The 115343-nt window shown below is 46.2% G+C and carries 96 protein-coding genes, 3 tRNA genes and 1 pseudogene (1 of these 100 running past the window's edge); 42 read left to right on the top strand and 58 right to left on the bottom strand.

Features of this window, described 5'->3' with window-relative positions; all coding sequences use genetic code 11:
- The 4 genes from V513_RS10670 to V513_RS10655 form a co-directional block, all read left to right on the top strand.
- Nucleotides 1-280, top strand: the 3' portion of a protein-coding gene (locus V513_RS10670; RefSeq protein WP_099772743.1) for a nucleotidyltransferase domain-containing protein. 98 nt of this gene lie to the left of the window's left edge; the window shows 280 of its 378 coding nt (coding positions 99-378); the start codon falls outside the window, past its left edge; it ends in the stop codon at nucleotides 278-280.
- Nucleotides 281-761: 481 nt separating this feature from the next.
- Nucleotides 762-1037 carry a hypothetical protein gene (locus V513_RS10665; RefSeq protein ID WP_099772742.1) on the top strand — a complete coding sequence of 92 codons (276 nt, stop codon included), beginning with the start codon at nucleotides 762-764 and terminating at the stop codon, nucleotides 1035-1037.
- Nucleotides 1038-1181: 144 nt separating this feature from the next.
- Nucleotides 1182-1589, top strand: a complete 408-nt coding sequence (locus tag V513_RS10660) for a HEPN domain-containing protein (RefSeq protein ID WP_099772741.1) — start codon at nucleotides 1182-1184, stop codon at nucleotides 1587-1589.
- Nucleotides 1528-1905 (top strand): nucleotidyltransferase domain-containing protein, encoded by a 378-nt coding sequence (locus tag V513_RS10655; RefSeq protein ID WP_099772740.1) that lies wholly within the window; start codon nucleotides 1528-1530, stop codon nucleotides 1903-1905. The genes V513_RS10660 and V513_RS10655 overlap by 62 nt, the downstream gene beginning before the upstream one ends.
- 1049 nt (nucleotides 1906-2954) lie before the next feature.
- Here the strand turns inward: V513_RS10655 and V513_RS10650 are convergent.
- The gene (locus V513_RS10650) at nucleotides 2955-3983 is read right to left on the bottom strand and encodes a choloylglycine hydrolase family protein (RefSeq protein WP_257212075.1); all 1029 of its coding nucleotides are present in this window, start codon (nucleotides 3981-3983) and stop codon (nucleotides 2955-2957) included.
- 198 nt (nucleotides 3984-4181) lie between these two features.
- On the opposite strand from V513_RS10650, the gene V513_RS10645 reads away from it, so the two are divergent.
- The 11 genes and pseudogenes from V513_RS10645 to V513_RS10590 all read left to right on the top strand — a co-directional run bounded on the left by V513_RS10645 (nucleotide 4182) and on the right by V513_RS10590 (nucleotide 20557).
- Nucleotides 4182-5036: an ABC transporter ATP-binding protein gene (locus V513_RS10645; RefSeq protein WP_099772739.1), complete on the top strand. Its 855-nt coding sequence runs from the start codon at nucleotides 4182-4184 to the stop codon at nucleotides 5034-5036.
- Nucleotides 5026-5793: an ABC transporter permease subunit gene (locus V513_RS10640; RefSeq protein ID WP_099772738.1), complete on the top strand. Its 768-nt coding sequence runs from the start codon at nucleotides 5026-5028 to the stop codon at nucleotides 5791-5793. Before V513_RS10645 ends, V513_RS10640 begins: the two co-directional genes overlap by 11 nt.
- A 762-nt stretch (nucleotides 5794-6555) precedes the next feature.
- A complete protein-coding gene (locus V513_RS10635; RefSeq protein WP_099772737.1) occupies nucleotides 6556-6930 on the top strand; it encodes a GntR family transcriptional regulator in 375 nt (124 codons plus the stop codon).
- Nucleotides 6912-7784: an ABC transporter ATP-binding protein gene (locus tag V513_RS10630; protein WP_099772736.1), complete on the top strand. Its 873-nt coding sequence runs from the start codon at nucleotides 6912-6914 to the stop codon at nucleotides 7782-7784. The genes V513_RS10635 and V513_RS10630 overlap by 19 nt, the downstream gene beginning before the upstream one ends.
- 18 nt (nucleotides 7785-7802) lie before the next feature.
- Nucleotides 7803-8561, top strand: a complete 759-nt coding sequence (locus V513_RS10625; RefSeq protein ID WP_099772735.1) for an ABC transporter ATP-binding protein — start codon at nucleotides 7803-7805, stop codon at nucleotides 8559-8561.
- Nucleotides 8518-10188: a putative ABC transporter permease subunit gene (locus tag V513_RS10620; protein WP_099772734.1), complete on the top strand. Its 1671-nt coding sequence runs from the start codon at nucleotides 8518-8520 to the stop codon at nucleotides 10186-10188. Before V513_RS10625 ends, V513_RS10620 begins: the two co-directional genes overlap by 44 nt.
- A gap of 568 nt (nucleotides 10189-10756) precedes the next feature.
- Nucleotides 10757-13477, top strand: coding sequence for a cation-translocating P-type ATPase (locus V513_RS10615; protein ID WP_099772733.1), 2721 nt, complete (start codon nucleotides 10757-10759; stop codon nucleotides 13475-13477).
- A 940-nt stretch (nucleotides 13478-14417) separates the two neighbouring features.
- A pseudogene (locus V513_RS10605) lies at nucleotides 14418-14762 on the top strand (IS1634 family transposase); the annotation flags it as partial.
- A 527-nt stretch (nucleotides 14763-15289) separates the two neighbouring features.
- Nucleotides 15290-16486: an MFS transporter gene (locus tag V513_RS10600; RefSeq protein ID WP_099772731.1), complete on the top strand. Its 1197-nt coding sequence runs from the start codon at nucleotides 15290-15292 to the stop codon at nucleotides 16484-16486.
- Between the two features lie 1932 nt (nucleotides 16487-18418).
- Nucleotides 18419-18910 (top strand): type II secretion system protein, encoded by a 492-nt coding sequence (locus V513_RS10595; protein ID WP_099772730.1) that lies wholly within the window; start codon nucleotides 18419-18421, stop codon nucleotides 18908-18910.
- A gap of 303 nt (nucleotides 18911-19213) precedes the next feature.
- Nucleotides 19214-20557: an HD domain-containing phosphohydrolase gene (locus tag V513_RS10590; RefSeq protein ID WP_099772729.1), complete on the top strand. Its 1344-nt coding sequence runs from the start codon at nucleotides 19214-19216 to the stop codon at nucleotides 20555-20557.
- A gap of 727 nt (nucleotides 20558-21284) precedes the next feature.
- On the opposite strand, the gene V513_RS10585 is transcribed toward V513_RS10590, so the two are convergent.
- From V513_RS10585 to V513_RS10570, 3 genes are all read right to left on the bottom strand, one after another.
- Entirely contained in the window at nucleotides 21285-21875 is a 591-nt protein-coding gene (locus V513_RS10585) for a transposase (protein ID WP_099772728.1), read from the bottom strand.
- Nucleotides 21876-23083: 1208 nt separating this feature from the next.
- On the bottom strand, nucleotides 23084-24703 hold the full coding sequence (locus V513_RS10575; protein ID WP_099772726.1) for a cobalamin-dependent protein: 1620 nt from the start codon (nucleotides 24701-24703) through the stop codon (nucleotides 23084-23086).
- A gap of 1 nt (nucleotide 24704) precedes the next feature.
- The gene (locus V513_RS10570; protein ID WP_014730068.1) at nucleotides 24705-25784 is read right to left on the bottom strand and encodes an NAD/NADP-dependent octopine/nopaline dehydrogenase family protein; all 1080 of its coding nucleotides are present in this window, start codon (nucleotides 25782-25784) and stop codon (nucleotides 24705-24707) included.
- 282 nt (nucleotides 25785-26066) lie between these two features.
- On the opposite strand from V513_RS10570, the gene V513_RS10565 reads away from it, so the two are divergent.
- The gene (locus V513_RS10565) at nucleotides 26067-27491 is read left to right on the top strand and encodes an asparagine synthase-related protein (protein WP_099772725.1); all 1425 of its coding nucleotides are present in this window, start codon (nucleotides 26067-26069) and stop codon (nucleotides 27489-27491) included.
- Nucleotides 27492-27514: 23 nt separating this feature from the next.
- Here the strand turns inward: V513_RS10565 and V513_RS10560 are convergent, their stop codons facing one another.
- The 4 genes from V513_RS10560 to V513_RS10540 all read right to left on the bottom strand — a co-directional run bounded on the left by V513_RS10560 (nucleotide 27515) and on the right by V513_RS10540 (nucleotide 33311).
- On the bottom strand, nucleotides 27515-28363 hold the full coding sequence (locus V513_RS10560; protein WP_099772724.1) for a homoserine kinase: 849 nt from the start codon (nucleotides 28361-28363) through the stop codon (nucleotides 27515-27517).
- The gene (thrC, locus tag V513_RS10555; protein ID WP_099772723.1) at nucleotides 28360-29406 is read right to left on the bottom strand and encodes a threonine synthase; all 1047 of its coding nucleotides are present in this window, start codon (nucleotides 29404-29406) and stop codon (nucleotides 28360-28362) included. Before thrC ends, V513_RS10560 begins: the two co-directional genes overlap by 4 nt.
- A complete protein-coding gene (locus tag V513_RS10550; RefSeq protein ID WP_099772722.1) occupies nucleotides 29403-31559 on the bottom strand; it encodes an aspartate kinase in 2157 nt (718 codons plus the stop codon). The genes thrC and V513_RS10550 overlap by 4 nt, the downstream gene beginning before the upstream one ends.
- A 1440-nt stretch (nucleotides 31560-32999) precedes the next feature.
- Entirely contained in the window at nucleotides 33000-33311 is a 312-nt protein-coding gene (locus V513_RS10540) for a thioredoxin family protein (protein ID WP_014730064.1), read from the bottom strand.
- 89 nt (nucleotides 33312-33400) lie between these two features.
- On the opposite strand from V513_RS10540, the gene V513_RS10535 reads away from it, so the two are divergent.
- A complete protein-coding gene (locus tag V513_RS10535) occupies nucleotides 33401-33931 on the top strand; it encodes an NUDIX hydrolase (protein ID WP_257212078.1) in 531 nt (176 codons plus the stop codon).
- A 4-nt stretch (nucleotides 33932-33935) separates the two neighbouring features.
- Nucleotides 33936-35099: an iron-containing alcohol dehydrogenase gene (locus V513_RS10530; protein WP_099772719.1), complete on the top strand. Its 1164-nt coding sequence runs from the start codon at nucleotides 33936-33938 to the stop codon at nucleotides 35097-35099.
- 2137 nt (nucleotides 35100-37236) lie between these two features.
- Here the strand turns inward: V513_RS10530 and V513_RS10515 are convergent.
- From V513_RS10515 to V513_RS10480, 8 genes are all read right to left on the bottom strand, one after another.
- Complete coding sequence (locus tag V513_RS10515) at nucleotides 37237-38082, bottom strand: class II fructose-bisphosphate aldolase (RefSeq protein ID WP_099772717.1); 846 nt, start codon at nucleotides 38080-38082, stop codon at nucleotides 37237-37239.
- Between the two features lies 1 nt (nucleotide 38083).
- Complete coding sequence (locus V513_RS10510) at nucleotides 38084-39541, bottom strand: FGGY-family carbohydrate kinase (RefSeq protein ID WP_099772716.1); 1458 nt, start codon at nucleotides 39539-39541, stop codon at nucleotides 38084-38086.
- Nucleotides 39538-40494 (bottom strand): 1-phosphofructokinase family hexose kinase, encoded by a 957-nt coding sequence (locus V513_RS10505; RefSeq protein ID WP_099772715.1) that lies wholly within the window; start codon nucleotides 40492-40494, stop codon nucleotides 39538-39540. The genes V513_RS10510 and V513_RS10505 overlap by 4 nt, the downstream gene beginning before the upstream one ends.
- Nucleotides 40478-41446 carry a sugar-binding transcriptional regulator gene (locus V513_RS10500; protein ID WP_014730058.1) on the bottom strand — a complete coding sequence of 323 codons (969 nt, stop codon included), beginning with the start codon at nucleotides 41444-41446 and terminating at the stop codon, nucleotides 40478-40480. Before V513_RS10500 ends, V513_RS10505 begins: the two co-directional genes overlap by 17 nt.
- Before the next feature lie 3 nt (nucleotides 41447-41449).
- On the bottom strand, nucleotides 41450-42286 hold the full coding sequence (locus tag V513_RS10495; protein WP_014730057.1) for a carbohydrate ABC transporter permease: 837 nt from the start codon (nucleotides 42284-42286) through the stop codon (nucleotides 41450-41452).
- Nucleotides 42283-43149 carry a carbohydrate ABC transporter permease gene (locus tag V513_RS10490; protein ID WP_014730056.1) on the bottom strand — a complete coding sequence of 289 codons (867 nt, stop codon included), beginning with the start codon at nucleotides 43147-43149 and terminating at the stop codon, nucleotides 42283-42285. The genes V513_RS10495 and V513_RS10490 overlap by 4 nt, the downstream gene beginning before the upstream one ends.
- Nucleotides 43150-43216: 67 nt before the next feature.
- Nucleotides 43217-44458, bottom strand: coding sequence for an ABC transporter substrate-binding protein (locus V513_RS10485; protein WP_014730055.1), 1242 nt, complete (start codon nucleotides 44456-44458; stop codon nucleotides 43217-43219).
- A gap of 1224 nt (nucleotides 44459-45682) precedes the next feature.
- Entirely contained in the window at nucleotides 45683-47053 is a 1371-nt protein-coding gene (locus V513_RS10480) for a sodium:glutamate symporter (protein ID WP_014730054.1), read from the bottom strand.
- 97 nt (nucleotides 47054-47150) lie between these two features.
- Here V513_RS10480 and V513_RS10475 point away from each other — a divergent pair, with 97 nt between their 5' ends.
- The 4 genes from V513_RS10475 (at nucleotide 47151) to V513_RS10460 (ending at nucleotide 48837) form a co-directional block, all read left to right on the top strand.
- A complete protein-coding gene (locus V513_RS10475; protein WP_014730053.1) occupies nucleotides 47151-48482 on the top strand; it encodes an MBL fold metallo-hydrolase in 1332 nt (443 codons plus the stop codon).
- Between the two features lie 46 nt (nucleotides 48483-48528).
- Nucleotides 48529-48617: transfer RNA gene (locus tag V513_RS10470), tRNA-Leu, on the top strand.
- 59 nt (nucleotides 48618-48676) lie between these two features.
- Nucleotides 48677-48753, top strand: a tRNA-Met gene (locus V513_RS10465).
- Between the two features lie 7 nt (nucleotides 48754-48760).
- Nucleotides 48761-48837, top strand: a tRNA-Met gene (locus V513_RS10460).
- Nucleotides 48838-49409: 572 nt separating this feature from the next.
- On the opposite strand, the gene V513_RS13895 is transcribed toward V513_RS10460, so the two are convergent.
- A complete protein-coding gene (locus V513_RS13895) occupies nucleotides 49410-49550 on the bottom strand; it encodes a hypothetical protein (RefSeq protein ID WP_180274884.1) in 141 nt (46 codons plus the stop codon).
- 152 nt (nucleotides 49551-49702) lie between these two features.
- Nucleotides 49703-50950: an HD-GYP domain-containing protein gene (locus V513_RS10455; protein WP_099772714.1), complete on the bottom strand. Its 1248-nt coding sequence runs from the start codon at nucleotides 50948-50950 to the stop codon at nucleotides 49703-49705.
- A 1069-nt stretch (nucleotides 50951-52019) separates the two neighbouring features.
- Here V513_RS10455 and V513_RS14005 point away from each other — a divergent pair.
- The 6 genes from V513_RS14005 (at nucleotide 52020) to V513_RS10425 (ending at nucleotide 56489) form a co-directional block, all read left to right on the top strand.
- Nucleotides 52020-52142, top strand: a complete 123-nt coding sequence (locus tag V513_RS14005; RefSeq protein WP_218962711.1) for a DUF1905 domain-containing protein — start codon at nucleotides 52020-52022, stop codon at nucleotides 52140-52142.
- Between the two features lie 9 nt (nucleotides 52143-52151).
- Nucleotides 52152-52535, top strand: a complete 384-nt coding sequence (locus tag V513_RS10445; RefSeq protein WP_099772713.1) for an iron chaperone — start codon at nucleotides 52152-52154, stop codon at nucleotides 52533-52535.
- Nucleotides 52536-52574: 39 nt separating this feature from the next.
- The gene (locus tag V513_RS10440) at nucleotides 52575-53102 is read left to right on the top strand and encodes a putative immunity protein (protein WP_099772712.1); all 528 of its coding nucleotides are present in this window, start codon (nucleotides 52575-52577) and stop codon (nucleotides 53100-53102) included.
- Nucleotides 53103-53991: 889 nt separating this feature from the next.
- The gene (locus tag V513_RS10435) at nucleotides 53992-54489 is read left to right on the top strand and encodes a helix-turn-helix domain-containing protein (RefSeq protein WP_099772711.1); all 498 of its coding nucleotides are present in this window, start codon (nucleotides 53992-53994) and stop codon (nucleotides 54487-54489) included.
- 152 nt (nucleotides 54490-54641) lie between these two features.
- Complete coding sequence (locus V513_RS10430) at nucleotides 54642-54941, top strand: hypothetical protein (protein ID WP_099772710.1); 300 nt, start codon at nucleotides 54642-54644, stop codon at nucleotides 54939-54941.
- Between the two features lie 192 nt (nucleotides 54942-55133).
- Complete coding sequence (locus V513_RS10425; RefSeq protein ID WP_099772709.1) at nucleotides 55134-56489, top strand: ATP-binding protein; 1356 nt, start codon at nucleotides 55134-55136, stop codon at nucleotides 56487-56489.
- A gap of 705 nt (nucleotides 56490-57194) precedes the next feature.
- On the opposite strand, the gene V513_RS10420 is transcribed toward V513_RS10425, so the two are convergent.
- The 8 genes from V513_RS10420 to V513_RS10385 all read right to left on the bottom strand — a co-directional run bounded on the left by V513_RS10420 (nucleotide 57195) and on the right by V513_RS10385 (nucleotide 67167).
- Nucleotides 57195-58265, bottom strand: coding sequence for an ABC transporter ATP-binding protein (locus V513_RS10420; RefSeq protein ID WP_099772708.1), 1071 nt, complete (start codon nucleotides 58263-58265; stop codon nucleotides 57195-57197).
- Between the two features lie 15 nt (nucleotides 58266-58280).
- Nucleotides 58281-59954: an ABC transporter permease gene (locus tag V513_RS10415; RefSeq protein WP_180274883.1), complete on the bottom strand. Its 1674-nt coding sequence runs from the start codon at nucleotides 59952-59954 to the stop codon at nucleotides 58281-58283.
- A gap of 62 nt (nucleotides 59955-60016) precedes the next feature.
- Nucleotides 60017-60997: an ABC transporter substrate-binding protein gene (locus V513_RS10410; RefSeq protein WP_099772706.1), complete on the bottom strand. Its 981-nt coding sequence runs from the start codon at nucleotides 60995-60997 to the stop codon at nucleotides 60017-60019.
- Between the two features lie 29 nt (nucleotides 60998-61026).
- Complete coding sequence (locus tag V513_RS10405) at nucleotides 61027-61887, bottom strand: MurR/RpiR family transcriptional regulator (protein WP_180274882.1); 861 nt, start codon at nucleotides 61885-61887, stop codon at nucleotides 61027-61029.
- Nucleotides 61888-61903: 16 nt separating this feature from the next.
- Complete coding sequence (locus V513_RS10400) at nucleotides 61904-63436, bottom strand: sulfatase-like hydrolase/transferase (RefSeq protein ID WP_099772704.1); 1533 nt, start codon at nucleotides 63434-63436, stop codon at nucleotides 61904-61906.
- Between the two features lie 9 nt (nucleotides 63437-63445).
- The gene (locus V513_RS10395; protein ID WP_099772703.1) at nucleotides 63446-64273 is read right to left on the bottom strand and encodes a sugar phosphate isomerase/epimerase family protein; all 828 of its coding nucleotides are present in this window, start codon (nucleotides 64271-64273) and stop codon (nucleotides 63446-63448) included.
- A 1944-nt stretch (nucleotides 64274-66217) separates the two neighbouring features.
- The gene (locus tag V513_RS13890) at nucleotides 66218-66385 is read right to left on the bottom strand and encodes a hypothetical protein (protein WP_180274881.1); all 168 of its coding nucleotides are present in this window, start codon (nucleotides 66383-66385) and stop codon (nucleotides 66218-66220) included.
- Between the two features lie 584 nt (nucleotides 66386-66969).
- The gene (locus V513_RS10385; RefSeq protein ID WP_099772702.1) at nucleotides 66970-67167 is read right to left on the bottom strand and encodes a hypothetical protein; all 198 of its coding nucleotides are present in this window, start codon (nucleotides 67165-67167) and stop codon (nucleotides 66970-66972) included.
- A 1377-nt stretch (nucleotides 67168-68544) separates the two neighbouring features.
- On the opposite strand from V513_RS10385, the gene V513_RS10375 reads away from it, so the two are divergent.
- Entirely contained in the window at nucleotides 68545-69051 is a 507-nt protein-coding gene (locus V513_RS10375; protein WP_099772701.1) for a hypothetical protein, read from the top strand.
- Between the two features lie 631 nt (nucleotides 69052-69682).
- Here V513_RS10375 and V513_RS10370 read toward each other — a convergent pair.
- The 17 genes from V513_RS10370 to V513_RS10295 all read right to left on the bottom strand — a co-directional run bounded on the left by V513_RS10370 (nucleotide 69683) and on the right by V513_RS10295 (nucleotide 82976).
- A complete protein-coding gene (locus V513_RS10370; protein ID WP_099772700.1) occupies nucleotides 69683-70411 on the bottom strand; it encodes a DUF6577 family protein in 729 nt (242 codons plus the stop codon).
- Between the two features lie 137 nt (nucleotides 70412-70548).
- Nucleotides 70549-71031: a type II TA system antitoxin MqsA family protein gene (locus V513_RS10365; RefSeq protein ID WP_099772699.1), complete on the bottom strand. Its 483-nt coding sequence runs from the start codon at nucleotides 71029-71031 to the stop codon at nucleotides 70549-70551.
- A gap of 4 nt (nucleotides 71032-71035) precedes the next feature.
- Nucleotides 71036-71296 carry a hypothetical protein gene (locus V513_RS10360; protein WP_099772698.1) on the bottom strand — a complete coding sequence of 87 codons (261 nt, stop codon included), beginning with the start codon at nucleotides 71294-71296 and terminating at the stop codon, nucleotides 71036-71038.
- Nucleotides 71297-71389: 93 nt separating this feature from the next.
- Nucleotides 71390-72124 carry a DUF6577 family protein gene (locus V513_RS10355; protein WP_099772697.1) on the bottom strand — a complete coding sequence of 245 codons (735 nt, stop codon included), beginning with the start codon at nucleotides 72122-72124 and terminating at the stop codon, nucleotides 71390-71392.
- A gap of 465 nt (nucleotides 72125-72589) precedes the next feature.
- Nucleotides 72590-72865, bottom strand: coding sequence for a helix-turn-helix domain-containing protein (locus V513_RS10350; protein WP_099772696.1), 276 nt, complete (start codon nucleotides 72863-72865; stop codon nucleotides 72590-72592).
- On the bottom strand, nucleotides 72862-73068 hold the full coding sequence (locus tag V513_RS10345; RefSeq protein WP_099772695.1) for a hypothetical protein: 207 nt from the start codon (nucleotides 73066-73068) through the stop codon (nucleotides 72862-72864). The genes V513_RS10350 and V513_RS10345 overlap by 4 nt, the downstream gene beginning before the upstream one ends.
- 147 nt (nucleotides 73069-73215) lie before the next feature.
- Nucleotides 73216-73491, bottom strand: a complete 276-nt coding sequence (locus V513_RS10340) for a type II toxin-antitoxin system RelE family toxin (protein WP_257212074.1) — start codon at nucleotides 73489-73491, stop codon at nucleotides 73216-73218.
- A complete protein-coding gene (locus V513_RS10335) occupies nucleotides 73475-73762 on the bottom strand; it encodes a hypothetical protein (protein WP_099772693.1) in 288 nt (95 codons plus the stop codon). Before V513_RS10335 ends, V513_RS10340 begins: the two co-directional genes overlap by 17 nt.
- 347 nt (nucleotides 73763-74109) lie before the next feature.
- A complete protein-coding gene (locus V513_RS14265) occupies nucleotides 74110-74235 on the bottom strand; it encodes a hypothetical protein (protein ID WP_257212073.1) in 126 nt (41 codons plus the stop codon).
- Nucleotides 74232-75134 carry a DUF6577 family protein gene (locus V513_RS10325; protein WP_099772691.1) on the bottom strand — a complete coding sequence of 301 codons (903 nt, stop codon included), beginning with the start codon at nucleotides 75132-75134 and terminating at the stop codon, nucleotides 74232-74234. Before V513_RS10325 ends, V513_RS14265 begins: the two co-directional genes overlap by 4 nt.
- A 283-nt stretch (nucleotides 75135-75417) precedes the next feature.
- A complete protein-coding gene (locus V513_RS10320) occupies nucleotides 75418-76080 on the bottom strand; it encodes a restriction endonuclease (protein WP_099772690.1) in 663 nt (220 codons plus the stop codon).
- Between the two features lie 90 nt (nucleotides 76081-76170).
- On the bottom strand, nucleotides 76171-77964 hold the full coding sequence (locus V513_RS10315; RefSeq protein ID WP_099772689.1) for a GmrSD restriction endonuclease domain-containing protein: 1794 nt from the start codon (nucleotides 77962-77964) through the stop codon (nucleotides 76171-76173).
- Between the two features lie 385 nt (nucleotides 77965-78349).
- Complete coding sequence (locus V513_RS10310) at nucleotides 78350-79600, bottom strand: tripartite tricarboxylate transporter substrate-binding protein (RefSeq protein ID WP_099772688.1); 1251 nt, start codon at nucleotides 79598-79600, stop codon at nucleotides 78350-78352.
- A gap of 355 nt (nucleotides 79601-79955) precedes the next feature.
- The gene (locus V513_RS10305) at nucleotides 79956-81062 is read right to left on the bottom strand and encodes a hypothetical protein (RefSeq protein WP_099772687.1); all 1107 of its coding nucleotides are present in this window, start codon (nucleotides 81060-81062) and stop codon (nucleotides 79956-79958) included.
- Between the two features lie 31 nt (nucleotides 81063-81093).
- A complete protein-coding gene (locus tag V513_RS13885) occupies nucleotides 81094-81252 on the bottom strand; it encodes a hypothetical protein (protein WP_180274880.1) in 159 nt (52 codons plus the stop codon).
- A 32-nt stretch (nucleotides 81253-81284) separates the two neighbouring features.
- Nucleotides 81285-82391 (bottom strand): hypothetical protein, encoded by a 1107-nt coding sequence (locus V513_RS10300; protein ID WP_099772686.1) that lies wholly within the window; start codon nucleotides 82389-82391, stop codon nucleotides 81285-81287.
- Nucleotides 82392-82598: 207 nt separating this feature from the next.
- A complete protein-coding gene (locus V513_RS10295; RefSeq protein WP_099772685.1) occupies nucleotides 82599-82976 on the bottom strand; it encodes a hypothetical protein in 378 nt (125 codons plus the stop codon).
- Between the two features lie 1406 nt (nucleotides 82977-84382).
- Here V513_RS10295 and V513_RS10290 point away from each other — a divergent pair.
- Nucleotides 84383-85528 (top strand): DNA cytosine methyltransferase, encoded by a 1146-nt coding sequence (locus V513_RS10290; RefSeq protein WP_099772684.1) that lies wholly within the window; start codon nucleotides 84383-84385, stop codon nucleotides 85526-85528.
- On the opposite strand, the gene V513_RS10285 is transcribed toward V513_RS10290, so the two are convergent.
- The 8 genes from V513_RS10285 to V513_RS10250 all read right to left on the bottom strand — a co-directional run bounded on the left by V513_RS10285 (nucleotide 85481) and on the right by V513_RS10250 (nucleotide 92504).
- Nucleotides 85481-86710, bottom strand: a complete 1230-nt coding sequence (locus V513_RS10285; protein WP_180274879.1) for a 5-methylcytosine restriction system specificity protein McrC — start codon at nucleotides 86708-86710, stop codon at nucleotides 85481-85483. The two genes, V513_RS10290 and V513_RS10285, sit on opposite strands and share 48 nt — an antisense overlap.
- Nucleotides 86700-88382, bottom strand: a complete 1683-nt coding sequence (locus tag V513_RS10280; RefSeq protein ID WP_099772682.1) for an McrB family protein — start codon at nucleotides 88380-88382, stop codon at nucleotides 86700-86702. The genes V513_RS10285 and V513_RS10280 overlap by 11 nt, the downstream gene beginning before the upstream one ends.
- A gap of 14 nt (nucleotides 88383-88396) precedes the next feature.
- Nucleotides 88397-89047, bottom strand: a complete 651-nt coding sequence (locus V513_RS10275) for an endonuclease III domain-containing protein (RefSeq protein ID WP_180274878.1) — start codon at nucleotides 89045-89047, stop codon at nucleotides 88397-88399.
- Nucleotides 89048-89713: 666 nt separating this feature from the next.
- A complete protein-coding gene (locus V513_RS10270) occupies nucleotides 89714-89965 on the bottom strand; it encodes a nucleotide pyrophosphohydrolase (RefSeq protein ID WP_099772680.1) in 252 nt (83 codons plus the stop codon).
- Nucleotides 89958-90179, bottom strand: a complete 222-nt coding sequence (locus V513_RS10265; protein ID WP_099772679.1) for a hypothetical protein — start codon at nucleotides 90177-90179, stop codon at nucleotides 89958-89960. Before V513_RS10265 ends, V513_RS10270 begins: the two co-directional genes overlap by 8 nt.
- Nucleotides 90180-90393: 214 nt before the next feature.
- Nucleotides 90394-91158 carry a thermonuclease family protein gene (locus V513_RS10260; protein WP_099772678.1) on the bottom strand — a complete coding sequence of 255 codons (765 nt, stop codon included), beginning with the start codon at nucleotides 91156-91158 and terminating at the stop codon, nucleotides 90394-90396.
- Between the two features lie 23 nt (nucleotides 91159-91181).
- A complete protein-coding gene (locus V513_RS10255) occupies nucleotides 91182-92039 on the bottom strand; it encodes a thermonuclease family protein (RefSeq protein ID WP_099772677.1) in 858 nt (285 codons plus the stop codon).
- A gap of 222 nt (nucleotides 92040-92261) precedes the next feature.
- Nucleotides 92262-92504, bottom strand: coding sequence for a hypothetical protein (locus tag V513_RS10250; protein WP_099772676.1), 243 nt, complete (start codon nucleotides 92502-92504; stop codon nucleotides 92262-92264).
- A gap of 104 nt (nucleotides 92505-92608) precedes the next feature.
- On the opposite strand from V513_RS10250, the gene V513_RS10245 reads away from it, so the two are divergent.
- Entirely contained in the window at nucleotides 92609-92986 is a 378-nt protein-coding gene (locus tag V513_RS10245) for a four helix bundle protein (RefSeq protein ID WP_099772675.1), read from the top strand.
- A 60-nt stretch (nucleotides 92987-93046) separates the two neighbouring features.
- On the opposite strand, the gene V513_RS10240 is transcribed toward V513_RS10245, so the two are convergent.
- Together V513_RS10240 and V513_RS10235 are read right to left on the bottom strand one after the other, a co-directional pair.
- Nucleotides 93047-93256 (bottom strand): DUF2922 family protein, encoded by a 210-nt coding sequence (locus V513_RS10240; protein WP_006487518.1) that lies wholly within the window; start codon nucleotides 93254-93256, stop codon nucleotides 93047-93049.
- Nucleotides 93257-93423: 167 nt separating this feature from the next.
- Nucleotides 93424-93660 carry a DUF1659 domain-containing protein gene (locus V513_RS10235; RefSeq protein WP_099772674.1) on the bottom strand — a complete coding sequence of 79 codons (237 nt, stop codon included), beginning with the start codon at nucleotides 93658-93660 and terminating at the stop codon, nucleotides 93424-93426.
- A gap of 828 nt (nucleotides 93661-94488) precedes the next feature.
- On the opposite strand from V513_RS10235, the gene V513_RS10230 reads away from it, so the two are divergent.
- From V513_RS10230 to V513_RS10190, 9 genes are all read left to right on the top strand, one after another.
- Nucleotides 94489-94800 (top strand): helix-turn-helix transcriptional regulator, encoded by a 312-nt coding sequence (locus V513_RS10230; protein WP_099772673.1) that lies wholly within the window; start codon nucleotides 94489-94491, stop codon nucleotides 94798-94800.
- A 124-nt stretch (nucleotides 94801-94924) separates the two neighbouring features.
- On the top strand, nucleotides 94925-96370 hold the full coding sequence (locus V513_RS10225; RefSeq protein ID WP_099772672.1) for a PD-(D/E)XK nuclease family protein: 1446 nt from the start codon (nucleotides 94925-94927) through the stop codon (nucleotides 96368-96370).
- A 120-nt stretch (nucleotides 96371-96490) separates the two neighbouring features.
- Nucleotides 96491-97753 (top strand): hypothetical protein, encoded by a 1263-nt coding sequence (locus V513_RS10220; RefSeq protein WP_099772671.1) that lies wholly within the window; start codon nucleotides 96491-96493, stop codon nucleotides 97751-97753.
- Nucleotides 97725-98516, top strand: a complete 792-nt coding sequence (locus V513_RS10215; protein WP_257212071.1) for an ATP-binding protein — start codon at nucleotides 97725-97727, stop codon at nucleotides 98514-98516. The genes V513_RS10220 and V513_RS10215 overlap by 29 nt, the downstream gene beginning before the upstream one ends.
- 77 nt (nucleotides 98517-98593) lie before the next feature.
- On the top strand, nucleotides 98594-99376 hold the full coding sequence (locus tag V513_RS10210) for a tetratricopeptide repeat protein (protein ID WP_099772669.1): 783 nt from the start codon (nucleotides 98594-98596) through the stop codon (nucleotides 99374-99376).
- Between the two features lie 457 nt (nucleotides 99377-99833).
- The gene (locus V513_RS10205) at nucleotides 99834-101423 is read left to right on the top strand and encodes an InlB B-repeat-containing protein (RefSeq protein ID WP_099772668.1); all 1590 of its coding nucleotides are present in this window, start codon (nucleotides 99834-99836) and stop codon (nucleotides 101421-101423) included.
- A gap of 690 nt (nucleotides 101424-102113) precedes the next feature.
- Complete coding sequence (locus V513_RS10200) at nucleotides 102114-102887, top strand: TIGR04255 family protein (RefSeq protein ID WP_180274877.1); 774 nt, start codon at nucleotides 102114-102116, stop codon at nucleotides 102885-102887.
- Nucleotides 102884-103267, top strand: a complete 384-nt coding sequence (locus V513_RS10195) for a hypothetical protein (protein WP_143752429.1) — start codon at nucleotides 102884-102886, stop codon at nucleotides 103265-103267. The genes V513_RS10200 and V513_RS10195 overlap by 4 nt, the downstream gene beginning before the upstream one ends.
- A gap of 9 nt (nucleotides 103268-103276) precedes the next feature.
- Nucleotides 103277-103801, top strand: a complete 525-nt coding sequence (locus V513_RS10190) for a hypothetical protein (protein ID WP_099772665.1) — start codon at nucleotides 103277-103279, stop codon at nucleotides 103799-103801.
- Nucleotides 103802-104107: 306 nt separating this feature from the next.
- Here V513_RS10190 and V513_RS10185 read toward each other — a convergent pair whose 3' ends face one another.
- Entirely contained in the window at nucleotides 104108-104383 is a 276-nt protein-coding gene (locus V513_RS10185) for a hypothetical protein (RefSeq protein ID WP_099772664.1), read from the bottom strand.
- A 1499-nt stretch (nucleotides 104384-105882) separates the two neighbouring features.
- On the opposite strand from V513_RS10185, the gene V513_RS10180 reads away from it, so the two are divergent.
- Nucleotides 105883-106179 carry a nucleotidyltransferase family protein gene (locus tag V513_RS10180; RefSeq protein WP_099772663.1) on the top strand — a complete coding sequence of 99 codons (297 nt, stop codon included), beginning with the start codon at nucleotides 105883-105885 and terminating at the stop codon, nucleotides 106177-106179.
- 74 nt (nucleotides 106180-106253) lie between these two features.
- Nucleotides 106254-106520: a HepT-like ribonuclease domain-containing protein gene (locus V513_RS10175; protein ID WP_099772662.1), complete on the top strand. Its 267-nt coding sequence runs from the start codon at nucleotides 106254-106256 to the stop codon at nucleotides 106518-106520.
- Between the two features lie 833 nt (nucleotides 106521-107353).
- Here the strand turns inward: V513_RS10175 and V513_RS10170 are convergent.
- From V513_RS10170 to V513_RS10155, 4 genes are all read right to left on the bottom strand, one after another.
- Nucleotides 107354-107734: a hypothetical protein gene (locus V513_RS10170; protein WP_099772661.1), complete on the bottom strand. Its 381-nt coding sequence runs from the start codon at nucleotides 107732-107734 to the stop codon at nucleotides 107354-107356.
- 429 nt (nucleotides 107735-108163) lie between these two features.
- Nucleotides 108164-109708 carry a transglutaminase domain-containing protein gene (locus V513_RS10165; RefSeq protein WP_099772660.1) on the bottom strand — a complete coding sequence of 515 codons (1545 nt, stop codon included), beginning with the start codon at nucleotides 109706-109708 and terminating at the stop codon, nucleotides 108164-108166.
- A 162-nt stretch (nucleotides 109709-109870) separates the two neighbouring features.
- Nucleotides 109871-111676 (bottom strand): hypothetical protein, encoded by a 1806-nt coding sequence (locus V513_RS10160; RefSeq protein ID WP_099772659.1) that lies wholly within the window; start codon nucleotides 111674-111676, stop codon nucleotides 109871-109873.
- A gap of 990 nt (nucleotides 111677-112666) precedes the next feature.
- A complete protein-coding gene (locus tag V513_RS10155; RefSeq protein WP_099772744.1) occupies nucleotides 112667-114013 on the bottom strand; it encodes an AAA family ATPase in 1347 nt (448 codons plus the stop codon).
- Nucleotides 114014-115343 lie beyond the last annotated feature (1330 nt).

Below are 115343 nucleotides of genomic sequence, written 5' to 3'. Positions count from 1 at the left end.
TTCCAACATTCTCAGCATCGGTTACTTCGGTTCCTACGCTCGGGGCGACAATGGAGTGGGAAGCGACCTTGATTTGATTGTCATAGTCAAAGACTCCAAAGCTCCTTTTGGGAAGCGAGGAACAGAATGGGATTTAACAATGTTACCGGTTCCGGTCGATCTTCTGATCTACACTCTGGACGAGTGGAATGAACTAAACAAAGAACTGTCTTACTTCATTAAAAGATTGAGAGAAGAAGTCAAATGGATCTTCATGAAAGATGATTCATTGAACCTGTAGAAAGGATCTTTGCTTCGATCAATCTCACCGATGTTATCGGTAGAAGTTAGAACCCCTGCTTGTTGACAAAGTGAGATAGGCCACTCAAATGGCATGCTTTAGTACCTTACCCTTTCTCTTACTCCTCCCGATATTTGTAACCCGCTCTTTCCAACCCGATTCCGATGTTCGCTCTCCCAGCTCCTTGATTTCAAGAGAAACTGGTTAGCCGTTGAGTGGTTCCCCGTTCGTCGAGAAGAGCCGCTTCCCGCTTGCTAAGACACGCTGAACGCTGAAAAGAGCATCGAGATTCTGAAACAAGTTCAGAATGACGGGATGTGACGTTTTCGGAAAGCCCGTCGGGATGCTGAAACTAGTTCAGATGACGCTATGTGACGTTTTCGGAGAACCCTCCAGGATGCTGAAACAAGTTCAGACACGATGTGACATGTTCGTAATCACCTAACACTGTCATCCCGAACTTGTTTCGGGATCTGGGCTTATGAGAAACGAAAGCGTAGAGGTTAGAGGTCAGTGGTCAGAGGTTGGAAGAGCAAGAGAGTGGTCACCGTTCGTCAAGGAGAAGTTGTTCGTTCCAGAGAGAGGATCTGTTCTTCATGCTCTTTCGAAGGATGGGTCCATGATCTTGGACAAAGGACGAGGGACGGTTCTTTACTGCGGCCAGCGGGTTTTTGCTCTTAAGCGCACAGCGGCTCTTTCGAAGGACGGATCCACAATCTCGAAGGGACGCTTCTTTACTTTAGGGCTTGCAACTTAGAACAGACAACTTGCAACTGTTCTCGCCCGCGTAGCGAAACTGGCCTCGCCAGAGGTGAGACGGGCCGCATGCAGTGTGACTGGCCACCGAAGGTTACTAGCCTCTCTCTAATAAGTGCTATAATCACGATTGGGAGGGATATCCATGCCTGATAGATCCCAGGATTGGTTACGTCAAGCAAAAAGAGATCTTGAACACGCTCGAGAGTCTGCTGTTAATGGCAAACACGAATGGGCATGCTTTGCGGCACAGCAGGCTGCTGAAAAAGCCGTAAAGGCTTTCCATCTTTCTTTGGGACAGGAAGCGTGGGGACACATGGTAAGCAAACTGATTCAAGAACTCCCTGAGGGAATTGACTTGCCCGCTGAGTTATTGGATAAGGCAAGAATTCTTGACAATTCATACATTCCTGCGAGATATCCAAATGGTCATCCCGAAGGCTCTCCTTTTGAGTATTTCGGAAGCAAGCAAAGTAAGGAGGCTATTGCATATGCCGGTGAGATCGTTGAATTCGTCAATAATGAAATGGCCAAGCAAAGAGGCTGTAGTTGATTCACTTAATAAGTGGTCAGAAACCTTGAAGCGAGATTCCAACATTCTCAGCATCGGTTACTTCGGTTCCTACGCTCGTGGCGACAATGGAGTGGGAAGCGACCTTGATTTGATTGTCATAGTCAAAGACTCCAAAGCTCCTTTTGGGAAGCGAGGAACAGAATGGGATTTAGCAATGTTACCGGTTCCGGTCGATCTTCTGATCTACACTCTGGACGAGTGGAATGAACTAAACAAAGAACTGTCTTACTTCATTAAAAGATTGGGAGAAGAAGTCAAGTGGATCTTCATGAAAGATGATTCATTGAACCTGTAGAAAGGATCTTTGCTTCGATCAATCTCACCGATGTTATCGGTAGAAGTTAGAACCCCTGCTTGTTGACAAAGTGAGATAGGCCACTCAAATGGCATGCTTTAGTACCTTACCCTTTCTCTTACTCCTCCCGATATTTGTAACCCGCTCTTTCCAACCTGATTCCGATGTTCGCTCTCCCAGCTCCTTGATTTCAAGAGAAACTGGTTAGCCGTTGAGTGGTTCCCCGTTCGCCGAGAAGAGCCGCTTCCCGCTTGCTAAGACACGCTGAACGCTGAAAAGAGCATCGTGATTCTGAAACAAGTTCAGATGACGCGATTTGACGTTTTCGGAAAGCCCGCCGGAATGCTGAAACAAGTTCAGACACGATGTGACATATTCGTAATCACCTAACACTGTCATCCCGAACTTGTTTCGGGATCCGGGCTTATGAGAAACCGTGGTCGGGGATAGCGGGTAGGGGGTTCGTAAGAGCAAGAGAAACTGGTTAGCCGTTGAGTGGTTCCCCGTTCGCCGAGAAGAGCCGCTTCCCGCTTGCTAAGACACGCTGAACGCTGAAAAGAGCATCGTGATTCTGAATCAAGTTCAGAATGACGCAATTTGACGTTTTCGGAAAGCTCGCCGGAATGCTGAAACATGTTCAGACACGATGTGACATATTCGTAATCACCTAACACTGTCATCCCGAACTTGTTTCGGGATCTGCTCTCCGATCCAATCGAAGGACGGGTCCATGCTCTTGGACGATGGACCAGGGACGGGTTTTCTAAGAATGACGGTGTGTGGCGTTCTCGTAATCACCTAGCACTGTCATCCCGGGCTTGACCCGGGATCTCGTTTTTGACCTTATCGAAGGATGATGTCTTTCGCGGGAGACGGAAGATCGTCGACAGAAACGTTGTCTTCAGCAGCGTACAGCGTTTTCTAGTCGAGCGGGCTGTTTCTTGCGCATTTGTTCTCACACAACCTCGGAACCCTTCGAAATCTTCACGACTGTTTTTTCACTTGATTGCGTCAGTCACATCTATGTAATTCTGTTCGTGGCTCATATTCTAAAATTTTTTGTTCCCGCTTGAGAAATCAATTCTATCAAGCTCTACTTTTCTTATGTTCAAGTCCTCGTAAGTTCTGTAATAGTAGACTCTGTTGGTCAAATCCGTTACTGCCGACCAGTAAGCTATGTCTCTTGAAATTACTATTCCGAGCTCTTCATTGACTACGAGGCCTTCAGGAATATCCTGAGCGTTGAGGATATGCCATGCTAGTGTGACGGCCGATTCAGCATTAGCCGGTTTCACTTCTCCGTGAGAATAGAAGGCGGCCCTCACAAATCGGCTTGGAGATGTGTTGTCCCCAGGAAGCCCAAGCAATCCAGTTCCATTTCCCGTTGCCCTAATTTCAAAATCACCTAACTTTGAACTCTTGATGTTTGCGGGAGTCAGGTTTACGTAGTTCGAGAGATTCTGAAGATGCCAGTCGAATGTGGGATTGTTTGTAATTACTCCAAGCGGATTTTCATGAATGTTCAGCTCACCATCAACGTATTCTATTACAATGCATCCGCCATGCGCATCATAGACAATATAGTGAAGGGGCATCATAGTAGACTCCGTTATCATAATGGTAAGCCCATACACCCGGATATCATCTAGCGCCGATTTTACTTCTTTCACTGTTGCAAAGTTTTCAAGGATCCAGCCTATCACATCATAATGAGATATGGTTGACTTGTAGAGGTCTTTTTCGAGCGGCTGATGCCCGGCACAGCCCGTAAAGTAGAATCCTCCGCACGCGAGACCGACTTGGTTTATTCCATCTGCAACCAGATTCATACCAAGGGAGTTGGCCCCAACGTAACCGTACTTCACGTTCCAGCTCAGGCCCTCCCAACCCGTCGTAAGTGCGGTCATAAAAGTATCTCTGGGTGCGACGACAATCTTGCTTCCAAGATCGAATTCGAACTCGAGAGTCCTTGCAGCAACAACAGCACCATCTTTCGAAATCACTCTGAACCCGGTGCACCCAATCGAAGCAACAGTTAGCAAGACGAAGAAAAGAGCGCACATTGGAAGTCTCTTCATTGCAAACATCCCCTTTCTGTGTTTTGATGGCCTTATCTCTCGCTTCTCTAAAGACAGCAATATATACATTAGGGGCACTTTCTGACTTCTATATTGAAGAATGATTGGAAAAAACAAAAAATTCAGCGCACCCCCATTGACAACCAACTGTGCTAGTTGATATAGTACAGTTAAGATAGTCAGTGAGGAGTGAATTCTATGTTAGACGAAGCGATCAAAGTTAAGAACCTCAGAAAGACCTACGGAAATTTCGAGGCTGTAAAAGGGATAAATCTCTCCCTTGTACCCGGAAAAGTCAACGCTCTCTTGGGACCTAACGGTGCCGGAAAGACCACAACTCTAAAATCAATTCTTGGCCTTGTTCATTATTCAGGAGAGATAACGATCCTTGGAGAGAAAATCGATGTCGCCCGAGAGAGAATATCATTCGTCCCAGAAGACAAAAGCTTCTATGACAGCCTGACTCCGGAAAAGGCAATTAAGATGTGTTCAATGCTCATGAGCAATTTCTCCGCAGAAAAGGCTGCTAAACAGATGAAGGACTTTGATCTACCGATGAATAAGAAGATATCTGCTTTCTCTCACGGCATGAAGACATCTACTTATCTGGCAATCGCAATGGCTCAGGATGCCGATATCTTCATCTTCGACGAACCAACCTGGGGCCTCGATCCTTTGAGGAGAGACGAAGTGCTCGAGATGATAAGCACGTTATCAGAAAGGGGGAAGACAGTTCTCTACACCTCACACATTATTCCGGAGGTGGAGAAGATAGCCGATGTCTTTTCGATCATGTACAAAGGCGTAATTCTCTACACAGGAGAAATGAAGGGATTGGACGATAGGTTTGCTCTTTACTCTCTTCCTTTGAAAACGGCAATCGATAAGAATGACCTCACCGCCGTTGTTAAGGAGGCAAATGTATTGAAAGTTCTCACCGATAACCCTAAAGAGATTGCGAGACTGAAGGAGATAGAGGGATCAAAAAGAGAAGAGGTTAATCTTGAATCCTTCTTCGGGACTATAGTAAGGGGGAATAAGCATGTTCTATAAGGAAATTCATGAAATGAAATTGAGAGTAATAATCATGTTCATCGTTTTGCTGGTCTCATTGGTAACAACTGTTGCTCTAAGACCTTATGCAGCACAGATGATGGAAGAAATGACCGCTCAACTCGAAGAGATGCCTGATTTTCTTAAGAGCCTTATGGGTGACGTTTCCGGTCTCACGAGACTTAATGACGACAACTACTATCTGTTGAGTCAGTGGCACGGAAAGAACTATGGGCAGTTCCTTCCCTTCGTTGTTCTGTTAATCGCCTTCCCCATATTCGCTAAGGAATTCGACAAGAAGACAATCTACTTCCTGCTTTCTAGAAAGAATAGGAACGAAGTCTTCAGGACGAAGTATCTGGCGGGACTCGGAGCCGTACTGATAATAACAACTGTCCTGTCCTTGCTCGGTCCAATAGCGATGAATCTCGCCGGTTACAGCACGGCGTTTGGCGATACACTGAAGGTGCTGCTCCAACAGCTGGTGGGAGCCTCATTCTTCTACTCATTATTTACGATGATTTCAATGAGTAGAGATCAGGTTAAACCAGTCGTCGCCGGAATACTAATTGTTCTAGGATTGCCAATACTCGGCATGATTGACGCACTCTCCTGGCTGAATCCCTATCCTTTTATACTGGGATCGAGTGTGGCTCAGAAGGGAACTATCGACTGGATCTATCTAGTCTCATTGCTGGCAGCGACAGTAGTGCTAACCGTAATTGATTACAAGGTCTTTGAAAAGAAAGAAGTATGAGAAACATACCGTTCCTGGCAGAATGAAGAACGGAGAATAGCAAACCAACTACACAAACACAGGAGATGAACTCTTCGCGAGCGAAACTAACTATTGCTGTTTGCCAGGCGCTGTGAAGTCACGGAGTTGAAGGTCAATGATCCGTAGTTCTCTAAAGCCAAGATCTGAGAAAGAGGAAGCTCAAGATTCTGAAACAAGTTCAGAATGACGCGATGTGACATATTCACAATCACCTAACACTGTCATCCCGGACTTGATCCGGGATCTCGATGAGGAAGCTCAAGATGCTGAAACAAGTTCAGCATGACGCGATATGACGTTTTCGCGAAAGGCGTTTAGAAGTTGAAACAAGTTCAGATGACAGCGGGTATTGGGTCTAGGGTCTAGGGTTTGGCGAACAAAAGCAGCCTGAACCGCTCAGAATTATCAGCGCTAGTGAGGACGTCATCCCGAACTTGTTTCGGGATCTGCTCTCCGATCCAATCGAAGGACGGGTCCATGATCTCGAAGGGAGGTTTCTTTAAAGCGGTCAGCGGGTTTTTGCTCTTAAGCGCACAGCGGCTCTTTCGAAGGACGGGTTCATGCTCTTGGACGAGGGACGTTTTCCTTAAGGATGATGAGATGTGAGGATCTTAGAATGGTTTTATTTTCAGGCCTCTACCCTCACACCTCTTACCTCTGGATTGATTTTGATCCAATCCAAGGACGGTTCTTTTTGCGAAGCGTCACTAACATGGCTGAGGCAATACAGAAGGTGATAATGTGTGGTTTGACATCGATATAAGGTCCTCGTTACCAATATATGATCAAATCAAGAGGGGGGTGAGGGAAGAGATCCTTAAGGAGAGACTTAAGGAAGGGGATACTCTTCCCTCAATCCGTGAAATGGCCTCTCAAATAAGGGTGAATCCCAACACTGTCGCCAGGGCTTACAGGGAACTAGAAATGGAAGGCATAATCATGGCGAGACAGGGTTTGGGGTATATAGTAGTCAGTAACAGAGATCAGGTCAGAGACTCTGTCTTTGATAATCTCTCTGCTGAACTAAGGGAGCCCCTACTACGCATGAAGAAATCGGGAATCTCTCTGGAGAGGCTCCTGGAGGTGATTGAGAAGATATGGAAAGAGATCAATTGACTCTGAGAATCAGAAATCTCCAAAAGACTTACAGTGGAAATGTGGAGGCTGTCCGCGGAATAGATGTCGGTGTTGAAAACCAGCGAATATATGCCCTGCTAGGTCCAAACGGAGCGGGAAAGACCACCGTTTTGAAATCTATACTCGGCCTGGTAAAGTATTCCGGCTCAGTTGAGGTTTTTGGCAGACCAATAGAGGAAGTCAGAGAGCGAATCTCGTTCGTTCCGGAGGAGAAGAATCTTTACGAGAACCTCGATATAGAATCAACACTTAGACTGAGCAGCAGAATCTCTCCGAGATTCAACGAAAAACAGGCTCGAGAACTGATTGAGAACTACAAGCTGCCCTACAGGAAGAAGATCAGAACGTTTTCAAATGGTATGAGGACGGCTCTTTATCTCGCTGTTGCTCTATCGACAGATGCGGATCTATACATCCTCGACGAGCCGACATGGGGCCTCGATCCAATATTGAGAGACGATACGCTTGAACTGATAAGGGAGAAAGTGATCCTCGGAAAGACAGTTATCTACACATCCCATGTCATTCCAGAGGTCGAAAAGATAGCCGATGAGTTCTCGATCATGGTTAGTGGAAAGATAAAGTATACCGGTAATCTGGATGGGATCAAAGAGAAGTACAGAGTAATTAAAATGCCGCTGAAGGACAAAACAAAACTGAGTTCCGAAAGATGTCTCGCTGTGGCAAAAGAGATAAACAGACTATCTATGATAGTTGAATACTCGGAAGCGACGAAAGAATACTACAAGAACGATGAAGCTGCCATTTCGATCCCTGATCTGGAAGAGTTTTTCCAGATCCTCGTAAGGAGCGAGAATGGCAATTCCCTGTGAGGACAGGAGGTTTGGAAAGTGATTGAGATAAGAGATTTGACAAAGATTTACAGCGGAAGCGTCAAGGCTCTTGACAGCATTTCATTGACGGTTAACAAAGGGGAGATTTTTGGCTTCCTGGGGCCCAACGGTGCCGGAAAGACGACGACAATCAAGATGATCGTCGGGTTGTTGCAGCCAACATCAGGAAGTATTTCAATAGACGATATAGATGTGGTGAAGCGCCCAGTTGAAGCAAAATCTAAGATAGGCTATGTTGCGGATGAACCACTTGTAATGGATAAGATTACGGGTGTTCAGTATCTGAACCTTATCTCAGATGTGTTTCAAGTCCCACCAAAGACCCGTGCCGAGAGGGCGTCTAAGCTTCTGCAGAATTTCAAGCTCTCAGATGCAATCAAAGATCCAGTATCTACATACTCCCATGGGATGAAACAGAAGCTTTCGCTGATTGCCGCATTGATCCATAATCCCGATCTCTGGATACTGGACGAACCGATAGTCGGCCTCGATCCGGAATCGGCGTTCATTCTCAAACAAATGATGAGAAACCACGTGAAGGCAGGAAATACGGTATTCTTCTCCACTCATGTCATGGAAGTGGCAGAAAGAATTTGCGACAGGATAGGAATAATAAACAAAGGAAAGCTTGAGTTTGTAGGCACCGTTGAAGAGCTTAGGAAGCTCCGAGGCCAGGGGAGCCTTGAAGAACTCTTCCTGGAGGTGACGGGTAGTGAGACCGAAAATGGTGATTTCGCTTACCTCGACGCTGATTAACGCTCACTACAACATACCTAGGTCTCTATACCACTTCAAGAAAAGAGAAAGACTCTGGGAACCGGCATTAATAATAGGCGTGGTACTCTTGATGGTCTTTTCTCTTGGGCCTCTTTACATGAGTCTGCTGAACACAATGTACGATCAGTATGAAGTTGCTGGAATGAGGCAGCTCTTTCTGGCTGGACCGTTTCTCATAGCGAATCTATTCGGGCTGATAATGGGCGTTTTTCTTATGATAAGCACTTTTTTCTTCGGGGATGACATGAGCGTCCTGATACCCCTGCCCTTAAAGTCAACCGAGGTACTGATGTCGAAGTTCCTGGTTGTGCTTGTGGATCTCATGGTAATTTCGATCGCGGTCATTCTTCCTGCCTACATTCTCTACGGGATCAGATCTGGAGCCGGTATTTCATACTGGATATTCATGGTCATAATCTTTCTACTCAGTCAGGTATTGCCCATAATGCTCTCGGCGATAATCGTTCTGCCGCTTTCGAGACTCTTCCGCTTCAAGAGATACAGAGACAGCATCGTCTATCTGATCAGCGCGCTTGTAGTTATAGGCTTCCTTGTTTTCGTTTCCCTTACCAGCAGGGTTGACCCGAACATGAGCGCAGAGGAGTTCGCGAAAATATTCTCGAGCGAAGATGCAATACTAAACAGGACGGCCGGGGCATATCCGCCGACTATACTCGTTACGAAGGCCCTGAGCAAACCCTTCTTAGAGGGTTTACTGTGGTTGCTTGCCTTCATTGGCCTGCACGCTGCCGCTCTCGGAATCTTTCTCTTCTTTGGTCACAAATTTTACTACTCGGTCTATTCGAGTTTCCAAGAGAATTTTGCCAAACGGTCGAAACTTAAAGAAGGGGAGATAGCCGGTCTGATGGGCTTACAACAGACAAAGTTCTCTGCTCTCTACAAAAGAGAATGGTGGTACTTCCTGAAGGTCCCTGCATTCGCCTTCAACGGATTCGGAAATGTACTCGTCTTCCCAATCCTGCTGGTCATTGCGGCTGTTGCCGGACAAACCGATCAGTTAGGTCAGATGCTGGACCAGTTTCAGCAGTACAAGCCAGTCTTTGTCCCAGTCGGCGCACTGGTCGCAGCCGTTGCAGGAGGAATAAACGGCCTTGCCTCCTCTATGTTTAGCAGAGAAGGAGATTTGATCAGGGAGCTGAAGGTTCTTCCCGTTGACGTAAATGAAATCGTGAAAGTCAAATTCCTTCATATCGAGACGCTTAGTTTGATAGGCCCGGCATTCGGTGCAGTCGCTCTTAGTCTGATACTTGGTCTGTCTTTCGTACAAGCGCTTGTTGTATTTGTTGTCGGAGGATTGACTCTCACATTCTTGAACATCCTGCAAATGATAATCGACTCGATAAAGCCGATCCTTGAATGGGAGAACCCTCAGAGAGCCATGAAGCAAAACGTCAACGTCGCACTTTCGATTCCGGTCGTCTTTGGTTATGTGGGCGGTTTTGGATATCTCGCATTCTTACTGAAGGACAACGTATCCGGGACAATTATGACTATCATATTGACCGCGATCGCTTTAGTTGGTATTGTAGTCACGTGGCCTATACTTATCAAGAAAGCGAACAGGCTTTTTGCTAGAGATTTGTGAAAGACCGTGGTTGTGGTAGCAGGTAGCGGGTTCGTAAGAGGAGCAAGAGAAAGAGGGTTGCCGTTGAGCGGTTCTCTGTTCTCCGAGAAGAAGTTGTTCGTTCCAGAGCGAGGATCTGTTCTTCGTTCTTGGTTAAGATCAAAAACCAAGAGCTGGATGCTGAAACAAGTTCAGCATTACGCGATGTGACATATTCACAATCGCCTAAAACTGTCATCCCGGACTTGATCCGGGATCTGGGCTTATGAGAAACCGTGGTCGGTGGTAGCAGGTAGGGGGTTTGTAAGAGCAAGAGAAACTGGTTGATCGTTGAGCGGTTCTCCGTTCTCCGAGAAGACTATGGGCGACTAGAAAGAAGGATCGAGATTCTGAAACAAGTTCAGAATGACTGTTTGTGACGTATTCGGAGAACCCTCCGGGATGCTTAAACAAGTTCAGAATGACATGATGTGCCGTTTTCGCAATTACCTAACACTGTCATCCCGAACTTGTCTCGGGATCTAGACTTAAATACTCGAACTTAAATTAGACGAACTGTGCAACTGTTCTATTAAACGGAGGTTGAAGCATGGCAAAACACCATCAGAAAACAATAGAAGAGGTCATAAAAGAACTCGGATCAAGCTCAAACGAGGGGCTCTCCGGGGCAAAGGCAAAGGAGAGAATAGAACAGTATGGCTTGAACGAGCTTACAGAGAAGAACAGGCGCAGCGCATGGAAGATTCTTCTTTCACAGCTAAAATCTGTGATGGTAATAATCCTGATTGTTGCTTCGGTGATTACGGCCTTCGTCGGTGAATTAAGGGATACGATAGTAATTCTTGCGATTGTAGCCCTGAACACCATCCTGGGGTTCACTCAAGAATACAGAGCCGAAAAGGCAATGGCCGCATTGAAGAAGATGTCCGTGCCCAGAGTGAAGGTCAGGCGGGACGGAAAGATCGTGGAGATAAACTCAACAGAGATTGTTCCCGGAGATATTGTGATTCTAGAGGCCGGAAATATCGTGCCGGCAGATATGCGGCTTATCGAGGCAACCAATCTGAAGATTCAGGAGTCAGCTCTTACTGGCGAATCGGAGGCAGTGGAGAAGACTACTAAACCTATCGAAGAAGAGAACCCCTCTCTTGGTGACCGCAAAAACATGGCGTATTCCGGGACGGTTGTCACTTACGGCCGCGGAGTCGGAATAGTGACGGCAACTGGAATGGAGACCGAACTCGGGAAGATTGCAGCAATGCTTCAAGATACTGCCGAGACCCAGACCCCGTTACAGAAGAATATCGACCAGCTCGGTAAGATTCTTGCCTTGATCGCGCTAGGAATAGTGGGTGTGATCTTCGTAATGGGCTTGCTGAGGGGCGAAGATCTAGAGCTGATGTTCATGACTGCAGTCTCTTTCGCAGTGGCCGCGGTTCCAGAAGGTCTTCCAACAGTTGTTACTATTGCGCTGGCTTTAGGCGCCCAACGGATGTTGAAGAAGAATGCTCTTGTTCGGAAACTGATGGCCGTCGAGACGCTTGGTTCAGTTACCGTAATCTGTTCCGACAAGACGGGAACGATTACCGAGAACAGAATGAAAGTGACAGTCGTAGAGATGGCCGGACGGACACTGGACTTTGGAAAAGAAAATGAACCCGATCCCGAGGCCCTTCCCGAAGACGACAATAAATCCTTTGAAATAATGCTCACTGCGGCCGCGCTATGCAACGATGCCGAGATCAAACCTCCCGTCCACAAAAAGCAGCAGGTAGATGTGATCGGTGATCCGACGGAGGGCGCGCTAGTATATGCGGCTTACAGAGTCGGCATCGAGAAAAGCGACCTCGAACAGGCAATGCCCAGGATCCTGGAGATCCCCTTCGATTCGGAGCGAAAGAGGATGACAACTATCCACGAGATCAAGTCGAATCCAAAGGGTAAGATTCCTGCAGACGTTCCGGAACACCTTCGAGAAAACGCTGTCGATCAATATGTTGCATTTACCAAGGGAGCCGTCGATTCTCTCGTTGAAGTCTGTGACAGAGTGCTGGAAGGTGACGAGATACATGAGTTAGATGATGAATGGAAGAGAAGAATCATAGAGACAAACAACAACCTTGCGGCAAATGGAATGAGGGTTCTTGGAGTAGCCTTCAGGCCAGTAAACTCCGCGGAAGTCGAAGACAAAAAGGTCGAAGAGAGAAATCTCATTTTCACCGGTATATTTGGAATGATGGATCCCGCAAGAGAAGGCGTCAAAGAATCGATAATGACCGCCCGTGAAGCAGGTATAAGGCCGATTATGATTACGGGTGACCATCCCCTGACAGCCGGTTATATAGCAGAGAGCCTCACCATAGTTGACGACAAGTCGAACGTCAAGATGGGTCGAGAAATCGAAAACCTTACGGAGGAGGAGCTCGACAGAGTGACCGCAGAAACCTCGGTATATGCCCGAGTCGCACCGGAACACAAGCTGAAGATCGTCGACTCTCTTCAGAGACAGGGAAATGTCGTCGCCATGACGGGTGATGGCGTTAATGACGCCCCCGCTCTCAAACAGGCCGACATAGGGATCGCTATGGGCATAACGGGGACTGACGTAACAAAGGAGGTCGCCGATATGGTTCTCATCGACGATAACTTCACCACGATCGTCTCGGCCATTCGTGAAGGAAGGACAATCTTCGACAACATACACAAGTTCATAAGGTACATCCTGGCGTCGAACTTCGGAGAGATATGGATAATGCTTCTCGGACCATTCTTTGGTATCTCACTCCCCCTGGCGCCCCTTCAGATACTCTGGCTCAACCTGGTCACGGACGGAGTCCCCGCATTGGCGCTCGCAGTTGAACCACCGGAAAAGGATATAATGAAGCGTCCACCCAACCCGACGAAGGAACACGTCCTGGCAAACGGAAGATGGAATGTAATCCTTATCGGGCTACTGCTCTCCGCCTTCTCTCTTGGCGTTGGGTTGGTTTACTGGATGAACGATATCAACGGGCCGTGGAGAACGATGTTGTTTTCAACCCTTGTCTTCTCTCAGCTCTTCTTTGCATTGTCTGTGAGATCAAGAACGAAATCGATCTTCAACGCACCGTTCAAAGAGAATCCTTATCTAATGTATGCAGTACTGGCGAGCTTCGGGCTTCAGCTGGCCGTCATATATGTGCCCTTTATGCAGGGGCTCTTCTCCACACAGGCTCTGGGTGTATGGGATCTTCTCCTGTCGTTAGCCCTAGGTAGCGCGATCCTTTGGATATACGAAATCAAGAAGCTGGTTACAAGAAAAAGGCAGTAGACAATGGTTGTCCGTAGAAGGTTCGCCGTTATCTGAAATAGATCAATTGCAAGTTCCAAGATGCAAGTTGTGAGTTGCATGTGCGAATAAATTCCATCCAAGCGGATGTAGGGGCGTGCGGCGGCACGCCCGCTATTAAGAATCAATCTTCCCAAGGATAAAGATCGTCCTCTTCAATAGTTGAACGAACCAAATTCTGGCCAGAAGTATGCCAGAATGACACGAAGGCTGTCATCCCGAACTTGATCCGGGATCTGGTCCTATGAAAAAACGTGGTCGGGGATAGCGGCTAGGGGGTTGGAAAGAACGGAATAAGACGCAAGGCGCCGAAAAGCATCGGCGGACGCAAGGCTGGGAAGAACATCCCAGGTCGCAGTGCCCGCTTCGCGGGGAAAGAGCCGATTTTCGCTTTTGAGATAACTCCTGCATTGAGAAGAGCAGTTCCAAGTTGTGAGTTGCATGTGCAAATAAATTCGTTCCAAACGGATGTAGGGGCGTGCGGCTGCACGCCCGCTATCAATAATGATCAGTCTTCCCAAGGATAAAGATCGTCCTCTTCAATAGTTGAACGAACCAAATTCTGGCCAGAATCATGCCAGAATGACCTGAAGGACTTTCATCCCGAACTTGTTTCGGGATCTGGGCTTATGAAAAAACCGTGGTCGCTGGTAGCAGGTAGGGGGTTTGTAAGAGCAAGAGAAACTGGTTGACCGTTGAGCGGTTCTCCCTTATCCGAGGAAAAGCTGAAGGTGACTAAAAGAAAGGATCGAGATTCTGAATCAAGTTCAGAATGACGGGATGTGACGTTTTCGTAATCGCCTAACATTGTCATCCCGAACTTGTTTCGGGATCTGCTCTTGAACCAATCGAAGACACCGGTTGGTTGTTGCTGGTTGAAAAAACTTGAGGCACGAGATTCTGAAACAAGTTCAGATGACGGCAATCATACAAGTTACTATGGAAAGTAGAGAGGGCCTTCAGGGAACTGAAGAGCGGACTCGATCTTCGCCCCATATACCATTACACAGACACGAGGGTGAAGGGACACATAATGATCTGTTTCCTTGCACTAGTAATGGAGACTGCCTTATGCAGAAAGCTGAAAGAGATTGGAAGTACTTTTTCTTACGCAGAAATACTCGAAGACTTGACAGAGATAAGAGCAGTTGAGATAACGGTAGAAAACAAACGCTTTCTTGCAAGGACTGAAAGGATGGGCAATGCTTACGACGCTTTCAAAGCTCTCAAGATAAGACCGCCGGATCTACTCAAAGAGATTGCATAATAGACCACTCGGGTGGTACGTCTGTCTTTCTTTTCATTTTTTCCCTTGTTTGGCTGTTTTCAGATTTCTTGCTGTCAAAGTTGAGACTGAGGAGCACCAGTGGACGCAAGGCTGGCGAAGAACATGCCAGGACGCAATGCCCACTTTGCGGGGAAGATCTTCAAAGCCATTCTGCTAACGCAGCCCAGTCGCACTTCGTGCAGCCGGCCTTTGCGAAGCAAAGACTCCCAACCGAAGGTGCCTTGCCTGCGTTGCCTGACTAGCTTCAAAGTCGCCTGTTACCGAAAGCATAATTGAAACCACCGACTGTGTCCTGCAACAATATTCGGGATCTAGCTCCTTCAACTATCCTAAGACGAAAGCAACGGAGCCTCACTGGGCGGATTATTCTCTTCCTTACACTGCAACTTGCATCTGATCTATTTCGGAGAACGGTTTACCGGTTACGGAGAACGATTATTGCCCAACAGAATTCCTTCTAAAATGGTAATATATAGTAAGTAAATCTAACAAAGAAGGGCTTCCGGTTGAGAAAGAGAATCGTATTACTGCTCACTTATACATTCATTACCACGATAACCATCTCTATGTATCGTGTTGTCTATAATCTTTATCTGAGAGAAATCGGTTTCTCCAATGCCCTAATTGGCAACGTCACTTCTGCTCAACTGTGGGGCTCGGCGATCATTGGATTGCTGGCAGCGATACTCGCAGACACCGTGGGGAAGAAGAAGATCCTCTTTCTATCGGCGATTGTAGTTCCCGTTTCCGGAATAGCGCTAGCCTTTGTTGTCGACCCGACTTTCATCCTCGTTTTGTCATTCATCAAGGGTGGTTTCACAGTAACTGCCTTTACAGTCGTAATGGCGACAATGACAAGCGTAACAAAAACGGGAAACAGGGCAAAGGTCTTCGGTCTGAATTTCGGGATAAACATGGCAAGCGGAGTCATCGGAAATTTTATTGGCGGAGCCTTTGGAGATCTCTTTGGTCTTCAAACAACTCTGATAATCTCTATGGTCGCCCATGTACCGGCAATCATACCTGTCATAAAGCTCGAAATGACGGAATCGAGATCCAGGTTGAAGGAACTCTTCAACTTTTCGGGGCTTCAGCCCGACCAGAGAAAGGTGCTTACCTACTACTTCATATCCACGGCAACTGTGGGTTTCGGAGCAGGGCTCTTCATTCACTTTGGAAATCTCATATTCAAGGACTTATTCAACATGTCGGCAACAGGTATAGGAATTGCCTTGTCAATTGCGCAGCTTGGAACTGCAGCCGGTTCCACACTCTCGCACAAGCTGGGCAAACGCTTTGGAGCACTGAAGTTCAACCTGACAATGCAGTTGCTTGTTATCCCGTTGATGCTCTCTCTAGTGATTGTGAGAGAGCCGATTCTTTTTACGATACTCTATGCCTTCAGATTCGTCTTCATGAACATAACCAACCCGATAATGACGTCAATAATATTTTCGTATGTTCCAGATTCGAAGCTATCAACAGTATCGGGAATCAACGGCTTTCTGAACAATACTGTGCGGGCCGTAGCTGCGATGATCTTTGGGTTAATAGTAGGTACTTCTATCAGCGGTTATACCGAGTTGTTCTTGCTGAGTACAGCCTTCTACGCGGCAAATGCTTTCATCATCTTCCTGTTCTATCGGGATTTCAAGAACGAACCGAGAGTTCTGGAACTGTATGATTCGAAGAGAACTAGCTGAAGTGAGTTGTGGGTTGTCCGTTGCGGGTTGTAGGTGAAAACCAGAGCCATTGACGAGAGTTCTTCGAAGATCAATTATTATCTACGGTTCTTGGTTCTCATAATCTACCCCGAGGACCTTATTATTACCCATAAGTCAAGGAGCTAATAGCAAATAATATCATGCTCCTTTCTCTCTCGCCGATGTACGCTGTATATGGCTCCTGATAACCCTCACCTTAAGTCCTCCCTTGAGGGAGGAGGGCCACGTAGTGGCGCAGGATGTTTTGAAGTCTGTACCGTTTTGTGCGCAGAGATTCTGACCAGGAACTTCGTCAGAATGACGTAAAGAAGGTGAGTAACATGAAACAAGAGAAGTCTGTCATCCCAAGTCACTGAATTCAACCCCTTACTCTGTCAGCCTATAGACCTGCCCTGAAATGCTCCTGTTCAGGGTCTCTTCGCAGGATCTGGGTCTATGATCTATAAGACCGTTACTTTTGCTCCGCTATCATTACTCTTTCGGGCGAACTGCCGTTCGCCCCTACAAAAGAACTGCATAATCGTCTGGAATTATCATCCCGTAGCATTTCGAATAGGGGACTGACGAGCTCCTGACGTCTGTCCCCGTCTATTCCGAGAACTGACAACCCCAGACCCGGTTCTCCGTATGTGAGGTCCCTCTTTTCGCGCGGTTCTCTTTCGGGCGAACTGCCGTTCGCCCCTACAAAGGGACTGCATAATCGTCTGAACTTGTCATCCTGTAAAGCCTGCCCCAATGAGCCTGCCCTGAAATGCTCCTGTTCAGGGTCTCTTCGCAGGATCTGGGTCTATGATTTATGAGACCGTTACTTTTGCTCCGCTATCATTACTCTTTCGGGCGAACTGCCGTTCGCCCCTACAAAAGAACTGCATAATCGTCTGGAATTGTCATCCCGTAGCATTTCGAATAGGGGACTGACGAGCTCCTGACGTCTGTCCCCGTCTATTCCGCTAGAACCGACAACCCCAGACCCGGTTCTCCGTATGTGAGGTCCCTCTTTTCGCGCGGTTCTCTTTCGGGCGAACAGCCGTTCGCCCCTACAAAAGAACTGCATAATCGTCTGAACTTGTCATCTCGTAGCAGTTTATCGTAAGTCCCTCACTACGTCTTCCCAAAGCTGATGTACCCTTGCGCAAATCAATCCCTTTTTTGAGTTTTCATAACCCGGTTTTGATACCCGTTCCTACTAACATGACCCTTATAACCTGCTCTTTCTTGCGCCATCTAAAGACGGCTCTTCTCAGCGAGCAGCGTCTCTTGGCAACTGTACAGCGATTCTTAATCGAAATGCCGAAACAAGTTTGGAATAAGGATTTGTGGGCTAATGCGGAGAACGGAGAACCGTTGACGGAGAACCTGAAAATGCCTCCTGGCGCGTAAGCACAAACATCATTTACCCGTAAAGCGGGCCTCACTTCCACTGACGCTCTTGGCCCATGCCAGTCCCTATTCTCGCTGAATTCCACAGTCTTGTATCGCCGAGTTTCTAGAATGTGCTTTCTCGTTTCTTATCTTCTCATGGAAACAACCGGCCGGGATCACGGAAGCTCGTTTCACGCTTTTTCCTTCAATAGTGAAACTCACTTCAATGATTTTCGCCTAACAGCAAAGAAAGCATGTGCTCAAGACATCCAAGGCTCTTGAGATGCTATAACTATCAATCGGGAAGGTTTTCTCTTTCCCCTTGCTAGTAAGATTCACGTAGATTGATTATACTGCTCTTGAAATTGTGAGTTACCAACTCATCGAATAATGCAGTGACGAGATTTTGTCATGTAACTCCCGAAAGCTAAATCGATAGATGGTTATAGAGACTAACGCTTCGAAAAAGAAACAAATACCGCTTGATTTTGGCACAGCATTGCTTAATAACCATTGTTACGAAACCACCATAATGATAGGAGGGGTATAATGAAAAACAGAAAAAGAGGATTTTCTCTGGTTGAACTACTTATCGTTCTAGCAGTTATCGCTGCATTAATCGCCACAATTACACCTGTCGCGCTAAATGCTATCAGGAAGTCACAGGCCACGAAGGTTGCGCAGAATATTAAGACCCTTGCAGCCGCTATAGAGAATGCAGCATATGTAAATGGTGTAACAACCAATAATGAAATCAAACGTGATACTGACAATGCATTCACAGCAACAACTGATATTGAGTTCCTTGGGAGAGATATCGATGCTGATTCTTACGGCGTTTGGTATAGTTGGGATGATGCTAATGACAGATTCAGTGTAGCGGTTCTAACAAATGAAACTGTAGACGCTGATACTGCTGCAAGCGTTCTGGACGGTTTGACTACAGCAAATATGGTTGCCTCCGAATATAGTTTTACTTTGGGCATAAATGCCAACACAAGTAATGCTCTAGTATACACTTTTACTTTCGATGTTTACTGACCTTAATTAGTTGAGTTGAAATGCCCTCTTCGGAGGGCTTTTATTTTTTTGAAACTATCTATGGGAGATTCAGATTGACTGATCTGCACTCCCATGACGAATTTCAGCCTACGTCGCTTCTTTTTGATTTGAAGATACTTCCACATAATCTGTGCTTTTCAGCAAATTACTCTAAGACAACTAGCATCAATAGCACACGAATGATTTAATTTTAGAAAGGCTTTTCGAGATGTTTAATGAGGGAGCTCTGAATACGTACAGTTTTTCTGAATCCGATTGGCATAGTGTTAGTCTGCCGGAGGAATGCGAGACGAGGAAATGAGCAGATCATCTGGTTTTGAAGAGGTAAGTGAGAGAACTCAGTCAACGCGCATGAAAAGGAGCGGAGGCTCTACAGTAGATCTGGTCTGCAAAATATCAAGTATTGTAAACCACTGCAGCGGTCGAAATGAGCTTTCTAAAAGAATACGAGATAGTCTTATCGAAACACTCGGTTATCTCGATGCGAAGATCTTCTTTAGCGATGAGATCGTTTATTATGTGGATTCGAGCAATCAGATAGTTAATAATTCATACGATTATTCTCCGACCGAAAATATACCTGCTTGCGCCCGCGATTTTCTGAAGAGCGATAAACTACTCTCAATCGATTCTGCCTGTAAAGAACACGACTGCCCACTTAAGTCATCGAACTTAGAGAACGAGCATAGGTTCTCATTCAAACTGGAAACAGAAGAGAAGACCTATGGGGTCCTCTGCGTTAATACTCTGGAACATTTGACAATGGACAGTGAAGAGTTTCAGCTTCTGAAATGGATTTCAAGCGAAATCGCATATGCTCTTAAGAGAATCGAAAGAGAGGATTATCTAAAGACTGCGAAGGGAGAGCTTCAAAAAAGCAAGAAGAGTCTGATAAATCTGTTCAACGAGAATTTATCAATTACGATCGTTCTCGATCCAGAAACTCGAAGATTCGTGAATGCTAACGATGCAGCTCTGAATTTCTACGGCTGGGATAAAAAAACTCTTCTGTATAAACGCATTGAGGATGTAAACACTCTTCCTGCGGAAACACTTGCCGAAGAAATGAAGAAGGCTTTCAATAGGGAAAAGATAAAGTTCGATTTCAAACATAGACTTGCAGACGGCTCCGTGAGAGATGTAGAGGCATTCAGCAAGAGGGTGGAAATAGATGGACATGATCGAATACTTTCGATTATCCACGACGTGACGGATCGAAAGGTTGCCGAGAGGGAACTTCAAAGAACCGTGGGAGAACTGAAAAAGATTACTCTTACCGTCATTAACGCGCTTGAAGTGACTATGAATCTGCGGGATCCTTACACCGCGGGTCACCAGGCAAGGGTAACCGCACTGGCAATGGCAATAGCCGAGAGACTGTCTCTCGATGAAGAGAGACGGGATGCGCTACGTTTCGCTTCGATGATCCACGACGTCGGAAAGATAAAGGTTCCGTCGGAGATTCTGAACAAACCGGGAAAACTTAACAGGCTTGAGTTCGCAATGATCAAGGAACATCCTCTGGTTGGCAGGAATCTCTTCACGGAAGTTGATTTCAAAGTTCCCATATCGGAAATCATCTACCAGCATCATGAACGTTTTTTGAGAAACCGTGGTACGTGGTAGCAGGTAGGGGGTTCGTAAGAACAAGAGAAACTGGTTGACCGTTGAAAGGTTCTCCGTTCTCAGAAAAGAACGGTTGCAAGTTCCAAGTTGTGAGTTGCATGTGAGAATAAATTCGATCCAAACGGATGTAGGGGCGTGCGGCGGCACGCCCGCTATTAAGGATCAGTCTTCCCAAGGATAAAGATCGTCCTCTTCAATAGTTGAACGAGCCAAATTCTGGCCAGAAGCATGCCAGAATGACCTGAAGGGCTGTCATCCCGAACTTGTTTCGGGATCTGGGTTTTTGAGAAACCGTGGTACGTGGTAGCAGGTAGGGGGTTCGTAAGAACAAGAGAAACTGGTTGACCGTTGAAAGGTTCTCCGTTCTCAGAAAAGAACGGTTACAAGTTCCAAGTAGTGGTGTTGCATGTGCGAATAAATTCGATCCAAACGGTTGTAGGGGCGTGCGGCGACACGCCCGCTATTAAGGATCAATCTTCCCAAGGATAGAGATCGTCCTCTTCAATAGTTGAACGAGCCAAATTCTGGCCAGAAGCATGTCAGAATGACGCAAAGGACTGTCATCCCGAACTTGTTTCGGGATCTGGGTTTTTGAAGACGTGGTCGGGGGTAGTCGGTTGCGGGTTGGAAAGAACAAAGGATCAGTTCCAAGTTGTGAGTTGCATGTGCAAATAAATTCGATCCAAACGGATGTAGGGGCGTGCGGCGGCACGCCCGCTATTAAGGATCAATCTTCCCAAGGATAGAGATCGTCCTCTTCAATAGTTGAACGAGCCTGACTTGTCTTTCTGTCGGGATTCTCTCTGTCTATCTGCCATCTCAAGGGGTTATTCTCAATGTACTCACGAATTCGATTCAGTTCTTTCTCACTGCGGATGATATGTTCATAGTAATTTCGTTGCCAAATAGATTTCCCGTGTGTGCCGCGCAGTTCGTTCGCTCGAACCGTTGCAGCTGCTTTGAAGCCTGAGACGAAAGAACCAATCGTCTTTGGTTTTATAGTTCTTCTTCCTGCTTCCAAACAGTTGCTGACAATCTCCCCTTCGCCTCCATGTATCGCTACAATCCCGTGCAGATGATTTGGCATTATCACAAACGTATCTAGTTCGATTTCCTTTCTGACTTCTGCAGATCTTAGCCACTCTTCAACAACGATTTTGCCAATGCTACTCAAGATTACTCTGCCATCAACCATGGCTCCCAACAAACATTGCCTACGATGCGTACATATTGTCAAGAAATACGCTCCGGTTCGAGAATAATCATACTCCTTCAGTCTAATTGACCGCCTTTTGACAAGTCTTTCATTGTGTTCCAAAACGCAACCCTCCGAGATCTTTTTGCGCTCACGGGCGAACAGCCGTTCGCCCCTACAAAAGGAAATCGACACACTATTCTATAATACCGCTGCACGATTAAGAAAGAGGACCCTTATCGCTGGAAGAACCGCTTGTTTGAAACACTTTAGGCTAATGGTTCAGAGAAACAATAAGAAGTAGAGTGACGTGAAAAAAATGGCCATCATCCCAAGTCACTCATACCGACCCCTTACTTTGTTATCCTCGTGCTTCTGCACAGGACCTGGGTCTATGGTCTATCAGACCGTTACTTTTGTTCCGCTATCATTACTCTTTTGGGCGAACAGCCGTTCGCCCCTACAGAAAGAAATCGACACACTATTCTATAATACCGCTGCACGATTAAGAACGAGGACCCTTATCGCTGGAAAAACCGCTTGTTTGAAACGATGTAGGCTTATCGCTCAGAAAAACAATAAGAAATGCATGATTCTGAATCGGATCACAGATCAAGAGGATCGTCTACCGGCTCTTCACTTTCTTCCTGGCGCGGAAGCGCCAGCATCACTTCCTGCGGTAGTACCATATCTTTTTCTCCTCTTGCTCGAAGTGCGGAGAATCGTTTACGGTGAATCGGCAAATGCCTCCACCCGAAGGCGAGACTGGCTTCTATGGGATTAGACGGGTACAGACGTCAGGAGCTCGTCAGTCCCCTGTGGCTCTTGTTTCCTAATCAGTACTCTTTTGGGCGAACAGCCGTTCGCCCCTACAAAAGAACTGCATAATCGTCCGGAATTGTCATCTGGTAGCAGTTTATCATAAGTCCCTCACTGCGTCTTCCCAAAGCAAATGTGCCTTTGCACAAATCAAAACCTTTTTTCGAGTTTTCACAACCCGGTTTTGATAACCCGTTCTTGCTAACCCGCTTCTTATAACCCGCTCTTTACGCTTTGTCAGAGGACGGTAGACCGTTGACGGTCAATGATTATAACTCTCGTCTTCTAGCAAGCGATCAGCGGCTCTTTGCCCGCGCAGCACGACTGGCTTCAAATCGCCTCCTGCCGAAGGCAGCATTGCGACCTGGGCTGTTCTTGCCCAGCCTTGCGTCCCGGCATGTTCTTCGCCGGCATTGCGACCGCCGATACTTTTCGGCGCCTTGCGTCTGATTATAGTAACATCACTTCCCCGCAAAGCGGGCCTCACTTCCACCGACGATCTTCGGCGCATTTCAATCCTTATTTGCACCTGACAAAGCGGAAAGTCTATCGGTTTCGTTTATCTTCTTTCCTTCCTCGTCGACCGCGCAGGACTGGCCGTCGACTATCGCGGTCCTGACGGCGCCTTTGGCGACCGACATTTTGCTGAGTCCAGGCGCATCAAGAATTCCCGTCTTTACGGCCGTGTATATTGTCTCGGGCGAGGTGAGCTCACCCGTCTTGATCTTTTCAACAGCCTCAATTATTACTTTACATTCACTCTTCAAATACTCTTTGTGTTCATGAATCTCCTTGTCCTGTCTGAAGTCAGGAAGGCCCTTGATCGCTTCATTTATCGCCTGTTTCGCCATCTTTACACTTTCGATGATTTCGACGTCGGTTGCCCTTCTGGTCGCTTCGCAGTATGCAACCACGTGAACTATGTCCGGGTCAATATTCATGGCAGTGTAGACAGATGAAACAAGCTGTCCCCTAGCCATATCGGGGTCTGCCGGAAGCGACATGAGTCCGGGTCTTACCATCGTGACAACGGCGAAGCTTTCATCCTCAAGAGACTCTATAAGTTCCTTCTTCGCCAGCGCCTTCGCCAAATCCATCTTCGGTGAGATCCCCGGGGGCGTGTTGAACATGTACTGAGCCACGTAGACCTGCACACCGAGTCGCTTGGCAGCCATCGCTGCAAGGTAGGCAGTAGCAACCTCTACGGCAGCGTGGCAGTATCTGAGCGCCCACTGATGGGCCTCGTTTATCTCCACCGGGATTCCCTTTCCTCCATTCCAGGCGATTGCCGCTTGATTGTCTCTTATTGCCTCCAGAAGTTCACGATCTGATCTCCCATCGAGCAGAGAGTACCAGGTAATGGGTATCGCGGCCCACGCGTTGTTCAAGGTCTCTTTAAAGAGAAGGGAGAATTTCAGGAGGTCTCTCGTTCCAGAATAACACCTCATCAATGGATAGTTACCGGTCCTGCTGGCAGCATACATCCTTTCAAAATCCTCTCGTTTTCTGAAAGGCGCGCCCCCCGCCCCGTCTTCCGAGGAGATCATATTCTCCTGTTGAAAGAACCACTGCTGGCAGTTCTGGTCCGGAGCCAGTGAGATGATATCCAGCAAGCCCGATTCAGCAAGCTTTCTGACGGCTTTCTCTGTTGCATCGACCGTCTCAAGCCCTATGTGATGTCTTGTCAACGGATATGGCTTTTTGGAGGCGATTCTTTCGAGAAGTGTCTGAGGATAGTCGACCTCTCCCTTTTCGTCCGTCTTGCCCCTGAGAAACATCACGACTTCCTCCGGCATCTCGCTGCCGTCAAAGACCTTCTCGAAGAGGCCACTCTTTTCAGCCACCTCGGCCGTCTCGACCGTTCCGCCGAAGATCAGTCTCTTTTCTATTCCTCTGTTTTCCAGGGAGATTTTTAGTTCTCGGAGGAGCTGCTCGCAGGACTCTTTTCCCAGCCTGTAGCTTACGGCCACTATGTCAGGCGAGACTTCTTCTATGCTGTCTAGCAATTTGTCAATGCCTATCACGCTTCCAATGTAGATCGTTTCATAGCCTTCATTACGCGCCAAGTTCAAGAAGTTAAGAATTCCCGCTGTGTGAATATCGCTTCCAATGGCCCCTGCTAGTATCTTCATATCAGGTCCCTTCCTCGACATACCTTGTAAGTTCTTCAACGGACATTTCGTCGACGCCGAGGCTCACAAGATTTCTTCCTTCCTTCCAGAAGTCTCTCCCCATTACTGCCCCGGCTATGCTTATTATCGAATCCATGACTCTCGTATCCACTCCAAGTTCTCTTCCAAAGCAGCTCATTGGAACCAGACTCATAGGCACGTCTTCCATAATGTACCTGTTCTCAATACTTATAGGCGCCATGATTCCCCTGTAGCCTTCGTTGCTATGGATGGCCGCATAGAGATCTTCACCCTTTACGTCATAGGCGTAATCAAGCCACTCCTTCGCACCCATGGCTTCCACGCCAAGTTTCCTTGTTACTTCGCAGCGCTCTTCGTCCAGAGCCTCCAGAACTCTCGCAACCGATGGGCTAATCCCCTCAAGATAGAATTGGAAGTCTCCATGCTTCGTCTCAATCCAGCCGGCGTTCATGAGAATCGCGCCGGGATGAAAGACTGCGCCAATATTGTTGAAGCTAGTGTAGAGAACGTTTTTTGCCAGTGTGAACTCGGGCATGATCTCGCTGATGATTGGAAATACGGACTCGTTATCCTTTGAGGGAAGCACTGAAATAGGAACGGCATTCTTAATCCTGAATATTCTCACCATTCCAGGGCCCGAAATTCTTGAAGCAAAGACGAAGGTCTGAGCCTCGGCGATCACGGCCTTTTCTCTAACTCCCTTTTCTCTGAAGATCTTGTCGAATTCCAGCGCTCCGCCCGTTCGCCCTGGGTTCAAAACAACTATCTGACCTTCGCCGATACATTCGGCCAGTTTTTCGGCGATTTTTGCATGAGCAAAGGCCGGCACAACAACCATGATAGCTTCGGCACCCTCAATCGCCTTCTTCATATCTGTACCAACGTATCTAAGCTTTGCTTTGCCCTCTGACTCGCCTTCGACTCTTATCTTTCTTTCTAAGAGTAATGGTGAGATTCGTTTCTGACTTCTGTTGTATAGCGAGACATCGTGGCCCCTCATGGCTAGAACGGCAGAAAGGGCCTGTCCACCATTTCCCGCACCAATAACAGCTATCTTCATACAACACCTCCTTAGACCCCCATCCAGAAATAAAAATATGGGAAATAACAGAGAACAAGAATTCCCTTGCTTTATCTTACTTGTATTTTCATTATACAGGAGACTTTTTTGTGAACTAAGTGAAGGGGGAGTGTCACGCTATTCATGGGGAATGACTGCACATGGCTCTGGAGATAAATTTCAACAATTTTCACCATGTTATAATAATAATGGAGCGTCACGATGATTCTAAGTACTGGGATTCAGAAACATGCATGGACACTAGGAATGGAGGTATTTGAAATGAGTGGAATTGTTGTCACCCTTAAACCTGAGAGAAAAATGATAGAAGGCTCTCTTTCTTACTTGAGACACAGGGGAAGCAAAACGAGAGTTCTAAAAACCCGGGGAGAGGCGAGCATGGGAGCGGTGGTAAGCAATGCCTTTGACGAAAACATGATAGTTTTCGAAGGAACGAGGGAAAGCGTTGTCTTCGACGGTATCCTCAGAAACTTCCCCGGGGAGGTCTGGCCGCGAAGGATTCTCGAGCTTTACAAGGAAAACCGTTCGGGATTTTTAAACGAGCTGGATGGTTCTTTCGCTTTCGCTATAGATACAGATGACGAAACCTTTGTCGCCCGGGATCCTCTGGGCCTGAAGCCTCTTTACTACGGGCGCTGTAATGGTGGAATCGCCTTCGCTTCGGAACTGAAGGCCCTTACTCCCTTCTGCAGTGATGTACAGGTCTTTCCGCCCGGCCACTTTTTCTCTTCTAACGAAGGCTTCAGTGAGTACTCCTCACTTGAAGACCTGTTGACCGAAAGACAAGTAAAAAGTGAAGAAGAGGCGGCGAAACATCTCAGGACTTCTCTCGAAAGGGCTGTCGACAACAGAATGACGGCGGTCAAATCCGAGCCGATAGTATTCCTCAGCGGAGGGCTGGACAGCAGCTGTATAGCTGCCGTTGCAAGCAAACTGAACGGTTCTTTGAAGACGTTTACCGTAGGAAGCGAAGAGGGGAAAGATCCGGCGTTCGCCAAGGAGGTCTCCCGGTATTTAGGCACGGATCACAGGGAATACACTTACGATTTCAAAGAGATGCTCGAAGTCCTTCCGGACGTAATTTACCATCTCGAGTCGTTCGATCCTCCCCTTGTGAGGAGTGCGATACCGAATTATATAGTATCGAAGATGGCCGCAGAGGAAGACAGTTCTTTCGTCCTGATGGGGGAAGGAGCCGATGAGCTCTTCGCCGGCTACGAGTACATGAAGGAGCTTCCCTCTGCAGAATCCGTGGATGAAGAGTCCTTGAGAATAACGAAAAACGGCTATCTTTCGGGCTTCCAGCGAAACGACAGGATGGCTCTTGCTTTCGGGATCGAATTCGATGTTCCCTTCATGGACCCAAATGTAGTTGATCTTGCCTTCTCGATTCCAGTGGACTGGAAGATCCACGGGCCTGAAAAGACTGAGAAATGGATTCTTCGCAAGGCCTTCGAAAACGATCTTCCTGAAAGCGTAGTCTGGCGGAAAAAGAGCAAGTTCAGCGTCGGGTCGGGATCGTCTCATATCATGAAGGAGTACGCCGAGGAGGCTATAAGCGACTCAGAATTCGAACGCGAAAGGCAAAACAACGGAATCAGGTCCAAAGAGGAGCTTCTGTACTACCGGATATTCGACGAGCAGTTCCCCTGCAGAGGAGCCGCGGACACTGTTTACAGAAGTTAACCCGGCTCGCGTCTTTAACTATCTTACATTTCGACTATGAAGGGTTCGTTCGCCGGTGAAGTTCTAATTACGGCCTCGAGATACGGGAGGCCTCCGGTATCTTCGAGATCGCAACAGATGGACGATCCCGAACCGCTGACAAACCAGTAACCCGGATTCCTTTCTTCTATCCTATCGACAAGTTCCTTCATTCTGGGATCGCTGTCTATCCTGTAAGACTGGTGGATAAAGTCTTTTGTGTATTTCAATGCTCCCGCGAAATCGCCCCTGGAGGCTTTGGAAATGAACTGAGAGACATTCTTTATGTTCCCCAGAGCATCTTTGAAGGGAATCGAATCGGGAAGCGCCTTTCTCATTGCCTCTGTAGAAAGCTTGAACTCAGGCACAAGAAAGGTCATTCTGTGATCGGGCATTTCAAACTTCTCGTAGTCTAGCCTCGAACCGTCATAATAGGATACGGTGAGGCCGCCAACCATACACGGGACGATGTTATCGGGATGGCCTTCGATCTCCGTTCCGATTTCGAGAAGCGCATCAGTGGGAATCCTTCCTCCGGTCATTATGTTCGAGATGAACAGCGCGGAGGCGATCGCAGCGGCGCTCGAGCCAAGCCCGCGGGCCGGCGGTATCTCGCACTCCTGAATAATCTGAAGGGCCGGAACTCTCTTGCCGGTCTCTTTCTCAAATCTTTCTATCGCGTTTCTGAAGGTTTCGGCGGCATCCTCTATCTCAAGACCATACCTGCCGATAGAATGCACCTTAAAGCGGTTCGCCTTTTCGAACTGAACCGTATTATGAAGCTTCAACGCCATTCCGACGACGTCGAATCCGCTCCCCATATTTGCCGTCGTGGCAGGCGCCTTCAGTCTCACTTCAAGCCCGCCTCTTTCAGAACTACGTCGAGATCATTCTTAACCACAAGAGGCCTGTCCACAGACTTCAAGACCGCATCCGGATCCTTAAGTCCGTTTCCGGTAAGTGTGCAGACGGCAATATCACTTGCTTCAAAAAGACCCTCTCGCGCCTTCCTGAGAAATCCGCCAAAGGAAGCCGCAGAGGCTGGTTCGCAGAAGACGCCCTCCGCGCTGGCCAGGAGTTTCTGAGCGTGAAGGATCTCTTCGTCTGTCAGTGCCTCGATAACGCCTCCCGACTCGTCTCTTGCAGCAACTGCCTTCTTCCAGCTTGCGGGATTGCCGATTCTAATAGCTGTCGCGATGGTCTCGGGATGATCGAAGACTCTATCATATACGATAGGGGCCGCCCCCTCTGCCTGAAAGCCCATCATTCTGGGAAGGGATTCCGACAGTCCCTTCTCACGGTACTCCCTGTAGCCCATCCAATAGGCGGAAATGTTGCCCGCGTTTCCCACAGGGATGAAGTGATAGTCCGGGGCACGTCCCAAAACATCTATGATCTCGAAGGCGGCCGTTTTCTGACCTTCTAGTCTGTAAGGATTTAGACTGTTCACGAGCGTAACGGGATAGTTCTCAGAGATCTTCTTGGCCAGTTCAAGGCAGTTATCGAAATTCCCGTCTATCTGGATTACCTTTGCCCCGTAGATCATTGCCTGCGCCAGCTTCCCTATCGCGATCTTACCCTCGGGAATTAGAATTATCGATTTCAGGCCGGTCCGGGCGGAGTACGCCGCCGCAGAGGCAGAGGTGTTCCCTGTCGAGGCGCAGATAACCGCTCTTGAGCCTTCTTCGATCGCTTTTGCAATTGCAAGGACCATCCCCCTGTCTTTGAAGGAGCCCGTCGGATTTGCGCCTTCATACTTCACATAGACTTTCACCCCGAACTGCCTGCTTATGTTCTCAAGGAAGATCAAGGGAGTGTTCCCTTCTAGAAGCGTTATTCTTGGAGTCTTCGGTGTTATAGGCAGGAACTTCTCATAACTCTCTATGACTCCCTTCATATGATCTCCTCCAGGTTGAAGGCGCTGTGAATGGCGTTAACGGCAAGACTCACTTTCTTGTTGTCTATTACGACGGAAATCCTGCTGTTGCTTGCGCTGATCATGTCTATGTTGATGCCCTCGTTAGCAAGGGTCTCGAAGAGCGTCGCCGCAATAGCGGGAGTGGCAGTAAGGTTTACTCCGACAATGGAGAGTTTTGCGATGGCGCCTTCGACGGTGATTTCTCTGGCTTCGCTCCTCGACTTAAGTACGTCTTGCTTCAGCTTTTCGAGATCGCTTGCCTGGATAGTAAAGGCCATCGTGTTGTAATCCCCGCTTCTCATACTCTGTATTATCATGTCGATGTTGACGTTCTGCTCGGCAAGGGTCTTCAGAACTCTCGCCGCTATTCCCGGTCTGTCAGGCACCTCCTGCAGAACGACTTTCACGATATCCTGATCCGAAGTCACTGCTCTCACAATAGGCTGTTCCACTTTTGATCCCCTCCATATAAGCGTGCCTCTCGCACTGGTGTGCGCGTTTTTCACAAGCACCTTTATATCATACTTCCTTACGAATTCCGATGCTCTGCTTTGAAGAACCTGAGCACCCTGCTTCGAAAGCTCTATCATCTCTTCCCAAGATATCTCTTTTATCGGCCTTGCATTGGGAACTATCCTCGGGTCGGCCGAATAGACGCCGTCCACATCCTTATATATTTCGCACAGCTGCGATCCCAGCGCCTTTGCAAGAACGACGGCGGTCAGATCCGATCCTCCCCTGCCGAGTGTCGTGATCTCTCCGGAGAATGTGGACCCCTGGAAGCCTGCAACAACCGGAACGTAGCCGTTCTTCAGATATCTGTTTATAAGGTCGGCATCTATCCCGACGATTCTCGCGTTCGAGAAGTTCGAATCTGTCTGTATCCTCGCCTGATTACCGGAAAGGGAGATCGACTTCATTCCAAGCTCTTGAATCGCCATCGCTACAAGGGCAATCGACTTCTGCTCGCCTGTCGCAAGAAGCATGTCCATTTCTCTTCCGTTTGGCTTGTCTGAAATCTCACGCGCAAGTTCGTGAAGCGTATCCGTCTCAACACCCATGGCCGACACAACCAGAACGGGTTTGACGCCGCTCAGAACCTTTCGCTGGACCCGCTGCGCCACATCCTTTATCTTCTCCGGCGTGTCAACTGAAGTCCCTCCGAATTTCATAATCACAACGGAATTGCTCTGCTTCTCCGCATATCTAGACGCCCTCAGAATGTCAGAGATGATCGCCGTTGCTGTCGGCTGGGCTCCCGCGCCCTCGCCCCTGAGAAGAAATCTTCCCGAAAGATCCGTTTCTACTTCTATGGAGTTCTCGACCCCGTCAACGCTCCACAGTGGATCGTCCCTTTCAAGTTCCTGCAGCTGAACCGAAGCTCTCTCCCTTTCGAAGTCGATTGTCCCGATCAATTTGAGCTTTTTCCCTGCGGTCGCCGCTCTCTCAAGATCGCTTTTCTCTATTCCTTCGACGCCCTTTGTTTCAATCGTGGAAATACCGGGGAAGAAGCCTGTTTTGACGCCGGTGAGCACCGACAGCTTATAAGCGGCATCATAGCCTTTCACATCGCTCGATGGATCGGCTTCCGCATAACCCTTTTCCTGAGCAATCTTCAGAGCTGAAGCGTAGTCAATTCCCTTCTGCATCTCGGAAAGTATGAAATTCGTTGTCCCATTCAGAATACCCCGAATACGTTTGATCCCATGGAAGATGAGATAGTCCTCCAGAAGAGAGATGATAGGAATACCCCCGCCGACGGCCGCTTCGAAGAATAGGCTCTTGATCGGAGAACTGTTCATGAATTCGTTGCCGAATTCCGAAATAAGCATCTTGTTGGCCGTCACGACCGTTCTATTCAGCTCAAGAGACTGTTTTACAAGCTTTTTGGCGGCTTCAGTCCCGCCAATCGTCTCAACAACTATATCGCTGTTTATAATAAGATCTTCGAAATCCTCCGCGATCAGATCGGAAGGAATTCCCAGCTTCTCGTACTTGCTGTGAGTTCTCGTAATGACCTTGGAGACGACGCATCTTCTCCCCGACCTCTTTTCGATCTCGTCTCCCTTATCCGAAAGAATCGCGTAGACACATGACCCGACTGTTCCGAGTCCGGCAATTCCGATCCTCAACTTGGTGCACCCCCTCCTGAAGCTTTGAAGCCACTATCAATCAAAAGTATACACCGCAAAACCGTGGTCGGGGATAGCGGTTAGGGCGTTGGAAAGAACGGAATAAGACGCAAGGCGCCGAAAAGCATCGGCGGATGCAAGGCTGGGAAGAACATCCCAGGTCGCAATGCTGGCAAAGATCGCACCAGGACGCAGTGCCAGTTTCGCGGGGAAAGAGCCGATTTTCGCTTTTGAGATAACTCGTGCGTTGAGAAGAGCAGTTCCAAGTTGTGAGTTGCATGTGAGAATAAATTCGATCCAAACGGATGTAGGGGCGTGCGGCGGCACGCCCGCTATCAATAATGATCAGTCTTCCCAAGGATAGAGATCGTCCTCTTCAATAGTTGAACGAGCCAAATCTGGCCAGAAGTATGCCAGAATGACGCGAAGGGCTGTCATCCCGGACTTCATCCGGGATCTGGGCTTTTGAGAAACCGTAGTCGATGGCATCAGGTAGCGGGTTCGTAAGAGCAAAAGAAACAGGTTTACCTTTGAAAGGTTCTCCGTTCTCAGAAAAGAACGGTTACAAGTTCCAAATTGTGAGTTGCATTGCAAATAATTTCGACCCAAGCGGATGTAGGGGCGTGCGGCGGCACGCCCGCTATTAAGGATCAATCTTCCCAAGGATAGAGATCATCCTCTTCAATAGTTGAACGAACCGGATTCTGGCCAGAATCATGCCAGAATGAACTGAAGGATTGTCATCCCGAACTTGTTTCGGGATCTGCTCTTCTGAAGGGAACCGTGGTCGGGGATGGCAGGTAGGGGGTTGGAAAGAACGGAATAAGACGCAAGGCGCCGAAAAGCATCGGCGGATGCAAGGCTGGGAAGAACATCCCAGGTCGCAATGCTGGCAAAGATCGCACCAGGACGCAGTGCCCGCTTCGCGGGGAAAGAGCCGATTTTCGCTTTTGAGATAACTCGTACGTTGAGAAGAGCAGTTCCAAGTTGTAAGTTGCATGTGAGAATAAATTCGATCCAAACGGATGTAGGGGCGTGCGGCGGCACGCCCGCTATTAAGGATCAATCTTCCCAAGGGTAGAGATCGTCCTCTTTAATAGTTGAATGAACCAAATTCTGGCCAGAATCATGTCAGAATGACCTGAAGGACTGTCATCCCGAACTTGTTTCGGGATCTCGTTCTTGATCTTATCCAAGAACGGCTTTTCACAGCGCTCAGCGGGTTTCCCCCTTTTAAGCGTCCAGCGGCTCTTTCCTTGCGAAGTCTTACTACCTTCTATTGCAGTAGACGGGGACAGACGTCAGGAGCTCGTCAGTCCCCTATTCGTTTCACAGCGATCAGCGGGTCTTGTGGCCCGCGAAGCGGAACTGGCCTTGCCAAAGGCGAGACTGGCCAGGCGAACTGTGAGTGGCCTGCGTCAGCAGACTGGCTTTCAAACGCTATCCCTCTGTTTCGTCTATTTCGTGGAGAAATTCGATTACGTCTTCCAGAGAGAAGTACCTGCTCCACCTTTTCTGCTCTCTTCCGTCCGTTTGCACTACAATCGTTGGGACAGTGAATACCGAGTATTCAGAAGCAACGGCGGGATTCTCGACAGTGTTTATCTTGAAGAACTTCCATGAAGGGAAATCCTTCTCGACTGCCACCAGTTTCGTCTCTATGGCTGTGCAGACACCGCAACCGGGACTGAAGAAATCTACCAGAACCAGTCCGGTAACCTCTCTCAACTCTCTCAGTGTAATCTCCTTCACTTCATCGCCTCCTAAAAGCATTATAATGGATAATAATAGTAGAATATGCGCGAGGTGGAGTCTTGTATTCAGAGGATCATAAAACGGCCGTGTTTGTACCTATTGTGAAGATCTGCGGAGATTACCATTTGCTTCTTACAAGGAGGTCGACCAGGATAAGTCATCCGGGGCAGATCAGTTTCCCGGGGGGACACAGAGAAGAGAACGAGACGCTTCTTGAATGCGCCGTAAGGGAAATGAAGGAAGAGATCGGTGCTCTTCCCTCTTCGCTTGACGAGATCTACCCGCTGAATGTCAGCACAACCGTCACCTCGGGCAAAGTAATTACTTCGTTCCTTGGATTTATTGACGATCTGAAGTTCAGGATCAACAAGAATGAAGTGGAGGACATTGTCTTTCTTTCCGTTAAGGCTCTGATCATGAATGCTCCCGAACCGATCATAATGCCGAACGGGAAGAGGACAATAAGATACCGTTTCCCCGGCTTCGTGGTCTGGGGGGCAACGGCAAGAATTATCGAAGCATCTATTGAAAGAATTATGGAGATCATAGAGAATCGTGGCAGCGGAAAATCGGACTATCTTAATGATGATGAAGTAATACATATAAGAGAGGAGTGATTAGATGTTAGATTTCACATTTCACAACGCAACAAAGATAATCTTCGGAAGAGACACCGAGAAGAAGGTCGGAGAAGAGATTTCGAAGCTGGGCAAGAAAGTCCTCTTTCACTACGGTGGAGGCAGCATAAAGAAGACCGGCATATATGATCGTGTAGTAGAGAGCCTAAAAAAAGCAGGAGTGGAGATCTTTGAGCTAGGCGGAGTCAAGCCGAACCCTAGACTCTCACTTGTAAAGGAAGGAATTGAACTCTGCCGAAAGAACGGGATAGACGCAATCCTCGCTGTGGGCGGGGGAAGTGTCATCGACTCTGCAAAGGCGATAGGAATAGGCGTCCCCTACGAAGGCGATGTCTGGGACTTCTACTCAAAAGGAAAGAAAGTGGAAGAGATGCTGCCGTTGGGTGTAGTTCTGACTATACCGGCGGCCGGAAGCGAATCTAGTGGCGGCTCGGTCATCACAAACGAAGACGGCTGGTACAAGAGATCCACCAACAGCGTAAACATGAGGGCAAAATTCGCCATAATGAATCCCGAGCTGACATTTACGCTGCCAAATTACCAGACGGCAGTCGGGGCGGTGGATATAATGTCCCATGTAATGGAAAGGTACTTCACAAATGTCAAGAACGTAGATTTCACGGACAGACTCTGCGAAGCCACGCTTAGAACGATGATCAGGAACACTCCAATAGCTCTCAAAGAGCCTGAAAATTACGATGCTAGAGCCGAGATAATGTGGGCAGGGACAATAGCACATAACGACTTGCTAAGCACTGGAAGGATCGGAGACTGGGCTACCCACGGCATGGAGCATGAACTCAGCGCAATATATGACATAGCTCATGGCGGAGGCCTTGCAATTATGTGGGCTCCGTGGATGACATATGTTTACAAACATGATATCGAGCGTTTCGCTCAGTTCGCTTACAGAGTTTGGGATGTCGAACCGGACTTCCGCAATCCCGAAAAGGCCGCTCTTGAGGGAATCAAAGGGCTGAAGGAATTCTTCGCGAGCCTCGGCATTCCCGTTACCCTAACAGACGCAGGAATTCCAGACGACAGGTTTGACGAGATGGCCAAGAAGGCAACTGAAGACGGTCCTCTAGGTCAGTTCGTGAAGCTTTACAAGGACGATGTAAAAAAGATCTACGAACTGGCGAAGTGAGCTTTTATAAAGTTGAGTCTTGTCCGTTGCCGAAAAGAGAAGAAAAACACAGCTAGAAACCGAAGACAGTTTGTGTAATGTTGCGTTGTTTGTTGTAGGTGGTTGGTGGTTGGTCAGGTGCAAAGAACAAGAACGAGACCCAATCCTCAAGAAGCATATTAAAGCAATCTGATCAGAACCAGCACTTTTGGTCATCCTGAAGTGCTCCTGTTCAGGATCTCGGCTTTGAAGGGGAAGACCGAGGTTAGAGGTCAGTTGTCAGAGGTTGGAAGAGCAACGGAAGCTGGATTATCGCTGGACGGTTCACCGTTCTCAGAAAAGAGCGTTTGCAAGTTCTAAGATGCAAGTTGTAAGAAGAAGAAAGGAGACCCTTTCCTAATGGCAATGAACTAGGCTCATTGCTGACATCCAAGAAGTGAGCATCGAGATTCTGAATCAAGTTCAGAATGACGGGATGTGATGTTTTCGGAAAGCCCGTCGGGATGCTGAAACAAGTTCATGACGAAAAGTGCAAGGTAAAAAGTCATGAGTACAGGGTCTCGGGTTATGAATCGAGATTCTGGCCAGAAGCATGCCAGAATGACGGGAAGGACTGTCATCCCGAACTTGTTTTGGGATCTAAGCTTCGAAAGAAACCGAGGTTAGAGGTCAGTAGTCAGAGGTTCGAAGAACAAAAAAATGGATTCTCCGTTCTCAGAAAGGAACGGTTGCAAGTTCCAAGATGCAAGAAGAAGAAAAAAAGCTTCTTCTTGAGGGCGATGAAGTAAGCTCGTTACTGACATTCAACAAGAGAGCATCGAGATTCTGAATCAAGTTCAGAATGACGGGATGTGACGTTTTCAGAAAGCCCTCTGGGATGTTAAAACGAGTTCATGACGAAAAGTGCAAGGTAAAAAGTCATGAGTACAGGGTCTCGGGTTATGAATCGAGATTCTGGCCAGAAGCATGCCAGAATGACCTGAAGAGCTGTCATCCCGAACTTGTTTCGGGATCTAAGCTTCGAAAGAAACCGAGGTTAGAGGTCAGTAGTCAGAGGTTCGAAGAACAAAAAAATGGATTCTCCGTTCTCAGAAAGGAACGGTTGCAAGTTCCAAGATGCAAGAAGAAGAAAAAAAGCTTCTTCTTGAGGGCGATGAAGTAGGCTCGTTACTGACATCCAAGAAGTGAGCATCGAGATTCTGAATCAAGTTCAGATGACGGGATGCGACGTTTTCGTAATTGCCTAACACTGTCATCCCAAACTTGTTTCGGGATCTGGCTTCGAAAGAAACCGGGGTTAGAGGTCAGTTGTCAGAGGTTGGAAGAGCAACGGAAGCCAGTTCTCCATTGAGTGGTTCTCCGTTCTCAGAAAAAAACGGTTGCAAGTTCTAAGATGCAAGTTGTAAGAAGATGAAAGAAAACCTTCTTCTTAAGGGCGATGAAGTAGGCTCGTTACTGACATTCAAGAAGTGAGCATCGAGATTCTGAATCAAGTTCAGAATGACGGAATTGATTGCGGGTCTAGGGTCTTGGGTCTAGGGCCTGGCAAACTGAAGCGGCTCTGAACCATTACCAATTATCAATGCCGATGAACAATCATCGAGGACTCCATACTGGATCTGCTCTCCGATCCAATCGAAGGACGGGTCCACGATCCTGTACGAAGGGACGAGGGACGTTTCTTTACAGCGGCCAGCGGGTTTTTGTTCTTAAGCGCACAGTGGCTCTTTCCTTGCGAAGTCTTACTACCTTCTATTGCAGTAGACGGGGACAGACGTCAGGAGCTCGTCAGTCCCCTATTCGTTTCACAGCGCTCAGCGTCTTCTAGCCAGCGATCAGCGGGTCTTGTGGCCCGCGAAGCGGAACTGCCCCCACCGAAGGCGAGGCTGGCCAGGCGGAGCCTGACTGGCCTGCGTTAGCAGACTGACTCATGGATGCTTAAATCAAGCTTTTTTTCGCGGTACTAAGTTGATCGGAATCCTGACCAGGAGCACGAACCTGCCCTGAAAGCCTGCCCCCAAAGTGATCCTGTTTGGGGGCTCTTGTTCAGGGGGTTCTGTTTGGGGCTCTGTTCAGGGCATCTGCACGGGATTGCAGTCTTGCTAGACCCATACCAAACCTACTTCTCAACGTAGTGCTGATTGATATCAGGCGATAACTAAACTCTGTTGCCGCTTCCAAGGAGTTCTATTTTCTCTTTTACTGTGTCCTTGACTCTCGGCACGGCCAGTTTGAGTAGTTTCAGCTGATCATTTAGATCTGGATCATTCTGTAGAACCTCTCTTATACCTTCAGTAAAGACGGTCTTCAATCGTGTCCCGATATTTATCTTGGAGAAACCAGTTGTGGCAATGTACCTAAGGTCGTTGTCGGACACGCCGCTGGAACCATGCAGCACAAGTGGTACAGGTGAGACTTCGGATATCGCATCGACCAGATCTAGATGAATCTTGGCTTCCTGCTTCTGCATTCCGTGCACAGTGCCCACAGCCACGGCAAGCGCGTCGACGTCGGTTGCCTCGCAGAACATTACGACATCCGAAGGATCGGTAAGTATTTCAACGGCCGATTCCCCTTCTTCACCCTTTGCAACTCTTCCCAGTTCAGCTTCAACTGATACATCGAAAGCTCTTGCAACCTTGACCACGATCTTGCTGTTGGCAATGTTTTCTTCAACGGGTAACATGGAGCCGTCGTACATAACTGAAGTGAACCCTGCGTGGATGGACTTGAATATTAGCTCAAGACTACTAGCGTGATCGAGATGGGCAACAACCGGTATATCGACCCTGTCCGCCACTTCTTTAATAAGAGCCGCTGCAAGCGTCGGCCCCCAGTGTTTCATACAGGTTCCAGCAGCCATGAGTATTACTGGTGATCTCGCTTCCTGCGCTGCTTCTACAATCGCAACGAGGTCTTCGTATAGATGAAAGTTGAAACCAGGCACAGCGTATTTCTTTGCTTGCGCATCCTTGAGAACTTCTGTAAGCGGTACTAACGGCATTTTATCCCTCCTGAATGTCTAACTTTTTGTTTCTTTCTATTGCCAGATATTCTTTCGCGTTCTTCTCATAGATCTCTTTCAGCGGCTCAACTAGATGCTCGTCCGGGTGAATCTCTTCCGGTTCAAGAAGGTTTACGCATTTTTCAATAACCTCATCGGCTCCAACGCCGTGAGCCGCTGCAAAAGCTCCACCAAGAGCGGTCAATTCGCTTGTAGGCAAAACCCAGATCTCTTTTCCGAGCAATGAAGCCTTGTATTTCATCAGCAGGCTATTGAGGCTTCCTCCTCCTCCGCTGATGATTGGTAGCTCTTTTCTTGTAATCTTCTCAATGTTATCCACGATTCGCTTGCTGATCGAGGAAAGGTATATGTAAGCAGATTGCATCAGTTGCTCCTTGTTCAAAGGAATAGGCATTTCAAGAAGTGTTATTCCCTGCAAACCTTCCCCAACAACGAGATCGCCATTCACAAGGAAGAGCGGTCTTGAGTTCAGCTGGCCAAGTTTCTCAATTTCATTATTTAGTCTCTCGTATCCTTCCTTCGTAGCATCGGTCTGGGTTAGGTCCATTAGGGATTGGAGTAGTTTCCCGTAGTATCTAACATTGCTTTCGATGTAGTACTGATGATCCTCGTATGCTATTCCTACCGTTCCCCCCGGCATAAATGGGCCGGCAAAATCCAGAGATTCGGCGGTACCGGAAACAACGGCGGCAATTACGGAAGCCGAACCCATTGAATCAAAGAGAAATTCCTTTCCACGCGCAAATGCCCGTGCCGCGTAAAGCCCTGTGATATGATCGTGGCCTGCGCTAATAAGAGGAATTCCGGATTTAGTGTGACCAACTGGTTCACCAGTGTATCTGAGTTCGCCCATCGTTTCTTCGCTTTCGCCGATGTACTTTATCAGTTGCGAGTTCCATCTGCGAGAGTGTATGTTGACCATGAAGGATCTGCATGCCTGGCTCATATCCCAGGCAGGTACGCCTCCCAGCGAGTAAGCAAGATATGAAGACACTGGTAGCCAGTTCTCCACACCTTCTGGCCTGAAGAGTTCCTTCTGAAGGAGTATCTTGTAGAGCGAGAAGGTGTAACTATTTTCCACCCCCGTTATTCTGTAAGGAGCGAGATTGTCAACCGATTCTCTATGACTTTCCCATAAGGGATAAGTCGATCTGTCATACCACATCACGGGTTTTGACAGTGCTTTTCTCTGCCTAACAGGGATAACCGTCTCTCCAAAGCTGGAAAAAGCTATGGCAGCAAGAGAATGAAGGGCACCGACCTTTCCGATTATACTCTCGACGTATGACCTGGTAAGTTCTAGATCTAGAAACTCGACTCCTCTCTCTTTATTCTTCGGAGTCAAGGAATGTATCACTTCAAGGATCCTCCCATCTTCTCCAAGAACCAGGCTCTTGATGTTCGTCGTTCCAATGTCTATCCCGAGAAAGACATTCATAATACCACTTCCGTAACAACTACGTCGCCGATTACCTTTTCTACATCAGAGTATTCGAAAATCGCGGCTCCATAGTGCATGGTATTCGCGGCGCCACAAGCGGTCGCGATCTTCAGCGCCTCTCTCTTCGACATCTTCGCCTCTTGACCGTATATGAGTCCGGCAAAGAAAGAGTCTCCCGATCCAACTGAAAAGTCAGAAAAGACTTTCATCGATCTCGCGTGGAGCTTTTCGCTTTCCGAGAGCCACACACTGCCCATTTTTCCATTCGTGATTATGAGATCCCTTATCGAATATTCCCTTCTGAAATCATCCATCGACTTGAAATCGTCTTTATTGATTCCAAAGGCTACCTTAAGCTCATCCGCGTTGATTTTTAAGAGTTCCGGTGAAACCGTCACGATCTTAGACAGCCAGGAACCGGCAATGTCCACTTTAAGACTGCAACCGGCCTCTCTGGCAATTCTCACAAGTTGAAGAAGTGAGCCATTCTCGAACCCTCTCGGGGCACTCCCCGAAATTACAAGGTTCATACCCGGTCTAACATGACCTTTGAAGAACTCCATAAAACTCTCTATTTCGCCCAGCTTCATGAGAGGTCCAGGTTCGTTTATCATAAGCATTTTGTTTTCGTACTCGTAAACAAGGGCAGTGTTAATTCTGTTTGAGTCTTCTATCCAGAAGTTTTCTGTCACTATTCCCAGACGATCACACTCTTTTTCAATTATCGTTCCAACCTGCCCGCCAAGTATGTTTATGCAGAAATACTCACTGTGCCCGAGAACCTTGGATAGTACTCTCGCAATGTTGAGTCCCTTACCGTCCACGAGTGTTACTACTTTGTCTCCGCGTACCACGTTCGGGATCTTTGTAGGATTCTTGAGAATAACCCAGTGATCATAACAAGGATTTAAATTAAGGATACAAGTATCGATGTTATTGTCCTCCTTCATCGTAAACTATGTATTCTTTCACAAACTTTGCTGTGAACTCATCTGTTATAAGAACATCCGCAAAGCCACCTCTAAGCATTCCCACCAGACCATCCACTTTGTGGTGGCCAGCAGCTACAATGACTCTTTCGCCTGCATTCATATATTGCTCGAAGCTAAGGTTAATACACTTGTCGAGGATGCTCTTCTCAAATCTTTTGCCGTTTATATCGAAGTAATGGGTCAATACGTCTCCTACCACATTGTTCTTCTCGAGCTCGTCCGCATAGCTCACTTCGAGCAAATTCTCTCTGAATAGGGGTGATCGCGCGATGGAGTATCCGACACTACAGATGATAATATCCAGTGAGTTCCAGAGTTTCTGGATGTTCATGTACTCAAGGGATTGCTTTGTATTCTCCAGCTGGCGGGCGTTTTCGAATATGAAGGGCAAATACATTGGAACGGCTTTTCCCGATAGCCGAGTGGCGAAATTCTGGACAATGTGGTTGATGTTAAACCTTTTGTCGGCGAGTCTTGCGGTACCCCCTGATAAAGGTATAAGTTGCCAGTCCGGTCTTTCAAGTCTCTCAATCGATTCCGCTACGGTAAAGATTGTGTTGCCCCATCCAAGCCCGATATTCATAGGCTTTTCAGGCAAAGTTCTCAGATATTTATGAACCTCTCTAGACAAAGCCTTCAGGACAGTCTTTTCGTTCCTCGCACCTCTTGCGATGAACATCTTCTTCAGACCATATCTCTCCCTGAAGAAATCCTCGTATTCCCTTCTAATGGATGTCTTTACCGATGGCTGCTCAACTTCAATATGAACGATTCCTCTTTCTTGCGCCATTTTGAGATATTTGCTAATCTGTACTCTGGAAACGCCGTACTTATTAGCAATATCCTTCTGGAGCATTCCTTTCACGTAGTAATCGGTCGCAACCTCGAAAAGCAGTTCATCGCTAATCATCTCTTACTCCTTCACAGATCCGCTTACCAGTCCCGCTATAAAGAACTTCTGCAAGATCATGAATATTATGAGCGGCGGAATCGTCGCCAGTATCGATCCAGCAAAGAGCGGACCCCACCTAGTCTGATACTGACCCACGAAAAGCTGAAGGAACGTCGGGATTGTCTGTTTTGCCTTTGATGTCAGAATAGACATCGAGTACATGAGTTCACTCCATGAAAACAAGAAGGCGTAGACGCCTACGGCTGCTATCCCTGGAAGCGTGATTGGCAGAATAACCTTTCTGAACGCCTGGCCAAAGGTACAGCCGTCTATTCGCGCAGCTTCTTCCAGCGATTTCGGTATTGATAAGAAGAAGGTTCTCATGAACATAATAGAAATTGGCGTTGTGAATGGCAAGTAAGATAGGATCAAGCCAAAATATGTATTGAGAATTCCAATATTGTTGAGCGTCTTAAAAATCGGTAGAAGGAACACTACGACAGGAAGCATCTGAAATACCATAACTCCTGTAAGAAGAGGCCTCTTGAATCTGAACTCATATCTGGCAAACGCATAGGCGGGGAACAATCCAATAAGTATGGAGAAGAACATTGTCCCAGTTCCTACGATTACACTGTTCTTGAAGTAAGACCAGAAATTCATGTCGGCTATCTTGTCAAAGTGCTCTCTCGTTGGTTCGAAAATGAAATATTTTATTGGATAGGCATAGATATCCGGATAGGTTTTTATCGCAGTCAGGATAAGCCACACAAAGGGGAAGGCTATCACCACTGATAGGAATATTAGCAAAGAATAGGTAATTGACTTCTTGACCTTTTTCTTTGTGCTTCTCTTCATCTCGCTTCCTCCTTTGCAATGCTTCTCAGGAAGACAAATGCGATAGCGAATATTGCAACGAATAGAATATTTGAAAGTGCGGCTGCTTTATTGAACTCCAGGAACCTGAATCCAAGTTTGTAGATATAGGTAACTACAGTCTCTGTACCGTATCCCGGTCCGCCTCCCGTCATGATGTAGATCAGCGGGAAGTAGTTGATCGTCCAGATCACAGTAAGCATAAGTGTTGTCATAATGACCGGCTTGAGCTGGGGAATAGTTATCCTCCAGAATCTTCTGATAGAGTTGGCGCCGTCGATTTCTGCAGCTTCATAAAGATCGGGTGGTATTGTCTGAAGCCCTGCCAGGAAAAACATTCCAGAAAGGCAAAAGCCTTTCCATATGTTTGCAATTATTACCGAGATCATAGCCATATTTTCAGTAGCGAGCCAGGGTATGTAATCATTTATTATGTTCATTTTGACCAGAACATCATTGAGCACTCCATACATATCGTTGTACATCCACTTCCACATCACTCCGGCAACAATGTCCAGCGTTGCCCAGGGAAGTATGAGAATGATGCTCCTGAATATTATCTGCCCTTTTGTCGATTCATTTAGAAGCAGAGCGACGAGCAAGCCGAGAAGCAACTGTCCAAGTACGCTTCCTATTACCCAGACAACGGTGTTAATCATTGATCTACCGACAACAGGATCGGTGAACACACTGGAGTAGTTCTGAAGTGTGAAGGCACCCTCTTCCGTTGTGAAACTGCTGTAGATATTAGAGCCTATAAGATAAACGAAGAGCAAGACTATTATCAAAAGATAGGGCAGTACCATTTTGAAGGCTGTCTTCTCTTCTCTTGCAAGTTTACTCATCTGTTTTCAACCCTTTCATCAGGGAGTAATGAAAGGGCGGGCTCTTGCCCGCCCCATGGAAAGTTTATCACTTAGCCAGTATAGCGTTTACATTTGCCTCAGCAGTTTTAATTGCTTCTTCAGGTGTTACTTTTCCAAGAAGAACGTCCTGAATCATGATTTGAATCTGCTCAGAAACCTGAGGATATTCGGGAATTGGAGGTCTTGAGACTGCGTGTGGGAAAGTCTCAAAAATGACCTTCCACTTTGGGTCCTGAAGAACTGGTGAATCAAAACAAACGTCCTGTCTGGAAGGCATTGGCCCGCCTTTAGCTTCGATCCAGGTCATCCAGGTTTCATAGCTTGTCAGGTACTTCGCGAGTTCCCATGCATTATCCTTGTTTTTACTTGCAGATGGGATAACCAGTGCCCAACCGCCGAGAACACTTGCGGGTGTTGCTCCATAAGGATGAAGAGAAACGCTGTAGTTCCCAACTATATCGGGATTTGCTGTCTCAATGAGCGGGAAAGACCAAGGTCCGCCAACCGCCATTGCAACTCTGTTCTGAGCCATCATGTTTCTGTAGTCATCTTCGTTATACGTAACTGCGTTGGGGCTTACGGCATAAGTCAGCGCTAGATCGGTATAGAACTTGAGAGCTCTGAGGCCCTCAGGAGTGTTAAAGGCCGCTGCCGAGTAGTCATCCGTCAAAAGCTGACCACCAGCGCCGTAAAGGAAGATTATGTAAGCGAGCGTTGTGTGCTCAGTCTTGGTACCGCTGACTCCGTAACCGAACACTCTTTTGCTGGCATCTGTAAGCTTCATAGCCTGATAGACCAGTTCTTCCCATGTTGCCGGTGGATCGTTCCTGTCAAGTCCGGCCTGATCGAACATCGTCTGATTGTAAAGAAGAAGTCGGCAATCTGTATACCACGGAAGACCGTATCTTTCGCCGTTGTGCAGAACCGTCGGCCACAGATTCGGCCAGATTTGCTCAGTTCCGTCCCAGGAGTCAAGAAGAGCGCCCATTGGTTCTAACCAGCCCTTCTCTGCAAATGTTGGAACCCATCCACCTAGGTCGGCGAACGCAAGATCAGGGCCCTGACCTGCCTGTAGTGCCGTTAGAAGTTTGTCGTAGTAAATGTCAAAGCCGAACAGTTGAACCTCTACCTTAAGCCCTGTTTCCTCTTCGAACTTCCCCACAATCATTTCCCAGGTCTCATCGAGCTCAGCAACTTGTCCGCCAATCCAGATATTGATTACCTGGGATACTCCTGTGAAAGCCAGTACAACCAGCATCATGAATACCAGTAGCGTAGATTTTCGCATGTAATAACCTCCCTTTTTGTATTAAGTTACATATGTAACTTACTTATGTAACCATTTAATTCTATAATCTACAAGCTCTAAAAACCAATTCGAACTAGAATCGATGTTGACCGATTAAAACCATTCTAGGTCGAATAGAAGCAAGAAACTCATTTCTAATAAGAATTCTCTCTGAAAATGCAATAAGAAACTGATAGAATCGCTAAATTAAAATGAGCCTCAAAGGTCTGAACTCAACCGAGAGAAAAACAGAGGATTAGTTGCAAGAACAAAAAGGGGAGCGCAAGTCCAGCGTCTTGGCTCTGGGTTTGGTAAACAGAAGTCATTGCCCACCAATGATTATCAGTGCTACTCCAGACGGAATTTGACAATTTCGTAATTGCCTAACATTGTCATCCCGAACTTGTTTCGGGATCCGGGCTTATGAGAAACCGTGGTCGGGGGTAGTGGTGTCAAAAACGCTATCGGCTTCGATGACTATGCAGTTTTTGAGAAACCATGGTCGGTGGTAGCGGCTAGGGGGTTGGAAAGAACAAAGGATCAGTTCCAAGTTGTGAGTTGCATGTGCGAATAAATTCGATCCAAACGGATGTAGGGGCGTGCGGCGGCACGCCCGCTATCAATAATGATCAATCTTCCCAAGGATAGAGATCGTCCTCTTCAATAGTTGAACGAACCGAATTCTGGCCAGAAGCATGCCAGAATGACGGGAAGGACTGTCATCCCGAACTTGTTTCGGGATCTGGTTTTTGAAGACGTGGTCGGTGGTAGCGGCTAGGGGGTTGGAAAGAACGGAATAAGACGCAAGGCGCCGAAAAGCATCGGCGGACGCAAGGCTGGGAAGAACATCCCAGGTCGCAATGCTGGCAAAGATCGCACCAGGACGCAGTGCCCGCTTCGCGGGGAAAGAGCCGATTTTCGCTTTTGAGATAACTCGTGCGTTGAGAAGAGCAGTTCCAAGTTGTGAGTTGCAGTGTGCGAATAAATTCGATCCAAACGGATGTAGGGGCGTGCGGCGGCACGCCCGCTATCAATAATGATCAATCTTCCCAAGGGTAGAGATCGTCCTCTTCAATAGTTTAACGAACCAAATTCTGGCCAGAAGCATGCCAGAATGACGCAAAGGACTGTCATCCCAAACTTGTTTCGGGATCCGCTTTTGTCAATTTCAGAGAACGGAGAACCGTTGGCGAAGAACGGCGCTTCTCAGCGGTCCTTGCTCGGCTAACTCTTCTTTTCTTTGCCTCTTATCTTCGCCTTTCTGAACCAGAAGAAGTACATAGCCCCTATATAAGCGGCAAGTCCCAGAATGAAGTACAAATAGTATATTGGCTGCTCCATTCTGTAACCCAGTATTGGAATATTGAGCAGTATGAGCATCGGAATCCCGAGGAACAATGCCAACCCGCTTCCGAAGACCATGTCTTCTGCTGTTCCACTTTCGAATGTGGGATCGACTTCTCTCAACAAGGCCATTCCCGTAGAGAGTGTCCCTGTGTGCATTCCAAAAAAGGTTACGATGTGCTCCAGCGGGGCCTTTTCGTAGATTCTTTTGCCGAACCAGATTGTGTAGCCTGCGGTGAAGAAGCCTCCTATGGTTGTGAGGATAATTATCGGCCATATGTACTCCTGAATCACCGTGAAGGAAATTCCGGCGATCGAGGCCGCAACCATGAAGTCGAAGACACCTCCGCCGATCCGTTGAAGGAGGAAGTCGTTCATGTATTCAATTTCATACTTTTCTGATTTCCTGACTTTTTCATATATCGCTCTGAACGCCATTGCAAAAAGAACGCCTATCACGAAATGGAAACCCCAGAGAACCTGCGCGAATGTTTCACCGAAGGTTCCCAATCCACCAATCAAACCCGTGAACCATTTCAGGAAAAGGTAGGTGACTAGATACACTATTCCAACAGCCAAAATCTGAATCGTAAAGCCGTCTATATCCGAAAATTCGAAGTCCCTTATAGTCGCCTCGATTCTCTTCTTAAGGGTCGGTTTTTCAATCTGGATCCCGATCTGTCGCTTTCTATAGACCATTGCGTTAAGCATCACTATTCCGCCAAAGGCGGCCCAGAGAAATCCCAGCGTAGAGACACTGAGACCAACGGCTCCTCCACCTGTAAAGCCAAGAGCCTCCCACTGACTTCCGAGAGAATAGGCCTGACCAGGCCCCTGGGCAAAACCGAGGGCAAGGAGCAGCCCGAAGGGCGGGAAGAGATCCTTGAAGAACAGTCCAACAAGCGCAATACCAACAACGAAACCTACCATGCCCTGGAGAGCGTAAGACATGCTGATCAGGAAGCCAGTGTTGACGGATGACTTTGTGCTTGACCGCCGTGTCTTTTTCAACGCGATGGCAATGAAGCCTATCGCCATGAGATGGTAGACGAGGTTTCCCAACCTATCGTAAGAGAAGGGAATTACCTTCAGCACTTCCGGACCAAACAGAATCCCAAGGAATCCGGCAATGACAGCGTTTGGAATAAGAATCTTACTGAGAGGAGTGATGATTCTCTTCAAAACGGAGGCAACGCCCATAAGTATAGATAGATAAGCAATATCGAGAACTATAGTCCAATCTTGCTCCATTAGATCACCCCTTTTCGACAAAGCAATTGTATCAGAACAGAGTTAAAGTTAATTCCTCTGATTTTTGTTAGAATTATAATAACAAGGAGGAAATTTAATGACACTTACGCCGCTAGGTGGCGGCCGCGAGATAGGCGCAAACTCCTATCTCCTTAGTCTGGACGGTAAGAATATCCTAATTGACGCAGGAAGACACCCAGTAAAGGAAGGTTACGAGTCGCTACCGGAAATTGACAAGATAAACGATCTAGATGTGATAATGATCTCTCACTCCCACTACGACCATCTCTCTTCTCTACCATACATTTCTCAAAGATGGCCAAATGCTCCGATTCTCATGGCACAGGAAAACAAAGGTCTGGCGCTAAGAATACTCCAGAACTCAGTCGAAGTCATGAAGAAGAAAAACGCCAAGGACGGGGTCGAGCCGATACTCTACAACCACGGCGAAGTGAACGAGCTGAAGAGAAGAATATATCCCATGGAGTACTTTCAGAGATACTCAATAGACGATGTGGTAGATGTTGCCCTGTACCCTGCAGGCCACGTTATGGGCGCCGCCTCGATCTTTCTTGAACACAGAGGAAGGCGGATACTGTATTCAGGAGATATTTCGCTTTCGCAGCAGCTCACCATCCCACCTGCCCAGCTTCCCAAAAAGGTTGAGACACTCATATCCGAGGGAACATACGGTGCGAAAGAAAATCAGCTTCTAACAAGATATAGCGAAATAGAGCGTCTGAGCAAATCCGTGAAGCGCGTTTTGGAAAACGGTGGCCGTATCCTCATGCCTGTGTTCGCTCTTGGTAGGGGCCAGGAAGCAATCTATATGCTCCTCATGCTCATGGAAAAGAAAAAGATCCCCTCAGTCCCGATATACACGAATGGTATGGTGGCCTCCCTCAGCAGTCTTTACATGAGCAACTACGAGAGTATAAGTGAAAAGGACAGGAAGTGGTTTATCAAGAGCTTTCAGAATAACGTTACTGTGGCTCCAAAGAGCATCGAGAGGCTCCTCTTCTCGAGAGAGCCCGCTCTATTTGTCTTCTCTGCCGGAATGCTTGTCGAGGATACACTATCGTATATATTCGCGAAACAGATGCTGCCAAACAGCAAAGACGCGATCTTCTTCATGGGTTACCAGAGTCCCGAATCCGACGGATACAAAATCCTACAGGCAAATAAGAACGGCGATGAGCGAATTCAAATGGGAGACGATTCGATCGAGATCGGCACAAAGAACATAGATATATTCAATTTCTCCGGTCACGCAGACTACCAGGAGCTGCTGGATCTTCCCAGAAGACTTCAGCCGGAGAAACTGATCTACGTCCACGGTGATGAAGCCGCACTGGAAAACCTTGCCGAAGAACTCCAGTATGAGTTTGAGATTCAGATACCATCGAATCTTCAGACAGTCGAGCTCTAGCTCCGGTTGACAAGGAAATGTGCCGGTGTTATCATAGTGTACGGTTGCCGGGGTGGCGGAACTGGCAGACGCAACGGACTTAAAATCCGTTGGAGCGAGGGCTCCGTGTGGGTTCGATTCCCATCCCCGGCACCATGGAAGCGAAGAAAGCAGGTCATTAATATATAGAATATTGTGAGCAGATAGATACTCGGTGCGGGGTGGAGCAGTCTGGTAGCTCGTTGGGCTCATAACCCAAAGGTCACAGGTTCAAATCCTGTCCCCGCTACCATTTATTAGGCGGTGTAGCTCAGCTGGCTAGAGCATGCGGTTCATACCCGCAGAGTCGTCAGTTCGATTCTGACCGCCGCCACCAAGCATTTAGGGCGTACCTGCGTGTATGAAGCGCTCAATCAATAAAACATAGCCTCCCATCTGGAGGCTATGTTTATTATATGGCGAACTTCTCCAGCGATCGGAGATCACGGTTTTTGATGCCCTAATTCTTTCGCAGTCAGGAATATCATCGATTAGGCAGAACCAGTGAAAGTATGATTCTTGTTGTCAATGCGAAGCATTATTTGAATACCTGAAAATGATCCTGCTAAAAGTCTCCCTGAAGAAAGGGATCTTCTCCGCAGAATATTAGCCGGAGATCCTTTTCCTTAATGCTTCCAAAAGCTCTCGGCAAAGTTCATATTCCTTTTCTCATCCCAAGAATGATTTGAGTGAAACGAAGCCGGATTTTTTTGAATGTTCAGTTCTTGCGTAGGTATCGCATGCAAGAAGGAATGACTCAGTCTTTCTCACTGGGGAATTTCTGTCAAAACCATACTGTCCATCGCTTCGAAATGGAAAGCGGGACGAAAAATCAAGAAGTATGGTACATAGTAAATTTGGCTGACGAACACAGTTGAGGAGATCCGCAACAAACAGAACGGATGACTTCTAGAAGTTCTTCATTACGATCATGAAGCCATAGGCCAATATGGCGATTACTGCGATAGCAAGACCTACGACAAAGATTGGGATCAGACCGGATAGTATGATTTTCACCACCCCTGTCAACAATTCTATTCTTCTACTCATTGCAGAGTCAATCTTTACTAAGTACGTATGGAATAGGTCTTGTAGAAGAAATGCCGGCAGACCATCGATACACTTCTTTCAGATTGATTCGCATAAGAGCGAGCTCTATTTTTGGCCTCTGAAGCAGATCAAAAGCAAAGCTGACGAACGAATCAACTTAGGCTTCTTTGCTCTAAGCAATTCTCTGCCTTTCTTCCGCTTAGTTCAGTCTCAAGCTCGGGAAGGATCTCTATGAGCGCAGAGACTAAACCCTGATCAAGGGGCATTTCAGTCATCATTTCAACAGCCTTGGCAAAGGAGTAAGCGTCTCTGTAAGACCTGTTCGCCGTGAGGGCTTCGAAGACATCTGCCACGGCCAGTATCTTAGCCTCTAGCGGGATTTGGTCTCCCTTCAGACCCTGAGGATATCCAGAGCCGTCTTCCCTCTCGTGATGCATGTAGACATACGGAATAAACTGCTGAAGATACTTGAAGTGCTCAAGGACTTCTTTTCCGTGGGCTGGATGTCCTTGAATGACCTCTCTTTCGATCTCATCGAGCGGTCCTCTCTTTCTCAATATCTTCTGTGAAATCCCGATCTTCCCTATGTCGTGAAGTTTAGCTCCGTTAACGATTTGCTGGATCTTCTTCCTGCTTAATCCGAGTTTCTTTCCGAGAAGTCCGGCTATCTTCGACACATTCTTAGAATGAAAAGCCGTATAAGAGTCCTCAAGCTCCCACAAATACATGATCTCCTGTAGGCCGTGCATCTCGTAGTATCTGGAAAGTCCGAGCGCCAGCACTTCCATCATAAACAAGACACCGAGTATTCCGGCCGTCAAAGAGTGGAATATGAGCCACTTCGTGAGGTCATATCCTTCTATTTCAGCCCTAAGCCCATACGCAAAAGACTTTGATCCTCCGGAAGTTAAGCTTACTCTCTCATCCAAGTGCATCTCCGAGAGTAAAGCATCTTTGTCGATACTCGCAATCACGACCCGGTCAGAGACCTCATTTTCCATAAGGCTGTCATAGATGTTGAAGTAGAGGTAAAGCTCTTGATCAATGTTAGATAGCTCGTATTGATTTTCAAGCAGTACATCGGGCGGTCTTTCTATTAGTCTGGCAGACCTTACTCCTGGAAAATCTTGCTGTATTTCTTGGAGCATCCCTTCAACAAACTCTTCATCTCCAGAAGAAACCGCATTGTACATTGCGCTCCACTGAAAATAACCTACGCTAAGAGCAGATGCTAGATTCTCGACGGATGTCTCGAAAATTCCTGAGTAAATCTTCTGTGTGTAATCTATAGCTTCATTCTGAAAGATATGATATGGAAGCAGCATCAGAACAACGGTAACAGCAAAAACGAAAATGACTAGAGTAGGGCGGATATACCTGAGCTCATCGAATCCTTTCATGCTCCACCTCCCTGTTTGCTGAACTTCATGAGTCTTGTTTAATCATATCACTTAATCTTTTGATCTAAACAATATCGAAGAACTGTCAGAAACACTTGCTTAACTGCGAGCCAATAGATGTTTTGTTCTGCAGGTAAACTGATGTAAGAAATCCTTCGTATTGTAGTCATTCTCATCGGAGACAAGGGGTTGAAAAGCGGGAGATTGACTATGAAATCCTTCGGATAAGGGAGTTCGGCAAGGCTATGCACCGCAGAAACGTTGAGGTAAGGGTCCTCAGTTACAGTCCTTCCGAAGACAGTCTGAAGAAACTGGCCGAAAGTTTCTGGTCACAGCATGGACAGGATGTTGAGAAACTTACAACCGTTTTCTGCCTGTCGGAAACGAAGCCATAATCGGCGGCTGCATGAAAGGGATGTTTCGCTGCATCTTACTAGTCAAGCAATGCTTGGCCTGAGATGAATGGATCCGTGTGAGTTCGGTCAGAAGCGAGATTTTCCTGCCGCTCATGCAGCTCAAATTTACCGTTAGATCAAACAAAACTGGTTTCAAATTGTGGTTTCTGACAGTCCGGGGATTAAATCTAGATTACCGGTTCCTTTTTTCGAAGAGCCGTGACTTGCAGTTATCATCTGAAGCGATTTCATTTTACTTCTATAGAGGCCTGTGAATTCTTTTCTGCGGAAAAGCAACCGTGTGTTATCTATACGCGAGTTCAGTTTGGTTATTCTCGCTATCATCGGTTTGATCACTAGACTCAAGCTCTCGTGGTTGCAACGGAGAATTGCGGAGATACCTGCAAAACAACCGGATTGAGACGCTCTGTGATAAGAGTCGTGAAATAATGTTCATATTTATGCCGACGCGATGAAACTGTTGAAGGTTTTTTCTGTAGGAAGGTTGATTATGAGCCGAAAACTCTATGAGTTTGAAGCGATTATTCGTGAGGTCCCCGACATTGATGGAGCGTATATCGAATTTTCATATGGTATCTGGGGGAATTCTGTACGGGAAGGGTTAAAGTCCACGTCACTTTTGACGGTGAGCCGTACGACGGAAGACTCATAAAATGGGCACGAAGAATTCCGAGGGTACCATTTGCTACGTTATCGACATGAGAAAGGATATTAGGTCTAGAATCGGAAGGAAGCCCGGTGACTGCGTTAAAGTCACGGTAAGGGAAAAAGAGTAGTGAGTTCCTGTGTGGCAGTGTCCAAAATGTGGTCGTGAATTCGAGAAAGAGAATCAGAATCATTCTTGCGGCGAGCCCCTTAAAACGATTGACTCCTACATTGAAACCCAACCCGAAACCGTTCGTCCATTCCTTCATAAGGTGAGGGGTACGCTCCGTGCGACGCTGACGGACTCCGAGGAGAGAATCTCGTGGAGAATGCCCACTCACTGGAAAAAGCGCAACATAATCCGCTTCACAGCCTTCAAGAACCACATCGGGCTCTATCCCGGTGACAAAGTCGTTGCGCATTTTGCCGCCCGGTTGACAGAGTTTAGTAGAAGCAAGGGCGCGATTCAGTTTCCATACGGCAAGCGGATACCTCTGGGGCTTATTGCAGAGATCGCAGAATGATGCTATAAAAATAACGTACATCACTAATGGAGGAAGAGTATGCCGAGATTGCGAAAGATGCTCAACGACTTTAATGCTCCGTATATTAAGCTGCTCATGAGACAAATCGAAACTCAGAGCAAGATAACGCTTGTAAACTGGGCGGTCGATTACTCTGAGCGAGTTATTCTGCCTCTGTGGTTGAAGTATTGTCCGGACGACTTACGTCCAAAATTTGCGCTGGATTCCGCGAGACAATGGCTCAACGGCAAAATCAAATTGCAGCAGGCGAAAAAGAAAATACTTCGGTGCCATGAGGCTGCAAGAGAGGCCGAAGGAAATCATGTTGCTCACATAGCGGCGAGAGCGATTGCTCAAAGCGTATCGACTATTCATGCTGCGAGGCACTGTATAGGGCTCGCTCTCTATGGGGCTCTGGCGATCGCTTACGATGAACTGGGAACAGAGGCCCCCTGGGAACGTCTTGAGGTACGCGCCTCTGAGGAGTGTGAACGCATGCTTGCGGCGCTTTGGGAAATTTCGATTGTAGACGAATCCAATCCTGCAAACATCGATTGGTACTATTGAGCGTGTTGAGTTTTAGGCGGGCAAATCGGTGTCGGTTAAGGAACGCGAGAAGAGGAGAGAGGAAGAGAGGGCGAGACGCGAAAAACAGACGTTGGGAGAATCGTCCCTATTTTCGCTCTCACCTTCTCGTGAGCGAAGCGAACTCTCGACACTCTTTCTCGGCTCTTACCAACAACCAACAACGAATAACCGGCTATCATCCCACATTCTCAACTTATGCACTTTGACTTAACCAAAAGAAGGAAATAGAACTGGGTCATTGAAAAAGGCATGAAACCATCTTATATTTGTGGTGATCAAACCATACGAAAGGATTATTTCATGCCCGCAACGAATATATCACAGATTATCTCGGATGTCATCGATTCAGTTCGCTTTGTACGTAAAGCCAGTGAGGAGTTATTATTGATTTTCCGGGTAGTTCGATGCTACGCTTATTCTTAAGGGCTCAAAACGGGATATTCACTCACCGTCGATGATATGCTTTTTGCAGGCAAATAATCTTGCTGATATAGCATATATGATATATGATCAAAATGATAGCGTTCCAGGGAGAAAAATGACATGAGAGTACAGTCTCTATACAAAGGAAGACATATTTCTATAAAGCGACGTAACGAAATTCCCGGATGAGCTTGATGATGCCGCAAAAGAATAAGTTGCTTCGAATCTCGAGGATATTGAATCGGTCGCCATCATGCCCGAGCAGATAGGAAGGCAAGGGAAACTGTATAAACCACTCGATTGTAGATATGGGACACTGTAGAAATGTAAATTAAGACCAGGCAGAAGGAAATAATCCGCATTTACTTTCATCCAAATAGTAAAAATAGGCTCGTAGTATTATTGCCCGCTGAATTCAAGCAGGGAAGATCCAACCGTCAAAGTGATGATATACACAAAAGCCTGTAACCGTTTGGGGGATTACATAGCAGGGGTGTGTTGTAAGGGAGTGAAGATAATGAGATCTTCTGACGAACTGAAGAAAGAATGGCTGAAAGATGAGAAGTTCGCAGAGGCCTATGATTTGAAGAGGCCACTTCGAATTTTTATAAGGGCTATAAAGACGGCAAGAGTTGAGAAAGGTCTTTCACAAAAGGATCTAGCAGGGGCAATCGGAACATCGCAACCCGTGATTACAAGAATTGAAGCTGGGAAGCAGAATATATCGTATGAGATGACGAGCAAGCTTTCTGATACCTTTGGACTGCGGTTATATATATTTGCCACGAGCGAGGAAGCACTAACTCTTCCTAAAGAACTATGTGATAGGTTACGTAAAACTACCGGTACAGATGAATCGGGCGAAATATCCGACATAGTAAGCAGCATGTTGAAAAGCCGCCTGAAGATAGAAAAAGAGGTCGGCAAAAACCTTGAATTCTGAAGGAAATGACAAAACAAGATCGATCAGATAAGTAATGCTTATCGCATCAACTCTTTTGAAGCGATACGGTATGCTCTCGAACTTGGCGTGATGCAATGGGAAAAGCTGATGCCGGAACACAGGCCAGACTATGAGGAAAGGTGTGATGAAAAATGTCTGGCAGGGTAAACGGCAAGCAGACCAATGATTATACTAAGCTACTTGAAGCAGTAGAGTTGACTTCCACAAGAACTAAGTCCCTGAACTACGAATCGTTTGAGAAGAATCTTTCGATAAACCAATGCGGTTCGGTCGATGTCCAAGGTGGTTTCGTTAAACTGGATGAAGAGAACAAGAGATTAGATTGTAGCGTAGGATTCGATGTTGTTATAAAAACGGAGACAGATCAGGTATTGTTCGAAATGAAACTTCTGTACTTATTGTTATATATCAAGATATATCAAGGAAGTTGAAGTGTTGCGGGTTCTTTTGAACAACAAGAAAATTTTTGAACTCTTTTCTAAAAGCCAGTGTGATAACATCTATTCGGGCCTCCTTTCTGGTTCTTGATTAATTCAATGGTACTACCATTGAATCTTTTGGAAGCCCTTTTTTCAAGACACCCAACATATAATGAAAAACCATCAAAACAAGGAGATAAATACATGAGCATGGAAAACCAAGCTGTTGAATTTAAAAAATCATGGCGCGATGACTACCTGCGCTGGGTCTGTGGTTTTGCCAATGCTCATGGAGGCACTCTGATCATCGGAAAAAATGATCAAGGTGAAGCAGTTGGTGTTACGGAAAGTGCAAAGCTGATGGAGGACTTGCCCAATAAAATCCGTGATCTTTTGGGAATAATTGTCGAGGTAAATCTGCTTGTTGAAGAAGGAGCAGAATTACTGGAAGTTCATGTGCCTGCCTACACCAACCCAATTAACTATCGCGGTCATTACTACATTCGTAGCGGCAGTACTCTGCAGGAAATCAAAGGCGCCGCGCTGGATCGTTTTCTGCTACAGAGGCAGGGACGCACATGGGATTCTGTACCCCTGCCGGGGGTTGCAATAAATGATTTGTCTGTGGTGAGCCTCAAAAAATTTCGTGAGCTGGCTACCGCCAGTGGACGCTTAAGTGATGCAGATTTATCGGCAGCAGATTCGGAGCTGCTTGAAAAGCTTAAGTTAACTGAAGGCTCATACCTGAAACGATCGGCTGTACTGCTTTTTCATGAAGATCCTGATCGGTTTATCGCCGGGGCTTTTGTCAAAATCGGCTTTTTTGTTTCAGAGTCTGAACTTGCCTATCACGATGAAATTCACGGCTCTCTTTTTTCACAGGCACATACAGTAATTGATCTACTTCGAACCAAATACATGAAAGCCGCCATCATCTATGAAGGTCTTCAGAGAATCGAGCGGTTCCCAGTACCTTACGATGCATTGCGCGAGGCCGTACTTAATGCGCTGGTTCATAGGGATTATGCAGTGCCTGCACCAATACAGATTCGGGTCTATGAGAACAAACTGAAAATCTGGAATCCTGCGGTACTGCCTGAAGAGTGGAGTATGAAAACATTATTGGGCGCACATGCATCCCATCCCTATAATCCGGATGTGGCAAACGCTTTTTTCCGTGCCGGGGAAATTGAATCCTGGGGCCGGGGGATTGAACGAATTTTCTCATCTTGCCGTAGTTCGGATTCGCCGCCTCCCAGTATTCAACTGGAAGGACATGATCTTTGGGTGGAATTCCCATTTTCCGATAATTATCTGGATACTATGCGGGGAAAAGTAAGTAGCGAGGGTAGTACTACCCAAGAAACTACCCAAGAAACTACCCAAGAAAAAATTCTTCTTTTGCTAAAGAAGAACCCATCTATTACCCGTCGCGAGCTGGCACAAGAGCTGGCACTGAGTGAGGATGGTATAAAATATCATTTGAGAAAGCTCAAAGAACAGAGTCGCATTCGTCATGTAGGGGCAACAAAAAAAGGCTATTGGGAAGTGTTGAAATGAAACTATCGGAAAGGTACAAGTCCGATCAGTGCAAGTATATGGAAAAACCATTGCTCGATCAGCTTTCCGGTCTTGATGGGAGATTATCTACCTGACTGATGAGAAGCAAACTCCGGCGCATACCTTCCGCAACAATTTCACTGAAGTGGTCACGCCGAAGGTGCTGCTCAGAATTCCCAGGAACAGTTTCGCCAGATAAGCGAGAAGCTTCCGTCTGGTAATAAGCCTTGATTCATCGGCAAGATCGGAAGTATCTTTCGTAAATCCCGAACAGACATCTCCAGTAGTATATCAATTATGTAAATTATGTTAGCTTATTGACAGGTTTATTAGAGCCGTAGGCATTTAAACATCAGACCTGGAAAGAACCTTATACTGTTTGCTTGTCTGCTCTATGCTCTTGTATGCTTCATGTCTTTTGACAGAAAAAGACGGGGTTGTATTCGCTCCTGTTCGTTTCTTATCTTGATCCAGGTCAGATTTTTTAGCTTCCAGATCCACGATAATAGGATCTGATCTTGTTTATGTGGCCTTCCGTCTTTATCCTGTCTTTGCCTTTTGCCTTCTCAGAGTTGTGAGTATGGAAAAAAGGAGTCCCTCTTTAGCTTAGCTGATCGTATCTGTGAGTCTTTTCAGGCTAGTTCAGAGGAACGAAGATCAAACCGCTACCAGTCACAATCCTTAAAACCCTTCCCAGATCCAATATTACTTGAATAGCACATAACTTTCAAACCGCAGCCCCACGGTCTGCCCGGGCTGGAACTCCTCGCCGGAAGAGGCTTCCACACGGATCTCTTCCTTTCCCAGTGCCACACGGTAATCGAGTATATTTCCAAGATAGACTTTCTTGGTTACTTTTCCTCTTATTGAGCTACTATCGGGAGGGACCAGCCTGACGTTCTCGGGTCTGACGGCAAAAACGGAGCCCCCTTCGCTGCTCTTTCCGGTCTTTTCAAGGTTCACCTCGAAAGGCGGCGTTTCCGGAGAGGCTATGAAGGAGGCCATCGTACGACCGTCCCGGACTGCGACGTCTATCTTCAAAAAGTTAATTAGGCCGATGAAGTCGGCGACGAATTGATTTTCGGGCCTCTCATACAGGTCCCTGGGTGTCCCGAGCTGCTGCACTCTGGCGTTGTGGAGTAGGAGTATCCGGTCGGACATGGCCATGGCCTCGGCCTGGTCGTGGGTGACGTAGATAATCGTAACGCCTATGCGACGCTGAATGTCCTTTATTTCGAATCTCATCTCCTCTCGCAGTTTTGCGTCGAGGTTGCTGAGAGGTTCGTCGAGCAACATGACGTCAGGCTCCATGACCAGTGCCCTGGCCAAAGCCACGCGCTGCTGTTGACCGCCCGAAAGCTGGTGGGGATAGCGTTTCTCCATGCCCGTTAACTTCACCATAGAGAGAACCTTCATCACCCGCTCTTTCATCTCGTCGGTGCCGGTCTTCTTTATCTTCAGCGGGTAGGCGACGTTCTTGAAGACGTCCATGTGCGGCCAGACTGCATAGTTCTGGAAGACCATGCCGACGTTCCTCTCTTCCGGCGGAACGAAGATCTTTTTATCCACCGACGAGACGAGTCTCTCGCCGATGAAGATCTCCCCGGTCGTGGGCATATCAAAGCCGGCTATCATTCTCAACGTCGTGGTCTTTCCGCAGCCCGAAGGGCCGAGAAAGGAGAGAAACTCATGATCGTTGATTTCCAGGTTTATGTTACTGACAACCTTAACATCACCGAATGACTTTGAAAGCTCCTTGAGAACAACTTTTGACATTCGACTCGCTCCCCTCTATATTCCGACTTTTCCCCTCGTTAGCCACTTCACCAACAGGTTTCCGGCTATGACGATCAACAGAAGCAGGGTGGCAAAAGCGGCCGATATCTGCACATATCCGGCCTCCTGCATTTCGAACACCGCGACTCCTATGGTTACCGTCCTGGGTCCCCAGAGGAGTATGGACATCGTTAGCTCCCTCAGAGTTGGCATGAATATCAAGAACCAGCCGGCCACGAGGCCGGGTCTTATCAGCGGCACGACTATATCTTTCAGCGAAGTGAACCAGCTGCCGCCCGAGATCCTGGCCGCCTCTTCAAGGGAGGTGTGTATCTGTTCCAGAGAGGCCGATGTCGTTCTCACGGCGAAGGCCACGTAATGAGCAACGTAGGCGAAGAGGAGTATCCAAAAGGTGTTGTAAAGATTCACCCCGTAGTTGCCCGACCAGGCCAGAATCATGGCTATCGCCACGACCGTCCCCGGTATCGTGTAGGGTATCTGTGCTATTGTTTCAAGGGCCTTGCGGCCTCTTATTTTTGTTTTGACGCTTATATAGGCGATCAGGGAGCCGAGAACCATACAGATAGTGGCGGCCGAGATAGCCAGCAGAAAGCTGTTCTTCAGCGCGTCTTTGGTTAGCCCGTACTCGAAGAGGATGTACCTGTAGTTCCTGAAGGTGAGGTTCTCCCAGGTTATGTCGGCGCCCCAGGCATCCAGCAGCGATGTGAGACCTATTGAAAAGAACGGCATGATGACGGTTACAAAGACTATCACTATGGCAACGATCAGACAGGGTATCTTCCAGGCGCCCAGATCAACAGTGTTCGGCCTCATGCTCTTTCCAGATATAAGGGTGTACTGTTTCTTTTTGAGATAGAAGTTGTTTATGAGCAGAGCTCCAACCGAGATAGCCATCAACATTACCGACATGGCCGAAGCGGTGGCTATGCCGTTAAAGCCGCCGCTGTGCATGTAAGAGTAGATCATCGTCGTCAGAACGAAGACCCTTCCCTGCATTCCCACGAGCGCCGGAATGCCGAAGTTGGCTATACTCGAAGCGAAAACCAGGAGCGCACCGCCCGCTATGCTCGGAGCTACCAGCGGAAGGGTGATATCTCGCATGATCTTCATCGTCTTCGATCCGCACGTTCTGGCCGCCTCCTCGAGCGTCGGGTCCATCCTCTCGAGCGCCCCGGCCACGGTTATGAACACGAAGGGGTACAGGTAGAGCGTCATCACCCATATTAGGCCCGCCATGGTGTTGACGTTGAAGACGTACCCTTCTATGTCGAAGATCGACTGGACAAGCCTGTTCAGATAACCGTTGCGCCTGTTGAGCAGCTGAGACCAGGCGATCGCTCCTATGAACGGCGGAATCATGTAGGGCAATATGAACAGTGTTCTGAAGAGCTTTGCGAATGGAAGGTTGGTTCTGGTCACAAGCCAGGCCAGAGGCGCTCCAAGCAGAACGGAGAAGAGCGATGTGAAGAGACCTAGCTCGAGACTGTTGAAGAGAGCCGAATAATTTCTCTTCGCCTGAAAGACCGTAGCGTAGTTTTGAAGCGTGTAGGCCCCGTCAAATTTGAAGCTGTTAAGAAACAGCAGCGTCAGGGGGAAAACCACGAGAACGGCTATCACCACGAAAGTCCCGCCCAGAATGAAGGGGTCGGCCTTGATCTTTCTCTGCAACAAGAGTACCACTCCTCAGGATGAGAGTGAGGCCCGGCCTTTCACGGCCGGGCAGAAAACCATCAGAACAGCATGATATCGGAGAAGTTTGTGTTGATCTCGGTGAGACCTTCCTCGATGTACTTCCAGTCGATTTCCATCGCCTGGTCAAGTATCTCGCCGGCCGGCGGCGTGTTGGCTGGAGGATTGACGTCGCTCCTGACCGGAACCAGCGAACCCAGCTCGACTAGTGCCTTCTGGCCTTCGATCGAGAGGATGTAGTTGACAAACTTCATGGCGGCCTCCATCTTCTGCGATGACTTCAGAATCGCAATGGGGCTCGGGATGGCTATCGTGCCGTCGGTGGGGTAGATGATGTCGATCGGGCTGCCTTTGACGTTGAGGTCGCGGGCTATATAGTCGAGAGTCATGCCTATCGGGAACTCCCCGGCCGCAACCTTCTGAGCGACATCGCTGTTCCCCCTGACAACTACGGCCTCGTTCTCTCGCAGATCCTTGAAGTATTCCCAGCCGTATTTCTTGGCCAGCGCGCCGACCGCGGCGACGGCAGCTCCTGAGTACTCGGGGTTGGGCACGACAAAGTTGTCGTACCACTTTTCATCCGTCAGTTCCTTCCAGGATCTGGGAGCCGTCTCCGGTGTGAGCGCCTTGGTGTTGTAGGCTATAACCATGTTGATAAGCCTTCCGGCGTAGTAATAACCGTCCGGGTCCTTGAAGTTCTCCGGCAGAGATGCGGCCTCCTCGGGGTATATCTGCGCCAGGAGCCCCTCTTTCTTCAGAGTTTCGTAGTAAGAGAATTCGGCAACCCAGAGAACGTCGGCCTGTACGTTGCCGGTCTGCGCTTCGGCAGCGAGCTTGGTCTGGATCGTTCCGGTACCGGACCTGAAGACTTCCAGCTCGATATCTGGATTTGCAGCCATGAAGGCATCGGCGATAGCGGTCATGATTTCCGTTGGAACCGAGGTGTAGAGCATTATCTTCTCGGTCCCGAAAAGCATTGCGCTACATATCAGCAGCAGAATTACAATTCCGCACTTTCTCATTAGACAACCTCCTTCACGGGCCCGGGGAACTATTCCTTCCCGTTAAGCCCGAAAATAGTTGGGATCTCGTCCAGTTTTTTCAGCGCTTTAAGTTTCTCTTCGTCCCTCTCCGCCAGATAGAGAACCAGAACGTTGAGTATAGCCATCGGAACGACGAGCGAGTTCAATAAGGAAACCGGCCCTCTGTTGGCGACCAGTGTCACATCCGATCTTAAAGCCAGTTCCGAAACGGTGCTGTGCGTGAGTGCAATAGTCGGGATTGCCCTGGCCTTTGCGTAGTCGAAAGCCCTGAGTATGTCCTGTGAGCAGCGGAAGAAGCCTATCCCGAAAAGAACGTCCCTATCATTCATGAGAAGAAGCGTCTCGTAAAAGCCTTTCCCGCCGCCGGTGACGACCCTGGTGTCGACCTGCATCCGTCTGAACCTGAATTCAAGAAACTTGCACAGCGATTCCGACACGCCCTGCCCGGTCACGAAGACCCTGTGAGCGCCTTCGATCAAATCGACGGCCCGGTTAAATTCATTGGGCGAAACCCTGGAGATGCCCTCTTTCAGGTTTTCGACCTCGGCCGTCAGCAGTCGTTCAAAAGATGTCTCTCCTAATTTTATCTTCTTCACCGTCGCCGACATCTTTTCGGCCGGGGTCAGCCTCTCCTTTATCAGGTCCTGGCTGTGCTGCCTGAGATCTGTGAAACTTTCGTAGCCGATCGACCTCGCGAACCTTATCACCGTCGTTTCGCTGACTCCCAGCCTCGCCCCCAGCTCCCTGGGAGAGACGAAGGCGATGTTTTCCCAGTTTTCGAGGATACTGTCGGCGATAAGCTTCTGGGACTTCGTGAGAGAGGGATAGACCTCCCTGACTCTATCGAGAATAGTCACGTCTCTTTCCAAGAACCCTTCCTCCCGTTTATAGTCCGTAATAGCATTGGCCTTTACCTTCCACAAGTGCATCATACACCGGTTTTGTTTTCCCCGTGTAATCTCTGCTTCTGTCCAGAGCGTAACCCCTTCCTACGACGGTTACGACTTCGATCTTTCCGAGTTCCTCGCGGTACTTCTCGAGCAGATCGACGGCGCTTCTCGGCGGTGCGCTGCGTCCGTCGAGTATCAGGTGCAAAAAGATTCTTTCGATATTCTTAGATTTGGCCACCTTCAAGATCGTCAGGACCTCGTTTATATTCCCGTGGGAGCTGGCCTCCGAAAGCATCCCTACCAGATGAAGGGAGCCTCCTCCTTTTACACCGTTCAGCACCCTTTCGAGAACGGGGTGGTCTTCGAAGTGGCGTTCCATGACTCTCATCAGCCTGAGTTCGTCCTGCTCAATCAACCTTCCCGCCCCTATCGTGAGATGGCCGGTCTCGGAGTTGCCGCTCCTCCCGTGGGGAAGTCCGACGTATTCCTCGCTGGCCTTAAGCCTTGTGAAGGGGAACTCCGTCTTCAGGAAATCGAGGTTCGGAGTGTAGGCGGCCTTCAGTGGATTGATAGATGGATCGTCACTTCCCTCTCCCCAGCCGTCCAGTATGACCAGAACCACTCCGCTCGAGACGGGAACTCTCTTGAGAAGAGAGCGGCCTGTCATCTCCTCCGGTTTGCGCACGCCCATCAGCGAGAGCACCGTAGGAGCCACATCGACCAGAGAGCCGCCATCTCTGATTATATCGTCCTTCCCGAGCCGGGGATTGGCCACTATGAAGGGAACGGGCGCCGTCGTGTGAGAGACCGAAGGGGCACCTTCATCGGTGAAGCCTCTTTCCATGAGACCGTGATCGGCTGTGACTATCAGCGTGCGCCCAAGTGATGCGGCCTGGCTGTAGATCGCGCCCAGAGCTTTGTCGATCTCCTCTGCGGCCTTCACCTTCAATTCCATTTCCTGGAGATGGCCTATCACATCGCCGGCCGGGAAGTTGATTATGATGAAATCGTACCTGTCCATCAGCTTCACTACTGTCTTACCGCTATCGGCGCTCTTCATCTCCGGGTGGTTCTTGAAGTCCTTCCAGCTAGGTATGATTTTGGCCACCTGGCCGGGGTAGAGGCGACTGTGCCGGCCGTTGAAAAAGAAGGTCACGTGAGACTCCTTTTCAGATTCTGTCACCGCGAGCTGCTTCTTGCCCTCCCCGCTGAGAACTTCGCCGAGCGTCCTTTCCGGTCTGACCGGCGGAATGATCGGCTCTATCTTTGAGAACTTTTCGTGGTATTCTACCAGCGGCACGAAACGGAGCCTCGAAAAGTCGCGTACAGGAAAGGCCGTGAAATGCTTTTCCACGAAACTTTCCATCAGCTGGACTTCTCTCTCCCCCCTTCGACAGCAGAAGATAACCGTATCGCCGTCCTGAATCCTTCCCGGCCTGTTCTCTCCGTCACATGCGACGAGAGGCGGGATCCAGTAATCGTTCAGACCTTTATCGTATTGCCTTAATATCGCTTTGCAGAGATTCACACAATCACCTCATAAATTGGAAAGCGCCCCTTTCCACCGGTGGATGACATTCATGTTCTCTTCCAGCACCCTCATTCCATCTCCCGGTACGAAACCTTCGATCGATACGGTGCCCCTGTAAATTTGTGATAGTTCCTTCAGCACAGGCAGAAAATCGTAAACTCCCCTGGAGAGGGGTAGGTGAACTTTCTCCAGACTGGAGTTGCTCACGTGTACATTGTAGATTTTTCTGAGCTTCTTCATATAATCGACGATACTCTCGTTCAGCTGAGCCGGCTCGACGGAGCCTTTGTAAAGGGTGGCTGCGTGGGCTATATCGAAAGTCGTTCCCAGGGAGTCGAGATTAACGATGTCAAGAAGAACGTTAAGATCCCCGGGAGCAATCACCAGTTCGCCCGGTTTCTTTTCCATAATTTCCACCCCGACTTTAATTCCCAGCTCTTTGGCCTTCTTGCCGATTCTGAAAAGGGCTTGCGTCTGCTCCTCGAAGAAATCCTCCGGCCTGTCCTTGGAAGAGGACATGTGCCCCGGATGGACCGTTACGACATCTATGCCGAGCCGGTAAGCTATCTCGAGAGCTTCGAGCGTCTGCCTGATCGATTCGGCCTTTATCCCGGGGTTGGAGGAGGTGATGTTGACGTCTCTGGTGGGAGCGTGAAGCGTTCGTTTCAACCCCAGTGAATCCATGAGGCCTCGCAGATCTTCCAGCGAAGATTTCTCCTTCCACAGATGCTCAACCCAGATCTCAACGCCATCGGCCTTCTTCTGCGCGAAAATCTCGAGCGCGTTCCTCAAAGGAAAATCTATCAGTACGTTGGAACTTAAAAGAAAATCCATCGTCTCATCTCCATCTTGAAGCTATTGCTGCAAAGATAACAGATTTATCCGCAACAATGAAGCTATCGCTTCAGTAATAGAATACCACATAAGACCTCAAAAAAAGAAACGCAGCCCGAAAAAATCGAAGGCAAGAAAAAGAGAGAGGTAGAGATAGCGATAGAGCTGTCCTTAGTCCTTCGGAGCATGAACTCGTCCTTCGAAAGGGCAAAGAGCTATTCCTCGTTCCAACACTACACGTCCAGGTTCTTGTTTCTTTGTCCGGGATCCCGTCATCTGAACTGGTTTCATCATTTTGGTGTGATTCCGTAAACCGACACATCGCGTCATTCTGAACTTGTTTCAGAATCTCGTTCCTCATTTTTGGTTAAGGGCCACGAAGTCGAGTAGGGTGTGAGTCTCTTACGATTAGCCAACTCCACAGTTTGAAAGAGTGCTTCCGGGGGCGGAAGTTACTTCCGGTATCGGAAGTTGTTTCCGATCCTTCGGGATTTCATTTTCTATTGCATTAGTGTCCGATCCTGTGAATTCATTCTTGTGTAGAGCGGTTGCAAGTTATCATTTCCAAGATGCAAGCATAAGAACCGCTGTAGGCTTAAAAGCGGAGAACCCGCTGATCGCTGTAATGGTCGTTATCCGTTGACCGTTCAAGAGCAGGGACCCGTTCGCCGAAAATAGCAACCGAGAAAGTGCGTTGCCGAGACGTTCACTGCGCCCACGGGAAGGCGAGTCTGGCCAGGCGAAGCCTAACTGACCTGCGTTAGCAGACTGGCTCTTGGATGCTTACAACAACTCTTTTTGGAAGAGCTGTCATCCCGTAATGCTCCTATACGGGATCTCACTCTTGCTAGACTCTAGACCCCAGACTCCGGACCCCTCTTAATTTCGTCATCCGAACTTGTTTCAGCATTTCAGCATCTAGGTTTGCTATCCAAAGCAACTACATACCGTCTGAATCTGACTAAGAATCCTGTTCCTTCGATAATAGCAGTGTAGAAAGAGCATTATCGAGACGTTCACTGCGCTTACGAGAAGAGCGAGATTCTGAGCAGGATCATCATAGAATGACATGAAACAACAGAGAGACTTTTGTCCCCAGCAACTGTACCAACTCCTTACTTCTGTAAGCCGTGAGTTCTAAGTCGCAAATCAGAGGCTGAACAAAAATGTCAAATTCCTCAATCTGAACTCGTTTCATCATTTCGGTGTGATTCCTAAAACCGACACATCGCGTCATTCTGAACTTGTTTCAGAATCTCGATCTAAGATCAGTTGTAAGTTGTCAGTTCCAAGTTGCAAGCACAAGAACCGCTTTACGCTTAAAATCAAGGACCCGCTGATCGCTGTAATGGTCGTTATCCGTTGACCGTTCAAGAGCAGGGACCCGTTCGCCGAAAATAGCAACCGAGAAAGTGCGTTGCCGAGACGTTCACTGCGCTCACGAAAAGGCGAGTCTCGCCAGGTGGAGCCTGACTCGCCTGCGTTAGCAGTCTGGCTCTTGGATGCTTACAACAACTCTTTTTCGAATAGCTGTCATCCCGTAATGCTCCTATATGGGATCTCACTCTTGCTAGACTCTAGATCCCAGATTCCAGACCCCCCTTAATTTCGTCATCTGAACTTGTTTCAGCATCTTCTCTCTTATGCTCTTCTCGGAGAACGGTTGACAGTTGTTGGAAGTAAAAAAAGGGATCTTATTTGTCTCCAGCTATTCTTTCCTTGCCCGCATTGGCAAAGGAAAATACTGGTCAGAACATTAATGAAATGTAAAAAACGGAGTCTGTTACGAAAAAGCAAGTATCAAATAGGCCCGGGCTCTCGAGGCCTTCTCGAATGCAATTGCTTTTTCTCTTAAAAACGTTTCGACGTCGCTGTTTTTCGAGCAAAAAAAGAGGGATAAAACCTCCCTCACTTCACTCTCATCGTATTTGTCTAGCAGGGCCTTTAGCGGCGTAATGTTTTTGGTAATAAAGATACACTCCTCTCAATGGAGGCTCTAACGTCTATATACTCTTCCTTCGACCGCTTCTTTGCAGCTTTCATTGCTTTAACCATATTCTCCACAGCTTTTTGGTCGATATAAATCTCTTTCTCGAATGTTCTTGCTGCCATAATTCTCTCTTCTTTCTAGTGCCTTTATAATTTATTCTATTATTTCGACACGGCATTTCTGCAGATGTTCACCAAAATCCTAGTCCTTCAAACCAATCAGCTCGCCATTAGAACAAATGGCAATTTATAAACATATTGCCGATTATTCTGTTTGTAGCAGAAGTTATTCCTTTCCACGCTCTGGACCTGACTTCCATCCAGTCAACGTGCCGTGGTGAAGTTCTCTGCAATCATATGCTCTCTACTGGTATACTATTAGGCATTTACCTCTTCTGAAGAATATCAATTAATGAAGATACGGTCTTTTTCAATGTTTGACAGGTGATTCTTCCAGCTCTGTATAGTACTATTCTCTTATCCGCAGTAAAGACCTTTTTAGGTCTCACATTGCTTGGTTGATTCAGGCCTCCCTGTACAAAATCCCCCTGGTCAATAGCTATTGCAAGTTCATCTTTAATTGTCCTGCTTGTGATCTGACACATTATGACATCATCACCGCCAGCATCCGCGATAACTTACACAGGTCGCTCTTTTTGCTCCGGTGAGATCAGAGAAAAATAAAGGAATTGCCACAACATCACCATTTACAGGTTTTTCCACGCTACATCCTCTTCTTCCCTCAGCCAATCCCTGGCAAGAGCCGACTCTGAAGCATCCAGCAGCTCGCGGCTTAAGGCAGGTAGATTCCTTTCTTTCAATGCCTTCACAAACCGAAGGATTTCTTCCAAAAGAGCATCGGGTGCAGTTTCAATTTCTTTTCTCAGGAGCTGTCGTGTATCCATTAGATCGCCCCCTTTCAATGTGATTGTATCATCGCTCTATTTAGCAGGATCTCTGGTTTTGTCGAATAATTTGTACAGGAGTATTGTGTTCAATATCGTATCTTGGTAGTCCTGTGAAATCTCCCCGGTTAGAGCCTTCGGCTTTTTGAAGTTTTGCAAATTGAATAAATAATCGCTCTTTCATAGAATGAATAACACTATTAGCCCTCGTCCAAAAAACTTATCTGATGTGTGTATTGCTGGATAATTCTTTATACGTATTGTCGGATCGATAGTATATCATTTTCTTCCAAACTCGTTTTTTAATACCCCTTCAATAACCTATTTAGAAAGCTTCTTATACAGTTCTCGCAGATCCGTCTGCAGAACTATGAGTCTGACCCTTTCTTATTCGTTGGCCAGTCTGCTATCGCAGGCCAGTTACACTTCGTGCGGCCGGTCTTTGCTTCGCAAAGGCCAGTTCCGACTTCGTCAGGTATAAGAGCTGTTATTCGTCGACCGTACAAGAGCAAGAACCTGTTCACCGAAAAGATCAATCGAGAAAGGGTATGTCGAGACGTTCGCTGCGCTTACGAGAAGGCCGGAATTCACACGCCAAGGATTAATATTCCAACCAGAAGATAGTCAAATAACTAGAATAAGAAAAAACCGTCATCCCGTAGTGCTCCTGTACGGGATCTCGTTCCCAAGTCTCTCTTTCTTTGGTTTTTTGCCTCCTGGCGCGTAAGCGTCAGCATCACTTCCCCGGATGGCCTTCCGGGCATCACTTCCTCGCGCCAGCGAGCATCACTTCCTGCCTGAGGCAGCATCACTTCAGATCTTGATGCCACCAACCCCGGCTCTCCAAAAAAGCAAGTCTGTCACGAAAAAAACTTGAGCGATGTTGCCGATTGCGCAAGGGAAATGGACAACAATAAACGTTTTTCAGAAAGCAATGTTAACACCGGGATTCCGTAATAACTATCATTTTCAATTACGGGGAAAATGCGGTATGATAATGATGATCTACCTCTGCTAGAACGACTCTTAGAATACTTTGCCAACGACAAAGAGGTGTCAGATCACTTTGAATTACCTTTCTTGCTAATTGTGTCGTTGGATAGACTCTTGGTACATATTCTTCATGTGAGTAAGGGGTAACATGTGCTATAAATTTTTACCGATGAGTATGGTTCACCAACATACAAAAATCTTCATAAAGATCCAAACAAAGCATTCTTCCTGTCTGCTATTGTAATTGAGCCCAAAGAATATCCGCTAGTCGATAGAGAGATCAAGGCCTTCAAATTTCGATGGTTCAATACGCAGAAGGTCTTTCTTAGATTCCGGCTCATATCTAACAGGGAAAGCATCTGTTCATTTCTTTCAGACAAAGCATTGGAAAAAAGGTTTCACGATGACCTTTACGAGACGCTCAAAAGATGCAAATTCAGGACGCTTGGAGTATATATCTCAAAAGAAAAAATGCAGCAGCAGTATTCGTATCCGGTACATCCATATTTATCGTCTATTCAGCTGATTTGTGAAAGGCTAATTTGGAATGATGAGAAGGACTTTAGATGGTGTTTTGAGAGTAGGGGTACCAGAGAAGATAAGGTCTACGAAGAAGGATTGAGAAGGCAGGAAAGGTATGGATACATAGACCCTGCCTTACCAATGTACCTTTCAAATGAGCTAAAGAAACTGAATATCAGTGCTGTTTTTCGCACAAAGAAGCACTTCGTGTCAGGTTTAGATATAGCAGATACGGCAGCATACTGTATGGGCTCAATCATAAGGAAATGGGAACTGGGCGTCTCAGATTTCTGGCCGTTTTCTGAAAGAATAGCTCGACTTCTCTTCGGTAGAATATTCCACGAAAGAGCAATAGTCATTCTACCCTAAAAAAAACGGAGCAGTAATGCTCCGCCGACCGGGTTCGCCCGATCCAATTGATACAATATGATTATAACAACTGATAATTGTTTCATCAACAACAAACGCGCAAGATACGAGGCGTATCAGGGATTAATTATGAGATATTATTATCAAAATGGTTCTATTGACAGATATTTCGGTTTAATCACTCCAAACCGTCCGAAATCCTCTTCCTACGAAAGGTGTAACGGTATGTGATACCTTAGCTTTTTTTGTCGGACCATTGTCATTCCTTACTATTCTACACATGTTAGCTTTTTGGACACCTTTCCTTTGATCATAATGTCCGCACTATGATTCCGGTCCTTAGATATATGCAAACATTATTTTCTCCGTTCGATTGCCAGATACAAGTGAACTTACCACAAAGCGACTGTGAAAGTCTCTTTAATATAAGAATCTATCTTCACGTTACATCGACAGGCTTAGAGGTAATTGCTGTGTTGCCGACTGGCATAGAGTCTAATTTTCCTCTTGGAAACGCCAGCTCTTCAGTCACACTTTCTTTTCCCTCTGGAGATCCTCATATACTGAAAGGCAAGTCCGTACGATGAAATCATCTGCGGGGTTTGTCGTGAGTTTGTCTCCAAGAATCTTATCAGTAGAAGGAGTTGTAACGAATGTACTCCACCATTTCCTGTCTTTTTCCTCTCCTTGCAGCATATCTCAATATGGTATCTGCGTTTGGTGCATATGTATCGAAGGCATTTCTGAAAACCCTGTCCATTTCGGCATCACCAAATGGCTCAAGAGCGGGCTCCCTTGAGAACAAATCTACAAGCATCTTCTCGAGTCTCGGTATTACGATTCCATCACTCTCCATGATCGGAGCTTCAGTAATGAGTCTTCCCACGAATATTGCAGGGGACTGGCCAGAAACATAGAGATCGATATCTTCAGTAGAAGGATTTAGGAGTAGTAGATTTTCGGTAAGAGAGGAATTCTTCTTCAGTGCTTCTTGTAGCACCTCAAAGACTGCCCTTTCAGCTTCTCTCTGCGCTTCAACAACTATGATTTGTATAGAGGCTATATGAAGCGCGAACTCATTCAGCCAGGAAGGTTTCCAAACGCATATTCTGGTTAGTGGCAGCTGTTTCCTAAGCACAAGATATACCTCTCTAAGGGATTTGTCTATCTCTGGAGTATAGTTGTGCAGCTTCTTGAGTGTGTATAGACCGCGCCCGACAGGGGTAATGATTCCGCTCCTTTTCAGAGCATTCAGTCTGGTTCGGATAGTAACAGGGCTTATCTCTTCTCCGGGAAGAATAAGAAACGGCTTGAGCTCCTCAGTAGTGAAGGAGTCCCTATCTCTAAGTATTGAATTCATTCTTTTGCCACTCCGTTTTGAAGACCAGGTTTCGCCTTTCAAATCAATCAACTCGCTTATAGAACAATTGGCAATTTTTATATATATTGCCGATTGTTCGAATTATAACACGATAAGGGCTTCATTTCTCGTAAGAACTAAGAGTCTGACCCGTTCAATCTCCGAATACCGGTCTTGTCGACTATTCTGTCTCGATCATCCGGAGAGATTCTTCCCTGGACCGCCGCGGCATTAACGAAAGAGATGAAGTCGTCTCCACCTGGTATTATGTAATTTGAGTAAGATTCGAGAAGCTTGTCTGAAAGAGCTCTCGAGCCGTCTTCAAGCTTTGAAACCAGGGACTTCGTCCTTCCCAGCAGAAGCGCTATCTCCTCCTGAGTGAGGTTTAGATTCTCTCTGGCTTTCCTGAGATCTGCCGGCGACGGGATGCAATTAGTCTTTTCATAATTGTCCCAGATCTTCTTCCAGGCTTCATCGAGGGATCTGGCATCCACATATGAACTTCCGCATCCATCACATCTATAGACATCGTAGGAAAGTCTGACTTGACTCCCCTTGAAACTCTCGATGCTCTCTTCCTTAGATAGGCGCATTTCCCTTCCACATTCGGGACATCTCATGAAATCAACTCCCGTACTCTGCAAGATGCAAAGATAGACAGATCAGCCTTTCCTTAAAGCTATAACTCAGCTTCAAATAGACTTTGTCTTTATATTCGTAGTTTTCTGGGGCCAAAAATTCATCATCGGTAATATCAAGTTCTCTGAGTATTGACTCAAGCGGTAAGGATTTCCAGAAAAGAATCGTAAATGAATCTCTTTGATTATCTTCTCTGATCTCATCGGGGCAGATATCTTTTGCCACCTTCCACGTTGCCTCAAGCACATCATAACGCTCTCTTATTCCTGACTTGTAGAAAGCATTACAAAAATAGGAGTCTGAGCCTATTTTACGCTTTGGTAGCAGAGTTTCTTGTGATCACATGCCTTCTCCCTGGGTCACTATGAGCCTGTCTATCTCTTCTAACTTCCCGCGTCGCCTGGCATATCTTCTCAGCGTGCTCAGACTCACGTCGTAATCCTTCAAAGCCCTGTGATATATGTTGCGTAACTCCTCTCCCTGAAATGATACGAAGAGATCCCTCTCGCAGACAAGATCGACAAGTATTTTCTCTAACCTCGGTATAACGACATTATCAAAGGATGTTACAGGGGCTTCAGTTACAAGCGACCTTACAACAAAACACTTCTTGCATCCGAGAATGTAGTTGTTTATCTCCTTCGGAGTCGGATCGATGAACACCCGGGAGTAGGATGCTTTGATATATTCAAACACGCTGTCCTCTGTGCCTCGCTGAGTTTCTATGATCACCATAGAAGAAAGCGCCTGCTGAACAGTGAATTCGTTCAGCCATCTGCTGTTCCAGACACACAGATTCTCCAGGTACGGGAAGTTCTTGCGAAGCTTCTTGAACAAACCGGAGAGTTCCTTCGATACGGCAGGTTCGAACTCACGTTTGCTTCCGGCTTCATAGACGCCTCTTCTGACATTTCTGATGAGTCCTTCTTTCTTCAGCCGGTGCAGGGTTGCATAATAAGTACCTGGCTTCCTATTAGGTAAAAGTGTACTCAGTTCATTGATCAGTTGATAGTGCATAAGAAACTGATTGTTTTTGAACCACTCATTTACTTGGTTTCGACTAACCTTCTCCATTGAAATCACCTACAAATAATGGCAATAAATATAGACAATTGCCGTTATTTGTAATTATAGCATATGCTTCTTGCTGAAACACGATCCTTCAACCCGGGGGAGGACTTAGTTGTTCTAGATGGGTATCAAGTATAATTACCTATTGATAAAGCCTCTATGGGTTTTGCAGTCGTCGACGTGAAGACTGAAAGAGAATGATAAAAGCCTATTGATGTTGCCTCGTTTAACACGGCTGTCTTATGAAGTTGTCAACAAGACTGTCGATGGATGTTTCGAGTATTTGTTTCACATCATTGATTGAAAGAATACATAAAAGCGTCTCCTTTTCAATCTAACAACCAACGGAAAACCTTGCACTAAAATCATATCTTTTTTACTCAGAGAACCCATCCTGAACAGATATACACCTTTCAGAGTAAGTGCATCGCCAAGCAATTTAACAAATACGCAGATCCGTCTGCAAAATCAGGAGTCTGACCCGTTCATTCTTAGACCCAGTGCACGGGAAAGCCTGAGCATCATTTCATACGATATGTTCTGCCTGCCGGATTCGATTCTTGCGATCACTCCTTGAGATGTTCCTATCGCTTCGGCCAGATCCTTCTGCGAGAGTCCCTTCTCAAGCCTTGCAGATTTTATCTCCCTAACAAAAACCCTAAGCGGTCTCTTCGAATAGTAAACTTTGGCGAATTTCTCGTCTTTGAGCCATTCCTTTTTTAGAGAGTCAAAAGAGCGCATCATTTTTCACCTTCTATAAGCGTCTTTATAGGATCTTCCGAGTCATCGAGGATGTCGTCTTCGAATGCCAGCAGGTCGTCTTTCAACTGAAGCATCTCTTCGTCCTCCGAAGAAGATAAGATTTCAGTAATCGCGTCGAATGCCTTCTTTCTTTCGGTTGCATCGATCTCCTGGAGCATCTTCCATACTCTGTCGAACATGATCACTGTAATCACCCCCATTGCCTTTTGTCTCAACACAAAAGGGTAGACGCATAATCCCGCTTTGGTGCAGCAAAATCCCACTCCAAACTGCCAATCTGAACTTAATGTAAGAACGCGAGTCTGTCACGAAAAAAACTAATGAGCTTGAAGTCATCTATATGCGTCTCCGCGTTTAACTATCTGAACCACAAGAATTACAAACTCATCTCCCCGGATCTGGAAAATGATCCTGTAATCGCCGACCCTCATCCGCAGAAGTCCGTTGTATTTACCAGAAAGACTTTTAACGTCGGGTCTCTCCCTCGCCTTTCCGTCGTAGTAATCAACCAGCTGTCGGAAGCTTTTGTCTATTCTATTCTTAACCGTGGTATCGAGCTTTTCGTGTTGCCGTTTGCTCAATCTCGTGAAGCTAATCCGGTAACTCATAGCTATCGACGATTTCCAGATCCTCTTCCGTCATCTGATCCAGTATCTTTGTGAGTTCTTCATTCTCTTCGGGGTCGCACGGCTCGCTAGTAGCCATTATCTTGAAGTACATCGAATTGTAGCCTTCAGTCTTTATGAGATTCCATAAAGCCGTCTCAATGATTTCGCTGGCGCTCTTACCCTGTACGCGCCTGAGCTCCTTCAGAACCTTCCATGAAGAAGGTTTCATCATGATATTGTGCCTCTCTTTGGTTTCCTTTATATCTTTCATGCGATCACCGTCTTATACGCACTATGTGTATAATGAGTATATCACGAAAACTTGAAATTCCCCGCTTTAGATACCAACCGTGAGGTCTGCCATTTTAGTAGCTACGAGTTACTCAACAAATATCTGTGAGCAGTCCAAAATCCCGTATACAAAGCTTGGTTATTTTTGAACATAGTATGGTCCCCAGACACATAGTTAATTGAAATCATCGCCCCTTGGAAAAACATACTTTGATCAGTGCTATGTTCTACCGTAACAGAAACACCAATTGCCACATCTCCATTTGGCTGCACCATTCCAAATAACGGTCCAAGAACACTATCAGGAACAAACAACAACTTCTCCGCTTAAGACTCCTCAAGAAGAGGCAGAGCATAAATTGCCTTTTCGATTATGCCTGGATCTCTTTTGGGGAATCTCTCGTTTCTCAGTTTCATTATCCATTCGCGTTCAAGAGAAGCGTTGTCAATCACAACACCCACACCTCGCCAATATTATCGGTCACAAATTTCCTTATTCTTCTCCACCTTCCTCTTCGTGAAGCATATCTCCTAAGCACGCTTTGATCAATAGCAAACCTTTCAAAGGCCTCTTCGAAAAGCTCTACCGTCATATCTCCCTGAATATAGTCATAGACCTGTTCATCGCAGAACACGTCTACAAGAATCTTTTCAAGGGATGAAAGAGGAACATCATCCACCGACGTAATCGGAGATTGCGTAACTAGGTTCTTGACTATTAGGAGTACTGGCAAGCCCGATCCATAGAGGCGCATATCTCTTTCGGAAGGTTTGAGCAGCACACTGTCATACCTTAATGAAAGAAAGTCAAAAACAGACTCTTCAGTGCCCTTTTCAGTCTCGATAACAAATCTCCTGCCAGCTGCCTGCTGCGAAATGAAGGAGTTTATCCAGTATGTATCTGTCAAACAGAGTCCTAGGTAAGGAAACTCTTCGGCCAGAGAAATCCATAAATCCTTAAGCTCAGCAGATATTGATGGAAGGTAGGTAGGTTTCACCTCTGTGCTGAAAACACCCTTGGCAACTCTAGAAATCATCCCCATCTTCTCCAAGGATTGGGCAAGACCACTAACGCTTGTCAATTCACTCGGTTCTCTAATATCCGAAAGCCTTAGAAAGCTCCCTTTCATCCCATCAATCTTCAAGTCTGACACGGCAAGGTTTTCTATTCTGTAGATCCCCCTGCCTGCCGAGCTAAGCAAACCGATTTTCTTGAGTGAATTAATGCGCCAGTCAAGGCGTTGCTCAGAATCCTCCGGGAACAGTCTTCCCAAATAAGTGATAAGCTTCCGTCTGGTAATAAGTCCCGATTCATCGGCAAGATCAGAAATGTCTCTCTCAAAATTTCTCACAAACACCTCCAGCTATATCTATTAAGTACGTCAATTATATCAGAGTATTGACAAATTTATTAGATATGATCTGAATTTCGAAAAAGCGAACTGATTTCTGAAAGAACGAGATTCTGATATGGGACTATAGACCGCTCAGAATGTACGTGAATTGTATAGAATGTTGCTCAGAAGGGAAATAGCCTTTCTTTTTCATATAAGTGGTCACAGCTCTTCTTAGAATTGTGTTTGGGCTTTCAGCAACTTCCATTTCCGCCCTTCATAAACCCCAAAGCGTCACCTCCTAGCTTGTTTCTGCCTTCGTTTTGTCTATGATCTCCTTGAAGTGTTCGTGGCAGTATGACTTTCCACCTAGAAGCTCTGAATTCTTCCTGCATATCTCCTTTTGATTCTGATCGATCAATCTTCCGCAAACATGGCAGACATTGGAATTGGAGCTTAGCCTTTCCTGAACTTCTTCCTTGTACTTCTGATATCTCTTGAATTCCAGACCGTAGCTCTCGGCCAGTCTCTTCGCCTCAATCGGCAGCAAACCATCTACCAAAAACACTCCGTGCTTTGCCCCGTGTTTCGGGAGAGAAGCGGCCAGACTCTGCACTTCGGAGTTATGGATTTCATCATTGCCCTCTCTAATGGAGAACACAGTTTTTTCTCCGAAGATGTCCGCGATAAGATCAACGGAGGAATAATCGCCCCGCGGCGGAAAATCACAGGATATTCCATAACTTTCGAGAAGGTCCTTGAACTCGAGAACGAGAAGATTCCTGAGGCTCTTCACATTTCGCTCGGGCTTCAAATACCTCCTGATCCTAAACGACACGAGATTTACAGCGATTATCTGTGCAAAGAGCAGGACTAGAACCACCTGATAAGGAATCACAAATGCAAGCGCGATGATTGCAGCCGATACCACCCACCAGTACTTCCTGAAGTAGAACAGAATCATAGGGTTTTTCCTGTCATTTTATGTCCGTTTCGTTCGAATCCACTTTCACACCTCGTCCAGAAAACAAATGAATATCAATTGGACCATTATTCAAAGAACGGCAAAATACCTCTTTATCTTCTGAGCCATGAGATAACGTCGCTCTTCAAGGAATTCTTCATAGTCGTCTATTGTCATATTCACTGTGTTTTCAGGGATGCAGTTCATCTTCCAGTTCTCAAGCATTTCTGACTTCAGCGTGATACCTCCATACTTGAGACCCCCACCATTGCATTGATTTAGAGCTTCTGTAAGGTATTGTGAAGGCGGCTTAGAACTGATAGCAATGTTGATCTCGCTCTGTGTCATCGCATAGTTGGCAATCTGATTGTATTTTCCTCTGGTAAGTCCGAATTTCTTCAGGTATTCCTTCGGGAAAATGTGATGAACATCTCCCTTTAGGCTCACAAGATCTGCGACGCAGATATCGCGTGAAAGGAAACCCTTGTCCTTAAGCTTCACTTGAGCCGCAAGATAGACATTGAAAGATGGGCTGCTGGAAACCGAAGTATTCATTTGCTGCGGCAAGCCTACCTCCCAGAAAGCATCTGAGAGCTCTGCTGAAAAGACATTTTCTATGAAGGACTTCCCATTCTCATGTATTCTCCTGATATCATAGTCAAAAGTAGATTCGGGAGAACTGGAATAACGACTCGTAAGAATTGAAAGGACAAACCACTTTCTGACTAACGATTCAATTTCCGCTTGATCGCAATTCATCTCGCGAAGAGTTAGATACATGATGTATGCGAAGTTGATCGAATTCTGGGATCTGATCATAGAACTATCTATGAAACCTGCAGAACGGAGAATCATGATGAACTTCTTGAAGTTGTTTTCATTCATGAAATCCATAACGCCGGTTTTCAATAGATCAAATGAGCGTTCTGAAATCTCCTCTTCGAACTCTCTCGTTTCGAAATTCCTGCCGGAAAGAAGCGCAACCAAATCCTGCAATCTACCTCTTTTGAATTTCGAAGTGAAGGCTACTCTAAGCATGTCTGTATAAGAAGGATCATACAAGTCATCATTTTCATTCTTTAGCCAAGACATCCTGCTGAAGTAATCAGTTTTGGTGAACTCTTCATCTACCTCCTGGAGTTGTTGATAGAACTCCGGAGCGATGGCCAAATGACAGAAATAATCTATTGCCTTCCTGAGATTGTTGCCGCCATATGTTTCATTCACAGAGATCTTCGACATCGCAAAGTCCGCTTGACTAAGCACTGAGCCAGCCGAATTGATTCTTATGAAGATTTCTGTAACCGTTTCGATATCCAGATCAGAATTAAGTTCAATCAAGCCAATCGGGTTATTTATGATGCCTTTAAGTGACTCTAGACTCTCAAAAATCTCGTCTTCGTTCTCAACAGAATTCAATTCGCAGTAATTATTAACCGCCTGAATCAATCTGAAATCAGGTCTGAAGATTGCAGAGATGTCTGGAATCCAGTTCCTATCCTTCCTTATAGCGGGATTAGTAACCTCGAATCTTTTTTCTAGCGGGTGGAAGGCAATGGCTATCCGAATCCTGCGATAATCCTTGGTAACTACTTTCTGACCCAACAGAGCTGCCATCAGGGCGGTAACTCTCTGTTGCCCGTCGATAAGAATTCTCTTGCCAACCGATTTAGTGCCGTCCTTGAGTTTGACATTCGGATTTTGCCAAGCAATAAGGTATCCTATGGGATAACCCTGATAAAGAGAATCCAGAAGATCCCTAACCTTAATCGCGTCCCAAACGAAGGGCCGCTGAATCTCTGGTATGGCAACTGCCTGTGACTGAACCCACGTGAGCAAAGTCTGAATTGGGTGTTGATTAACCGAGTATTGCTGTATAACCACTACGAAACCTCCTTTGATCCTATGTAGTACAAAGAACAGTTTATCTAACGGATCTAGTTTTCGAAAGAACACTGTTTGTCAAAACCACTTTGGCATCGCCTAGCTTTAGAAAACTCCCTGTTCAGAAAACCGTTTTCTTTGAAGAGCACTCAGGATATCGATTCCATTCATCTGGACCTGTGACAACTCAAACTAAGTCCACATAATTTGTCAGCTCACTTCCCAAAGTCCTTCCAAACCTTTTTTTGGATTCCACTTTTCACCATTCTTTAGAAAAACTAAGACTAACAAGAACGCTTGGACACTTCACTGTGTTCTTCTTGCCAAGAGTCCTAGCTAAAAGCCCAAATAGTTTGATGCCACAGGCTACATTTTCTATACTCAACTAATTAATGAAACCACCAAGCTTGAGTGCTGCACCTAACAAAGTGTCTTGTTCCTCAACAAATTCTTCGAACTCCTTGCTGTCTCTTATTCTGACCTCAAACCCGTTTGACCTAGAAATGTCTAAGAACTCTTCTGAATGGGCCATGCGTAGAATCTCCGCCTCGAGAATCGCCTTTATTTCCTCAGGTGTGTCATTCGGAACGGCCAGCCCTCGCCATGTGCCAGTTTCCCAGTCAATACCTTCTTCCTTAAGTGTTGGTATGTTGGGGAAACCCGTAAGCCTTTGGTCAGACATCACTGCAAGAAGTTTTAGTTTACCGCTCTTTATCTGACAAGAAGCCTCTGTTACTGAGCTGGTTAACACATCGACCTCGCCTTCTAGAAGCCTGGTAATCGAAGACGAATCCATCGTGGAGGACCAAATCACAGAGTCAATATCCAGTCCAGCAGCACTGAGCATTCCAATTCTTGCAAGATCCCAAATAGAACCTGAGCTTGATCCAGAAAAGACAACTTCACCTGGCCTTCCTTCAATGTAGTCAAGAAGTTCTTGAACGCTGTCCCAAGGGGCATCTGCTGATACTATGACTCCTGCATTGTCTTCGTTAAGCTGCACAATGTAATCGAAATCCTGATAGTTGATTGATGCTATATCCATCCAGTGAATTGTGCAAATATCCGATGTAACCATTGTCATGGTGTAGCCGTTAGGATCCGCATTAGCACCAGAAACGTGCCCGTTAACCCCTCCGCCTCCCGTCTCATTCTCAACAAAGACCGTTTCGTCAAGTCTTACATTGAGTTCGTCTGCAACAAACCTCGACAAACGGTCCGTTCCACCTCCAGCACGATATGGACAGATTATGGTAACAGGTTCGCAAGGAAAAACAGAACCTTGTTCATCATAGAAGAAGAAACAAAGCAGTTCCTCTGAAAACAACTCATTAGAGTCTTTAGCTCTAACTTCAAATCTGTGCAATCCATCTTCGTAACCGGTCCATGTGTATTCTGAGTTCGTTCCATGATCAACCCAGTTACCCCCATCTTTCCTATACTCATACTTAAGCAATCCATCCTTAGTATTGTCTCCACTCCACACAAACGAAGCACTGTCAAAAGGGATCACACCGCGCGCACCTTCAATCAACGTCAGAGTGGGGACATAGCTCGTATTCCTGGGGCATCCAGTAAACAAAAGAACCACAGCAAGAATCAATAACGGTGCTCTTTTCAGCAGTTTCCTACTCATAATGCACCTCCAGATAAGCGGAACTACCTCGTAGTTATCGAGTGATATCAAAAAAAACAATTATTACACGGCAAAAAACAGTCTCGAAATTAATATAACACTTGTTACATTGCTGGCAAAGACCGGGCAAAATGGGAAGAGTCAAAGTGCTTCGGTTTCTTAAAAGGACTGTGATTACGCATGTCAAGCAAGGTTCTGGGCAGATTGGGAGAGATGCCTTCATGAAAACGTAAGAAGCATCTAGTACACAGAAAAAGAAAACTTCCAGTAGGGAGCTTCCTATAAGCATTCTAGAAAAAGAAGTGAGAAACCCGAGTCAGTGGCAAACAAACCACATCCTCTCAAAGGTGCTTGCTCAAAGGACGTTTATTCTTATTGATTCAGCTAATTTAGGGTCTGCCACTTCAAGTGCTAGGTTGATTATGTCCTGGATGTTCGTTCGACTGTAATTTGTGCCCATCCACCAGCCGGGAACTATTTCGACAGAATGAGAAGCGGCCAAATCCGTACGTCCAGGATAGAGGTCAAGCTTATCTTTTGCCAAGTACCTTCTCTTTTTTCCGTGTTTGCGAGAAGCAAACCGTTCTAAGAAAGTGGCGTCTTCCTGCGATAGGAGCTGAAAAAGCTTGATCATTGCCTGACAGGCAGAAGTGGCAGAAATTCTCCGGTCTTGAAAGTCGAAATCGAAGACGCCTGATCTCTCTGTTAGTTTGGAAGCGCCGTAATTGGGTGATGACGTTACCGATTTTCTGGTAGTTGCCGAGTTTGAACTTTCAGGCAGAATCAGCATTCTCTGGCTGATGATTTCTCTTTCGATGAACTCTCCGCATACCTCTAGTTCTGGCTTGTATCCGCAAATGTCTTCTACCTTCTCTGCAAACAGCTCTAGTAGAAGAGAGTCAGGTTCGGTCAAGAGCATCTTCCATGCTTTCGAAAGGTTTTCAGCAATAATCCTTTCTCTCGAAACATTTCTGTAGTCTTCTCTCGCAGCCTCAAGAGCCTCGCCGGTGCAGACTTTCTTGTAACTAATGTATCTTTGAAGCCTTTCCGCTGCTTCCGAGATTTCACGTTCAAGAAGATCTAGTTTATAGATCCTGCGTTCGTCATAACGGCCCTGTTCACCAGGAAGATAGAAACTCCATTCCTGGCCATCTGTCAAAATTGCCATAGGTACTCCGAGCATAAACGCGTATTCAAATAGCTGCTTATCTGCCCCATCTGAGTGCCCAACCTTCTTTACTTCAATGAACACGACAGGACGGCTCTCGGGATAACAAAGTGCGAAATCTACACGGCGTCCTTCGATGGAGTATTCCGGAATTACGATTGAAGTATTGAATACGGGCCATCCTAGCTCGTGCAAAGTGGGAAGAACCACTCCCTGCGATACAGCTGCTTCAGAATGAAATCTACCACCCTTTAGATTTTGCCTTACTCTCTCAATGTGATCAGTAATTGCCATTTAGCAAACACCTTCTTTGTTCTCCTAGAATTCAAACCCAGCAGGCTATCAGATCGACCTTCTCCCTAAAGATATCAGCTTCTCTTCTCTCTTCTTGAGAGACTCTCTTGACAAATCGATTAGTCTTCCGTATTGTTTTCTTCCCGAGATCTATCAATAGCTTTTTGTAGCCTTTCAATACCGAAGTCACAGACTTTTCTCGAATTCTCCGCCCTACTGAAACTAGTTACGCAAATTTTGTTCTCTTATGTTTATCCACAAAGAGAGCAAATTCGTCAGAGCACCCAATACTGCCAGTAGATCGCTCTTCTCCATGTTTTCAGGAACATATCCCCTTTTCAAATTTGAAGAATGCGAGCATGAGTTTCCTATAAGTCTTATTGCGTGCATATAAGAGATCACCCAAGGAGATAATTTGCTCCTGAGAGAATCAATCAATGTATAGAGCCTATCATCTGGTGTTTCAATCTCAAAGGCATTAATGAGATCCTTCGCCATATACTCAATTACTATTCTAGAGTTAGAGTTAATTGACTGAATGCTAACTGGTTCGTAGCCTAGAAGTTGCTTCAGATCATTTAGCGTCCTCTTCAGAGAAGCACTAACCCGCAGATTTTGGAGGGAACATATTTGATCGGTTACCTGATTAATCAAACTGGATAGAATATCTCCCACTATGTCGCCTCGAATACTGTGTCTTTCGCGAATTGTGTATAGCGCATTTTTCACCAGCTCAAGTTTTTCGCTCTCATATACGAACAGGTTTAGAGATGCACAGTGTTTCGATGTTTCGAGCCAAATCTTGCTTTTTTCAATCATTATCTCAAGTGCCTTCTTATAAGAAGAAGCGTTTGATGGCAAAATCTCCGAAATCCGTTGCCCCGCTATAATTGGAAAGAAGACATTGTCAAAAGGAAATCCAAGGCTTTCTAGAACTGTGAGTGAAGATGTAAATACATCCAAGACCTCTTCAAACAAAGAGACGCTTGATGAAAGTGCTTCAATATTTGTTCTAGGAATACGGAGTGTCAAAACCCCTTTGAAATCGAAATCCTCAGTTTCTTCAAAGAAGACGGATATACCCCTCCAAGACAAAAGTGGACTCTTATCCAAGTTCAAAGATCTTCCAAGTTGCTCTTGCAACTTCTCCAGAACAGCACCTGCAGGGGCAGAGTACTTCGAGGAATGAGTCGAGAGAACGAGTAAAGGTTTCTCTTGAAGTGATAATTCGGTCCCTTTATCGAAAATATCACCTTCGTAGATATTGAAAGACCTTATCCCATACTCAGATTCAACAGCAAATTGGTCAATAATTCTAGATTCTCTCACGAGAACACCTCCTTCGATTGCCTCTGGAAAAGCTCTGAAATTGCTCGTTCAGTTATCCAGCGGATTTAACAAAGCAGTTTAAAGAGATTCCTGAAAAACCACCGTTCCTTGATTTACGCTCCTGGATTCAAAGTAGTCAGTTAATACAGCGCTCATAGTCACTTGATCACTTCTTTCCACAGTCTTTCAATGATTTTAGCCAGAACTTCAGTTACGGGAAAGTTTGTCTACTGAAAGAAGTGAAGTATCGTAAGTTCCTCTAAACCCGTCGCTTTCAGTAGAAGCTTTTTGGTCAGCATCCCTTCCCCGCGAGAGCCCAACACCACCAAGTTCATTTCTTGCTCTCAACCCTTCTTTGAAGTCCTTTCTACGAATCCAGTAATCTTCAACGAATTTTTTCTGATTTTCAGGAAGTGAAACCACCTTTCCCTTCGCAATGATACCGGGTATGCAGCTTATACCTTTTGCGCGCCATAGAAAGACCGTATCTCCAATAGCCATTTCAGCAGAAAACTGTTTTGCAAGCCAAGTCACAATTTTGTCATCAGCAAAGGAATCTTTCAGGTAGCCATCGATTCTGAACATTGCCGGATTCCCCTGAAAAATCCATGACTTTGTTTTGACACCTCCCTTCTCTTTTCCCTCAGATAAGCACTTTTTGGAATCATCTTCTTTCCGAGGCCGATTATATTCCTTCTCTTTCCACTTTTCTCAAAACATGCTTATCTTACCGATTCCTCCAAAGCCACTTCGAGGTATGAGTTCCCTGTTGCCTTGATGAGACTACTCTGCATTCGTTCTGCAACCCTTGGCAAGTAATGTAACACAAGCTTTCCTCACATCTACACTGACGAGTTCCCTAGACTTGATCATATTTCTACTAAATCGAAGAAACCCAAAAGATTCTCTCTTAAGGTCGAGCATTATCTATCTACTCTTGTTTTTCTCCTTAATATCGCAAAGCGCTATAATGACTTCGCATAGCAGTTTACCAGTGAGAGGAGCGGGAAAAGAGCCGCGCTTTGCTTTTCTTTTCTATCATTAAGAATGCCCTCACAGATTTTCGTATTCGATCCCTCGTCAAGTATGGAAAATGGAGTCTGACCCCAATTAACTCCCTATCTATTGGAATAAGTAGTTGATGTCCTGGCCTCCGCAATAAACGCGATATGTAACTTCCGATACAATCGAGAGCATTGTCCGGAACCGAAGTGAGCCCTAATAGTCTCGTAGGTTTGGATGGAACGGTAATCCTTAGAACTTGAAAGAATGCCGAGTTTATCCATATATCTTCTTACAATTGCGCAAGAGCCAGGATGATTGGTGACATTATGTACATCATTGTTGAATGCCTCAAAGTAACTGGGGTTTTTGAAACACAGAACGGAGTGATCAGAGAGAAAGTCGCTGAATTCCCCATTGGTCTGTCTTGTCAGAACAGTGTATGTCGGTCACCCAGGAGATTGACTTTATTGACCTGTTTTTCGTAAAAAGATCCAGAAAATGTAGTCTTGTCAAGGATCCTTCGAAAGCCCAAAACCATAAGCTCGGGAGTTGAAGTTACCAGTTGTAGTTCAATCCGCAAATCTTTCCCGATTTTGCTGGCTGATCTTCAATTACGGGAAAGCAAAAGATAATTGTATGTCACGATGTTCTTCATCAGATTGCCAAAGACTGAGTGTCTTTGGTGAGCTCAAGAAATATTGGCTGCTTATTTTCTATTGCTATGAATTGAGGTAATTGAATCGAAAAATCATTGCAGGACTAGATGTGGCTTGGCTCATTTCTATTCTGATAATGAGTTCCTTTTGATCCAGGATAATACCTAAATCCACTATAATATTCTTCGATTAAATTTGGTCATTCATTGGTCATCTGCAACCTTCAGAGTAAAGCTTATTTTGGTAACGCTTACAGAGGAAAATCTTTAAAGTCATTACGAGCTTTGATTGTGGTATAATACTTTACACCAATGTCTTGGAGGTTTAAGCATGGCGTTCACTGTAGCATCTCTGTTTTCCGGCTGTGGAGGATTTGATCTAGGTTTTTCCGGTGGGTTCACTTTTTTGGGTAGAACTTATGAAATGAATCCATTTGAGATAGTTGTCGCAAACGATAATGATCCTGACGCGGTCAGTGTTTATGTTGAAAATCTAAAACACTTCAACACATCTGATATGCCTTTGCTTGCTGATGTTCAGAGCATAGATGCGCGAAACGTACCTGATTTTGATGTTCTTACCGCTGGATTTCCTTGCCAACCATTCTCTTCCGCTGGCAAGAGGAAAGGAGTAAACGATCACAGAGGAACACTTTTCGAAGAAGTCATTCGATTTGTTAGAGTCAAGCGACCAAAAGCAATTGTTCTTGAAAACGTTAGAGGTTTGCTTTCTTCTAGAATGCCAAATGGGAAACCTGTGGTTAGAGAAATAAGGGATCAACTTGAATCTGTACAGAGCGATGGCGGAAGAACGACTCGATATAGAGTGGGAAGTCCTAGATTGTTGCGAGCTAGTAATTTCGGAGTACCTCAAGACAGATACAGAGTCTTGATTATTGCGTTTCGCGAAGATTTGAATATCTCACCTGATTTGTCTTTACTAGAGGGCTTTTCTAAACCATTTAGTCGAGAAGATCTTAAGGTTAAGGCGGTTCTAAACTACGATAGTTCTCTTCCTAACGCAAGTGACACATGGGATCTATCTCCGCAATCTAGATCTTTGGTTCCACATATAAAGAGATCGTGGAAAGACGTTCCCTATGAATTGCTTCCACAAAGAATGAAAAGGATTAGAGATAACATTAAACGGTATAGGTCACCCAATTTCTATAGACGATTTGATTTTGAAGAGATAAATGGCACAATCACTGCATCAGCGCAACCTGAGAACTGTGGAATTCTACACCCTATTGAAAATAGAAGATATAATGTAAGAGAGATTGCTAGATTCCAGTCATTCCCAGATGATTTTACTTTCCACAGTGTTTCTATACCCTCGATGTACAAGGTTATCGGAAATGCAGTTCCACCTGTTCTAGCACACGCTATTGCAAAGTACGTTTTAGCGGCGCTTACTGAGGATTCAGGATCAAGAAGATATTCCCAGTATTTGTTTGATTATATCGCGGAAAGCTGACACCTCACTTTCTCTTTTGTTTGACGAGGCTTCCCATCCTGACAGGCCTAGTCCTATTGCGAAAAGTTGAAGCGATCTGCTGGGAAAGAAATCGAGTTTTTCAAAGCAGGTAGAGGTCCAAGGGTATATAAGAACACCAAGTTCCGCCTTCGCTGCTGTACAATAGGTGAAAAGCTCATAAATGTCTGTTGTCTGAAAGCGAGAGCGGAAGTCTTTGTTCTTCGCATCTAGTACCGCTGATCCTATTGAGGGGAGTTTTCGATAATTGTACAGAAAATCGGGTATAGCTTTCCGCTCTAAAGAACCCGTTTCATTGGAGGCTAATCTGAACTCATGATGGTAGTCAAACATATATCTGTCCACATGGTCTTCCAACAAATATCGAATGAACTCCTCGAAAATAGAATTGCTGTTGATTAACAGTGAAGTGTATCCTCTTTTGTCCCCCCAAGAATAATCTAGATTGTTGAGGATTATCACTGCAATCTCATAAGCCTCTTTCATTGGTTTCTCAAAACTCGAAAAGTAAACATTGTGGGACTCTACTTCTCTTGGAGAAACACGAACACTAGGGACCTGGGCCAGTGAGTGTGTAACTCTTAGGATATCATCAATGATACCAGCTCTCAAAAGCTTCTCATAAGCCGCCTTGATCGCCACTAGTGGCCAGGAATCAGTTTCAGCAGATTCTCGGGTTGAAATGAAAACCGGAGACCTACCAAGGATGTAGCGAAAAGAAGACTCAACATAGTCAGTATTCCCAATTGCGCATTCTGAAAGCGATTCACTGTAGTTATATCTCTTGGGAAGACCTGCGTCACAAAGAAAGATAAGTCTCTCAATGAACAATGAGACAATTTTTCGAGACACCTCTCCACCCGACACATCGAATTGAGGCTTTTCATAACCAAGAAAATCTATCTCGGCAGAAACAAGCCTAAGATAGTCATAAGTTTCTAAATACTCAATCGAGGGAACCACTTCGATTTCTATCATGCTTCCTGTTCTGTAGTTGCGATTGAAAATCGTTCCAACATAACCTTGAGTGAAAACAAGTGAGTGATGGGAAATGGTTACTCCAGGTAGACTCAAATTGGCCTCTTTGATCGCTCGGAAATATTCCTCTATTTCGTCTTTGTAGAGTATACTTCCAGATCGAACTATGTGCTTTTTAATCATCATTTTCAATGTATTCCTGGAGGTCATTTAGATAGGACTGGGCGTTTTGATCCACGAAAAGGTTTTGGGGCAAAATCCGTCTCAATTTCTGGACATCCGCCATGACAAATTCCTCGACCATTGGAGCAATCCTCAAGGCAAGCACTTCTCGAACCTCGTCTAACGTCCATTGAGAACCGGCAGGTTTCAGAAAGAACGAGTGTCCCAATTGGAAGTGTTCAGATTTCGTTTCTTGTACAATTCTTGAATTTATCTTTTTGAGAAGTTTGCCTAAAATCGGTGAATCTGTTCCAATAACCTTAGAAGCGGAGTCAATAAGTTCATAATCAGGATACAAAGTCACAACTGCAAATCTTCTTCTAATTGCAAAATCAACTAAAGCAATACTTCGGTCAGAAGTGTTCATTGTACCGAGAATATACAGGTTATCCGGCAAACTCAAATTGATCTCTTCATCTCCAAATGCAATTCTTACCTCATTGCATCTGTCGAGAACATAAATTGTCTCTCCAAAAATCGATGCCAAGTGTCCTCGGTTTATCTCGTCAATAATCAGGAGGACTTTCCCTTTATCTTCATCGTGACACTCCTTGATAACTCTCAACAACAATCCCTCTTGAGGAATGACTGAGAAGTTCTGCATCGTCTTGCCTACAATGAAATCCTGATATGTATAGTTCGGATGAAACATAACCTTGAAGACCTTGTCGAATCTCTCGCTCACTTTGTTAGCCATGTAGGTCTTCCCAGTCCCTGGAACACCTTGCAGAATAACCTGGTGATATTTCTCAAGGAGAATAAACAGGTGATCTTCATTCACTAAATACGCCTCCCCAGTTGTAAGATTCTCGAAATCTTCTCTCGTCAAAGCATCAAACATAAGAGTTCTTCCCTCGTCAGCCAAAGGGAATATTTCGGGTTTATCAACGAGGTTAAGAACGCTTCGAACTCTTGATCCATCTATTGGTTCGTCTGCAAAACTTATGTGTTGTACGCCTGTCGGTTCGAAAAGCGAATCAAGTTCTCGTTGCTCGAGATGATAGCGCTTAAGGAAATCCATTTTCAGGAAATTCCAGATGTCCTTTGACTGGAAAAACTCGTCAAACCTCTTGTATCTATTTATCCATAACAAGAAACTCCTTAACGGAAACCGCTTGCGGAATTGCTTCGAAATCTCGTGAGCAACATCCTGTTTAAATCTGTAGCTCTTGCTGCCATCATTCCTATTGGAATATGCCAGACCTTTGTCGACAAAAGCATTATCTAAACTATCGAAAACTCTGTTCACCAAATTGATGTTCCTATAAGGGTATTCTTTTCTACAAATTGGCGTTGCTTTGTTGTAGAAAAGGTCACTAGACCACTTTTCTTCACTCTGCTTGAGAAAACCAAAACCCGAAAAGGGAAAACAACAATACTTAAGTCCAATTTCGAAATAAGGGTTGTAAAGCGCTCCAAGTTCAAACATAGCTTCCCAAATCTCTTCTCTTACTTCATCTTGTTTAAACTGTGAATCTGTAATGTAATCGTATTCACTTACACCTGCTCGCCTTAGCAAGAAATATAGAAATAAATGATGTGCCTCGGTTGCCCTCTTTCCACAAAATTCAACCATTTTTAGATCATCAATTGCTGATTCAATCGTTTCGGACGAAATAAAAACTGTCTTAGCCATTAAATTCTCCTTTCTTAATGCCTATGTATATTGTAAGAACAACTCGTTCGAAGCACACATTTCTCACAATCAGGAACACGCCTGCAATACTCGTATCCAAGATCAATCAAACTGAAGTAGAACATACGTACATCCAAATTGTCCAGAGGAAGAATGCGTTCTAAAATGGTCATTGAGCTTTTATAATTATCGTGATCCTCTCCCGAAAAAAAACGATCAATGACCCTGTTTATATTGCTATCAATAACCAGCGTCTTCTCTCCTGTCAAAAAACAAATGGTTGCGCTTGCGACATATTGGCCAACTCCTTTGAGGCGAGCTAGAGCGTCAATATTTAGCGGCACGATTCCATCCAGTTCTTCCACTAGCCGGATTGCAAGCTCAAGAATCTGAGATGCTCTGATTCTCTGCAAACCAAGGGGATGGATAATGCTGGAAATTTCGCTTGGAGTGCTCTTTGCTAACGCGCTGATAGTTGGGAATCGAGCAAAAAAATCTTGCCAGATAGCGTTGACTTTATCTCTCGAAGTCCTTACCAGAAGTATCTCAGTGATTAGAATTTTGTAAGAATCCTCACAAAAACGCCAGGGAAAGACTCCTAAATGATCAATTCCCCACTTCGTTACGTTGGATACAAAGGACTCATACTTGTTCGTAGTTCTCACCTCACAAAACACATTCTAAAGTTAAAATGCTTATTTGTAAAAAAAGCTTCCACTCTATCATAATCATAATTCTCTATACGATCATCTTCTTAATGAGCACCTCGCACTAAATTTGGATCATTCATTACCTATAAAAGGTTGGGAGCCTCTAGTGACACTGTAAACCCATTAAGATTCATATCAGTAATGCATCCTTGATAGACCATGAATTACCTGAAACGCTTGTTTTCGCTAAAGAGTGTAGATAGTAAAGCAGTCCGTGAGATGCCGAGAAATTATTGAGTTCAATATTCTTCACCATAGATGCGATTAACTGCGGCCATGGTTCTTCTTTGAAACTAAATGAATTGGCAGTCGAAATATGACAAAAATAATAAAGCTATGGCATAGATTCAAAGACCTCTTGATGGTGTTTTCACTCATAGTTTAACATTGGTAGAGCTAATTCCAAAAAACGATCTACAGAACCCAGTTTCCTTCCAAATGATTTGGAGTAGAATGCGCTATCATGTGACAGGGATGTTGGAAAGTTTTTTTGGTTAAGTCATTTTCTTTTTATATGATCATTCCAGAACAGAAGACAATAATAATGATTAGAAGACTTCACCCTAGACTCACCTATGGGATACTCTTATTCATTTCCTTCCTTTTGTCCATAATAGCCCCCTAAAGGTCAACTTCCAGGTCGTGTGCCATCATTATTATGTAGATCATAATATCTGCAAGCTCCTGAGAGATTTCGCCTTTTTTCCGTGACACCAGTGCCTGCAGTTCAGAGTCCTTAGCCCATTGAAATAACTCGAGCAATTCGGCACTTTCTATGGATATTGACGTTGCCAGAGTTCTGGGATTATGGAACTGAGACCAGTCGCGGGCATCACGGAAAGCCATGATCTTCTTCTCGGTCTCGTTAAACATTGTTACCTCCTGAGATTCCTAATTCGGATGCTGCCCCCGGTTGAGTATCGTTCATCAGTGAGTCCTCAAGATAATGTGAGAAGAAATCTTGATCCCTCTTAGCACTTATCAGAAGACTAACTGAGAGAATCATTAGAGCAATTGCGAAAACGATTCCGATTGTGATAATTGCAGTCACAGTTCGTTCAATAATCGGTTTTACAGATTCTTTCACGAGAATCACCACTATATCTTAATCACAGTAATTCGCTTAGTTTTGTTTTAGGTTATTCTCCAGATGCAACCATTTAACTTCGTTATGTCTCAATAATCATAGCAGTTCCTTTCCGACAATTTCAATGGTCGTTTTCGCGAGTTCTAGTCCCTACTGAAAAGTCTCCTTCTCCTCTCCGTATACTGCAAGTTATCTATGAGAAAATGGTCAAGCCTCAGTATTTCATAAACATTATGGGCGGCCTGCAAACGCTGCACGGCTCATATCCAAGGTAAACAGCTTCCGACAATCTAATCGGGATTCCGCTTTCAAGCAAATACTGGCAGTGATATTGATGGTATTTCTCCCCGGTGTTTGTTATGTATACAATCGGGTTAAAAAGCGGTTCGGCTGGTATATTGGCGAAGCCTTCTTCGGCCCACAGCCCTGTTCTTTGCAGCTTCGCCTGTCTTCCCGCTTCGATGAAGATCTCCATGTAGTAGTCATTGAATGGATGTGTAGTGTAGACCCGGCTGTATCCATTTGTTAGAGCGAGAAGATTAAACAACACATAGTATGAATTGCCCTCGTAGACTGCGGGGAGCCATACATAAGCAAGGTACCGTCCATAAGAATCCCAAGGGGTAATGTCGTAAGTAAGAAGGACTCTTTTGTCTTCCAGGAGAACTCTAGCAAATTCTGAAGACTTCAGTCCAAGTTTCTCAACGGTCTTGTCCGAATGTGTGCTGTCGGGAGAATCTACTCCAATAAGATGTATCACTTCCAGGAAATTCAGCGTTTTATGGCGCACAATAGTGAAAATGTCACCGTCCAATATGCATGTCACCAAAGCCTCATCATGATCAGCTGTCACATCGAACAGATTCAGAAACTCTCTGTAATATGTAGCTTCATTTTCCCCAAACTGAAGCGTTATGGGTGTTAACGCATGAAGCAGAGAAAATGCCACTAAGATGCTGAGAAGCAAAATTCTTCTCATGATTACCTCCCTCTATCTTCCTGTCAGTATGCCTCAAATTCCCAAGTACCGTCCGGGTAGAGTATCACAACACTTCCTTCTTCTGTAATGGCTGTCATAAAGTCTTCCTCAACTACGCTGAAAGAGGCAGGCTCTAATTCAGGCGGTTTGCAGACACGACAGGGTATGTAACCTCGTCTTACAGCTTCAGACAGAAGGATAGGGATTTTACTGTGTTCCAGAAAACGACAGCCATCCACATGGTATTTGTCTCCGGTGCTTGTTATATAAACAATAGGGTCATACTCAGGCAGCAAAATGCTGTCTGGCTTTTCTTCCTGCCATAGACCAAACCCTCCGAGTCTGGCAAGCCTTTCAGCTTCGATGAAGATTCCCATGTAGTTCTCATCAAAAACATAGCTAGTATAGGCATGGCCGTAACCGCTAGAAACGAGAAGAAGGTTGAACATGATATTGTAGGCTCTCCCTTCATACTCTGTGGGAATCCAGATATAAGAGAGAATCCGTCCGTAAGCATCAATTTGATCCCAATCGAAGGATATAAAGACATCCTTCCCTTCGAGAATTGCTTTCGTGAAACCAGATGACTCGATGCCGAAATACTCTACGCTTTTCTGGGGATGGACGCTTTCGGGTGTATCTACTCCAATTAGCCTTGCGGTTAGCAAAGAATCGGGATCGCTTTTAAGCTTCAGCTTGACTGTATCTCCATCCACGACAATGCATACAACGGCGCTTTCATATTCGCTTACGTCATCGAAGAGGTTAAGGTATTCCCTGTAGTAAGTAGCTGAAGTATCACCAATTCGAAGAGTGATAGGTTCTAGTCCAAGCACCAGTGTAGACAGCACTAATAAGAGAAAGAAGTTAGTTCTTCTCATTTCGATCCTCCTTCTCTCGTTTCAAGCTTCCCCAAAAAACAATAGAATCCAAACAAAATTATAAAGGAGTTTACATTGAAAACAAAATTAAGCGCTTTCGATTGTTTAAAAAAGACCCGGCTCTGAAGCCGGGCCAAAAAAGAAGGTGAGATACACTGGGTTTGTTTGTTTTCGAGTCGCCTAGAAATATTGTGTTTCTCAATCGCTATCTGCAAATAGCTATTACTTAACCAGCACCTTCGTCGCTGTCTTCCAAAGGCCTCTGTTCAGGAACATGACGACGAGGTCTATAAGGACATCCAGGATGAAATCGAAGAATTCGGGATCGATCTTCCATTGTTCATCTGGAAGCGCGTCTTTTATCATCTGTTTTACTTTTTCTTTCTTCTCCGGCCCATTGCCGGGGGATTCTACGTAGCTTGCGAAGACTGTGATTAGAGATAGTAACTCTTTTATCCACGACATATTATCACTCCTTTGCTTCGAGTAGATGTTAGAGGCCAGAGGTGAGAGGTATGAAGATCAAGAGCTATAATAGAGAATCACAGTCATTGTTATAGGAGGTATCTATGTTTGGAAACTTCAGAAAACTGCAGCTGTGGAAATCTTCTATGAATCTGACGACTGAGATCTACAAGCTAACCAGAAACTTCCCCGAGCATGAACGCTACGGATTGTCGTCTCAAATGCAAAGGGCCTCGGTATCAATCCCTTCCAACATCGCAGAGGGATTTGGAAGAGAATCTACGAAAGAGCTTCTGAGATTTCTCTACACTGCCAGGGGTTCTCTGATGGAGCTCTCTACACAGCTCGAAATCTGCAACAATCTGGGCTACCTTTCAGAGGAAGAACACTCTTGTATACAGAGGCTTGCAGACGAGGTCAACAGGCTCCTAAATGGTCTCATATTCTCGAAGAAGAAGCTCAGATCTTCATCCGGTACTTAGAAAAGGGGACGGGGTAAGAACCCCATCCCTTTCAAACCTCATACCTCTATCCACTTACATCTATATGAGGTTAAACAACTCGTTCTTCTGAGTGTCGATGACTGCTGCGTAGTCTACCGCATAGCTTGAAGGGATTACCTTCAGAGTTACGAGGTTTCCCATGACAGTCTCGACCTCAGCCTGAGTAAGAGTCTCCTTAGGCTCCTTTATGTAGAAGCCCTTAGACTTCTTCGCGGTTGAATCGTACCATCTAACGCTCAGGTTTCTCATTTGAGTTCCTCCTTTCGTTGTTTAGAGGTCAGTTGTGTGAGGCCAGAGGTAGGAAGATCTTTAACTTCAAACCTCTATCCTCTCACATCTTTTTTCTTAATCAATTGGTCAGAGGTAAGAAGATATGAACTTCAAACCTCATTCCTCTACCCTCTCACATCCGTCTTTTAGTCAATCGGTCCGAGGGTCTGGGTTTCGATCAGTCTGATGTCGGCGATGATGTAATTGGTGAGGCTCGCGATGTTATAGGCTGCATCGTATGCCTCCTGTGCAGTCATTGCCGAATCGACGCTGAGAGTCTGTCTCGAGAGGACTGGTTTGTCGTCCTCAATGACACCGGTATCCCAGGTGATCGAAAGTGACTTCTCGGTACCAACTACCATCACAGTTGCTCCTAATCCCATTAAAATTCCTCCTTGTCTTGTGAACGTCCCCCGATGGCCGTCCTCCGTCCTCCGAAAGAGCTATAAAGTGCAGTGGCATTGCATTTTCGATCTTAATCGGTGAACGGCTGCCCGTTGTCGGAAAACGTTCCTTTTTTTTCGTGGCCACGTGAGATGAATATATACCACAGGATCAAAAAACACCAAGCTCAGGTGAAAAACATCTGAGTTTGGCTCTGGAGTATCGAATATGTATAATCGAAATAGAGAAGCAAAGGCTCTCTTATCCTGGTTGAAAGCTATCGCATTAATTTGTGTCCATTATGAAAAAGCAAAAGAAAAGAGACGATTTGAAAAGAAAGAGAGCCGGATAAAAAGCATCAATCGAATAATCGGATTTGATCAGAGATAATTGTAGATAATAAACAACAGTCGCTCCCGGTTTCTCAAAACTAAAAAGCTCATGAACAGTTCTTGACAGCGTTTATGAGGGTGATATAGAATATATACAGCCAGTTTTGATTTACTTACGGAGCCGATGGAGGTTTTTCAAAATATGGATGGTTTCAGAAAGACTGCTTTTCGCTTTTGTTCTATCTGTTTAAGGGTTTATTTCTTCAAGAACTCATCTTCAGGTCTATCGCCATAATAATGGCATGATAATTTCCGACTGAACGGGAAACATCCCGCGCAAGTTTAGTTAAGGCTTCAGGTCAAATTGCTTGTTTAGCCCGATTTTGTTCACAGGAATATGAAAGTTAATCTCGAGTATATCCAGGGCTTCATAGCCGTCCCATTCAGACAATTGAGTTCTGGATAAACTAAATCCATGGAGAAAGGAGGTGATTTATGGGCAACCTGCGCGATGAGAGAATCATGAGAGAGCTCAGCCAGAGGGAGCTCGGGGAGGTGATAGGCAAGGACCAGAAGTACATCTCCGAGGTCGAGCTGGGAAGGATAATTCCCGGTTTCCGGAACGCGGATACTCTGGCCCGTTTTCTGGGCGTTCCGGTGGAGAGGATCTTTCCCTGCTTCACAAGGACTTCGAGATTTCCCGGCTATAAGGATCTCATGTATCTCTACAGTCTCGGTTATGACATAGCCGTATATGAGAACGCCATGAGAGAACTGACAACAAAGGAGGCGCAAAATGACGGATGAAGAAGGTCAACCGTCAACGGTCCACCGTCCAAAGATCCGTCGCAACATGCAACTTGGCACCTGCAATGGTTTCCCTTGCGACTAACAACTTGGAGCTGTACTTAAGAAAGGAAGGTGATTCGCCATGAATCCGGCAGTAAAAAACGAGAACGGATCTCCTGCCAGAGACCCGCTCTCAACGAAAAAGAATTGCAAAACCCTAACTTATATTACCACTTCAAGGTTGGAAAGGTCTAAATCTGTTTACCCTTTTTGCAACAGTGATATTACTTCATCCATTCCCGCAGAAGAAGTGAAGGGTTTTGGTTCTGAAGGTTCTCATCCAACCTGCAAACCTGGGCTTGCGTTCTCTGAAAAATTAGCTCTTGAGAAATCCCAAAACGGAGAACGGCTGACGGAGAACCGTCACCCGTTCCCACTGTCCTACTCCAGAATCAAGTCCTTCGTGGAATGTCCTCACAGGTTCTATCTCCGCTATTTCGAGGGGCTTCCCGAAGCTCAGGGAGAGGGAAGAAAACACAACGGCCTAATCCTGAGGGCTTTGTTCAATTCTTATCTCGGTAATTCTCCTACTCCTCTGCTCTTTGGAGAGAACCTTAAGAGGGATCTCGACCAGATAGAGTTTGGAGTTCAATTCCTCAAGAGCAAAGATGTTGTAGCTCTCAATATTCCTTTCGCGCTGGATAGATTCTCCAATCCCGTGCCATTTAATGAACCGGAAGTGGTGTTTAGGGGAAGAGCGCAGGCGCTCTATGAAGATGAGCGGAAAAACGTCCCTCGTCCTTCGTCCCAGAGCATGTATTCGTCCTTCGAGAAGAACTGTGAAGCAGAATTCTTTGTCTCCAATCCCGGGGAAGAAGCTAAAAAGTGCCTTGAATCTGCCTTTCTTGGTCTTTCGGAGGACGGAGGACCGGTGACGGTCAACCATCCCCTCGTTTTGTGCCACTTCAAGGCAGGATTCGGTGATCCCGACTGGGAGAGGCTGTTTATTTACGCCTGGGCTCTCTCCAGACAGGGATACGAGATAGGAAGGATAGAATGGGTATCTCTTTCTGCGGGAGCCTCGATTTCTAAAGAGGTGAAAAAGGAAAATCTCGAAGAGGCCGGGATCAATCTCTACGCCTGGATAAGTCAGATCCTTCAGAGCGACTTTGAACCGGAAGCGGGAGATCACTGCTCCTACTGTCTCTATCATTCCTTCTGCCCCTTAATGGAAAAGCTCGGGGAGGATCTCACGATTACCGACAGTGACTCTCTGAAGAACACCCTTCAGAAGACGGTAGCCTTTCAGGAAGGGGCTAAGAAGATGAAGAAGCTCGCAGATGAATTCATAGACAGGGAAGGGATAGGAAAGGTCGAGCTTCAGGGCTACGAGTACGCGAGCGACGAGGCCCCGACTCAGATAAGGCTTCTGGATAGAGAGGCGGCCCTGGATACCATCATAGGCCTCCCCGATCCATTCAAATTCATCACGTTCAAGAACTTATCGGAGCTGGTCGACTATCTTCCCGACGATGCATATGAGAAGAAAGAAAAGCTGAAGCCGGTGAGGAGGTTCAGGAAAGCATAGCTTTTGAAAGAGATGTAAGAGGCCAGAGGGAAGAGGTAAGAAGAGCAGTCAGATCCTGCCTTTCTAACCTCTAGCCTCATACCTCTCACATCCGTCCGATCTTTGACTGGAGGTTTTAGTGTGAATTACATAGAACTAATAAACAACTTCTGGATAGCGAATAAGATACACAAGTTCAACTCTCTGGAGACTTCTCTGTACTTCTTCGTTCTCGACTACGCGAACAACGCGAGATGGCCCGAGAGCTTTGTTCTTCCTAACGGGATAGTTCAGAGCGTTTTCGGCTGTTCGAGAGATCAGCTCATAAGGGCGAGGAAGAAATTGTGTAAATTTGGCCTACTTGCGTATGAAACGGGTGACCGACATAACCCCGGAAAATACACCGTAATTGCGCACCCGACACCTACCCGAGAGCTACCCGAGGCCGACACACGACCTACTCAAGTCACACCACCCCGCTGTCTGTCGAAAGAGTCTGTTGATGGACAAGAGAATTGCGTCATTGGAGATGAGACCATACTCGAGACCGACTCTAAGCCTACTGGAGACCTACCCGAGGCCTACCCGACGCCTACGAGTAATATAAACAAAACTAAACTAAAGAAAAGTAAAGTAAACAAAACAGGAGATAAAAACATTCTTTCTCCTTACGGAGAAACGAAAGTTTCACTTTCGCAATCGACAGGAGAAGGGGTGAAGAATGAAGAGAATGATGACCCTCCGCCAAACATTGAACAGGCAGGCAACTCATCGACGAAACAGGCTGCCGATTATTCGGAGATTGTTACGGTCATAGGGCCATTGTCCGGTGTTCCGGAAAAGGGAAAGACTGATCCAGGAGAGACTCCTCCCGGCGAAGTTGCCGTTTCATCTTCCGAAATCAAATCGAACGGGAAAAAGACAGCTCAGGATAAAGGCGGCCCTCCGGAAGAAGTCCCGGCTGAAGGTTGTCTGGTCGTTCCCTTGTTCGAGATGAACGATCAGGAAGCAAAACATGATGAAGAAGGTCAGGAAGACTTCTCCTACCTCGAGTCCTGTTCGAGGTACGAGAGAGACGTAATGGAGACCTGGGAAACGATAATAGGGCCCTTCGAGAGGGAATGGATTCCCCTGCTGAGAGAAGCCCTGAGAAGATGCTATCCCTCCCAGATAAAGACCGCGATCATAGCCATAGACAGATCGAAACACGAGGTACTCGAAGAGATAGGTTTCGAGTATCTAATGCAGCCCCTCCTCAGGGGAGCCTTCGGAAGGAGAGTGAAGAAAAATGGAAGAAAAGATTGGAGCGATTCTGAACCGTTTAGAGATCCTATCGAAAAGTTCAAGAATCCGGCAAGAGAGAGACCCAAAACACTTGAAGAACTCCTCAAATACACGGTATAGCAAGGACGAGGCGATAGAAGAGTGCATGAGGAACTGTCCCGGTCCGGAGAAGTGCCCTTACGGGGGCTACATAATCTACTCCAGTGAAGACCCACAGTACAGCGACCTCATGTACGAGTGCTCGATATACATGGAATTCAGAAGGGTGAGGGAAAACATGGAGAGGCTGATAAAAGTCCTTCCCAAGGGACTGTGGGAGAGAAGACTGGACAACTTCATCCCCGAAGACGAAGTTACAGAAAGGGCACTCGACCTCTCGAAGAAGTACGTGAGACACAGGGCGTGGAAGATCGGGTCGAACTTCGTCCTTCTCGGAGGCTACGGAACCGGAAAGACTCACCTCGCTGCGGGAATAGCGATAGAGGCAGTCAATTTGGGAGACACCGTAGCCTTCATAACGGCCCCGTCTCTTAAGATCGGGGACTTCAAGACTGTTTGCGAGAAGGTACAGGAGTGTTCGGGGGTTGACCTTCTCGTTATTGACGACCTAAGCAACGAGACGGAAAACAAGATGACGACCGACAAGATATTCGAACTGATAAACCACAGGTATGAACAGGGAGCGGGAACGATAATAACCTCCAACCTGAACCTGACAGATTTCGACTCAACCGTGGGGGCAAGGATCTTCAGCAGGCTGGGCGAGAGGACAGCGATCATGCGGCTTGAAGGAGTCAGTTCTTACCGGGAGAAGAAGAGGGAGAGGTATGTTGCATGGACGAGAGAAGAGCCGCTGGAAGATCAAGGACCCGCTGAGCGCTGAAGGCTGGGAAATGCTAAAACCCGCTGGACAGATCCGCAGGCATTTCTACCAAGAATTAAAACTGGAGGAGTGATGTGATGGAAGACAGAATAACCAAGACTTTGGCTTTGCTTTTGGACGGAAGTTGGAAAGAGGCGTTCAAACTTTATCACGAGATAATAAACGATCTCTCAAAGAAGGAGAGTGTTCCGGAAGCAATTCTAAATGGAGAAAGTAGTCAATGCGCTTCTGAGGCTGAGAAGGGTGCATCTGTCGCGAGCGAGTTCGAGCGATGGGCGACACTGAACGATGAAGAGCTGTGGGATCTCGGCCATATTGCCTATCTCTTCGATGACACGGAGACGGCAGAATCTCTTCTTGAGGAGCATTATTCAAGAAAACCGAACGACATAGAGGGGATGGTATTCCTCGGAAAGATCTACAGGAAGAGAAACAAGCCTCACAAATCCGAACTGATGTTCAGGGCCGCACTTTCGGAAGATAAAGACAACATGAAAGCTGTGGAAGAGCTTGTTTACCTTTACCTAGAAACAGACAGGCCGCTCGACGCCCTCGCATGGGTCCAGAAGTTACTGAGGCTCGATCCCCGGACTCCGAAGAACTACTTTCTTGCAGGCAAGGCGCTCGAGAACCTTGACAGGGAAGAGCAAAGCAGAAGATACATTATCGCCGGTATGATCCTGGATCTATCGAGCTCTTTCGGGGGAAGTCTGCAGAATTTCTATGAAGACAGACTCGGGAAATCGATCACTATTGCTGATCTCTGTGATGCAAGGGAAGTCATTGAGGAATGGGTAGGCAAGAATCAGCACGCCATTGCGGGTACGCAGCAGGTGGCCGAAACAAACAATATTCAATAGATGCTCTCGAAGAATAGCAAACAGTCAAAGGGTAACATGATTCGTTTTGCCACTGCATATTCACATAGCTGAACCGAAGCCGGGCATCCGCCCGGCTACTTCAATTCTCTTTCATTAGGACAAACGTTTTCAGTTCAAAACGATCTCTTCTTGTTAGAGAAGTTCGACAACAGATTCTGAAATGTATATCTGACAGGATTGCCATTTGTTCTGCAGACCCGGGGATTTTATATCCTCACGAATTCTCGAATATTGGCACCTGCCAAGCAAATAATATTATATATAAATTACTCTTCACTTACTTTAGGCAAAAAGACATCCGAAAACGCTTTCAAATTCACCTAATATAGTCAATATGATTCTAACTGAAGAAAATTAGTGCATCGATTTTGAATGCAATGTCATTTAAGTTACTATTGAGATAGGCATCCTATAATTATTAAAGGGAGGTTCTGAAATGAAGAAGCTTTGTTCTTTCCTCTGTCTGTCTTTGCTACTTCTCGCCCTAGTAGGGTGTAATATCCTTGGGCCTACCCAGTACAAACTAACAATGCAGCAACCTGTAGGTCAGGGAACAGTTGTACCAGAACCTGGCGTCTACAATTTCGTTAATGGAGCAGAAGTTGTACTATCTGCGAATGCTTCTACTGGCTGGCAGTTTGTCAAGTGGGAAGTAAACGGTTTAGAGTATTCAGCTGGCGCAGAAACAACACTTATGATGAACGAGGCGAAAACTGTTAGGGCGTTCTTTGAGGAAATCCCGCTGGAAGTTTACACACTCACCATGCTCGAACCTGAAGGCAGTGGAACTGTCTTGCCGGGAGTAGGAAATCACTCATACGAGGAAGATACCTCGGTTAGTATAGAAGCGACTCCCGATCAAGGATGGGAATTCATCAGATGGGAAGTTGACGGAATCGAATACTCAACGCTTCCTGAAACTACACTTTTGATGGATCAATCCAAAACCGTCAAAGCGTTCTTTGAGGAAATCAATATAAACCACTCTCCAACAATGTCCATTCCGGATCAAGTGGTAGAAGAAGGTAATACACTAACTCTTGATCTAAATGAATTTGCTGAAGATTGTGATGATGACCCGTTGACTTTTGAATTGACTAGTGGTGTTGGAACGATAGCTGAATCAACGTACCGCTTCTCCACTAGATGCGGTGATGCCGGAGAATATAACGTCGTCATAACTGTTAGCGATATCAATGGAAGCACAGATGAGGATACTTTCAGAATCGTTGTTGAAGAAGACAGGGTTCTTGTGGGAGGAATTATATGGGAAGACACTACCTGGGAAGCAGACCAGTGCTATTGTCTTTCAGACAATGTCCAGATTCACGAAGACGCTACCCTCACAATTGAACCAGGAGTAACTGTAGTAGGAAATGATATGATGATGCAGGTGTGGGGAAAACTGATCGTTGAAGGTGATGAGAACAATCACGTTGAGATTTTCTCAACCACAATAACCGGAGAGGCATCTTATGATGATGAATTTTGCATATCAATATCTAATGCCTTTCTATCCCGATGCGAGATTCTCCCTCCTGGTAACCAGAGTGGACATGGTAGCTTGAAGTTACTGGGTTGCAGGATTGAAGATCTGGATCAATACGTTTACATTTGGTACCCGAAGTCGGACTGCTTTATAGAAGGGAACACATTTGTCGGGTTCGGTGGTTTTAGCATCGGCACTGATGATGCAACAGTCTTCATAAGGAACAACTTCTTCTCTAAACCGGTTAAACAATTTGTTTTTCCGTCAGAGTTTGTCGTCCAAAATTGGGCAAGTTACAATGACTCAAACACAGTTGTTGAATTTAATACTTTTGCTGATACTGATAGCGTGGCTTTGAAACTTCAGCCGGGTTACGATGCAGCAGCAATGATTGGTACTAAAAACTACTGGTCTACAACTGATGAGGAGACAATCCAGAGTATGATTTTTGACAGGACGGACGATTTAGAATGTGCCGGGATAATTCCCTACGAGCCATTCTTGGTTGAGCCGCATCCAGATACCCCAACACCATGAAAAATCCGGGAAAGCAAGACAAAGCTTCTGATGGCTAAACAAGACTAGTGAGGAGGATTGCGTTTTCATTCTATATCATCATCGCTGTCCCTCAAGGGTAAACTAGTTTTTCGGAGGACCATGTCTTTTTCTGAAGAGTTAATTGAATATGACAGGCAAAAGAAATACCCAGGTCGTAATAGATAAATAGGCATATTCAACGAATCATGGGCGCGGTGATTTGAAAATGCGGTGGTACGTCTGGATTTCCATTCAATTCAGCCGTTCTTTAGCGCGTTTTGGAATTCGTGCTGTCAAAGGATAGAGTTGTCTCATCTCGAACATAGGGACTTCGTGTTTGGCGTTGAGATCACTTCTCCTCTTTTCACGGCAGCGGCACGGTTCTCAATGACACTTCTCTTAGTATGATTCCTTCTAGTTTGAAGTCACTTCCTATCTCTTCCCTATTTGGATATTGATGATTTTCTGCCTTTTGACATGGTTGACGACTGCAATTCAGTCCTTCAATGCAAAGGAATTCTTCTGTAGGTTCGTGTCATTTTCTTCTTCTGAATTCTTCTTCGGAGTCTTCTCTAACTCATAGCTTGGCTCGTCTGTGAATCGGCTCAGAAATTCGATAGAGAAGTTACGTATGCTAATATATTACTAGGCGATAATGAAAGTATTTTCTACATGAGATTGGTGTTTAACATGAAGAGGCCAATTCTTAAGAACAAACCTCTAGTCGAGGCAATATTTGAGTTACGCTGGGCTCTGAAAACCCAGGAGTCAGGATCGATAGTCGATCCCCATTATAGGATAGTTTTGGGAAGTTTATACAGTAGAATTCGTGACGAATACCCTTTTCACGAACAGCTTCCATCAGCTTCTATACCTGACGAAATGGCGCCTTTTGTTGTTCAGCACCGGTTCCGAAAGGGGCAAGAGTCTTGGCCATTGGTGCAGTTGGGGCCCGGAATTATCACGCTGAATGCGACTGAGGACTATTCATGGGATGACTTCAGTTACAGGATTGACAGGTTGATCAAAGATTTCTTTGAGTCTTATCCAGATCCAAACATCAACTTGAAGGTTAATATGCTTTCCCTCAGATATATTGATGCGATAGGTTTTGATTACTCTTCGGAAGACTTGTTTCGTTTTTTGCAGAGGAATCTGAAAGTGAACGCTGAGATGGACAACAAGCTCTTTGAGAAATGCAGTTTAGACAAGAACCCTATTGCATTTGATTTTAGATATGCTTTTCCGACAAAGGAAGAAGATGGTCAATTGAATTTCCGGGTAATGCGAGGCAAGAAGAATGAGAGAGATGTTCTGCTCTGGGATACACAGATTGTTAGGATCTCAGATGAAGCTCTCAGTTCGGTTGTGGAAATCATGAAATGGGTTTCTGAAGCTCACTCTTTGGCGGAAGAATGGTTCTTTGGGTTGATTGAAGGTGATTTAATCAGGAGGTTTCAGTGATGTTAGCTATTACGGTTAGAGAATACGATCCCTATGTATTGCCTAACGGGACGGCTTCGTCAGTTTTCGAGAATTCCTCTGTCTTGTCCAGGCAATTCCCAGAATCAGCATTGTACCAGACATTGAATCCTTCAAGGATAATCGAATCGGGTTGCAGATCAAGTGGTTTTGCCGACGCCGGTACTGTGCTTGATACATTGCTTCCCGTCTGGTTCTCGGAGACAGGGACTTCAGAAATTGTTCCCAGTGTGAGAGAAGCATGGGATTCTGTAGCTCTGCCAGGCCATTTGCCCCCAAAAGCAAGGTACAAGATTAGATTGACCATTAGAAACGTAAAGAAAGGTCAGCCAAGCCGACTGGATGACGACGACTTGTTATAGGTGATCTTGATGGCAGAGTATCCCTGGTATAAGGCGGTTGAGAAAGACCAGCCGCCAGAGCAAGGTGATTTCGTCTACTCATGTCCAATAATAGTTCCGCCAGCTACAATCGAGGAATGCAAACAGATCGAGGCCGATGTAATTACTTATGATGTTTTGATTATGAGTCAGTCCTGCGACTTAGCAAACAAGAAGATTGATCTAGTTCTTGTCTGTCCAGTTTGGCCCCTAAAGGTAATAGAGAATTTGATTCCTCATTTCAAAAGGAGCTCTGAGAAGGAACATCTTCGCAGGGGACATATTCATGCGTTCCATCTCCTGAACAGGAGCGAAATTGACAAGTTCACAGAGGACTTCTTGGTAGTTGATTTTAGAAACGTGTACGGTGTTCACTATGACTTTCTGATAGAACATTTGAGAAAACAAGGAAACCGGCTTCGTTTGCTTCCTCCGTACAGGGAACACCTCGCACAAGCCTTCGCGAGATTTTTCATGAGAGTGGGATTACCTGCCGATATTCCTAGATTCAAGTAGGAGAAGATTTAGAACCTGGAAACAAGATTTCTTCGTTTCTTTTGGCTTTTCGGAAAGAGCTTCTTTTTCATGAAGGGCAATGAACGTAACCCACAAAAGAAAAGCTCAAGTCAAGTGTGGGGACTTTGATATACTCAACGAATCATGGGCGCGGTGATTTGAAAATGCGGTGGTACGCCTGGATTTGCTTTCGATTGTGCCCTTTTTTAGCGCCTTTCAGAATTCATGCTGTCAAAGTCGATTTCATTGTTATAAGAACAAGGGCCCTTTCGGGCCCTTGACTTGATTGAGTAGGGGTTTTATCTCTTAGAGCTGTGCTGCTTTTCCAAATCCTCTGCCGAGTCCCGGTCCCTTTTCGCCAGAGGCTCCGTGCCTGTAACCTGTTCCGTCCTGGGCATTCTTCAGTTCTCTTACACCGTCATTCGGGCAGTTGTCGTTTATTCCGTCGCCGTCTGCATCTACGAAGTTCTCACAGGTTGTAGGATCCTGAACTCTCTGCATCGTCTTCGTTCCGTAGCCTACTGCCAGTGTCATTCCACCGATCAGAAGAACCGCTATCGTAATTAACACTATCTTTTTCATCTCTTACACCTCCATTGATTTTTGGTACATACTCAGTCTACGGCCCGTTTCTTGGAGCCCGCTTAAAAGCCGCTTAGAGATTGCTTAGAAAACGGGGCTGGGGGTAGCGGATTGGTGGTAGGAAAGAGAAAAGGACCTGGTTAGCCGTTGGACGGTTCTCCGTCCTCCGAAAAGGACAGTTGCAAGTTCCAAGATGCAAGTTGTGAGTCGCGCCAAGAAGCAGCTGATCGTCAACGGTCCACCGTCCTCAGAAAACCAGTAGAAGTGATGCCGCTTCCGCGGGAGGCAGTCAGGAGCCAGTCTGCTGATGCAGGCCAGCGCCCACTATGTCGGGCGAAACGACTGGTGTTTGTTTGAAGATGCTTCTCGCAGTGAAAAACAGTCCGTGCCCCGGATCAAGGGAGATCCTTTAGAAACTGTTTGAGCTTCTGAATAAGGATTTTTTTAATCCTCCCCTGAGGGAGGAGGGCCAAGTAGTGGCGGAGGAGTCTCCAACGTTTGGGAAAGTTGCTGCCCTGACATAGTCCCCTGAGACGGTTGTTCGATGTTCATTCATGGTTACTTCTAGGAGCATATTTATGGATCACAGACCAAACAACGTTAAGAGTGAATTTGTAGTTCATTTGCAAAAGGCCAACCTATTCCAAAAGTTGTTCAAAGACCACACTCCCCACCGCAAGCGGTCCCCCCCGCTCAAGCGGGGATTTAAGATCAAGATCATTAAGAGCCGTCCTTCGGAGATCAGTTGCAAGTTGTGAGTTCCAAGTTGCAAGCATAAGAACCGCTTTTCGCTTAAAAGCGGAGAACCCGCTGAGCGCTGTGAAGAGCCGTCCTTCGTGACTCGTCCCAAATCATGGACCGGTCCTTGGATAAGATCAACACCAAGATCCCGAAACAAGTTCGGGATGACCCTGAACAGAGGCATTTCAGGGCAGGCTCCGTGGAATGACAACGAATGCTTGTTCCGAAAGCGTCTAAATCCTTCATCTGAACTTGTTTCAGCATCTCGATCCTGAGAGCCGCTGTGCGCTGTGAAGAGCCGTCCTCCGTGACTCGCCCCGGATCATTGACCGGTCCTTGGATAAGATCAAGCGAGAAAGAGCGTTATCGAGAGTTCGCTCACTCACGAGAAGAGCGAGATTCTGAGCAGGATCATCTCAGATGACGCGATGCAAAAGGAGACTGTTATCTCTAATTGCTAATGCTAACGCCTGTCTTTGTCACTGTGAGACTTTCTGCACAGGTTCTAGGATTTAGAAGTAAAACGGGCGTGTTTATTCCTTTAGCATTACTCTCCCAGGTCTGGAGAGTTGAACGGTCAACAGAGAACTTTTCCTTAGTGACTGGACTGTTAGCAATGAGTATTATCCGCACTTTTTCTTTCCACCCGCTCTTATTAACCCTGCTTCCTAACCCGATCCTTTGTTTACCAGCGAAGCGGGCATTGAGACCGTCAATGCTATAATTTGCTAGAACAATACTGATTGTGGAGGAACAGTATGAATACTCTGGAGGAGATAGTTTCAAAGCTCTCCGGGAAGCTTTCAGAGCTGAAAGAGGAGTACAATGTAAGAACCATTGGGGTCTTTGGTTCCTACGCGACAAATTCATACACTGAAAACAGTGACGTGGACATTCTTGTTGATTTCGAACAGACTCCCGATCTCTTCGAGTTCATAAGGCTTAAGAACGACCTCTCATCATTGCTTGAAAAGCAGGTTGATCTGGTAACTCGCAGAGCATTAAGAAAAGACTATGAGGATCGGGTCTTGTGCGAGGTCAAATACATATCGTGAGACCATACGACGCGGAGAAACATATTAAAGAGATCCTTAGGCTCATAGGAGAAATCGAAGGTTTTCTCCATTGAGTGTCTTTTAGCGAATTCGAACATAAGAGATCGATCAACTACTCAGTTCTGTACGCCTTACTGCTAATTGGTGAAACGGTCAAGAAAATTCCCCTTTCATTTCGAACAATGCATCCGAACATTCCCTGGAAGGAAATCGCCGGAATGCGCGATGTACTTATTCATGAGTACCTTGAAACGGATCTTGAGATCGTCTGGAAAACCGTTCAGGAAAGTCTTCCGGTACTGAAAAGTGACTTGTCAAAGATAATGAATAAGACCCATTGATCGCTGAAGGCTGTGAAAAGCCGTTCTTCGTTGCCCGTTCCGGATCATGGAACCGACCCTAGAAAGAGTAGTTCTTCGTTCCGACGCTGCGCGTCCAGGTTCTTCGTTCTTGGATAAGATCGACACCAAGATCCCGAAACAAGTTCGGGATGACCCTGAACAGAGCATTTCAGGGCAGGCTCCGTGGAATGACAACGAATGCTTGTTCCGAAAGCGTAATAATTCGTCTGAACTTCTTTCAGCATCTTGCTCTTAAGAGCCGTTCTTCGTTGCCCGTTCCGGATCATGGAACCGACCCTAGAAAGAGTAGTTCTTCGTTCCGACGCTGCGCGTCCAGGTTCTTCGTTCTTGGATAAGATCAACACCAAGATCCCGAAACAAGTTCGGGATGACCCTGAACAGAGCATTTCAGGGCAGGCTCCGTGGAATGACAACGAATGCTTGTTCCGAAAGCGTCTAAATCCTTCATCTGAACTTGTTTCAGCATCTCGATCCTGAGAGACGCTCTACGCTTCAAAATCAAGTACCCGATGATTGCTGCTGAAGATAGTGCTGTCCGTCAATAGTGTTGTCCGTCAACGGTTCCCCGTCCTCCGAGAAGAGACCAAGAGCAGATTTAAGATCAAGAACACAGAGATGAGTGATGTGTAGACGGCGCTTTGTCGACGGGGTGTGTTGAGCACATCGAGAACGCACCTCATGTTTAGAATAACGTATTCGCGTTTTCAGATTCATAGATTTCAGAATTCGAAGAGATTTCCCGATTCACTATGAGTCAAAAAACCTTCTGCCGGTTTCCGCAGAAGGTTTGTATGTTTTTTTATTGGAGAAATCTATATGAGCTCTTCGATCTTTTTCTCGAGCTCTTCGGGTATCTTCGTTCCGAAAAGAATTAGTGTCCCATAAGTGGGACCGTAACCTTCCCTCAGAATCTTCTTGATCGAAGCCTGAAGCTCGGCTCCACTCTTTCCCTCTAGAACATTCGAGCAGCTAAACTTTATTCTGTTGGGAAAGAGGTTGTCCTCCCAGATGATTTCGTCAGACTGAAACTGCTCTCCAGTTATCTCACAAATTGCAACGCCGTTGTTTTCGATGAAGAAAACCAGTCTCTCTCCGGGCTTCCAGTTGCCGTATCTCTTTCTGTTGCAACCCCAGACTCCATGTTCCTTTCCAGTCCTGAAAGCCTCCCATGAACGCGACTTCGCTATCCTCATTCTCTCAGCTCCTTCGACTCATATTCATGCCAATCTTAGCACCAAGGGAGTAAAAGAAAAAAGCGAGAGCAATTCAGTTTTACAAGGATATTTATTTGGACGCAAGAGGACCCGTGGTAGCAGGTACGGGGTAGGTGGTAGGAAGAGCAAAAGAAACTGGTTTGCCGTTGGATGGTTTAGCGTTCGGCTAGAAATAAAGGAAAATACGCAGCGACTATGGCTTAAACTCCATGCAGAGAGTCACGCTTTTTGCTCGGACTGAGACTTTCTCACCCAAGCAAGTACATGAAATCGGGAACCTTAAACCACTTTTTTTATGAGCGTTTTAGAGTGTTTCTTCAAATTAGTATACTGGCCAGTAACTTACTGTGCAGTATACAGACCGTTTTTCCGTTGTATCGAGACTTTTATGAGTGAAGCTTAATCTTCCTACCTCAAAAGAAAGTCATCCGGAAGTTGCCCGATCAAATCGATCAGTTCCGCCTCGGTAGATGTCTTGATTAAGATTATCTGCTTACCTTCTCTCCATTCGTTCACTATTACAGGTAGTTCCGAAGACGAGAACTCCGGCAGATATTCTTCGATATAAAATGGCATTTTGTCGGGATAATCGAGTGAGTAGAGGACTACGACGAGTTCCGTCTCCAGAAATCTTTCGTATTGTGAATTGCCAAGACTAAGAAAGCCCTTTCTTGAAAATCCTTTTATGAATCTTTCTTCGAATACTCCCACCGGGTTGCTCATCCCATAAACTAGAACTGAGTCATTCACTATTTCGACATCAGGGACATTTTCATCGTTTAGCGGGCCGTCCAAAAAGTCCTCGGGCAGTTCTTTGATTATTTTCATCAATTCGTCTGTTGTATCTGTCATTATAAGAACAATTCTCCTGCCGTCCCTGATTTCGTTCAGGATTACGGGCGTTTCCGAAGACGAGAACTCCGGTATAATGCCCAACATGTAGTCGGGCATCGTGGCGGGCTGATCAAGAGAGTGGAGGACTATTATCCTCTGAGTACTCATCACCTCGTCTATATCGGCGAAGTAAAGATCGAGAAGCCTCTTGTTAGAAAGATGCGCCGTGAATCTATCGTCGAACAGTTCAACCGGACTCTGTTTTCCAAAAATCAGAGCCGAGCTTCCTATGACGGTTGAGTGGCCGGTGAAGACTCCGGATGACTTCGTCTCCCCTGTCGTGAGGTCAATATAGTCGTATCCCGGATTGTTATAGACTGAAGGATCAAAGATCCAGAAGAGATCCATCATCATCTGCCAGTTCTCTCTCTCGTTTATTGCCCCGGAATCCCATACCTCAATGGATTTCGCAAACACATAGTACCCGTCGGGGAGTGAGAAGTTGTTTCTGTCGTAGTTAAGGTAAAGCCTGCCGGAAGTCGAGTCTACGAGATACCATTTTCCTTCTATAAAGACTTCTACAAGAATGTGACCTACTATCATGCCGCTGTTTGAGCTCTTTCTTGCCTCGATCCAGTCAATCCGTGCAGTCTGGATGAAAACGGAAGGAATCCCCTTTGCTCTTGCAAGCGAGACGAAGGCTAGTCCATAGTCTGTGCAGCCCGTCACCCCTCCTGATGTTATGATCTCGTGTGATGTTCTACCGAACTTTTCTCCCTCAACCCCCCTCAGATTTCGCATCATCCAGCCGTATATCTCTATAATTGTTGAAAGATCCTTCTTGTCATTAAACTGATCGGCGATCGCGGCAATCTCATCTGTGATTCGGGTCTGGGGGCCACATTGCAAAAACAACTCCGGATTAGAATAATCGACATTGAGAAAATACCCTCTGAAAACGGGAACTTCGATTCCATTGCTGTTCTTGAGTTTCTCAACAACTGACTCCTCTACAGTCTCTTGATCGACAGCCTCGGCTACGGTGAAGTACTGTAATAGGCCGCACCCAGAAAAGAGAAAGAGACCCAATACAATCAAAACAAGTAGCAGGTGCTTCATTGTAACACCTCCCGATGATCTTCTTTCAGAAGCCTTAAGAAAACCCATAACTCCTTTGGAAAATTCGACAGCAGTATCATGCTTTGATTACTTCCAGCAAATGGGGCAACGAACCGTTTTCTACAACTCGTTGCCCCACAATTATCTCGATTGAGTCCGACCTCAGTTATCCGGCGAGATCGTCTTCGGAAGGTTAACTACGACGCCACCAAACGTCGGATCAGGGAATTCAATTCCCTCAAGCATCTCATAGTTTATGAGGGTGGGGAAGAAGCTTAAGAGATCTGAAAAACGTTCGGGGTGATCGAAGATGTTGTAGAGTCTCAGGATAATAGTCTTTTCATCTTCATCGACCGGGATCTCAGTATCGAGATCTTCTCCGTTTGGCCTTATGTAGTCCAGAAGTTCCTCCTGTTCGCTCGCATTTTCTGCCATGGCATCGTAAGCATCCTGACCGAACGGGATGTACCACTGTGAAGTCAGGTTGTGCTTATTGTCTTCGGTCTGAGTGTCGCTGAAGAGATCATCTGCCAGAAGTAACGTAGTTTCAGGTGCTTCCAAAAGGGTATCCCTTATTGAACTCAGCCATAGAGGACTTTTGGAGGGGTTCCTGAATGTCAAGAAGGATGTGCCGATAAATGCCTTGACTTCTGACGCATCGATATTTCCGTCATTATTTGTATCGATCTCCGGAGGATCTATCTCATCATCGGCGTCTTCTAAATACTCCATGAAAGCCTCCGATGGCTCGAGATCATAAACCGTAAATGCTCTGGCGCTTGAAAGGGCACTGCCGACCAGCATTTTCAAAATTGCTATTTCTCCTTCATCGATTACAAGATAATCATTTTCATCGAATCGGGGAGCGTACTCTATTTCAAGTCTCTGTGAGATCATGAACCAGAAATCGAGATCGAACACCGCGTCTCCGCCATCGGGATCAACCTCGATCGAGACTATGTGATCTCCCTTCGGCTCCTTCTCCAGGAAAAGGATATCCGTATACAGACGGAAGCTTTCTGTGTAGGTTGTAGAATTGTCTTCGCTCACTACTTCGAGCATCAGCTCTCTGGCGCTTTCGACAACTCCATCTTTGTCCCAGTCGAATTCGTTGAGAAATACTTTCACAACAATATTCATCTCTCCACTCAGATAGGAGATATCGCCCCAGACTTCCTGAAGGCTGTCAGCGTACTCCTCCATCTCATCCTGAAAATCTCCGATCTCCCCGCAAAGTGAAAAACCGGAATTCTCTGCTATGGAGCTGCTTGAAGCAAGGAAATTTACCAGAAGCTCCGGATTTCTGAGAATCAACGAAGATCTCAGCTTCATATTAAGCAGTTTTGCGCGAATATCCGCTGAAATGCTTTGAACAACTTGATCTGGATTCGAAACAAGTTCTTCGAAACCAGCCAGCATTTCGCTTCGATCAAATGTTCCTGCAATGTCAAGAGAACCAATCTGCGAATTGTATATGTCCAGAAGCTTCAGTAATTGCGGAATGGCCTTCATAGCTCCACGAATGGCATGACCTTCGGGATTCTCAGGATTCCTCTTCACGAAGTCGTCAATAATCTCTTCAGACTCTTCGGCAGTCTCCCCAGATAGCTTGATCTCGGCCTTTTCACCTTCCGGAATGGGATTTACGTTGATCAGGAACTCCGCGACTCCACTCTTGCCTTCATCACTTGCGCTCACTCTCACATTGAAAGGGCTATTTTCGCCGTCACCGGGCAAAGAGGTAAATACATAGTTCTTTCCGTCGATTCTCCCGGGTCCGCTGCTTACCGAGAATGATATCCCGTCGGAGACAGATGATAATACGAACTGATTGAGGTCAACAACCAGTTCTTGGCCCTCTGTCACCTGCTGATCGGGAATCTCAATCTTGATAGCCCTGAATAGAGAGCAGCCGCCGAGCGCTATCAAGGTGAATAGAGAAAGAAACACGAGGATCTTCTTGAACATTTCTTTTCCTCCCTTTTTTTATGATGGGTTTGAATAAAGGCATTTGGTTCACTTTGCATAGCTTTCCCGATTCAATCTTACACTTTATTCACAGAAACACAAAAGAGTCTGTTCTTTGTTCCAGAACGAGGATCTGTTCTTCGTTCTTGGTCAAAGTCAATAAACACAAGATGCTGAAACGAGTTCAGACGGAATGTTGTGTTCTTAAGAATTACAGGACGCTGTCACGGAATGTGATGTTTTCGGTAAGCCTGGATGCTGAAACGAGTTCAGCATGACCGATTCAGACGTTTTGAAATAACCAGCTCTATCATTCCCGTCATCACTTCTCAGTCGTCCCTCTCATTGTCATCCCGAACTTGTTTCGGGATCCGGGCTTTTGAAGGCCGTGGCCGGGGGTTGGGAGTTGGAAAGACCAGAGTGAAACCGTATCGCCGTTGAATGGTTCTCCGTTCTCAGAAAAGAACGGTTGCAAGTTCCAAGATGCAAGTTGTAAGGAGAAGAAGAAGACCTTTTTCTTAAGGGCTATTAAGTAAACTCATTAGTGACATTCAAGAAGAGAGCATCGAGATTCTGAATCAAGTTCAGAATGACGTGATGTTGTGTTCTTAAGAATTACAGGACGCTGTCACGGAATGTGATGTTTTCGGTAAGCCTGAATGCTGAAACGAGTTCAGCATGACCGATTCAGACGTTTTGAAATAACCAGCTCTATCATTCCCGTCATGACTTCTCAGTCGTCCCTCTCATTGTCATCCCGAACTTGTTTCGGGACCTGGGCTTTTGAAGGCCGTGGTCGGGGGTAGCAAACTGGGGAATCAAAGGATTAGTTGCCAGATGCTCCCTTGTTGCAACTGTTCTTCCCTGAGGACCATTGACGGTCAATGTCGCCTTCAGTAGCGGACATCGCATCTTCTTTCCTACAAGTTGGAGAGTAGCTCGAGAATGCCATGGCTTGGCGGTACGACAAACTCAGTAGCACTGGCTTTATCATCGAAGTGATTCTTCTAGATCGTGCAAGTCAATTAGCAGAACTTCTTTCGGCATCTTCGTTTTGAAACCGGACTTGCTTATAATAACCGGTACTTTGACCCTCTTGTCAGGAATGTACTGCATCTTCTCTATCAACTCTTCTGCTACTTCAGGTCCAACCGGGGCCTTTCTCCATTTGCACTCGAATACCAGAATTCTGTCGCGCGACTCCCCTATGAGATCTACCTCATAGGTCTTGTTCCTGGTGCCCGGAATTTTGCCCCAGTGTTTACCGACTTTCTCCGGCAGAAAGGGAATCTTTCCAGACCTGTAGAGATCCGGGATGAGTGATTTCGCGATTGATTCAAATGCTCTGCCAATGTATTCTCCAAGATTCTCAATAGTATATGTTAAGGCCTGTTCGGAATCAAATTCTACGGCGTTCTGTCTTGAATAGATATACTTCATCCAGAATGAAAGGAAGTTGTCCTGAATAGTGTATCTCAGACCGCGTTTCGATTTCGAAAGGAGATTTTCTACCCTGCCGATTATTCCGTAGCTGTTTGTAAGCTCGGAAAGGTATTTCATCGCCTTTGTGCGTTCCATACCCGTTCTGTCGGCAATCTCGCCGGCATCTCTGTCGAAATAACCGACCGCCTCAAGTATCGAGAAGTAGCCCGGATGCTCCGTTCCAAACTCACCAACAAGAAGATTCTTGCCCTCCTCCCGAAGGGGCGAGAACCTGTTAAAGAAGAGTTCTCGAATCTTCATCTCAAAAGAGGCCTTTTCTTCAAGAAGCCACAAATATTGTGGAATGCCACCGAGAACTGAGTACCACTCTACAGCCTCTTCAAATGAATAGCCGAAGCTTCGCATCATCTCGAGAGCTTCCCTGAAGCGGAACTGGTTCAGCTCGACTTTGTGATCGCACCTTCCGAAGAGTGGTGCCTTCTGGTCCAGAAAGATTCGCTTCATCATCCCCACATATGATCCACAAAGAATCAGTAATCCTCTTCCTGAATTCTCGTCCCAAACTTTCTGTAGGATCGAAAAGACCGATTGATCGACTCTCATGAAGTTCTGAAACTCGTCGAAGATCACTACTTCCTGAAGGCGAAACAACGCCCTGAAGAAGCCTTCCCAGCTGTCAAAGCTTCCTTCGAATATCTGTGAAGAGAAGTCTTTCAGCAGAGTCTCCGAGGAGCGAGTATCTACAAAGAAGTATTGCGCATCCGGATAAACCTTCTTCAAAAGTGTGGTTTTTCCGATCCTCCTGCGCCCAAAGAGCGCGACCATTTTCTTTGACTTCCTCTTCGTGAGCCCCTCAAAAAACGCCAGCTCATCGTCACGATCAAAGAATTTCATTCTTGCCTCCGATTTGTATACTGACCAGTAACTTACTGTATAGTATACAATTTTCAGAGCAGCATTTGCAACCTTTCCCTTGACGCTTCCCCTATTTTGGCCCGAAGTAAGCACCTCTCTTTCAGGGCAAACCTAGAATTTCCCATTCCTTGATTCTACTTTGCTCATGTTTAGATACTTACAGGCATAGATCATCCTTCTATTTTCTTCAAATGTTCCCTGTAACCCTGGAGTGAATGTCACCACTGGTTCTTCAAAACAGGTGTATTTAATGGCGGAGATTAAACATATAGAATTTTGGAAGGCGCCCGTATTCATTTCCGAATAGTAAAAAGAGGTTATAGGAGATTCGCCCCGCTCACCTTAGTCCTTGCTTGTCAACCCAGGGGCAGCATCTTGAAACTTGTAACTGTTCGCGCTTTCCGCGCAGTGATTCGAACTCCTGGCCTGAGGCATGCCAGTACCGTGAAGGGAGTAAGGCTGTAATTCCGCGGAGTCTTCCCCGATGATCCTGCCACATGCGCCTGTCCCGATGATCCTACCCCAATGAGCCTGCCCTGAAATGCTCTTGTTCGCGGCTCCTGTTTGGAACTCCTGTTAAGGGTCATCCCGTTATATCTCCACGCCGTCATCCCGTAGAGCCTGCCCCAAAATGTATCTGTTTGGGTGGTCTGCACGGGATCTGGGCTTTTCAAGACCGTGGCCGATGGCAGCGAGTTGGGTGGGGGCTCGTAAGAGCAAAATATCAGTTCCAAGTTGCAAGCATAAGAACCGCTGTACGCTTAAAAGCGGAGAACCCGCTGAGCGCTGTGAAGAACCGTCCTTGGTCCTTCATGAGGGGCAGTTACAAGTTGCTTGTTCCATGTTGCAAGAATAAATGACGGGGTTCGGGGTTGGTGGTTGCGGGTTGGTAAGACCAAAAGATGCTGGTTCACCGTTGAATGGTTCTCCGTTAACCTAGAAGAGCCGCTTCCCGCTTGTAAAGGAACGCTGAGCGCTGGAAAGAGCAACAAAATTCGTTCGCCGTTGAGCGGTCACCGTTCTCCAAAACCTGCATGTTCTTAGTTCCAGAGCGACGATCTGTTCTTCGTTCTTGGTTGTTTGTTAGAATAAGAGAGGCAGGGGATGCAAGATAAGTCCAGTTCTTGGTTATAGCCTGCGAGGCCCAGTTGGGCAAGAACATCTTGCATCCAGGAGTGTTCAGGAACGATAGTAGAATATCCGGAGCAGGAATGCTTCAGGACCAAAACAGCGGTAAACGAAACACTCAACAAACTGCCAAACAAGCAACGGAGGTGCAGTTATGGAGATAGTTGGAATTGATTGGGGA

Source organism: Mesotoga sp. H07.pep.5.3 (assembly GCF_002752615.1).
Classification (GTDB): Bacteria; Thermotogota; Thermotogae; order Petrotogales; family Kosmotogaceae; genus Mesotoga; species Mesotoga prima.
Note: the sequence above shows the minus strand (reverse complement) of the source record. Positions and strands in the feature narration are given on the sequence as shown.

Excerpts from the sequence above, each read along its gene's own strand:
- V513_RS10665 (WP_099772742.1), top strand. The coding sequence starts at position 762 with ATGAGAAACGAAAGCGTAGAGGTTAGAGGTCAGTGGTCAGAGGTTGGA.
- V513_RS10660 (WP_099772741.1), top strand. The coding sequence starts at position 1,182 with ATGCCTGATAGATCCCAGGATTGGTTACGTCAAGCAAAAAGAGATCTT.
- V513_RS10655 (WP_099772740.1), top strand. The coding sequence starts at position 1,528 with ATGCCGGTGAGATCGTTGAATTCGTCAATAATGAAATGGCCAAGCAAA.
- V513_RS10650 (WP_257212075.1), bottom strand. The coding sequence starts at position 3,983 with ATGAAGAGACTTCCAATGTGCGCTCTTTTCTTCGTCTTGCTAACTGTT.
- V513_RS10645 (WP_099772739.1), top strand. The coding sequence starts at position 4,182 with ATGTTAGACGAAGCGATCAAAGTTAAGAACCTCAGAAAGACCTACGGA.
- V513_RS10640 (WP_099772738.1), top strand. The coding sequence starts at position 5,026 with ATGTTCTATAAGGAAATTCATGAAATGAAATTGAGAGTAATAATCATG.
- V513_RS10630 (WP_099772736.1), top strand. The coding sequence starts at position 6,912 with ATGGAAAGAGATCAATTGACTCTGAGAATCAGAAATCTCCAAAAGACT.
- V513_RS10615 (WP_099772733.1), top strand. The coding sequence starts at position 10,757 with ATGGCAAAACACCATCAGAAAACAATAGAAGAGGTCATAAAAGAACTC.
- V513_RS10595 (WP_099772730.1), top strand. The coding sequence starts at position 18,419 with ATGAAAAACAGAAAAAGAGGATTTTCTCTGGTTGAACTACTTATCGTT.
- V513_RS10590 (WP_099772729.1), top strand. The coding sequence starts at position 19,214 with ATGCGAGACGAGGAAATGAGCAGATCATCTGGTTTTGAAGAGGTAAGT.
- V513_RS10575 (WP_099772726.1), bottom strand. The coding sequence starts at position 24,703 with ATGAAGATACTAGCAGGGGCCATTGGAAGCGATATTCACACAGCGGGA.
- V513_RS10570 (WP_014730068.1), bottom strand. The coding sequence starts at position 25,784 with ATGAAGATAGCTGTTATTGGTGCGGGAAATGGTGGACAGGCCCTTTCT.
- V513_RS10565 (WP_099772725.1), top strand. The coding sequence starts at position 26,067 with ATGAGTGGAATTGTTGTCACCCTTAAACCTGAGAGAAAAATGATAGAA.
- thrC (WP_099772723.1), bottom strand. The coding sequence starts at position 29,406 with ATGAAGGGAGTCATAGAGAGTTATGAGAAGTTCCTGCCTATAACACCG.
- V513_RS10530 (WP_099772719.1), top strand. The coding sequence starts at position 33,936 with ATGTTAGATTTCACATTTCACAACGCAACAAAGATAATCTTCGGAAGA.
- V513_RS10515 (WP_099772717.1), bottom strand. The coding sequence starts at position 38,082 with ATGCCGTTAGTACCGCTTACAGAAGTTCTCAAGGATGCGCAAGCAAAG.
- V513_RS10510 (WP_099772716.1), bottom strand. The coding sequence starts at position 39,541 with ATGAATGTCTTTCTCGGGATAGACATTGGAACGACGAACATCAAGAGC.
- V513_RS10505 (WP_099772715.1), bottom strand. The coding sequence starts at position 40,494 with ATGAAGGAGGACAATAACATCGATACTTGTATCCTTAATTTAAATCCT.
- V513_RS10500 (WP_014730058.1), bottom strand. The coding sequence starts at position 41,446 with ATGATTAGCGATGAACTGCTTTTCGAGGTTGCGACCGATTACTACGTG.
- V513_RS10495 (WP_014730057.1), bottom strand. The coding sequence starts at position 42,286 with ATGAAGAGAAGCACAAAGAAAAAGGTCAAGAAGTCAATTACCTATTCT.
- V513_RS10490 (WP_014730056.1), bottom strand. The coding sequence starts at position 43,149 with ATGAGTAAACTTGCAAGAGAAGAGAAGACAGCCTTCAAAATGGTACTG.
- V513_RS10485 (WP_014730055.1), bottom strand. The coding sequence starts at position 44,458 with ATGCGAAAATCTACGCTACTGGTATTCATGATGCTGGTTGTACTGGCT.
- V513_RS10480 (WP_014730054.1), bottom strand. The coding sequence starts at position 47,053 with ATGGAGCAAGATTGGACTATAGTTCTCGATATTGCTTATCTATCTATA.
- V513_RS10475 (WP_014730053.1), top strand. The coding sequence starts at position 47,151 with ATGACACTTACGCCGCTAGGTGGCGGCCGCGAGATAGGCGCAAACTCC.
- V513_RS13895 (WP_180274884.1), bottom strand. The coding sequence starts at position 49,550 with ATGAGTAGAAGAATAGAATTGTTGACAGGGGTGGTGAAAATCATACTA.
- V513_RS10455 (WP_099772714.1), bottom strand. The coding sequence starts at position 50,950 with ATGAAAGGATTCGATGAGCTCAGGTATATCCGCCCTACTCTAGTCATT.
- V513_RS14005 (WP_218962711.1), top strand. The coding sequence starts at position 52,020 with ATGGGCACGAAGAATTCCGAGGGTACCATTTGCTACGTTATCGACATG.
- V513_RS10440 (WP_099772712.1), top strand. The coding sequence starts at position 52,575 with ATGCCGAGATTGCGAAAGATGCTCAACGACTTTAATGCTCCGTATATT.
- V513_RS10435 (WP_099772711.1), top strand. The coding sequence starts at position 53,992 with ATGATATACACAAAAGCCTGTAACCGTTTGGGGGATTACATAGCAGGG.
- V513_RS10430 (WP_099772710.1), top strand. The coding sequence starts at position 54,642 with ATGTCTGGCAGGGTAAACGGCAAGCAGACCAATGATTATACTAAGCTA.
- V513_RS10425 (WP_099772709.1), top strand. The coding sequence starts at position 55,134 with ATGAGCATGGAAAACCAAGCTGTTGAATTTAAAAAATCATGGCGCGAT.
- V513_RS10420 (WP_099772708.1), bottom strand. The coding sequence starts at position 58,265 with ATGTCAAAAGTTGTTCTCAAGGAGCTTTCAAAGTCATTCGGTGATGTT.
- V513_RS10410 (WP_099772706.1), bottom strand. The coding sequence starts at position 60,997 with ATGAGAAAGTGCGGAATTGTAATTCTGCTGCTGATATGTAGCGCAATG.
- V513_RS10395 (WP_099772703.1), bottom strand. The coding sequence starts at position 64,273 with ATGGATTTTCTTTTAAGTTCCAACGTACTGATAGATTTTCCTTTGAGG.
- V513_RS13890 (WP_180274881.1), bottom strand. The coding sequence starts at position 66,385 with ATGGCAGCAAGAACATTCGAGAAAGAGATTTATATCGACCAAAAAGCT.
- V513_RS10385 (WP_099772702.1), bottom strand. The coding sequence starts at position 67,167 with ATGGATACACGACAGCTCCTGAGAAAAGAAATTGAAACTGCACCCGAT.
- V513_RS10370 (WP_099772700.1), bottom strand. The coding sequence starts at position 70,411 with ATGAATTCAATACTTAGAGATAGGGACTCCTTCACTACTGAGGAGCTC.
- V513_RS10365 (WP_099772699.1), bottom strand. The coding sequence starts at position 71,031 with ATGAGATGTCCCGAATGTGGAAGGGAAATGCGCCTATCTAAGGAAGAG.
- V513_RS10355 (WP_099772697.1), bottom strand. The coding sequence starts at position 72,124 with ATGGAGAAGGTTAGTCGAAACCAAGTAAATGAGTGGTTCAAAAACAAT.
- V513_RS10350 (WP_099772696.1), bottom strand. The coding sequence starts at position 72,865 with ATGATGCGCTCTTTTGACTCTCTAAAAAAGGAATGGCTCAAAGACGAG.
- V513_RS10340 (WP_257212074.1), bottom strand. The coding sequence starts at position 73,491 with ATGAGTTACCGGATTAGCTTCACGAGATTGAGCAAACGGCAACACGAA.
- V513_RS10335 (WP_099772693.1), bottom strand. The coding sequence starts at position 73,762 with ATGAAAGATATAAAGGAAACCAAAGAGAGGCACAATATCATGATGAAA.
- V513_RS10320 (WP_099772690.1), bottom strand. The coding sequence starts at position 76,080 with ATGATTCTGTTCTACTTCAGGAAGTACTGGTGGGTGGTATCGGCTGCA.
- V513_RS10310 (WP_099772688.1), bottom strand. The coding sequence starts at position 79,600 with ATGAGTAGGAAACTGCTGAAAAGAGCACCGTTATTGATTCTTGCTGTG.
- V513_RS10305 (WP_099772687.1), bottom strand. The coding sequence starts at position 81,062 with ATGGCAATTACTGATCACATTGAGAGAGTAAGGCAAAATCTAAAGGGT.
- V513_RS10295 (WP_099772685.1), bottom strand. The coding sequence starts at position 82,976 with ATGTTCAGAATCGATGGCTACCTGAAAGATTCCTTTGCTGATGACAAA.
- V513_RS10290 (WP_099772684.1), top strand. The coding sequence starts at position 84,383 with ATGGCGTTCACTGTAGCATCTCTGTTTTCCGGCTGTGGAGGATTTGAT.
- V513_RS10285 (WP_180274879.1), bottom strand. The coding sequence starts at position 86,710 with ATGATGATTAAAAAGCACATAGTTCGATCTGGAAGTATACTCTACAAA.
- V513_RS10280 (WP_099772682.1), bottom strand. The coding sequence starts at position 88,382 with ATGGCTAAGACAGTTTTTATTTCGTCCGAAACGATTGAATCAGCAATT.
- V513_RS10270 (WP_099772680.1), bottom strand. The coding sequence starts at position 89,965 with ATGTTTAACGAGACCGAGAAGAAGATCATGGCTTTCCGTGATGCCCGC.
- V513_RS10260 (WP_099772678.1), bottom strand. The coding sequence starts at position 91,158 with ATGAGAAGAATTTTGCTTCTCAGCATCTTAGTGGCATTTTCTCTGCTT.
- V513_RS10255 (WP_099772677.1), bottom strand. The coding sequence starts at position 92,039 with ATGAGAAGAACTAACTTCTTTCTCTTATTAGTGCTGTCTACACTGGTG.
- V513_RS10250 (WP_099772676.1), bottom strand. The coding sequence starts at position 92,504 with ATGTCGTGGATAAAAGAGTTACTATCTCTAATCACAGTCTTCGCAAGC.
- V513_RS10245 (WP_099772675.1), top strand. The coding sequence starts at position 92,609 with ATGTTTGGAAACTTCAGAAAACTGCAGCTGTGGAAATCTTCTATGAAT.
- V513_RS10240 (WP_006487518.1), bottom strand. The coding sequence starts at position 93,256 with ATGAGAAACCTGAGCGTTAGATGGTACGATTCAACCGCGAAGAAGTCT.
- V513_RS10235 (WP_099772674.1), bottom strand. The coding sequence starts at position 93,660 with ATGGGATTAGGAGCAACTGTGATGGTAGTTGGTACCGAGAAGTCACTT.
- V513_RS10230 (WP_099772673.1), top strand. The coding sequence starts at position 94,489 with ATGGGCAACCTGCGCGATGAGAGAATCATGAGAGAGCTCAGCCAGAGG.
- V513_RS10225 (WP_099772672.1), top strand. The coding sequence starts at position 94,925 with ATGAATCCGGCAGTAAAAAACGAGAACGGATCTCCTGCCAGAGACCCG.
- V513_RS10210 (WP_099772669.1), top strand. The coding sequence starts at position 98,594 with ATGGAAGACAGAATAACCAAGACTTTGGCTTTGCTTTTGGACGGAAGT.
- V513_RS10205 (WP_099772668.1), top strand. The coding sequence starts at position 99,834 with ATGAAGAAGCTTTGTTCTTTCCTCTGTCTGTCTTTGCTACTTCTCGCC.
- V513_RS10200 (WP_180274877.1), top strand. The coding sequence starts at position 102,114 with ATGAAGAGGCCAATTCTTAAGAACAAACCTCTAGTCGAGGCAATATTT.
- V513_RS10190 (WP_099772665.1), top strand. The coding sequence starts at position 103,277 with ATGGCAGAGTATCCCTGGTATAAGGCGGTTGAGAAAGACCAGCCGCCA.
- V513_RS10185 (WP_099772664.1), bottom strand. The coding sequence starts at position 104,383 with ATGAAAAAGATAGTGTTAATTACGATAGCGGTTCTTCTGATCGGTGGA.
- V513_RS10180 (WP_099772663.1), top strand. The coding sequence starts at position 105,883 with ATGAATACTCTGGAGGAGATAGTTTCAAAGCTCTCCGGGAAGCTTTCA.
- V513_RS10170 (WP_099772661.1), bottom strand. The coding sequence starts at position 107,734 with ATGAGGATAGCGAAGTCGCGTTCATGGGAGGCTTTCAGGACTGGAAAG.
- V513_RS10165 (WP_099772660.1), bottom strand. The coding sequence starts at position 109,708 with ATGAAGCACCTGCTACTTGTTTTGATTGTATTGGGTCTCTTTCTCTTT.
- V513_RS10160 (WP_099772659.1), bottom strand. The coding sequence starts at position 111,676 with ATGTTCAAGAAGATCCTCGTGTTTCTTTCTCTATTCACCTTGATAGCG.
- V513_RS10155 (WP_099772744.1), bottom strand. The coding sequence starts at position 114,013 with ATGAAATTCTTTGATCGTGACGATGAGCTGGCGTTTTTTGAGGGGCTC.